The sequence below is a fragment of the bacterium genome (assembly GCA_013360195.1).
In the GTDB taxonomy this organism is placed as follows: domain Bacteria; phylum Electryoneota; class RPQS01; order RPQS01; family RPQS01; genus JABWCQ01.
Window position 1 is genome coordinate 1 of the sequence record JABWCQ010000005.1, and the last position, 115,343, is coordinate 115,343.

At 54.5% G+C, this 115,343-nt stretch carries 90 protein-coding genes (1 of these 90 running past the window's edge); 57 read left to right on the forward strand and 33 right to left on the reverse strand.

The annotated features are described in order from the left end of the window. The 3 genes from HUU59_05165 to HUU59_05175 all read right to left on the reverse strand — a co-directional run. Positions 1 to 929: trypsin-like peptidase domain-containing protein (locus tag HUU59_05165; protein NUO18818.1), on the reverse strand; the 929-nt coding region annotated here is incomplete at its 3' end. Positions 930 to 1,361: 432 nt separating this feature from the next. After that, entirely contained in the window at positions 1,362 to 2,780 is a 1,419-nt protein-coding gene (locus HUU59_05170; protein ID NUO18819.1) for an MATE family efflux transporter, read from the reverse strand. A 134-nt stretch (positions 2,781 to 2,914) separates the two neighbouring features. Beyond that, the gene (locus HUU59_05175) at positions 2,915 to 4,342 is read right to left on the reverse strand and encodes an MATE family efflux transporter (protein NUO18820.1); all 1,428 of its coding nucleotides are present in this window, start codon (positions 4,340 to 4,342) and stop codon (positions 2,915 to 2,917) included. Positions 4,343 to 4,905: 563 nt separating this feature from the next. On the opposite strand from HUU59_05175, the gene sprA reads away from it, so the two are divergent. From sprA to nadE, 12 genes are all read left to right on the forward strand, one after another. After that, the gene (gene sprA / locus HUU59_05180; GenBank protein NUO18821.1) at positions 4,906 to 11,202 is read left to right on the forward strand and encodes a cell surface protein SprA; all 6,297 of its coding nucleotides are present in this window, start codon (positions 4,906 to 4,908) and stop codon (positions 11,200 to 11,202) included. Further along, positions 11,202 to 12,083, forward strand: coding sequence for a M28 family peptidase (locus HUU59_05185; protein ID NUO18822.1), 882 nt, complete (start codon positions 11,202 to 11,204; stop codon positions 12,081 to 12,083). Before sprA ends, HUU59_05185 begins: the two co-directional genes overlap by 1 nt. Further along, a complete protein-coding gene (locus tag HUU59_05190) occupies positions 12,080 to 13,012 on the forward strand; it encodes a hypothetical protein (protein NUO18823.1) in 933 nt (310 codons plus the stop codon). Before HUU59_05185 ends, HUU59_05190 begins: the two co-directional genes overlap by 4 nt. Before the next feature lie 2 nt (positions 13,013 to 13,014). Beyond that, a complete protein-coding gene (locus HUU59_05195) occupies positions 13,015 to 14,223 on the forward strand; it encodes a hypothetical protein (protein ID NUO18824.1) in 1,209 nt (402 codons plus the stop codon). Between the two features lie 29 nt (positions 14,224 to 14,252). Next, positions 14,253 to 15,455 (forward strand): hypothetical protein, encoded by a 1,203-nt coding sequence (locus tag HUU59_05200; protein NUO18825.1) that lies wholly within the window; start codon positions 14,253 to 14,255, stop codon positions 15,453 to 15,455. Between the two features lie 18 nt (positions 15,456 to 15,473). Then, positions 15,474 to 17,024, forward strand: coding sequence for a hypothetical protein (locus HUU59_05205; protein NUO18826.1), 1,551 nt, complete (start codon positions 15,474 to 15,476; stop codon positions 17,022 to 17,024). 18 nt (positions 17,025 to 17,042) lie between these two features. Beyond that, positions 17,043 to 17,999 carry a hypothetical protein gene (locus HUU59_05210; GenBank protein NUO18827.1) on the forward strand — a complete coding sequence of 319 codons (957 nt, stop codon included), beginning with the start codon at positions 17,043 to 17,045 and terminating at the stop codon, positions 17,997 to 17,999. Then, positions 17,999 to 18,877, forward strand: a complete 879-nt coding sequence (locus tag HUU59_05215) for a PorV/PorQ family protein (protein ID NUO18828.1) — start codon at positions 17,999 to 18,001, stop codon at positions 18,875 to 18,877. Before HUU59_05210 ends, HUU59_05215 begins: the two co-directional genes overlap by 1 nt. 196 nt (positions 18,878 to 19,073) lie before the next feature. Next, positions 19,074 to 19,292 (forward strand): hypothetical protein, encoded by a 219-nt coding sequence (locus HUU59_05220; protein ID NUO18829.1) that lies wholly within the window; start codon positions 19,074 to 19,076, stop codon positions 19,290 to 19,292. A 241-nt stretch (positions 19,293 to 19,533) separates the two neighbouring features. Then, positions 19,534 to 20,469 carry a methyltransferase domain-containing protein gene (locus tag HUU59_05225; GenBank protein ID NUO18830.1) on the forward strand — a complete coding sequence of 312 codons (936 nt, stop codon included), beginning with the start codon at positions 19,534 to 19,536 and terminating at the stop codon, positions 20,467 to 20,469. Then, entirely contained in the window at positions 20,466 to 20,930 is a 465-nt protein-coding gene (locus HUU59_05230) for a hypothetical protein (protein ID NUO18831.1), read from the forward strand. The genes HUU59_05225 and HUU59_05230 overlap by 4 nt, the downstream gene beginning before the upstream one ends. A 15-nt stretch (positions 20,931 to 20,945) precedes the next feature. Next, positions 20,946 to 22,688, forward strand: a complete 1,743-nt coding sequence (gene nadE, locus HUU59_05235) for an NAD(+) synthase (protein ID NUO18832.1) — start codon at positions 20,946 to 20,948, stop codon at positions 22,686 to 22,688. Positions 22,689 to 22,693: 5 nt separating this feature from the next. On the opposite strand, the gene HUU59_05240 is transcribed toward nadE, so the two are convergent. Then, positions 22,694 to 25,081, reverse strand: coding sequence for a patatin-like phospholipase family protein (locus tag HUU59_05240; GenBank protein ID NUO18833.1), 2,388 nt, complete (start codon positions 25,079 to 25,081; stop codon positions 22,694 to 22,696). Here HUU59_05240 and HUU59_05245 point away from each other — a divergent pair. Continuing rightward, the gene (locus HUU59_05245) at positions 25,080 to 26,537 is read left to right on the forward strand and encodes a glycosyltransferase (GenBank protein ID NUO18834.1); all 1,458 of its coding nucleotides are present in this window, start codon (positions 25,080 to 25,082) and stop codon (positions 26,535 to 26,537) included. The genes HUU59_05240 and HUU59_05245 overlap by 2 nt on opposite strands. Before the next feature lies 1 nt (position 26,538). Next, positions 26,539 to 26,880, forward strand: a complete 342-nt coding sequence (locus HUU59_05250) for a DMT family protein (protein NUO18835.1) — start codon at positions 26,539 to 26,541, stop codon at positions 26,878 to 26,880. 54 nt (positions 26,881 to 26,934) lie between these two features. Here the strand turns inward: HUU59_05250 and HUU59_05255 are convergent, their stop codons facing one another. Together HUU59_05255 and HUU59_05260 are read right to left on the reverse strand one after the other, a co-directional pair. After that, positions 26,935 to 27,423, reverse strand: coding sequence for a VOC family protein (locus HUU59_05255; GenBank protein NUO18836.1), 489 nt, complete (start codon positions 27,421 to 27,423; stop codon positions 26,935 to 26,937). After that, complete coding sequence (locus HUU59_05260) at positions 27,420 to 29,681, reverse strand: aconitate hydratase (GenBank protein NUO18837.1); 2,262 nt, start codon at positions 29,679 to 29,681, stop codon at positions 27,420 to 27,422. The genes HUU59_05255 and HUU59_05260 overlap by 4 nt, the downstream gene beginning before the upstream one ends. A 501-nt stretch (positions 29,682 to 30,182) precedes the next feature. Between HUU59_05260 and HUU59_05265 the strand changes: the two genes are divergently transcribed. After that, on the forward strand, positions 30,183 to 30,629 hold the full coding sequence (locus HUU59_05265; GenBank protein NUO18838.1) for a hypothetical protein: 447 nt from the start codon (positions 30,183 to 30,185) through the stop codon (positions 30,627 to 30,629). A gap of 42 nt (positions 30,630 to 30,671) precedes the next feature. Here HUU59_05265 and HUU59_05270 read toward each other — a convergent pair whose 3' ends face one another. Beyond that, a complete protein-coding gene (locus HUU59_05270; GenBank protein ID NUO18839.1) occupies positions 30,672 to 30,815 on the reverse strand; it encodes a hypothetical protein in 144 nt (47 codons plus the stop codon). Here HUU59_05270 and HUU59_05275 point away from each other — a divergent pair. Then, positions 30,814 to 32,394: a tetratricopeptide repeat protein gene (locus tag HUU59_05275; protein ID NUO18840.1), complete on the forward strand. Its 1,581-nt coding sequence runs from the start codon at positions 30,814 to 30,816 to the stop codon at positions 32,392 to 32,394. The two genes, HUU59_05270 and HUU59_05275, sit on opposite strands and share 2 nt — an antisense overlap. Positions 32,395 to 32,467: 73 nt before the next feature. Here HUU59_05275 and HUU59_05280 read toward each other — a convergent pair whose 3' ends face one another. From HUU59_05280 to HUU59_05300, 5 genes are all read right to left on the reverse strand, one after another. Then, the gene (locus HUU59_05280; protein NUO18841.1) at positions 32,468 to 32,782 is read right to left on the reverse strand and encodes a cupin domain-containing protein; all 315 of its coding nucleotides are present in this window, start codon (positions 32,780 to 32,782) and stop codon (positions 32,468 to 32,470) included. 39 nt (positions 32,783 to 32,821) lie between these two features. Next, a complete protein-coding gene (locus HUU59_05285) occupies positions 32,822 to 33,721 on the reverse strand; it encodes a hypothetical protein (protein ID NUO18842.1) in 900 nt (299 codons plus the stop codon). 104 nt (positions 33,722 to 33,825) lie between these two features. Continuing rightward, the gene (locus HUU59_05290) at positions 33,826 to 35,157 is read right to left on the reverse strand and encodes a GTPase (GenBank protein NUO18843.1); all 1,332 of its coding nucleotides are present in this window, start codon (positions 35,155 to 35,157) and stop codon (positions 33,826 to 33,828) included. Positions 35,158 to 35,194: 37 nt separating this feature from the next. Further along, the gene (locus tag HUU59_05295) at positions 35,195 to 36,436 is read right to left on the reverse strand and encodes an arginine deiminase (protein ID NUO18844.1); all 1,242 of its coding nucleotides are present in this window, start codon (positions 36,434 to 36,436) and stop codon (positions 35,195 to 35,197) included. Positions 36,437 to 36,518: 82 nt separating this feature from the next. Beyond that, positions 36,519 to 37,565, reverse strand: a complete 1,047-nt coding sequence (locus tag HUU59_05300; GenBank protein ID NUO18845.1) for a hypothetical protein — start codon at positions 37,563 to 37,565, stop codon at positions 36,519 to 36,521. A gap of 202 nt (positions 37,566 to 37,767) precedes the next feature. Here HUU59_05300 and HUU59_05305 point away from each other — a divergent pair, with 202 nt between their 5' ends. Beyond that, positions 37,768 to 40,305 (forward strand): S8 family serine peptidase, encoded by a 2,538-nt coding sequence (locus HUU59_05305; GenBank protein NUO18846.1) that lies wholly within the window; start codon positions 37,768 to 37,770, stop codon positions 40,303 to 40,305. Positions 40,306 to 40,390: 85 nt separating this feature from the next. Here the strand turns inward: HUU59_05305 and moeB are convergent, their stop codons facing one another. Genes moeB through HUU59_05325 form a run of 4 tightly spaced genes read right to left on the reverse strand, consistent with a single transcriptional unit; the run spans position 40,391 to position 43,944 of the window. After that, a complete protein-coding gene (gene moeB / locus HUU59_05310) occupies positions 40,391 to 41,815 on the reverse strand; it encodes a molybdopterin-synthase adenylyltransferase MoeB (protein ID NUO18847.1) in 1,425 nt (474 codons plus the stop codon). Next, on the reverse strand, positions 41,815 to 42,261 hold the full coding sequence (locus HUU59_05315; GenBank protein ID NUO18848.1) for a M67 family metallopeptidase: 447 nt from the start codon (positions 42,259 to 42,261) through the stop codon (positions 41,815 to 41,817). Before HUU59_05315 ends, moeB begins: the two co-directional genes overlap by 1 nt. Then, entirely contained in the window at positions 42,261 to 43,223 is a 963-nt protein-coding gene (locus HUU59_05320; GenBank protein ID NUO18849.1) for a cysteine synthase family protein, read from the reverse strand. Before HUU59_05320 ends, HUU59_05315 begins: the two co-directional genes overlap by 1 nt. Positions 43,224 to 43,260: 37 nt before the next feature. Continuing rightward, complete coding sequence (locus HUU59_05325) at positions 43,261 to 43,944, reverse strand: peroxiredoxin (GenBank protein ID NUO18850.1); 684 nt, start codon at positions 43,942 to 43,944, stop codon at positions 43,261 to 43,263. Between the two features lie 490 nt (positions 43,945 to 44,434). Between HUU59_05325 and HUU59_05330 the strand changes: the two genes are divergently transcribed. The 6 genes from HUU59_05330 (at position 44,435) to phoU (ending at position 49,673) form a co-directional block, all read left to right on the forward strand. Further along, complete coding sequence (locus HUU59_05330; protein ID NUO18851.1) at positions 44,435 to 45,454, forward strand: putative porin; 1,020 nt, start codon at positions 44,435 to 44,437, stop codon at positions 45,452 to 45,454. 64 nt (positions 45,455 to 45,518) lie between these two features. Then, the gene (locus HUU59_05335; protein ID NUO18852.1) at positions 45,519 to 46,385 is read left to right on the forward strand and encodes a PstS family phosphate ABC transporter substrate-binding protein; all 867 of its coding nucleotides are present in this window, start codon (positions 45,519 to 45,521) and stop codon (positions 46,383 to 46,385) included. 57 nt (positions 46,386 to 46,442) lie between these two features. Beyond that, positions 46,443 to 47,324 (forward strand): phosphate ABC transporter permease subunit PstC, encoded by an 882-nt coding sequence (gene pstC, locus HUU59_05340; protein NUO18853.1) that lies wholly within the window; start codon positions 46,443 to 46,445, stop codon positions 47,322 to 47,324. 10 nt (positions 47,325 to 47,334) lie between these two features. After that, positions 47,335 to 48,189, forward strand: coding sequence for a phosphate ABC transporter permease PstA (gene pstA, locus HUU59_05345; GenBank protein NUO18854.1), 855 nt, complete (start codon positions 47,335 to 47,337; stop codon positions 48,187 to 48,189). A 3-nt stretch (positions 48,190 to 48,192) separates the two neighbouring features. Next, positions 48,193 to 48,957, forward strand: a complete 765-nt coding sequence (locus HUU59_05350) for a phosphate ABC transporter ATP-binding protein (protein ID NUO18855.1) — start codon at positions 48,193 to 48,195, stop codon at positions 48,955 to 48,957. A 53-nt stretch (positions 48,958 to 49,010) separates the two neighbouring features. Further along, positions 49,011 to 49,673, forward strand: a complete 663-nt coding sequence (gene phoU / locus HUU59_05355) for a phosphate signaling complex protein PhoU (protein ID NUO18856.1) — start codon at positions 49,011 to 49,013, stop codon at positions 49,671 to 49,673. A gap of 74 nt (positions 49,674 to 49,747) precedes the next feature. Here phoU and HUU59_05360 read toward each other — a convergent pair whose 3' ends face one another. The 9 genes from HUU59_05360 to HUU59_05400 all read right to left on the reverse strand — a co-directional run bounded on the left by HUU59_05360 (position 49,748) and on the right by HUU59_05400 (position 63,123). Next, on the reverse strand, positions 49,748 to 54,067 hold the full coding sequence (locus HUU59_05360) for a hypothetical protein (protein NUO18857.1): 4,320 nt from the start codon (positions 54,065 to 54,067) through the stop codon (positions 49,748 to 49,750). A gap of 268 nt (positions 54,068 to 54,335) precedes the next feature. Then, entirely contained in the window at positions 54,336 to 58,238 is a 3,903-nt protein-coding gene (locus tag HUU59_05365; protein ID NUO18858.1) for a hypothetical protein, read from the reverse strand. Positions 58,239 to 58,670: 432 nt separating this feature from the next. Continuing rightward, complete coding sequence (locus HUU59_05370) at positions 58,671 to 59,072, reverse strand: response regulator (GenBank protein ID NUO18859.1); 402 nt, start codon at positions 59,070 to 59,072, stop codon at positions 58,671 to 58,673. Positions 59,073 to 59,110: 38 nt separating this feature from the next. Further along, positions 59,111 to 60,055, reverse strand: coding sequence for an HDOD domain-containing protein (locus HUU59_05375; protein NUO18860.1), 945 nt, complete (start codon positions 60,053 to 60,055; stop codon positions 59,111 to 59,113). 15 nt (positions 60,056 to 60,070) lie between these two features. Further along, entirely contained in the window at positions 60,071 to 60,526 is a 456-nt protein-coding gene (locus HUU59_05380) for a chemotaxis protein CheW (GenBank protein NUO18861.1), read from the reverse strand. A 2-nt stretch (positions 60,527 to 60,528) separates the two neighbouring features. Beyond that, complete coding sequence (locus HUU59_05385) at positions 60,529 to 60,708, reverse strand: helix-turn-helix domain-containing protein (protein ID NUO18862.1); 180 nt, start codon at positions 60,706 to 60,708, stop codon at positions 60,529 to 60,531. A 305-nt stretch (positions 60,709 to 61,013) separates the two neighbouring features. Beyond that, entirely contained in the window at positions 61,014 to 61,643 is a 630-nt protein-coding gene (locus HUU59_05390) for a hypothetical protein (GenBank protein ID NUO18863.1), read from the reverse strand. Next, positions 61,640 to 62,371 carry a twin-arginine translocase subunit TatC gene (gene tatC, locus HUU59_05395; GenBank protein NUO18864.1) on the reverse strand — a complete coding sequence of 244 codons (732 nt, stop codon included), beginning with the start codon at positions 62,369 to 62,371 and terminating at the stop codon, positions 61,640 to 61,642. Before tatC ends, HUU59_05390 begins: the two co-directional genes overlap by 4 nt. 29 nt (positions 62,372 to 62,400) lie before the next feature. Next, entirely contained in the window at positions 62,401 to 63,123 is a 723-nt protein-coding gene (locus tag HUU59_05400) for a queuosine precursor transporter (protein NUO18865.1), read from the reverse strand. Positions 63,124 to 63,198: 75 nt separating this feature from the next. Between HUU59_05400 and queG the strand changes: the two genes are divergently transcribed. The 4 genes from queG to HUU59_05420 all read left to right on the forward strand — a co-directional run bounded on the left by queG (position 63,199) and on the right by HUU59_05420 (position 68,885). Next, the gene (gene queG, locus HUU59_05405; protein NUO18866.1) at positions 63,199 to 64,251 is read left to right on the forward strand and encodes a tRNA epoxyqueuosine(34) reductase QueG; all 1,053 of its coding nucleotides are present in this window, start codon (positions 63,199 to 63,201) and stop codon (positions 64,249 to 64,251) included. A gap of 726 nt (positions 64,252 to 64,977) precedes the next feature. Then, positions 64,978 to 66,621: a T9SS type A sorting domain-containing protein gene (locus HUU59_05410; GenBank protein NUO18867.1), complete on the forward strand. Its 1,644-nt coding sequence runs from the start codon at positions 64,978 to 64,980 to the stop codon at positions 66,619 to 66,621. A gap of 129 nt (positions 66,622 to 66,750) precedes the next feature. Next, the gene (locus tag HUU59_05415) at positions 66,751 to 67,239 is read left to right on the forward strand and encodes a hypothetical protein (protein NUO18868.1); all 489 of its coding nucleotides are present in this window, start codon (positions 66,751 to 66,753) and stop codon (positions 67,237 to 67,239) included. Continuing rightward, positions 67,236 to 68,885 carry a T9SS type A sorting domain-containing protein gene (locus tag HUU59_05420; protein NUO18869.1) on the forward strand — a complete coding sequence of 550 codons (1,650 nt, stop codon included), beginning with the start codon at positions 67,236 to 67,238 and terminating at the stop codon, positions 68,883 to 68,885. The genes HUU59_05415 and HUU59_05420 overlap by 4 nt, the downstream gene beginning before the upstream one ends. An 82-nt stretch (positions 68,886 to 68,967) precedes the next feature. Here the strand turns inward: HUU59_05420 and HUU59_05425 are convergent, their stop codons facing one another. Further along, positions 68,968 to 70,521, reverse strand: a complete 1,554-nt coding sequence (locus tag HUU59_05425) for a sigma-54-dependent Fis family transcriptional regulator (GenBank protein ID NUO18870.1) — start codon at positions 70,519 to 70,521, stop codon at positions 68,968 to 68,970. 285 nt (positions 70,522 to 70,806) lie between these two features. Between HUU59_05425 and HUU59_05430 the strand changes: the two genes are divergently transcribed. The 21 genes from HUU59_05430 to HUU59_05530 all read left to right on the forward strand — a co-directional run bounded on the left by HUU59_05430 (position 70,807) and on the right by HUU59_05530 (position 93,971). Then, positions 70,807 to 71,694 (forward strand): 4-hydroxy-tetrahydrodipicolinate synthase, encoded by an 888-nt coding sequence (locus tag HUU59_05430; protein NUO18871.1) that lies wholly within the window; start codon positions 70,807 to 70,809, stop codon positions 71,692 to 71,694. Beyond that, positions 71,684 to 72,400 (forward strand): 4-hydroxy-tetrahydrodipicolinate reductase, encoded by a 717-nt coding sequence (locus HUU59_05435; GenBank protein NUO18872.1) that lies wholly within the window; start codon positions 71,684 to 71,686, stop codon positions 72,398 to 72,400. Before HUU59_05430 ends, HUU59_05435 begins: the two co-directional genes overlap by 11 nt. Before the next feature lie 48 nt (positions 72,401 to 72,448). Further along, positions 72,449 to 72,811, forward strand: coding sequence for an endonuclease domain-containing protein (locus HUU59_05440; protein ID NUO18873.1), 363 nt, complete (start codon positions 72,449 to 72,451; stop codon positions 72,809 to 72,811). Between the two features lie 67 nt (positions 72,812 to 72,878). Then, positions 72,879 to 74,609, forward strand: a complete 1,731-nt coding sequence (locus HUU59_05445; protein NUO18874.1) for a choice-of-anchor D domain-containing protein — start codon at positions 72,879 to 72,881, stop codon at positions 74,607 to 74,609. Continuing rightward, positions 74,606 to 75,157 carry a hypothetical protein gene (locus HUU59_05450; protein ID NUO18875.1) on the forward strand — a complete coding sequence of 184 codons (552 nt, stop codon included), beginning with the start codon at positions 74,606 to 74,608 and terminating at the stop codon, positions 75,155 to 75,157. Before HUU59_05445 ends, HUU59_05450 begins: the two co-directional genes overlap by 4 nt. Positions 75,158 to 75,182: 25 nt before the next feature. Then, on the forward strand, positions 75,183 to 76,349 hold the full coding sequence (locus HUU59_05455) for a hypothetical protein (protein NUO18876.1): 1,167 nt from the start codon (positions 75,183 to 75,185) through the stop codon (positions 76,347 to 76,349). A 78-nt stretch (positions 76,350 to 76,427) separates the two neighbouring features. Beyond that, a complete protein-coding gene (locus tag HUU59_05460) occupies positions 76,428 to 78,005 on the forward strand; it encodes a SpoIID/LytB domain-containing protein (protein ID NUO18877.1) in 1,578 nt (525 codons plus the stop codon). 28 nt (positions 78,006 to 78,033) lie between these two features. Continuing rightward, a complete protein-coding gene (locus tag HUU59_05465; protein NUO18878.1) occupies positions 78,034 to 78,927 on the forward strand; it encodes an EamA family transporter in 894 nt (297 codons plus the stop codon). A gap of 6 nt (positions 78,928 to 78,933) precedes the next feature. Next, positions 78,934 to 80,086 (forward strand): peptide chain release factor 2 gene (locus HUU59_05470; protein NUO18879.1). Its coding sequence is split into 2 segments (ribosomal slippage): positions 78,934 to 79,002 and positions 79,004 to 80,086, totalling 1,152 coding nucleotides; the frame shifts between segments, so codons are not numbered across the junction. A 22-nt stretch (positions 80,087 to 80,108) separates the two neighbouring features. After that, positions 80,109 to 82,169 carry a S8 family serine peptidase gene (locus HUU59_05475; GenBank protein ID NUO18880.1) on the forward strand — a complete coding sequence of 687 codons (2,061 nt, stop codon included), beginning with the start codon at positions 80,109 to 80,111 and terminating at the stop codon, positions 82,167 to 82,169. A 7-nt stretch (positions 82,170 to 82,176) separates the two neighbouring features. Continuing rightward, entirely contained in the window at positions 82,177 to 83,337 is a 1,161-nt protein-coding gene (gene alr, locus HUU59_05480; protein ID NUO18881.1) for an alanine racemase, read from the forward strand. Continuing rightward, positions 83,334 to 83,888, forward strand: a complete 555-nt coding sequence (locus tag HUU59_05485; GenBank protein ID NUO18882.1) for an N-acetyltransferase family protein — start codon at positions 83,334 to 83,336, stop codon at positions 83,886 to 83,888. Before alr ends, HUU59_05485 begins: the two co-directional genes overlap by 4 nt. Further along, complete coding sequence (locus HUU59_05490; protein ID NUO18883.1) at positions 83,881 to 84,657, forward strand: SDR family oxidoreductase; 777 nt, start codon at positions 83,881 to 83,883, stop codon at positions 84,655 to 84,657. Before HUU59_05485 ends, HUU59_05490 begins: the two co-directional genes overlap by 8 nt. Positions 84,658 to 84,766: 109 nt before the next feature. After that, entirely contained in the window at positions 84,767 to 86,962 is a 2,196-nt protein-coding gene (locus HUU59_05495) for a carbohydrate binding family 9 domain-containing protein (GenBank protein ID NUO18884.1), read from the forward strand. A gap of 28 nt (positions 86,963 to 86,990) precedes the next feature. Beyond that, on the forward strand, positions 86,991 to 88,505 hold the full coding sequence (gene lysS / locus HUU59_05500) for a lysine--tRNA ligase (GenBank protein NUO18885.1): 1,515 nt from the start codon (positions 86,991 to 86,993) through the stop codon (positions 88,503 to 88,505). 6 nt (positions 88,506 to 88,511) lie between these two features. Next, positions 88,512 to 89,729 (forward strand): lipoprotein-releasing ABC transporter permease subunit, encoded by a 1,218-nt coding sequence (locus HUU59_05505; protein NUO18886.1) that lies wholly within the window; start codon positions 88,512 to 88,514, stop codon positions 89,727 to 89,729. Next, positions 89,719 to 91,191 (forward strand): glycosyltransferase family 39 protein, encoded by a 1,473-nt coding sequence (locus HUU59_05510; GenBank protein ID NUO18887.1) that lies wholly within the window; start codon positions 89,719 to 89,721, stop codon positions 91,189 to 91,191. Before HUU59_05505 ends, HUU59_05510 begins: the two co-directional genes overlap by 11 nt. 1 nt (position 91,192) lies before the next feature. Further along, positions 91,193 to 91,663, forward strand: a complete 471-nt coding sequence (locus HUU59_05515; protein ID NUO18888.1) for an Rrf2 family transcriptional regulator — start codon at positions 91,193 to 91,195, stop codon at positions 91,661 to 91,663. Between the two features lie 164 nt (positions 91,664 to 91,827). Next, complete coding sequence (locus HUU59_05520; protein ID NUO18889.1) at positions 91,828 to 92,265, forward strand: Rrf2 family transcriptional regulator; 438 nt, start codon at positions 91,828 to 91,830, stop codon at positions 92,263 to 92,265. Between the two features lie 68 nt (positions 92,266 to 92,333). Next, complete coding sequence (locus HUU59_05525; GenBank protein ID NUO18890.1) at positions 92,334 to 93,416, forward strand: multicopper oxidase domain-containing protein; 1,083 nt, start codon at positions 92,334 to 92,336, stop codon at positions 93,414 to 93,416. Positions 93,417 to 93,431: 15 nt separating this feature from the next. Continuing rightward, positions 93,432 to 93,971: a redoxin domain-containing protein gene (locus HUU59_05530; protein NUO18891.1), complete on the forward strand. Its 540-nt coding sequence runs from the start codon at positions 93,432 to 93,434 to the stop codon at positions 93,969 to 93,971. Positions 93,972 to 94,043: 72 nt separating this feature from the next. Here the strand turns inward: HUU59_05530 and HUU59_05535 are convergent, their stop codons facing one another. Genes HUU59_05535 through HUU59_05550 form a run of 4 tightly spaced genes read right to left on the reverse strand, consistent with a single transcriptional unit; the run spans position 94,044 to position 101,893 of the window. Next, positions 94,044 to 94,562, reverse strand: a complete 519-nt coding sequence (locus HUU59_05535) for a hypothetical protein (GenBank protein ID NUO18892.1) — start codon at positions 94,560 to 94,562, stop codon at positions 94,044 to 94,046. Positions 94,563 to 94,579: 17 nt separating this feature from the next. Beyond that, the gene (locus tag HUU59_05540; protein ID NUO18893.1) at positions 94,580 to 95,407 is read right to left on the reverse strand and encodes a hypothetical protein; all 828 of its coding nucleotides are present in this window, start codon (positions 95,405 to 95,407) and stop codon (positions 94,580 to 94,582) included. A 7-nt stretch (positions 95,408 to 95,414) separates the two neighbouring features. Continuing rightward, positions 95,415 to 96,473: a hypothetical protein gene (locus HUU59_05545; protein ID NUO18894.1), complete on the reverse strand. Its 1,059-nt coding sequence runs from the start codon at positions 96,471 to 96,473 to the stop codon at positions 95,415 to 95,417. Continuing rightward, positions 96,470 to 101,893: a T9SS type A sorting domain-containing protein gene (locus HUU59_05550; GenBank protein NUO18895.1), complete on the reverse strand. Its 5,424-nt coding sequence runs from the start codon at positions 101,891 to 101,893 to the stop codon at positions 96,470 to 96,472. Before HUU59_05550 ends, HUU59_05545 begins: the two co-directional genes overlap by 4 nt. A 422-nt stretch (positions 101,894 to 102,315) precedes the next feature. On the opposite strand from HUU59_05550, the gene HUU59_05555 reads away from it, so the two are divergent. The 9 genes from HUU59_05555 to HUU59_05595 are packed head-to-tail and all read left to right on the forward strand — an operon-like array spanning position 102,316 to position 112,371. After that, on the forward strand, positions 102,316 to 103,680 hold the full coding sequence (locus tag HUU59_05555; protein NUO18896.1) for a glucose-6-phosphate isomerase: 1,365 nt from the start codon (positions 102,316 to 102,318) through the stop codon (positions 103,678 to 103,680). Position 103,681: 1 nt separating this feature from the next. Next, positions 103,682 to 104,884: an AAA family ATPase gene (locus tag HUU59_05560; protein NUO18897.1), complete on the forward strand. Its 1,203-nt coding sequence runs from the start codon at positions 103,682 to 103,684 to the stop codon at positions 104,882 to 104,884. 8 nt (positions 104,885 to 104,892) lie between these two features. Further along, positions 104,893 to 105,351, forward strand: coding sequence for a hypothetical protein (locus HUU59_05565; protein NUO18898.1), 459 nt, complete (start codon positions 104,893 to 104,895; stop codon positions 105,349 to 105,351). Beyond that, positions 105,333 to 105,920: a hypothetical protein gene (locus HUU59_05570; GenBank protein NUO18899.1), complete on the forward strand. Its 588-nt coding sequence runs from the start codon at positions 105,333 to 105,335 to the stop codon at positions 105,918 to 105,920. The genes HUU59_05565 and HUU59_05570 overlap by 19 nt, the downstream gene beginning before the upstream one ends. A gap of 26 nt (positions 105,921 to 105,946) precedes the next feature. Continuing rightward, positions 105,947 to 106,444, forward strand: a complete 498-nt coding sequence (locus tag HUU59_05575; protein NUO18900.1) for a glutathione peroxidase — start codon at positions 105,947 to 105,949, stop codon at positions 106,442 to 106,444. Next, positions 106,441 to 107,916 carry a hypothetical protein gene (locus HUU59_05580; protein ID NUO18901.1) on the forward strand — a complete coding sequence of 492 codons (1,476 nt, stop codon included), beginning with the start codon at positions 106,441 to 106,443 and terminating at the stop codon, positions 107,914 to 107,916. Before HUU59_05575 ends, HUU59_05580 begins: the two co-directional genes overlap by 4 nt. A 28-nt stretch (positions 107,917 to 107,944) precedes the next feature. Continuing rightward, positions 107,945 to 109,201, forward strand: coding sequence for a hypothetical protein (locus HUU59_05585; protein ID NUO18902.1), 1,257 nt, complete (start codon positions 107,945 to 107,947; stop codon positions 109,199 to 109,201). A gap of 5 nt (positions 109,202 to 109,206) precedes the next feature. After that, entirely contained in the window at positions 109,207 to 110,826 is a 1,620-nt protein-coding gene (locus tag HUU59_05590; GenBank protein ID NUO18903.1) for a bifunctional metallophosphatase/5'-nucleotidase, read from the forward strand. Positions 110,827 to 110,868: 42 nt separating this feature from the next. Then, complete coding sequence (locus tag HUU59_05595) at positions 110,869 to 112,371, forward strand: lamin tail domain-containing protein (GenBank protein NUO18904.1); 1,503 nt, start codon at positions 110,869 to 110,871, stop codon at positions 112,369 to 112,371. Between the two features lie 52 nt (positions 112,372 to 112,423). Here the strand turns inward: HUU59_05595 and HUU59_05600 are convergent, their stop codons facing one another. From HUU59_05600 to HUU59_05610, 3 genes are all read right to left on the reverse strand, one after another. After that, positions 112,424 to 113,251 carry an SRPBCC domain-containing protein gene (locus HUU59_05600; protein ID NUO18905.1) on the reverse strand — a complete coding sequence of 276 codons (828 nt, stop codon included), beginning with the start codon at positions 113,249 to 113,251 and terminating at the stop codon, positions 112,424 to 112,426. Between the two features lie 13 nt (positions 113,252 to 113,264). After that, positions 113,265 to 113,846 carry a helix-turn-helix transcriptional regulator gene (locus HUU59_05605; GenBank protein ID NUO18906.1) on the reverse strand — a complete coding sequence of 194 codons (582 nt, stop codon included), beginning with the start codon at positions 113,844 to 113,846 and terminating at the stop codon, positions 113,265 to 113,267. Between the two features lie 229 nt (positions 113,847 to 114,075). Continuing rightward, positions 114,076 to 115,343, reverse strand: partial view of an endonuclease MutS2 gene (locus tag HUU59_05610; protein NUO18907.1) — the 3' portion only. Its footprint extends 1,123 nt past the window's final position; only the last 1,268 of its 2,391 coding nucleotides appear in the window; the start codon falls outside the window, past its right edge; the stop codon is at positions 114,076 to 114,078.

Here is a 115,343-nt window from a genome sequence, read left to right on the forward strand (position 1 = left end):
CCGTACCCGCCCCACCCGTGCGATGCAACAGCATACACTGTTCGCCAATTGTTCTCGATATCGCGATAGTACACCCCACCTCCGCTCATGCCGCCGTAGGACGTCGTGTCATATTCATATAGAATGTTTGTATTGCACGAGTCAAATGGTCCGTAACGATAGTTCAAGCGAATTCCATCGAACGGCGGCCCGCCCGGATAACCGAGACTGTGAAAGGTGTTGGTGAAAAACCAATTGTCGGTATTGTTGTAATTGTAAGGAAACCAGCCCGTGATTGCGCCAACAGGACGATCGAGTTCGATGACAGCGAGGTCCCAATTCCAGTCGTGATTGACCGCCCAGCCCGTCCAGGTAAACAAACCTGCCGAAAAAGCTGTTCCGTACGGCCTGTCCCACTCGTCAAAGGCCGGAATCACTTCAATCATATCCACCCATTCGTCAGTGTCAATGTTGTAAACACAGTGTCCGGCGGTCAGGACATGGTTCGCATCTATCAGGATACCGGAACCCTGTCCCGTGCCGCCATTTGCAGAAATGTATAGTTTGCAGTTTACCCGCCACGGAAAGGTGGACGGGTTCTCAATAATTTGTCCGACGGTAAACTCGTCGAGCGCTTCTCGTTCGTCGCCTCTTCCTCCGCCAAACGGCACGAACTCTCCGCGTTCGTTGAAGGCTTGCGGAAAGAGCTCTCTCAATGTCCCTTGTCGAGTTTCGCCAGTCAGCGCGTCACGCATAATCACATCACTCTCGCCCAGAGTCTCAATTCGCGGCGGTGTCCATTGCGGCGATTCATCGGCTGGAAGCACGATATCGGAATTGACCGATGAGAGCTTGCTTGTTGAGTTCACATCTGAGAGAAGTGCGGTGTTGCCTGCCAAGAGGGCAATAATCACACAGAAAAACCAAGCAGTCATACGTATTGCTTTCATGGTCGTTCCTTGGAGTATCAAAAATAGTGCTGCAGAATAAAAGCAAACGCCACCGCGCAATGCGGTGGCGTAGATAAGGTGGTCGTCAGGATGACGTTATGGTCGTGCGAACCGGCGAATCAGAGATGCTTGAACGAGGTTGGCAAGCCGGCGGCGCGCTCGGGACACAATTGGAAGAGAAAGTATCCATGGCCGGGAATTTCTGGTGAGTGAATCAGCTTTTCCCCGGCGTTACTCCCCCGGCTCAGGGCCGGACTTCACTCATCTGTAACAATTTGCACAATCCAGCCCAAAGTCTCAAGTTGAAATCGTCGGCGCAGTGTGTCTATGTCACGCAGCGTTCAATATGTCCTGTATCTATTCTGCATGATTGCACATGACCGAAATCACCCGCGCACTATTATGCAGGAGGCACAGCGTATGTGACCCGAATTACACGGTCACACGCAACCACGACCCTTTGTAAAACAGCCACACGGCGATGATTCCGCCCAGTGAGTGAGCAATCGTGGCTCCCCAAATCATGCCGACCGGACCCCAAGTCAGGGTAATACCGAAGACATACATGAAAGGAACCATCAGCAGCCACGCGTGGGCGATACTTAGCAGCATCATCGGACGGTTGTGACCGGCCCCTTCAAACACGGTTTCCGCACCGATGTGAATTCCCGCAAACGGAATGGACACAGCCATGATGCGCAGCAGAGCGACGCCAAGGTCGGTCGCCGATTGGATATCGAAAAATGCGGTGATAATCCACTCGGCGAAGATGAACACGAACAGCGCATACGCCAGCATAACGTAACCCGCCATGCGAATCGAATGCACTCCGGCTATCCATGACTTCACAAGCTCTTTCGCGCCGAGATATTGGGCAAGCAGCGCCGACGTCCCGAGTGTAAATCCGACCATGGACATTACACCGAAGTGCAGCACGCGGTGCGCGGCTCCGAAAATTGCCACGACGTCCGTGCCAAAGTGTGCCACAAGTCTGACACCGATGGTCATCGCCAGAGAAAAGCTCAGGATGTTTATACCCACGGGCCAGCCGATGTTCCAAATCATCGAGAAGTCTTTCCAGCCCGGCCACGGCGAGTGAAACCAGCGCACACGAATGGGTGAGTGCTTGCTCGCCAACACCAGCAGACCGATAACGACGACCAGTGAATAGGAAAACACGGTCGCAATCGCAGCCCCTCTGAGCCCCATTGCAGGAAAAGGTCCCCATCCGAGAATCAGAAATGGGTCGAGCACAATATTCGTTCCTGCACCAAGCAATTGCATCCACCACGCCATGCGCGGCATGCCGATACAGCGAAACGCCGAATAGACAGAGTATGAGCAGCCGACTACTCCTGCGGCAACGAGCAGCCACACGCCGTATTCATAGCACATGGCTTCCACCGCCGGTTCCAGTCCCATCCATGGCATGAACACAGGCATCAGAAACCACGTCAACAGTCCGAGCAGCGTGCCGACGACCATCTTCATCGTGAACGCCGAGCGAATCGCATTTTCGGAATCTTCAGTCGCGCCTTCTCCGAACCGGCGGGCGATGATGGCGTTTGAGCCCACACCGGTAATGATATTAAAGGTCATCATCATCCAATAGATAGTGTAGAACACCGTGACCGCGGCCACAGGCTGTGTGCCGATTTTTGCCAGCCAGAAGAGGTCCACCATTTCATTGAACGACGCAACCATGAAGCCGCCCATGGAGGGAATGCCGTAGGCAACCACCTCCTTCATAATGGCGCGGCTCTGTTCCCGCGGTACGGTTGCGACTTCGGCCACCTCAGGCGGCAAAGACGCAATCGGAGCGAGACGTTGCGAGGGAATTATGGGTAACATATGTTGAGAGTCAAGAGTTGAAGAGTAATTGCGCAACTTCCGTGAAGGAAGCGTGCGCGACAAAACAGAGTCCGGCGGGCAAGACAGCCCGCATTCGGTGAAATGATGTCAGGAGTTCTTTTGCCGTCGCATTGCTAAAGGTCCTCCTCCACCAGCCAGTGTCCCCGTCGAAAGAAGAGGAAGAAGATTGCGCTGCCCAGCAAATTGCCGAACGCATACCCCGCAAGCATGCCGTACGGTCCCCAGCCGAGCCATTTTCCCAACACGAGCATAGACAGCACAATCAAACCCCAATCCAAGAAAATACCGAAAATCATCGGCGGCAGATTTCGTCCGGCACCGTTGTACGCATTGGTCATCATTTCCAAAGCCGCGCGGAACGGCAGCGAGAGCACAAGGATTCTCAGAAACCACTTGCCTTGCTCGAGCGACTCCGGTTCGCTGAAGAACATCTTGACCAGCGGCTCGCTGAACAACCAGATGAGCAGCACAAATGAGAACATGCAAATCATCACCAGCCGGATGGAAATCCGTGCCGTGTGCCACGCATTCTCCTTTTCCCGCGCACCCAGATACTGGCCGACGAGTGCTCCGGTTCCCAAGCCGAAACCCACATTTATCATATGTCCGAAGCGCAAAATCCTCTGCGCCATTCCGAACAGCGCAACAACGAGTGTTCCAAAATGCGCGAACAACCCGACGACGGTTGAGTTCATCAGAGCAAAACTAAGCGCGCTGAAACCGCTCGGAAAACCGATTCTCCAAATCTGTTTCATTTCCGATTTTGGCAAATTGCGGAAGCTCCATTTCACGGGCACCGGAGAGTCATGCCTCCCCAGCATCCACACTCCAAGAACGACCACCGTGATGAACCCGACCGAATTGGCAATAGAAGCACCGACAATTTCCAGCCGCGGGAATGGCCCGATGCCGAAAATCAGCAGCGGATCGAGAATCATATTGAGCGCGACCCCGGCCACCGAAATCCACATGCCTGCCTGCGGTCTGCCAATGCCTCTGAATGCCGTATAGACTGAGAAGCTCGTCATGGCAAATCCGAAAGTGAGCGAGTTCAAGATACCGTAGTGGAAAGCCAGCTTCGCCACATCAGGTTCGGTTCCGTAAAGAGTCAAAGCGAAGGGCAAAATAGCCACTCCGATAATACCTAAAAAACTGCCAGTAAAGAACTTAAGCAGAAATGTCGCCCGAATGGCCTCGGCGGTAGGAGTGCCTCCTCCCTGCCCGTATCTGCGGCTGATGACTGCGACACTCCCGGACCCGATAATATGATTCGGGAAGGTCATTACCCATGAAAATGCGGCAAACACAGTCACTGCCGCTACGGGTGACGCTCCGATTTTCGCCAGCCAGAAAATGTTCACGGCCTCATACAAATTGAGCAGGAGAAAGCTCGCCATGGATGGAAGCCCCATATCCACAACGCGACGGTACAACTCCTTTTCCAGACCCGGAGGAGGTGTGTGGTACTCTTTGGCTGGTCCGTGGTCGGAAGTCAGCCTCTTAAGCGGTCTTTTGAGTGTAGCTTCAATAACGGAAAACATGGTCGTTCTAAACTGAAAAGCCCATCGGTTTTTAGGCGATGGGCTTGATTATGCTTAACTTAAACAAGGTTTAAGGGCGACACAATCTCCCATCGGAGGAGGATACCGGCAGATCCGTGACGTTCTTTCCGAACGCGCGGGAGCGGTCCACAGTTTGATAATTGATGAGAGTTGGGAACATTGCTTCTTGTTTACAGGGTTTCAAATTTGTGCTTGCTTAATGATACTAAACGCTGTTAAGTTTGTCAAGAGCATCATGGTAATTTAGTGCAGGGTCAATAAAGCCGATAATACTAGAGATGGGGTCTGGGTTTGGGGCAAAAAAAGCTGATTCGAATGGATTTGTCCCCCCATTCCTCTTGCAACTCTGTCCGCTTTTTGATAAGTTGAGTAATCTTTGGGTCTTCAATCAGTTATGGAGGTGTCCGAGCGACACTTGTTTAGTAAGATTTGGTCGCCGCAAGGCACAAATACCCGGGGCCGGAATCACATTTCGGCAGGAATAAACTGATCCTTCACGAAAAGACCCGGTACTCCATAAAGATTCATTCATTGGACGGAGCTTGAAGACCCCGAAGGGAGTCCTATTTCTATTCGTAGCCTGCTTCTTCGCGTGCAGCCTGACTGCACGTGCCGAGGTGGGCTTTTCGTTTTTGCTGAAGACGCAGACCTCCGCCTACTCGCTCTTTGATGAGCCGAAGCGGGGTATCAGCGTGTTCGGTTCACAGGCATTGATTTCGACGACAACCAGTGCGCGCACGGAAAGAGTCGAGTTCGACTCACTCTTCACGTCGGCACGGCTGTCGCTGACAGTCGGTCAAACCGATATTGTCACACCGCTGCTGCTCAATTACGATGCTTACAAGAACTATCGTCTAAGCTTTGAAACCCGCAAAGCCTTCAAGGACGCGACCGTCGCGGGATTCAAATCGGCGGCACAAGAGCGGTCGGGCGAGGGCATCGCCATTGACGTGCCCTTCAAAATCAAGTCGAAGACATTCCGCAGAATCTTCGGCGGTGACAATATCGGCTTGCGGGTGCAGGGAACCATCACGATTGACGGCAAATTCCGGCAGCAGAAGTTCGACGAAATTCAGGCCGCCAATCAGCGCGACAAGAACAACGACTTCAATATTGACATGACGCAGCGCTTCACCATCGCCGGTAAAATCGGTGAAAAGGTGCAGGTGGATGTCAATCAGGACTCGGAGCGGCTCTTCGACTTTGAGAATTCGCTGAAGCTCACCTATACGGGCGACAAGGACGAGATTATTCAGAAGGTCGAGGCCGGAAACGTGAGTCTAAGTTTGGGAACGAACTTGGCCACCTTCTCGGGACAGAACAAGGGTCTGTTCGGACTGAAAACGGAAGCGAAGGTCGGCGCGCTGAAGCTCACGGGTATTGCCTCGCTCGAGCGCGGTCAGAAAAATAAGCAGCGCCCCAACGAAAGCGCGCGCCGTGCCACATGGACGGAAAACGACTTTCTGCAGAACACCTATTTCTGGGTGACCAACACGACGATGGACACCGTGATTAACGGTGACACATTGCGCTGCAGTAACTATCGCGACAATTACCGCTACTATCTGAATCGTCAGCACGTCAACGCGCAGATTTCGCTTCGTGAAATCGAAGTCTGGATTCAGGATGACGGCGGCGTGCAAGGAACCCAAACCACTCGCGGTTTCGCGGTTGCACTTCAGAATATCTCACGCCTCTATTTGCCCGAAGACTCGATTGACTCCGGACTGAACGAGCAGGTCGGCAGTTGGCGGCGGCTCGTGCCCGGCAATGATTATTACTTCGAACCGAGTCTCGGCTATATTCGATTGCGCACTCCGGTTCAGCCGACGAAGGCGCTCGCCTGTGCCTTTGTGACCGCACAGGGACACGAATTCGGACAGATGACTCCTGGTCCGGAAGGCGTGCGGTTGATACTTCTGAAACCCGGTGACTTCGTCGACCCATCAAGCTTGACATGGGACCTGATGTTCCGTCACGTCTATTCGGTGCAAACCACGGAGCTTGACCGCGAGAACTTCAAGCTGAAAATAATTCGCGATGCCGCAGGCACCGGTCAGCAGGAAGAAGGTCCTCCGGGGGGAACGGAATCCTACTTGACGTTTTTCGATTTTGATGACACCGGTCCCAACGGCGCAGGAGCTCCCGACGGATTGGTGGACGACATCCCCGCCATTCTCAATTCGCAGTACGGTGAGCTGCACTTTCTCGACTTGACACCGTTCGACCCGTCCGGTTATTTCGACGTCGCCTCAGGCAGCATGATTGTGAACGGTCTTCCCGAGTTGCAGGCAAACAATCCCGGCTCGCCGTTTGTGGATACGACACTGTATTCGCGCATCTATTCGCAGGTTCAAAGCGGCGACCGGATTTGGAAGTTTGAAACTGAATTCAAGGGTTCAACGGCCAATTACGACCTCGGCCCGCTGGTGCTCGAAGGTTCTGAAGAAGTCACCTTGAACGGCAACCGCCTTGTGCGCGGCAGCGATTACACGATTGACTATCTCTCAGGACAGCTCAAAATTCTGAACGAAGCCGCCAAGGCTCCCGGCGCGGATTTGGAAATCACGTTTGAATCCGGACAGGTCTTTCAGCTTGATAAGAAGACGCTGCTGGGTGCGCGAGCGGAATACGAGTTGTGGCAGGACTCCTATGTCGGCGGTATGGTCTTGCATTTGAACGAGAAGTCTCTCGACAAGCGTGTCCGTATCGGCAACGAACCGATCCGCAACACGCTCTATGACATGGACACGCAGTTGAAGTTCCGTCCGAACTTCCTGACCGCGATAGCCGACCGTCTGCCGCTTGTGCGCACGAATGCCGGCTCCGAGTTCATCATTGACGGCGAAGTCGCGAAGGTCTATCCGAATCCGAACTCACTGACGAACGCGGCGACAGGCGACAACAACGGCGTTGCGTTCATTGACGATTTTGAAGCGTCGCGTCGCAGCGTACCGCTTGGCATGCTGCGCAAGAATTGGACGATTTCATCCATTCCGGTGGACCCCGACATAGATTCGCTGCGCGGCCGCTTCCGCTGGTGGAATCCGCGTCCCGAAGAGCAGGTGCGCGTACAGGACGTTTTCCCCGAGCGTGAAATCAACTCACAGGTGGCCGACCGCTTGCAGTCGCTTGTGCTGGAGTATGTGCCTGTCGGTGAAACGGATCAGGAGAAATTGACGAGCTGGGGCGGGGCCATGCGCTATCTCGGCGCGGGCTATGAAGACCAGTCACGCGCGCAGTTTCTCGAATTCTGGATTCAGCTTCCGCCTGAGGCCCGGGCGCAGGGACGATTGGTCGTTGATTTAGGCTCGATATCCGAAGACGCGCTGCCCAACGACTCGATGAACACCGAAGACAAACCCGAACCCGGACAGATTGTCACTTCACCGCGCAGTGAGTACGGCAACGGTGTGCTCAGTCAGGATGAAGACACCGGAATTGACGGTATTCGCGCTTCCGACCCGGCGGACTCCGCTTATTGGAACGGTCCGACGCGGCCGCCGGTGCCGTCGTGGGACGACTGGAATTACGCTATCGGCTCGAACGACTACAATTTCATCAATGGTGATGAGAACAGCTTGCGCGGCGACGAGTCATCCAATATTCCCAATAGCGAGGACCTGAACAACAACCAGTCGCTCGACCAGGCCAATGAATATTTCAGCTTCAATATCGAACTGAACTACAATAATCCCTACATCGTCGGCGGTCAGACCAACACCAATCGCTGGCGGTTGTTCCGGATTCCCATTGACTCGGACGACCCGCATGTCCGGCGCACCGTCGGCAATCCCACGCTGACAAACGTGCGCTTCGCGCGCATGTATCTGACCGGCATGGAGGATTCGACGCGCATTCAGATAGTCCAGAACGACATCGTGACGAACGAGTGGCTGCCCGAATATGTGAACGCCGATTCCATCGAATATATCTCCGTCGCGGTCATCAACAATCACGAAACCCCCGGCTATAACAGCCCTCCCGGTGTGCAGGGCGAGATTGACCCGATTACGAATCTGCGTCAGCGCGAGCAGAGCCTTGTGCTTAAGATTGAAGAGCTGCTCGGTCCGATAGACACGCTGAACAATCCCGACCCCGCGGTGCCGTCCGAGTTTTTCGTGGCAAAAAACCTCTATCAGTATATCAACATGATAGAGTACAAGCGAATCAAGATGTTCATTCATGGCGGAGGTGTGGACGAAGCTCTGTTTGAAGACGGACGCTATCAGCTTGTGCTGCGGCTCGGCGCATCGTATGCGAACACGGACGCAAATTACTACGACATCATCAAGACGGTTTACAAGGGCTGGGATTCGCGCAACCACATCGACGTCGCGCTGAATGACCTTTCAATTTTACGAGCATGGCGCGAAGACCCCGAGCGTCCCGGCTACGATTCGCTGCTCGCGGCGCGCAGCGGCCGCTTTGCCGTTCCGCTCGATACAATTCGTTTTCCGCAGGACAGTTTGGTCATCAACGGCCTGCCGTCCTTGCAGAATGTCGGCTTTATCGCACTGGGTGTGCGCGCGCTGAAGCCCTATGCGAATGCGACCAACGACGAGATATGGGTGGACGAACTGCGAGTCTCGGACATCTACAAGGACCCGGGCTCGGCGGGCGAACTCTCCTCGACATTACGTATTGCCGACCTGATTACCGCCACGGGGTCATTCACTTATCGCGACGCGGACTTTCACAACATCAACACGCGTACGGGTGACCAGAACACGACCGAAACGGTGCGCGGCTCGCTGTCGTTCAATCTTCAGAAGTTCGGTTTGGAAGGCAGCGGCTTCAATTTGCCTGTTTCCATCAATCACTCAAGCAGCGAAGCGATCCCCAAGTATGTACCGCGCACGGACGCTCGTGTGAATCAGGACAATCCCGACCCCGACGTCATCGCCAATCAGAAATCCACGACCATCACGGCAAGTTACTCGAAGTCGGGCAATTCGCGCAATCCTCTTGTGCGCTGGACGGCGGAACGGCTGACGGCCTCGTGGGACTATTCGGATACGCGCAACAGCGACTATCAGACGAAGTCGCAGACGTCCAAGACGACCAACGCTCGAGCGGGTTACGCATTTCCAACGGCTCGCGGACGCGGAATCGCGCCGCTCTGGTTCTTGGCCGGAGTGCCACTGCTGTCCGAGCTTGGCAACCCGCACATTTTTTACAAGCCGAAGCAACTGACGGGCGCGTTCGGTGCCGGCCGCACACAGGCGAGCCGCGAGACTCGAGCGGGACAGAAGACCACATCGCCGGATTTTCGCGCCACCGCGTCCGGCAATCTTGGCTGGGATATCACGGAGACGATGCAGACATCGCTGACACAGAATTTCGGCTGGACTCAGATTGAGAATGTCTACTTCAACACCGACGCGGATACGGCGTACGATTCGTCAGCGGCGCGGGCCCGTCCGTGGAAGGACATATTGAATCTCCACCGCAAGGACTTGAATTCGGAATCCTGGAACTGGTCAAACAGCTACTCGCCGCAATTGTCGAACTGGCTCTCACCGACGGTGACCTACGGCTCCACCTATAGCTGGCAGCGCAACAATCGCGGCGGTTCGCAGCAATTCAATCCCAATTTGATTGACCAGCAACAGCTCAGCAACAGCAACAACATCGGCACGGATTTAACGCTGGACTTGCGGAGTATCATCGGAGGTGGCGGGGGCGGACGCGACGGCCGTCAACGAGGGACGGGCAACATACGCACACCGGCGACACGTCCGCGCAATCCGGTAACTCCCGATTCCACGCAGGCGGATACACTTGCTCAGGAGATTGAGCGCGGCCCCGGATTTTCGCCTCTGAAGCTGCTTGCAAAATCGCTGTATCCCGTCAAGAAGGCGCTGCTTGTGCTCGACCCGGTGCAGCTCTCCTATGACCAGGGACGTTCATCGTCGCATCCGGTCGTTTACGGTCAAGGCGACCTGAGTTACCGGCTAGGTTTCACGACAGAGCCGGGACGACGTGCGTTGCAGTCGCCGGCGGATTCGAGCGGATTCACACTCACGGGTCAAACGACGAAGACAGAAACGAATGATTACTCAGCGCGCTCGGGAATCCGTTTCTCGCGGGACATTCGTTCGACTTTTGTCTGGAGCTATCGCGAGACGGCAACCGAAGGTGCGACGAGCCGCGGTGACTACGACCAGACATTTTTCTGGATGGCGGATGACAACGGCCTGACGACGGATTTGCCGTTTGCGGATGTGACGGTAGACTGGAGCGGATTGGAGCGCTTCCCGTTCATTTCGCGCGCGGCGCGCACGATGTCGGTAACGAGCGGCATGTCGAGCCGATTCAAGGAGACGTGGAACAACAATCGCAGCAACATCGCCCAGCGGGATTATACGCGCCAGTTCAGTCCGCTGATCGGAGTGAATATCTCCTGGCTGAACGCGATAGATTCGCAGATTCGCATCAATTCGGGCAGCACGTATTCCGAAGCCGTGGCGACAAACAACAAGTCCCGCACGTCCACGCGCGACGCCAACGCGACGCTCAGCTACACGATGCGCACGGGCTTCCGGCTGCCGATACTGTGGTTCGGTGCGATGCGGCTGGAAAACTCGACGACGTTCGGTGTGACTGTGGCCTATTCGACGTCGAAACGCGAAGAGACTCAGACGGGGTTGAACAGCTGGTCGCAGCGAGCCGACGAAATCTCATGGTCGGTCGAACCGAACATGAATTATAATTTCTCGAGCACGGTGAACGGCGGCGCGCGCATCAAGTATTCACAGGCCAAGAACAAGATGACCGACAAAGGTTCCAGACTGTTCGAATTCGGAATTAACGTTCAGATAGCAATTCGCGGATAATGCACAAGTTTATACTGATTTTCATGTTGACAGCATCGGCGGCATTCGCATTTGATCAAGACCGGGCGTTCATGCTGCTGAAAGCTCAAGTGGCGTTTGGTCCGCGTGTTCCGAATTCGCCGGAAGCCGATTCATGCCGCGAATTTCTACGCCGCGAGCTGAGTTTCTGGTGTGACACGGCATGGGTGCAACCGTTCACGTATAACAGCGCCGACCGGGCGACCAAGCTGAATCTGTATAACATCGTCGGACAAATCAATCGCGAGGCGAAGGATCGAGTGATGCTGTGCGGACACTGGGATTCGCGCCCGATGGCCGACCGCGATCCGGATCCGAAGAATCATAACAAGGGAATTCCGGCGGCGAATGACGGCGCGGGTCAGATTGCCATTCTACTCGAAATCGCGCGTCAATTGTCCTTGAAACCCGTGCCCTTCGGCGTTGACTTTGTCTTCTTCGACGGTGAGGATTACGGCCGCGAAGGAGTGAACGAAGACTACATCATCGGCTCACGCCACTTCGCGCGCACGCAGCCGATTCCCGTGCCCCGTTACGGCATTTTGCTCGATTTGTGTTCCGAGAAGGACTTGCGCCTGCCCTACGAATTGAATTCCTATATGCACGCACGTCCCATCATTGAAAAAGTATACGCAGCGGCAGAGCGCGTGAAGGCCATGTCGTTCGTGCGCGAACCCGGTCAGTCGGTGATGGACGATCATTTTCCGTTTCTCGAAAAAGGCATTCCAGTGGTTGATATCATAGATTTTGACTACAAGTATTGGCACACGATGGAAGACACTCCGGATAAATGCTCGCCCTTCAGCATGGGCGAAGTGGGACGCACGGTGCTTGAGGTATTGCGGACGGAGAAATTCGAATGATACGCGCCGCGGCCATAGACATCGGCACCAACACGACGCTTGCGCTGCTTGCCGAAGGCGACGGCGAAACTCTGCGCACCATCAAGGACTCGCTGACTCCGAATCATCTTGGCGAAGCGCTGCGGGAGGACGGCACGTTGCCCGCCGACGCGATTGCTCTGAATGTGGATTTGCTGAACGAGCTGGTGCGCGAATTCCGGAGCAAAGGTGCCGCCGACATCGTGGCCTGCTCGACGGCGGTGATGCGCACGGCCCGCAACCGCGATGAATTTCAGCGCGCAGTGAAGGACATCGTCGGCATTGACTTGAAAATTCTCTCAGGCTCTCAGGAGGCGACGTTAACCTACACGGGTGCGGTGTCCGCGCTCGAGCTGCTTCCGCACGAGCGGGTAAATGTGATTGACTTGGGCGGCGGCTCGACTGAAGTTATCAGCGGTCAAGGCAACGTGCCCGGTCAGAGTGTCAGTCTGGAGGTCGGCGCGGTGAATATGACGAAGCGCTTTTTCACCATTGGCGAGACCGCGCAGCCGGACGAGATAGCGCGCTTGCGGCATGAAGTGCGCATGATTCAGGGCAACCTGTTCTCACCGGAGTATCACAGCAATGTGCCGTGGATTCTGGTCGGCGGCACTCCCGTTACTCTGGCGATGTTGAAACTCGGTTTGACGCGCTATCAGCCCGAAAAAATCAGCGGCGTCGAATTGACACTTGAAGATATTGATTCCATGATAGGCCGCTTTGCGGGGCGGCATCCCGATGAATTGCAGGCCTTGCCTGCGATGCCGCCCGGTCGCGGAAAATTTATTTTGGCAGGGACGCTGCTCCTGCGCGAACTTTTCGATGTGCTGCAAATTTCCGCAGGCAAAGTTTCCGAACGTGGTCTGCGGCACGGACTGTGGTTGGCTCATTTCGGCAGACAGGAGGTTTAACAATGTGGAGAGTCGTTTTACTTGCGCTGCTTGCGTCGTTGATTTTCATCAGTTGTGATGAGGACGACCCCAAGCCGCCTGCCCTTGCCGGATCCATCACTCCTGCTTCAACGCCGACGTTTCTGTTGTGCAATTCTGACTCGCTGTACGTTTTCAGCGTGCGCGTCGAGAATTTCGACGGCTTGGATTCAGTGTATTGTGTTGTGCAGCGTCCCGACGGCTCGGAAAACGCGCCGTTCCGGATGTATGATGACGGCGGCAGTTTGAACCTGACCTGGCCAGACTATGCGGGAACTACGTCAGGCGACATCGTCCCCAACAACGGCACGTACACGCGCGCAATCTGGAGTAATCTTTTGTGCGCGGGTGAAGAGGGAACCTACCGCTTCACGTTCCGCGCCGCGCGGGCGGACGTAACGATGCAAACCACCACCATGGAGTTGGACGTGCGCTCGCCCATCGCTTGTCTGTTTAACTCTGTCGAGCACCCCACAGAGTTTGCGCAGTGTTTTGAGCCTGCCGTGATTTCTGTTGATATGAGTGAAGACCCTGAAGTGCCGCTCGACACGGTGCGCATTCAATGGCTTTCGGGCGATACGTTGTGGTGGGAAGCGGACTTGGCGCGCGGTAATGAAAATGTTTGGTCAATGGAGATTTCACCCTCAGATTTCCAATGCACACCAACGGGAACGAGTTATCGTTTGCGCTTTGAAGCTTACAACCGGTTTGGTCTGAGTTGTTCGCGTGAATCAAGCGGGCTCTCGTTCACGAACGGTTTGCCTGTGCTTTCCAATCCGCAATTGGCCGACACGCTCTATCGTCCTGTCACTCCAGGTGATTCAGACACGCTGCAATTTTTCATTCGCAACAACGATTGCGAGATGGCAGGCACGGCTTGGACGCAGTCAGTTTTTTTTGAAGTAAGCCGAGACGACACGCTGAATTGGGGAACCGATCCGAGCTTCTTTCTCCGGGATGACGGTGTACCGCCGGATGTGACTCGCGGTGACGGACTGGCCTCGTCATATTTGGTTGTCAGCCACAGCACAACTAATTTGAATAACATATACTTTTTCAAATATTACTCCATCGAGTGCTCGTCCGGTGACACGTCGGTCGCGTTGATTGACAGCACGCGCATCATTCAGTCCGGCACGCTGAGCAGCGGTAACGGAAATACTCTCGAATTAGGTATCGCAAGTTTCAAATAACTCAATCGGCCTGCCGAGGAGGTTTGGCCATGAGATGGACTTTGGGAATACTTCTATCCGCCATAGTTTTCTATGGCTGCAAAGAAGACAAGAATGAAGAACCGGTTCAGATTGTATTGCTGGAAGCTCCAACGAGACTGTCATTTATTGAGAGTATGTACGATCCGCAGCCGTATGAAACGACAGGCGTGGATTTCTCCGTAAAGCTAGTTCCGGCCGTTTCTTCGATTGACACAATCGTGTGCGTGGTGCGCGACGACTTGGGAAGCAAAATTGACAGCTTCCTGCTTCTGGACGATGGGAGCTTGCTCGAGCACTGGGACCATTCGCCATGCGAACTGCCCGTCACCGGTGATTCTGTCGCAGACGACGGAATATATTCGCGTTCCATACGGGCTTCGGAATTCACACCGAACTACAGCGGTGCGGAGATTTCATTCGGGTTTTATGCAAATTCGGGTGAAGTCGAAATCAACGAGCTGTTTCACACGGCAATAACATGGCAGCCGTGGTTTGAACTTGAAAGCATTCACTTTTCACAGGAATTGCTTCCACCGTGTGAAAATCTTACTGTCATTCAAGTTGAATTGGCGCGCGACTCTTTCGATTTTATCCGATCCGTATATTTAGGATACTGGGGTCCTGTAGGAAATGTGTACGGTTCGATGGGTCACTTTCAGCCCATAAGCGGAGATACCATTTGGCACATCGTCGTTTCTCCCGACACTTTGCCGTGGGAAAATCTGGCTGAGTCTTCCCTTGCCATCGGCGTGACAGGAGAGATAGGCCGTAATTTTCGTTTTAATCTGCACTCGTTCTATGACTTTCCGCTTGTTGATATGAATGCGGATTCAATAGTCGATACGCTGCAGATTCGGCAATTCAGCGTGCCGGAGACACTTTGGGTTCATGCGCATGCCGAGCTGTGTTGGCACCGAGTACCGGATAGAGTTTCCATGTCTTACTACGGGATAGCGATTGGTGATCACTGGCATGTGGAAAACGGCAATTCGCCGCCGATGAATGACTGCGGAATCGGTGCGGATGCGGTTGCAAATGACCATGTGTTTACGACGTTCACGTTGATTTCGGCGGATAGTCTGGCACAGGAACATAACATCATAGTACAGATGTACGGTGGGGTCTGCGCTCACCCGGAACCGTGTGTAGACAGTGACATGGCCACCGCGCGCCAACTGCACAAGATTGTCAGATTGCTTCCTCCGCAGTAATTCCTTAATGGAGGCCACATGCCTTTACTAATCATATTGCTTCTCGCCATCAACGCGTTCGCGCAATACTCACCGTTCTCGATTTCGATTGAGTCGGACCGTGCGCGTTCGCTTGATGCAGACCCAGAGCCGCGGTTGGGCTCGAATGTGATTATTGATATCCTGCCGACCAGCAATCCAAACCGGATGTGGTTTGGAACGGGCAGCGGCGTGACGCGGCTTACGCTCGATCTGAGCTCAACTATTGAGACGCAGCGCTACGTATTTCTGAATTACAGCGACGAGCAAGGGCTGGGTAAAGGCGGAGTCAGCGGATTGCTGGTGACGGACTCTATTGTTTGGGCGAGCTTCGCGTTCGACACCAGTGTCGGAATCAGCGGCGCGGGCGGAGGATTGGCTTACACGCGCAATGACGGTGCGAACTGGACATGGCTGCCGCAGCCGCGTGACCCGATTCTCGGATTGAATCGTCAAACCGGACAGGACACAATCCTCGGCTACTGGCCGACCGCGACCAATGTGGACAATATTACGTACGCCTTTGCGATGACGCCAAGCTACGTGTGGATTGTCTCCAAGGGCGGCGGCTTGCGCCGGCACGCCTACGACAGCGACTATACGGATTATCAGGACACTCTCGGTTGGAAGGTCATTTCACCTGACGGCACGCCGTTCAACACAGGTGCGGAACTTGCAGACCGTTCCTTCAGCATCACCTACGACGGTACGAATTTGTGGGTGGGGACTGCCGCGGGAATTTTCCGCACGGATGATGAGGGACAGACGTGGCAGCGTTTTCACGCGGGCAACAGCGGCATCAGCGGCAATTTTGTGACGGCGATGGACTTTCAGACTGCCACAAACACCGTGTGGGCGGCGACGTGGCGCGCGGAAGGCAACGATGAGTTTTACGCCGTCTCCAAGACATCAAACGGCGGCGGGATGTGGGAAGCGACGCTGACCGAAGATCAAATTGAGCGGGCGATTGGCCGCCGCGAAACGCCGCGCATTCACGGCTTCGCCTTCGACGGCGGCGGTGTCTATGCGTGTGATGACATCGGCTTGTGGAAGTCGACGGACGGCGGAGTGACCTGGGATTTGTTTCCGCAGATTGTGGACTCCGCACGCACGGGACATCGCCTTGAAGAAGATGCGGTCTATTCCGCTTTGAAAACTCAGACTCCGAATTTGCTTTGGCTTGGAGGCTTGGATGGACTGGCGGTAAGCTCTTCCAACGGAGCGAATTGGCACGTGCTGCAGACCGCGGAGCCGTTAACCGGCGGCGCGCGTGATGCCGATACGTACGCCTACCCGAATCCGTTTTCACCGAGCCGTTACAATGCAGTGCGCATTCGCGTCAATTCATCGGGCGGACCGGCAAAATTGACGGTGTATGATTTCGCGATGAGCGAAGTCGTCTCGCTGCCGCCGCAGACGGTGAATCCAGGTGAGGATTATCTGACGTGGAACGGCAAGAAGGACGGTTTGGACGTGGCGAACGGCACCTACTTTTACAAAGTTGAAAAACCCGGCGGCGACGTTTGGGGCAAGCTTATCATTTTAGACTGAGCGAAGGGAAAACCTAAAATGAAATATCTATTGCTGAGCTTGCTCCTCCTCTCCTCCGCTCTGATTGCCGGAACGAACGGCGGATTCGGCGGAGCATTCACGCGTGTCGGTTCGGGCGTGCGCGCGCAGGCGATGGGCAATGCGTTCACTGGAGTCGCGCAGGGACCGTCCGCGCTCTATTTCAATCCGGGCGCGCTCTCGTTTCAAGAGAATTCCGAGTTCAACGCATCCAGCCGGAGCATGGCCCTCGACCGCAGAGTGGACTATTTAGCCTTCTCGACTCCTCTGCATCCGACGACAGAGGGAAAGGTCGTGAACGCGGGAGTGGCGGTCGGCTGGCTGCACGCGGCGGTGAATGACATCGATTCGCGCGATTTTGACGGACGGCCTTTGGAAATGATTGACATGTCCTCGAACGTGTTCCAGTTTGGCTTCGGTGTTCAGTTTTCGCCGAAAATCGGAGCGGGCATCGCGGCCAAAGTAGTGTATGAGACATTCGGCAAGATTGCGGATGACGACACTCCGGTGAACGGCGACGGTTTCGGTCTCGACGCGGGTGTGTATGCCAAGCCGATTGAGCATTTGTCAGTCGGAGCGCAATTGAAGGACCTGAACACGAAGACGACGTGGAATACGTCGAATTACTGGAGTCAGGGGACGAGCAAGGCGGACGAATGGCCGCTGCAGTATCGAGTCGGCGCAGCCTATGACTATAAATGGCTGTTGGGCGCGCTTGATATTGAAGGCAGCGAAGAGGGTGAAACGAAATTGCACGTCGGAGCGGAAGCAAAGACTCCGATTACAGACAAACAATGGGTGGCAGGCCGAATAGGGCTTGACCACGACAATTTGAATTTTGGCGTCGGGCTTGGGTTTGAGTTTTGGAAAGTGCTTTCGAAGGTGGACTTCACGTACACACTCGAGAGCGTGGCACCGGATGATGCCGTGGCAGTAAGCTGGGGAGTCGAGTTCTGATGAAAATAATCATTGCAGTCATGCTGTTGAGTTCGCTGACGTTTGCTCAGACGGGTTTCACATTTTTGGAGATTCCCGTTGGCGCACGCGAGAGCGCGCTGGGCGGAGCAGGTGTTGCGCTTGTTACAGGTCCGACATCGGCGGCGCACAATCCAGCGGCATTGTCAAGGCTTCAGCATGCAAGTTTTTCGGCCTTGACGACGCGGCATTTCGGAGACACGCGGGCTTCGTATTTTGGTTTGAATATCAAGTCAGGCAAAGTGGCCTTCACTCCGCATTTTTGGGGCACGGCGATACCGGATATTGAGTACCGCACAGCACCGACCCGGGAACCTATCAGCACGTTTGAGGCGACATTTTCCGCAGTGGGAATCTCATCAGGTTTCAAGCTGACGAATGACCTGTGCGCGGGCGTCACCGCGCGCTATCTGCATTCAAAGATCCATTTTGAGAGTGCGGAAGGCTGGTCTGCAGACGGCGGACTATTGTGGAGCACACCTGTCGAGCAGCTCACACTTGGTGCGGCGGTCAATCATCTTGGGAATGTCAATCAGTACATGACGGAAGACGTGACGTTGCCGACGACGATGCGGCTGGGCGGAGCATGGGAACAGGAACTCGGCAATGCCGGCGGAGTGCTGTTGACCGCGGAAGGCGCTGCAGTAAATGAACAGACTCCGCGCTATGCCGCCGGAATCGAGTATCAGGCCCCGGAGTATCTTGCCGTTCGACTGGGCTATGTAGAAGGCTTGGAGACTCAGGGCCTCTCATTCGGTGCGGGAGTGAATTACAACCGGTTCAGAGTCGATTATGCCTTTCTTCCATATAGGGAGGAGTTGGGCGAAGGCCATCGCGTTGGGCTGACTATCGAGTTTTAGCCGATCGGACAACTGTCAATATCCGGAAGCGCTCTTGACTGAAGTTGAGGGCGCTTTTCTGTTGCCTGGTTTGCCGCGAGACGGCCTTCGTGAATTATATGTGCATAATATAAGCCATATGGAATATTTTGTCAACTCTTTGTTACTAAAAAGTTACTTTTTTGTAAACATTTGTTCATAAGCAAATTGAACGCAATTGGCATTGAACTTACGATTCGGAGCTGAAATCTGGAGAGGCATGGAGTCGGCGAAAGGCAAGAAAGTTAGAAGGATGAAGCAGGCTATGGCAGGCATGCCAGGCACAGAGATTTGCTGCGGGTTAAAGAGTTTGCTGAGATGCGGCGTCGGGCGTATGCGGTTGTCGTTCCGAATTCCACAGCGGGAAATCATCACGCTGCTGGCAGAAAAGTTGTAGCGGAGCTCTAACATTGCCCGGTTTTTTTGAGATTGTGATGAAGAAGCCTTGCATTTCGGGGGGTTCAATATTATCTTAGGGCCAGCCGTTCGACGTCGGGGCGGCTCGTCGGTTTCATTAACCGGGAGGAGGTGGTCCAGTGTTATCTAATAGGCCTATGAGGTGTGCTTCGTAGCACACCGCGGTCCGCGCAAGGCTCGTCTGTTGACGAGCCTTGCCGTTTTTTGTACATTATGAGACCGTGAAGCGATACGTCCAAAACTGGAAGGTGAAGGCACTGACGCAGAAAGCTCTCTGGGCTTTGCCGGGGGGAATCTATCTGAATGCGGCGGTGTCCAAACTGCGCGCAGGCCATTCAGCCGAGGCGGAGCTGTTGCGCAAGCACGCGCCGAACTATCTTCGCCATATGGCAGCATTGCGGCGGCACGGTTTTGAGATTTCGGGAGAGAAGACATTTCTTGAGATTGGCACAGGCTGGGATGTGAACGTGGCCTTTCTGGCACGGTTGACAGGTTTTGGCCGCGTGGTGACGGTGGATGCTTTCAGACATTTGCAGACGAAACAGATCGAAGCATGTGTGAAGCTGTTTCCGCAGCTTGCCGGGGAACTTTGCACCTCGTTTTCGCTGGATGAAGAGAGCTTAAGACGCAAGATAGATGAAGGCTCAAGGATATCCGGGGAGGAGTTCTGCGGATGGGCGGGAATTGAATATATCGCTCCGATTTCACGAGAGTACGGCGAGATAGAAACGGGTACGTGCGATGTCGTGTACTCGACGGCGGTGTTTGAACACATTTATGTCGCGGACGTGATTGAAACACTGAAGCAGATTCACAGAGTGCTGAAGCCGGGCGGTGTGACGACGCACGTGATAGATTTGAAGGACCACTTCGCCTACTATCAGCCGGGACTTCCCTACAATCATTTCCTGCGTTTCAGCGAATCGGAGTGGATGAAGTGGGCGGGAAATCCGATGTCCTTCACGAACCGACTGCTGGCATCGGACTGGGAGCGGCTGTTCAGAGATTCAGGGCTGGACGTGGTGCAGTTTGAAGAGGTGATTGAAACAAGTCTGCCGGAAATGGACAAGGGATTGCTTCACGAAGATTTCAGACATAGAAGCGAACGGGATTTGCGAGTGGGCGAGCTGCATGTCATCGCGAGAAAGCCACAATGAGCCGTGAAGAGTATTTGACGGCGGCGGGAGTTTTCTTTGAGCGGACGCTGCTTCCTGTGAAGGACATGCCTGCGGACAGGCTGACATGGCCGCTTGCGGAAGGAAGCGAGAGCGCTCTTGAGTTGTACGGCGAATTGGCACGGCGCGCGGAGCGGATGGTGCGCGCGCTTGAGCTACTGTATCATGGCGCGGACGCGGATGAGCTGCTTGCCACTCCCTATCAAGTGAGTTCAGACACAAAGCGGTCGCAGGCGCACTACCGGATCGCACACAGTACGGTAATTGCGGCATTGGAGCGTGTTCCGGAGGCGCGATTACATGAGCATAATGAGTTGCCGGAGTGGATGCTGACAGAATATCTTCAGCCGCTTGAACAGGCGGCAATACGCATCGAGCGGTGGTCGGCGGAGTTGCGCGGACGCGGTCAGGCGGGACCGACGGGCTTGCCCGTCATACAATAGAAAGCGAGCAAACGAGTGCTGTTGGGATTGGCGAATCTGAATCCAACGGTTGGAGCGATTGAGTCGAACACGACTAAGGTCATCGCGGCGGCGCGTGAATTTGCGCTGCAAGGCTGTGACATTGCCGTGTTCAGCGAGATGTGCATAGCGGGATATCCGACAGAGGATTTGGTGCTATGGCCATCGTTTGTGGAGCAGCAATGGACTGCACTGGAGCGTATCGCGGCAGAGTTCAAGGACACTTTGATGTATATCGCGGTGGGTCTTGCCGTAGGACATGATGAGAGAGTTTATAACTGCGCGGCCCTGCTCAGACAGGGAAAGATACTGGGGATTGTGCCGAAGCAGGAGTTACCCACGTATGTGATATTCTATGAAGCCCGGACGTTTACGGCCGGCGAGCGGGGTCAAGAGTCGGAGTATCGCGGTGTTCCATTCGGCGATATTTTGTTTGACACACCGCACGGCAGGCTGGCGCTGGAGATTTGCGAGGATTTGTGGGTCGAGAGCGGGCCGTTGATGTCACGCATTGAGCGGGGAGCGCAGCTTTCGATAAATCTTTCTGCTTCACCGTGGAGACTGGGAATTGTTGAAGCGCGGCGGGAGCTACTGTGCGCGCGTTCGAAGGCTGCGGGAATCCCGCTTGTCTATGTAAATCAGTTCGGCGGGAATGACAGTCTGGTGTTTGACGGTTCGAGTCTGGTCGCGGTGGACGGCGCGCTGGTGTTGGAGAGTGAGCGGTGGATTGAGAATAGAGTCGTGTTTGATTTGTCACCGCAGGCCGAATGCAAGGGTCAGAAATCCGCGGAATTCTTCAGTGAGCTGGTGCATGCTCTGACAACGGGAATCGCGGACTATTTTGCCAAGACAGGAGCATTCGAGAAGCTTGGAATCGCGCTCTCCGGAGGGAAGGACTCGGCCTTGGTGCTGCTGCTTGCATGTGACGCAGCGAAAAAACTGGGGAAGCGACCGGACGAGTTCGTGTGTGCGTTTTCGCTGCCGACCCGTTACAACAGCATGGAAACGAAGAACGCGGCAAGAGAGCTTGCGCGTGACTTGGGTGTGCGGTTTGTTGAGGATTCAATTGAAGATGCGGTGGAGACAGAGCGCGCGGCGGCCAGGCGAATGTCGGGCGTGAGCACACTTTCACCACTTACGGAGCAGAATATTCAGGCAAGAATACGCGCTCAACGAATGTGGAATTGGTCGAATCAGTCACGGGGGTTGTGGCTGCAAGCGGGCAATATGTCAGAGAAGTCGGTGGGTTACACGACGATCGGCGGGGATTTGTCGGGCGGCTATGCACCGATAGCGAATGTGCCGAAGACGGTGGTGACGGCGCTGATCTCCCATTACCAGTCGGCATTGAAGCTTCAGAGCCTTGAGAACTTGCTCAAATTACGGCCATCGGCGGAGCTTGCGGAGAATCAGGAGGACGAGCGGGATTTGATGCCGTATCCTGTGCTGGACGCATGTTTTGAGCTTTTCGCAGGTCAGAAGCTCACGCTTCCGGAAACTTACGCGGAGCTGTCGCGGCGATTTTCCGATGAGGAGCTTAGAAAGCTTGACCCGGCTTATCAACCGGGTCAACTCAAGGAATGGGTCAAGAAATTCGCGCGAATGTTCGTCGCGTCCATCTACAAGTGGGTGCAGTCACCGCAGGGTGTTCATGTGAGTGACCTGGATTTGGACCGGGAGCGCGCGCTGCAATTACCTGTGGTACAAAGTATGGAGTGGTTGAAACTCGGGGAGTTGTGACAGACTCAGAACTCGTGTCCGAGATTCAGATAGAGCAGGAAGTTGCCGGTTTCCATGTCGCTCTTAATCATTTCGGCAGCGGTGAGGGACATTGGACCGAGGAAGGTAGAGAGAGAGAAACGCGCGCCGATACTGTGTCTGAAGTCATCGGCGGCAGGAATGGGGTCGGAGAGCTGCGAAATTCCGCCGACGGTGTAGAGGGTGGAAATGTACGCATCAGCGAGCAGTCTTGACAGCAAGTCAAAGCGAGCTTCAAGCTGAGTCGTAAATTTGGAGTTACCGAATCGTTCACCGGCATGTAAACCGGGCATTTCATGTTCTCCGCCGAAGTGGTATTGTCCCCAGAGCGGAAGTTGAAAGTCGTTCCACGCGTAAATTGAGCGCACACCGATTGTCCAGCGCGGTTGAATCGGGAAGTACCCAGCGGCAGTGGCAGTCAGGCGATTGTACTGTTCGCCGTTCGATGCGCTGATATTGTGCAGATAACGTGTGCGGAGCATGACGCCGCGCGTCGGGAACGGGTATTTATCTTGAGTATCCACGTGCGACCTGAGACCAATCCAAAGGTGGTGCGCCTTAGTTTCGACCGATACTCCGCCGGTACGAAAATCGCGATAGCCGGCCCCTCCACTGAGTTCCCCCCAGCGTCTGAGACCTTTTCCAACCCAGGCTTCGGTGCCAGCTTTCTCGAAGAAGAAGAATGAGACGGGCTTATGGCGCGTGTCGAAGCCGCGGTACTCTTCCCGTACCCAGTTGGCCGTCCACTCGGCGGTGAAGCTCGAGCGAAGCACACGGTCGAAGCGGCGGGTAACGCGCACTTCTTCATCCTGTTCACCGTATTTGCCGAACAGCATGAGTCGTCCGCCGTATGGACCGAGATGGTCATGCACGAATTCGATGAATCCTCTTCCCTTTCGTTCACTTGAATAGCCGGCACCGAGACGGATTTGCGGAGTTGGCCGTTCGACAGCGCGAATTGTCAGAGATGTTCCAGTGTCGGTAGCGGCGGGCGAGAGCGTCACCAGTTCGAAGTGTTCGCTTCCCTGGATTTGATTGAGACCCCGCCGCGCACGGCGAGACTCAAAGAGCTCCCCGGTTTTTATCGGAAAGTCGCGAAGGACAGCGTAGGTTTTGCTGAAGGAGACTCCGTCCACATTGATATTTCGAACGACCCCTTCATCCCACTTGCAATAGAGCCCGCCGTCGATGCTTTGCTCGAGGCGAATGGGGCGGGCGAGAGTATGGCCGCGGTCTCTGTACATTCGCGCGACGTCAGAGGGAGGAACGTCCCGCACGACTGAATCGGGAAAGACTGTGATACCGTCGTGGATGATTCGAGTTGCGGCTTGGCCGTTATTGGGGAAGTTGGTGTCAAACTCGTCGCGGGTTCGTTTGGAGATTGAGAGGCCGTGGCGATTTGCAGCAAAACGCGGGCGCGGCGTGATGCCGTGCTCATTCATGAGGTAACGGAGCTGGTCGGCGATTTCCTTGGTCGCGATGTAGCCGGCTTGAATGAGGCTGTCAACACCGGTGAAGTCCGTCGAGGAGTGCAGACCGACTTCAGGGACGATAACGGCATCGGCATTGGCGAGGGAGCGTGCATTCTGGTCGAGTTGGAGAACGGAAGTCACTCTGTCCACGAGTTCCCACGGTTGGTCCATGCGCTCGCGGGGATTGATATCACCGGTCAGGTCAACGGCAACGACGAATTTGCTGCCTTCCTTGCGGGCAAGTTCGACGGGAATGTTTTCCGTGACTCCGCCGTCAACAAGACGTTTGTCACCGAGGGGATAGGGGACGTAAACGAGTGGGAAGGATGATGAAGCGCGCATGGCTTCGGCAAGACTTCCGCTGCGAAAGATGACTGGTTTGCCGTAGGTGAGGTCGGAGGCGACGGTACGGAAGCAAATGGGCAGGTCGTCGAAGCTATTCCAGACATGATAGGGAGCGCGCTGTTCGAGGTCGAAGAGCAGGTCATAGAGTTTTTGACCGGAGGTGACTGCCATCGGGACTTCGGGAGACCATCCGCGGAAGCGGAGAGTGACAATGGCCTTACCGGAGTTTTCTTTTTGCGCGAGGACGAGATTTCGTCTTTGCGGGCTGTCGAGAAAGAGTTGTCCCCAGTCAATTTCGGCGGCGATAACGCGCAATTCATCAGGGGTGTATCCGGCGCAATAGAGACCGCCGATGATAGCGCCGATGGACGAGCCGAAGATCATGTCAGGGACAATGCCCTCTTCTTCGAGAGCTTTCAGAACACCGATATGAGCGAAACCTCGCGCCCCGCCGCCGGACAGCGCGAGCGCAAACTGATTGGGCTCAGCAGCAAGAGCCACCGAGCAGAATAGTAAACCGAAACAAATACTCGCGCACAGCGAGCGACAAAAACGCATGAAACTTTCCGGCTGGACACAGGTCGGGGAGTCCGGATTCACTCCGGATTTCCCCATGAATGAACTGAACGACGTTACATTATTTGCCGCCGGGCCGGCCAACGAGTCGAACAACGTCGTGCGATTGACGTCGGACGCGGCGAATTTCGCGGCCTGCATGAACGAAGCGGCGCGGCGCGCACAAAGCGGTCTGCTGATGTTTCTTCCGGCAGACTTGTGCGCATTGGCACAGGGCTGGAAAGAAACCTTGATTACAGCCGCAGCCGCGCACCCTGGCGGACGATTTTTTTACGGTGACTACTTGTGGCGCGACGAAAAAGGCGATTCGCCGCAACCAGTGCGTCAGGACTTAGGCGATATCACCGAACGCGAAGACTGGGGTCCGGCGTGGGCAGTCAACGTAGATTGGCTGCTTGCGAGCGGCGGTCTTGACGAACAGCACTACAAAGCGGCGTTCTACGATTTGCTGCTAAAGAGCTGGGGCAAGAACACCCGGATTCACATCGGCGGCGCGCTTGCGGTCGTTCCAACTCCGCAGACAGATGCCACGGAACAGGCAAAGAAATCGAAGTTATTCTATCCGGGACGCGGCGCGCTGGGCGGGTTTTCGTATTTGTTCATGGACAAGGAAACGGAACACCACACAGAGCAAGTATTCTACAATTTTCTGAAGCGCGAGCACGCGTGGCTTGAGGGCGAGAGAACAAACACGCCTCCGGCAGGTCCGACAACGGACGGAGTGCGGGTTTCGGTGGTGACGCCCGTGTATAACCGCGCCAAGTTTATTGGGAGGGCGATAGAGTCGGTACAGGCGGCGGACATTTCCGACTGGGAATACATCATCGTAGACAACGGCTCGACCGACAACACGCGTCAGGTTGTCCGTGAATACATGGCCCACGACCCGCGCATCCGGTTAATAGAGAACGACCGCAATATCATTTCGGTTTCATTAAATCTTGGCGTGCGCGCCGCGCGAGGCAAGTACATCGCCCAGCTTGACAGCGACGACGAGCATCTGCCGCACACGCTGCGGACCATGGCCGAACATTTGGACAGCAACCCGACATGGGGGCTTGCCATCAGTTACTATGAGTTAATGGACGTTGACGGCAACACACTGCCGGACCTTGGCGTCATCAAGCACGAGCAATACAACCGGAACAACATTTTGCGGCGTGACGGCGCGGGCGCTCTGCGCTGCTGGCATCGCAGCGTGATACTCGAATTCGGCGGATTTGACGAGGGCGAACTCGGCCATTACGGCGAGGATTACGACCTTGTGCTGAAATGCGGAGAGAAGTACGAAGTCGGCCGTGTTCATAAGGTTTGCTATCGCTATCGCCGGCATGACGACAACACGGACGTGCTGCGCTCAGGCGAAATGAAAATCAGGAACAAGACACTGGCGCGGCTGCGGGCGCTGGAGCGCAGAAGAAAACTAAACGGTCACTGAGATGCTGCAAACGACTCTCCTAACTGTTGGGCTGCTGCTGGCCTCAAATATCTTCATGACGTTTGCATGGTACGGTCATCTGAAGTTTCGTGAGTATCCACTTTGGCTTGTGGTGCTGGCCAGTTGGGGAATCGCATTTTTCGAATACTGTTTGCAGGTTCCCGCGAATCGCTGGGGCTATCATCACTTCTCCGGAGCGCAACTCAAGACGATGCAGGAAGTCATCACGCTGACGGTGTTTTGCTTCTTCTCCGTTTGGTATCTCAAAGAGCCTGTAACGCTCAAGATGCTTTCAGGTTTCGGGCTGATCTTAGCGGGCGCAGCATTGATATTCCACAAGTAGGGGACAACTACTTTTGAGCGTCGCGCCCTGTCCAAAAAGACAGGGCGCTTCATTCTATTCAAGTTCGCTTAACAAATCTTCCAGGTCGAGCGGTTCGGTGACCATCCTGAGTTTGCGGTCGGGGTCCCGCGGCCACTCGACTTCTGGTCTGTCCCAATAGAGTTCGATGCCGTTGTGGTCGGGGTCATGCAAATAGAGGGCTTCGCTGACACCGTGGTCAGCCGCGCCGTCGAGCGGTATTTTCGCATCCAACAGACGCTTGAGCGCATCGGCAAGAGCATAACGAGACGGATAGACAATCGCGACATGATAGAGGCCGGTATGATGCAGCGGAGGCGGAGGTGCGTCTTTGCTGTGCCACGTATTTAGCCCGATGTGGTGATGATACCCGCCGGCGGAAATGAAGGCGGCTTGGGTTCCCATTTTCTGCACGAGTTCGAAACCGAGCACACCGCAGTAGAATTCCAGCGCACGGTCGAGGTCAGACACCTTTAGATGTACGTGTCCGATTTTGACTCCTGCATCAATCGGACGGGAGTTCATTTCGCCTTGTCTCGCAGAAGATTTAACGCACTTCCTGCACGGAACCAGGCAATCTGTTCGCTGTTCAGCGTGTGGTCGAGCATCATCTCATCGCTTGTGCCGTTGCCGTGCTTGACCACGAGTTTGACTGGCTTACCGGGAGCGAGGTTGGCCAAGTCGAGCAAAGAGAGCTTGTCGCCTTCCTGAATTTTGTCGTAGTCGGCGGGATTTTGGAAGGTGAGCGGCAGGATGCCCTGTTTCTTCAGATTCGACTGATGGATACGGGCGAAGCTTCTGGTAATGACTGCGGCGCAACCGAGCAGGCGCGGCGACATAGCGGCATGCTCGCGTGAAGAGCCTTCACCGTAGTTTTCGTCTCCGACGACAATCCATTTTGAGCCGGCGGCTTTGATATCTCGCGCGGCTTTCGAGACTTCAACTTTTTTTGCACCAGTGAGCGGGTGTGTAATCACTCCGCGTTCGCCGTCAAATGCATTGATGGCGCCGCTGAACATGTTGTTGGAAATATTATCGAGGTGGCCGCGAAACTTGAGCCACTTTCCGGCCGGGGAAATGTGGTCGGTAGTGCATTTCCCTTTGGCTTTCAACAGCAACGGGAGGTCGAGGTAATCTTTGCCGTTCCACGGTTCGAAGGGAGTGAGCACTTGCAACCGTTCGGATTTCGGGTCAACGATGACTTCGACATTGCCGGTGGCCGGAGCGAGATAGCCTTCGGTATCCTTGATGTATCCGGACGGCGGGAGTTCAGGAGCAGGAGACGGCGGTGCGAGTTTCACTCCCAAACCGGGCACGACGTCGCTCATAGGATCAAAGTCAAGCGTACCGGCCAGAGCATAGGCAACCGTAATTTCGGGGCTTGTGAGAAACGAGAGCGTATTTGGAGATCCGTCGTTACGTCCCGGGAAGTTGCGGTTGTAGGATGAAATGATGGAATTGACTTCATCCCCGCTAATGTCATCACGCTTCCATTGTCCGATGCACGGCCCGCACGCGTTTGCGAGTACGGTAGCGCCGATTTTTTCGAGGCGCTGCATTTGGCCGTCACGCTTGATAGTTTGGAAAACTTGCTCGCTGCCGGGAGTCACATAGAGATTGATGGCGGCCTTCTTTCCGAGAGCGATGGCCTGATCAGCTACTTCTGCGGCACGGCAGATGTCTTCATAGGAGGAATTCGTGCAGGATCCGATTAAGGCATTGGTCAATTTTTCCGGCCAGCCATTGTCTTTCGCGGCGGATTTCAATTGCGAAATCGGACGGGCGGCATCAGGAGAATGCGGGCCGACTACATAAGGCTCAAGCTTGTTCAAATCTATTTCGATGACACGGTCGAAGTATTTTTCGGGCGACTTAACGACTTCCGCATCGAGAGTGATAAGATTCTTGTTTCTGTTGGCCAAGTCGGCCAATGCTCCGCGCTCCGTCGCACGCAGGTATCGTTCCATAGCGGCGTCATAGGGGAATACGGACGTGGTCGCGCCGAGTTCCGCGCCCATGTTACAGATGGTACCCTTGCCGGTTGCGGAGATTGATTCGGCCCCTTCGCCGAAATACTCGATGACCGCGTTTGTGCCGCCTTTGACCGTGAGTATGCCGAGAACAACCAGAATGATATCCTTGGCCGAAGCCCAACCGTTCATTTTTCCGGTCAGGTGCACACCGATGCGCTGCGGGAAGAGCACTTCCCACGGCAGTCCGGCCATGACGTCTACAGCGTCCGCTCCTCCGACACCAGACGCGAACATGGCCAGTCCGCCGGCATTGGGGGTATGTGAGTCGGTGCCAATCATCATTCCGCCGGGGAAAGCATACTGTTCGAGCACAACCTGATGAATGATTCCGGCACCGGGCTTCCAGAAACCGATGTTGTATTTTTGTGAAACGGTGCGCAGGAAGTCGTAGACTTCCTTGTTGGTTACGACCGCGTTTTTCAGGTCTTCGGATGCGCCGACTCGAGCTTGAATCAAATGGTCGCAGTGGACTGTGGTAGGAACGGCTACGCTCTTGAGTCCTGCGGACATGAATTGGAGAAGGGCCATTTGCGCGGTGGCGTCTTGCATGGCCACACGGTCGGGACGTAGTTGCAAATAAGACCTGCCGGGCTGCAGGTCTTCAGTATGCGGGTCATCGAGATGTCCGAAGATGTGTTTTTCAGCCAAAGTCAGCGGGCGTCCGAGTTTTTTGCGAATGACGGCGATCCGCTCATCCATTTTGCGGTATGCTTCGGCGACAAACTCGGGCGTTGATTCAACGCGAATCATAACCTTATGTTCCTTATTCGTTTAGAAAATAAATTCTGATAATCAGGAATATACAGATTTCCCCAGCCTCTCGCAAGTGTTACAAATTATCGGACACGTACGTGCGGTGCATGATCCGGAATAAACATCGAAGGGACATTGCCTCTCAGCATTGAGTGGTCATCGACTTGAATCGAGGAGTTTAATAAAGTTGCTGTTGACCCAGCACGAAGAATAGTGCAGTTCGTGACTTTCCATTGTAATCAGTAGTGGCAATAGTCGGAGAAAACCCCAATATTCTTGCCAGAAGCCTAATATTCACTTTGTGGCAGCTGCGGGCTGGCTCGATGGTAATCGAGATCTGCCTGCCGAGTATTGCCTGACCATGAGTTGGAATAACGCAACTTGCCACCAGTTCACTACAATGGACTGGTGGTTTTCTTTTGGCGGAGGGTGGAGAGAACCTCGCCAAAAACAGGAGGGCAGCGAGTGCTGCCAGAAGGAGGACGTATGAGGAAGAGAATGTACCTACTGTTAATTGTGCTCACCGGTCTTGGAATAATCTCTTTGGCACAAGCCGACTGGGTTACCAAAGACGGATTTATTGACTATGCTCAGCACGCGGCGGGCGTACCACCGCAGGAACAGAGAACGGACGGTATGCCGGATTTTGATCAGAGACAGGACGGTTGGTTTAACGGCCAGAATCAATGGAACTGGTGCGGCCCAGTTGCAGCAGGAAACTGCTTATGGTGGTTCGATTCGAAGTTTGAGATGATCAAGTGTATCTCGCTTCCTCCCGGAAGCCAGGTTCGGCCACCTGCCGTTAGTGACCACTACAGTCTTAAACAGACTAACCGCGCCAGGCTACAGCGAGACCCGGAAGATGGTTCTTATCAAGTAAAGCACACGACAATGATCCGGACAGTGGGCGAGTTGGGGGGCAAGGCCACCTCGGCCCCCCTTTGATGAATAATTCTGCCGGCGCAATATACAAGTTGTGTGAATTTCTCACATAACTTGCTGTGCGAAACTCTGATACGGACAGTTCTTCATAATTGTATCCAATCGCTTCACACGCAACTGAATCGCAAGGAAACTTCCTCTGAATTGCTTTAGTCCAATAAAGAGAGGTATCCAATGGAGGTTGGACATGAAAACTCTCCCTATCATAATATACGTCGGGACGGCTCTCTTTTTGCTGGCATGCTCACGAGTTGAATCTGAAAGGATCCCGATTTCGACCAAGTCAGCTGAGTCCCGCGCACTCTTTTGGGAAGGCATGTCGTTATGCGAGCGCTTTCATCTCGATGCGGCACGAGAGAAGATGTTAGCGGCGATAGAATTGGATTCAGAGTTCGCACTCGGATATCTTGGATTGGCGATGTGCGAGTTGAATCACGGTGCTCAAGCGGCGACGCTGCAGCAAGCGGATGAACTCTCAAGACCGGTGGCCAGCAAGGTGGCTCCAAGCATCATCCTCGGCATAAACGTGCTTGAGGACCGCAATGAGGAGCTTATCGGTCATGCAGGCAAGTTGATGAATAAGGTCTCTCCCGGCGAAAGATTGTGGATAAGCGGGACCCGCTGCCTGCTCGAAAGCAATCTGGACGGCGCAGCGGCTAACTTTGAGAAGCTTGCAAGCATGTACCCGAATGACCCGCTTGCGCATAAGCTTCTTGGAGACTGCTATCTTCGCTTTGAAGACGCTTCGAAGGCGGTGCCTGCATATCAAAGGGCGCTGACGCTTGATTCGACCCGCGTGTGCATCTATAATACGCTTGGGTATGAGTATCAACTTTTGGGTGAAACAGCCAAGGCGGAAGAGATGTTCCGGTTGTATGCGCACTATCTTCCGAACGAGCCAAATCCGCTGGACTCCTACGGCGAGTTCTTGCTCAGAAACGGACGATATGAGGAGTCGCTTGAGCAATACCGACGAGCGCTAGAAATCGACAGTCACTTTATGAACGCACGTGTTGGAGTCGCCACGAATCTCATCATGCTCAGACGACACGAAGACGCCCGACGCGAGATTCGGCAGCAGATGCTCGTTTCACAATCCACAGCCGAGTTGGACGCGCTGCTCTTGATGAGCGCGCTGTCTTTTCTTTACCAGGGGCAACCGGCGCAATGCCTTGAGGAATTGAACGTGCGCGCACAATATCTGAATGCGGCGACGGATCCGGTAACAGTTGCGCAGAACTTGAACATACGGGGCGAGGTCTTAAGTTTGATGGGGCGCTATGACGAGGCTGAGCGAGAATTCCTGCAGTCAACCGAGCTCTTGCGAAGATCCAAACTGCCAAACACGCTGAAGGAGAACAACAATCTTCATCATGAGATCAGGCTGGCACTGTATGTGGATGTACCCCAAGGGAATTTTGCCGCGGCCGAGCGGAAACTGAATAATGTGGATGTTATCTGCAGCGTACTGCCGGTCAGCTTGAACCGCTCCAAGTTAGAGACAATGCTGCACGCGCTGCGCGGCGCGATCGCTTTGGGAAAGAAGGACTACCAGTTTGCACTGCAGGAGTTCAGCCTCGGCAATCGAAATTCGGCGGCAACAGCCTATTTCGAAGGGATTGCGTACGAGGGGATGGAGGAGAACGAGAAGGCAAGTGAATGTTTCAAGTCCGCTTTGCAGATACGACGGCTGTTTGACCTGCCGCATGCGCTCGTGTATAACAATGCCAAAGCGGCGCTGGAGCGACTCTCAAGGCCTGTAGCATAACTAACATCCTGTCGGCAAACGTAAACGGCGACTCGCATGAGTCGCCGTTCATTTTTCCGGTTCGTGGCTGCTTTTACGCCGCGCCGCGAATCATCGTCAGAAGCATTTTGAATCTGGATTTCGCTTTGACCGCATGGGGGATATTGGCAGGCATAACAACGAATTCGTTGGCGTGTGCGATGACGGACTCGCCGCCGATTAAGAGCTCGACTTCGCCGTCAAGGACCTGCACCATCGCATCGAACGGAGCGGAATGCTCCGAGAGCTCCTGTCCTTGATCAAAGGCGAACAGTGTGATTGTGCCGGTCGGTTTCTTGACGAGCGTCTTGCTGACGACGGCATCGGGATTATACTGGATGGAATCCAGCAAATGAGTAACTTCTTGCATAATTTGTCCGGGTTGTTTTTGTACAGTTCCGCAGCGAACTTACACGTCGACCCATGGCAGGTTCTTGACTTTCGGGAATCGCTCTGCCATTCCCCATTGTGCCTTGGGGTGACTAAAGCAGTCGCTGACTTTTGCTCCGGGCAGCACGTCCCGGGCAAGTTCTTCTTTGACGAAAAATGCGTTATAGTTGAAGCGGTTGCAGCCGACCAATCTGTATCCCCGGCCGGCAAGCAGCTTAGTGAAGGCCAAAAGCGAGGCACCGGCATAGTCCATCATGCCGTTGGTTGTGTATTTTGCGAAACCCCAGAAGTCATCGCTGTAAGGGACGGTGATAGCGCGTTCGGGTCCGATGATTTCGAGATACTCAAGGACAATCACTCGCGGCTGAATGACGTTCAGCTCACTGAGAATCCAATAGTCCATACCGTCCATGTCAAGGGACAGCAGGTCAATCTCACCTGAGAATCCGTGGTTCGAAATCAGCTCGTTAATGTTTCTCCTTGTAATCCAGGCATGCACAAAGGGCGGCGGGAACACGGCGGTGTTCGGATGCCGCATAAAGAACTTTCTGCCCCTGTTCACTAATTCTGAGTCACCGTCTATCAGTAAACCGTTGAATCCGTGATGGAGAATGAGGTTGGTCGTGTTGCACTGAATACCGTCACCCGCGCAGACTTCCACGCATCGTTTGTTCGTCCATCCGATTAACGAAAAAATGTAGAGCAGAATACCGTCCTCGTCGCACTCGGAATAGACACGAAAACCGGTGTCACGGAGAGGAGGCAGCGGCTTGTTCTCACGGACCAAATTCTGATAGGTCAGCATCAGTTGGAGCTGAGCGGCGGCATCCGGCGGCTGATATATCGCGTGTCTCCGCAGCACCGGATGAATGATGTAATCGAGCGAACGGTGGACGAATTTCTTTAACTTCTGCAGCATGAGAGAATTATTGTGTTGCCGGTTTCTCAAAATCGGTTCCGGCCTCAAACAGGGCGCGCCTGACTGCCGAGCCAGGCGCACAACGTGGATTCGAAGTGAATTGGTTACTTCTTGCGCTTTGCCGTCAACAGCGGGGCAAGTGCGTCTTCAAGGGTCGGCGTGCCGATTTCCTGCAGATCATACATGACTCGTACGGCGGGTTTGGTAATTTTGATCACGCGAGCGAGATCAATCGGCGTGGCAACGATGACGGAGTCAACTTTAGCCTTGGTGATTGTGGCTTCGAGGTCCTTCATTTGCTTGTCACCATATCCCATTGCCGGCAAAAGCGAACCGATTTCCGGATAGATTTTGAAAGTTTCCGCGATTGAACCGACTGCGTAGGGCCGGGGATCCACCATTTCGGCGGCACCGTATTTCTTCGCGGCAACGACACCCGCACCGTACTTCATTTCTCCGTGGGTGCAGGTCGGTCCGTCTTCGATGACAAGAACGCGCTTGCCTCGAATCAGCTCGGGCTTTTCCACCTTGATGGGCGATGCCGCATCAATCACCATTGCTTTGGGATTGTGCTTTTCGATGGAAAGACGCAACTGCTGCATCTGCTCAAGCGAAGCGCTGTCGACCTTGTTGATGACAATGATGTCCGCCATGCGGAAATTGGTTTCGCCGGGATAGTAGGACATTTCATTTCCTGCACGCAGCGGATCGGCGACAGTTATATAGATATCCGGCTTGAAGAATGGCAGATCGTTGTTTCCTCCGTCCCACAAGACGACATCGGCCTCTTTTTCCGCTTCGCGCAGAATCTTTTCGTAGTCCACGCCCGCGTAAATCACTTGTCCGCGCGCAATATGCGGTTCGTATTCCTCCATTTCCTCAATCGTGCACTTGTGCTTCTTGAGGTCGGAAATGGCTCCGAAGCGCTGTACGATTTGCATTGACAAATCTCCGTAGGGCATGGGGTGACGCACAGCAACGACCTTTTTCCCCGCCGCCTTGAGAATCTCCGCAACTTTGCGCGTGGTTTGCGATTTGCCCGCACCGGTTCGCACGGCACAGACGGCAACGACGGGTTTCGTAGACTTAATCATGGTCTCACGGCCGCCGACCAATTTGAAATTGGCTCCGCACGCGAGTATGCGCGACGCCCAATGCATGACATATTCGTGCTTGACATCACTGTATGAATAGACGACCTCGTCAATCTGATGCTTCTCGATTAACTTTTCGAGGTCCTTTTCGGCGTGAATGGGAATCCCCTTGGGATAGAGTTTTCCGGCAAGTACTGCCGGATAGGTTCGGTCGTCAATACCGGGAATTTGAGCGGCCGTGAAGGCCACAACGTCATAAGTTTCGTTATCACGATAAATTGTGTTGAAGTTGTGGAAGTCACGGCCGGCAGCGCCTTGGATGATGGTTTTGATTCGTTTCATAGCAGAAGATTAAGTAGTAGAGAAGATGGGATCGTTGTTAGTTTGCCGAGCGAAACAGCGGCATGGACATGCAGCGTGGTCCGCCGAGACCGCGAACAAGTTCGCTGCCGGGGATCTCGAGTACTTCCACACCGTTGTCTCGTAGGGCACGGTTGGTATGTATGTTTCGTTCGTAGGAAATGACGCGGTTGGGAGCGAGTGCCAGCATGTTTGAACCGGCGCTGCGCTGTTCACGTGCGGCATAGCGCGGGTCACCGTTGGCTGTACGAATGACGGTCAGCGGTTCGCCCAATTCATCTCTAAGGATGTCAATCAACGTGCGCCGCTCGCGTTTCACCAAGGGCTTGCCGTCGTCCGCCGCTTCGTAACACCTCACCGAGGGACTGTGCTCAATGACCGGCGGGTAACACACAACGGTGTGCGGTCCGACGATGGTGAACACCGTGTCCAAATGCATGTACACACGCTCCTGCGGAATCGCAACTTCATACACGCGTTTGGCCTTGCCCGCATGAAAGAGATTTGCGGCCAGCAACGCGATGGTTTCGCTGCGCGTGCGTTCACTCTGTCCGACAGCGATTGCATCCTCGTTGATGACGATGATATCGCCGCCTTCAATGGTGTATGGCCGCGCTTCCATATCCGAGACACCGAAGATAAACCTTGTACCGCTGAACGCGGGATGCAATTCGAGGACGGTATGTGTCACCCACGTTTCCCGGATACGGGCAGGATAGTGCGCATTGCATGAAATTACGTCGCCACGAAATACCATGGCCGGGTCGCGCGTGAAGTATGAATTGGGGCTCGGGTCAATGAGGAATCTGTCGTGATGAATATTGAGCTCCTCAGTGGATTCGCGGGTGATCTTCGCGAATTCCTGCTCCGTCAGACCTTCGAAGACGAGTCTACAAGTAGCCTCGGGCGAAAAGTGCTCAAGAATCGGTTCAATCAGTGCTTGGTTATGATTGAGTTCACACGCTTCCCGCACCAGCCGCTCGCGTCCGGTTTCGCTTGCAGTCACATCACAAACGAGGTCGCTGAGCGTCATGACCTCAACTCCGTGTTCGCGCATGGTATTCGAGAAGGCATCGTGCTCCTTCTGCATATTCCGCAAGAACGGAATATCTTCCATCAGGAAGCCCTGCACATTGCCTGGAGTGAGGCGGTCAAGTTCATTTCCGGGACGGTGGACGATGACGACCTTTAGTGGGTCGTATTCATTGCGGATATCGAGCGGGATGCGGCGCAGGGATTCCTCGGAGCCAAAAACGGCTATTTTTGCTTAATTATGCTCAATTTAGGGAGAATTCGCGGGAGATTCAAGCGATCGGGAAAACCAATGCCTGGGGCGGGGTCTGTCAGGTACCCAGCAGTTTGGCAAGTTCGGCAATCGCCCGGCCTTCCCAAAGTGCGGCCTGATCTACCATTTTGGCGGCCTCCTGTCTGCGGCGGGCATCGCGCCAGTGATGGACATTGGTATCCGGTCCGCGCAGAGACTTACCCTGTTCACGGCGTTCATAGACCCGGCCTAAGTGCCGGCCAAACTCTTGCCACGAAGCAGCAGCCTGCCCGAAATTAGTGCTCGCCTTCGCCAGTACTTGTCTGGGCTTGCCTCCATAGCGGGGTGCCAGCCGGTCGAGAAACTGATAGACATGCGTTCGGGAATGGATTTGGCGGTACAATAAGGGACCCATCCAGCTCGGCGGATCATCCCGGACAAAGTCCACGTCGGGATTGCGCAAATCTTCGGCAAAATTCCTGTAAGCAGTCAAACCAAAATTCACACCGTCGATGGATTCGTGCCGCCAATTCGCAATCGTCCGGCGGACAACCACGGGCAACAGTGCCATCCAATCGGGGTCGGGGGTCTCGATGTAATCCACTCGCAGCAGGCTGTTGCCGTCATCGAGCTGCAGCTTCCAGTCGTGCGCGTCGCATTCGAGTCCGCTCATGGTTTGATTAGGCAGCTTGTGGCCAAGGCGCAGGACTTTCAGCCGTGTTTCAAAAGAGTCCCGATCGTAACCATAAATGAGCATCGGCTGTCGAAGTTTCGCCAGGAACAGCACCCCCTGATCAATCCACTCTCGGCCGATATCAAAAGCCCGCAAGGATGACGACGGTGTGATTTCCGTCCATGTCACACCGAACGACCTTGACAGAGCATCCAACGGAGGCACCGTGCTAACCTCCACGGTCTTTCGCGGATCACGAGAGTAAGCAATCTGCAGCGCTTGCCCGCTGACGACTTCTGTGTCACCCCAGTTCAACTTCAGGCCATTTCGAGACAAAAGCACCCACAACCCGAACACCAAGTCAGGTTCAGATTCTCCAGCAACTTGCCGAAGCAATCTCAACTGACCCGGGAAGTCTTTGATGTAAATTTCAGTTTTTGCGCGGGTTGCCATTTGTATAGGATACGAAAGCTGAGCTTGAGACTCAAGGGGGGTAACTCTTTTCAGGTCCAAGCCCTTTCTTCCAATGCTTCGTCAAGGGTCGTACAGGTTCATTTATCTGACCCGCCACAGTGGCTTGCCCTGCGGACATTTCCTGCTTACATTATAGGTTCGATACATGCTTGGTTTTCGACACTTGAATTGGAGTATTTGAATGTCCCGCAGATTGATTTTATTGTGTTTAGTTATTTTTGCAGTAACAGTAACTGTAAATGCAGCACCGGAGGCCGTTCCCGGGCAGGCTCTTGTTCGATTCGCCAACCCAATCACGATTGAACAGGCTCAGGCTGAATTCAATCCCGGCGAGTTCCGGGTTGAAAAGGTTCTCGTCAGGCAACTCAACATATTCTTGGTAAAATTTGACCCCAAGCTTGACGTCTTGCAGGCGGTTGACATGCTCAAAGGACATCCAAAGCTACTATGGGCACAGGCTGATCACATTCTCTCGCAGCGAGTCACACCGAACGATCCGCTCTATTCGTCGCAATGGGCGTGGTTTCAAGCGACAGACAGAGACATCGATGCACCTGAAGCGTGGGACATCGCGACAGGCGGAACGAATATCGGCGGCGACGATATCGTCGTTGCGGTTGTCGACGGCGGATGCCTGCTGACACATCCTGACCTTGCCGCGAACATCTGGCAGAACTCCGCCGAAGTGAATGGAGTCAACGGAGTGGATGACGACAACAACGGTTACGTGGATGACAGAAACGGTTGGGACGGGTATGCCAACGACGGCACAATTCCCACGGACAACCACGGCACGCATGTTAGCGGAACCATCGGTGCGGTAACCAACAACGGCAGCATGGTGGCCGGAGTCAATTGGAACGTCAAGATCATGGAAGTGGCCGCTTCGAGCAGCCAAACGTCTGTCATTTCCGTCGGGTATTGCTACGTGCTCGATCAGAAAACTCTGTGGTGGACAAGCGGCGGCACGCAAGGTGCCAATGTAGTCTCAACAAATTCAAGCTTCGGAGTGGACCTCGCCTTCTGCACTTCGGGCAGTTATCCCGTATGGAATGACTTATACAATGCAATGGGCGAAGTGGGCATTCTTTCGGCCTGTGCAACTGCGAATGCGAATTACAATGTGGACACTCAAGGCGATGTTCCGACAAGCTGCTCGAGTCCGTACATCATCGCAGTAACCAACACAACCAGCTCGGACACCAAAAATTCCGGCGCGGCTTACGGGGCAACGACCATTGACCTCGGCGCTCCCGGGACTTCCATTACCAGCACAACCTCGAACGGCTCGACCGGTTCCTTGACCGGAACATCCATGGCCACTCCGCATGTTGCCGGGGCGGTGGCGCTGATGCATTCCGCCGCGAGCCTGGGCTTTTACAACTACTATAATCTCTATCCTGACTCCGGCGCGCTGGCACTCAAGCAAATGCTCTTGGACGGCACCGACCCGATTGCGGCCCTGGCGGGAATCACGGTTTCGGGCGGCCGCTTGAATCTGTATAACGCTTGTCTGGCAATTTCCGAATTTGTAGGCCCCAACCCTGAAGAGCCGTATATCACCGTGGCTCAAGCTGTGTCTAACGACACCTTGACAGGCGATGCGGATGGCGCATGGGAACGGACGGAACAAGTGGAAATCGTCGTCACCCTGAACAATCTCGGCGAAGACGCGCTGAATGTTCAGGCTACTCTAACGACGCTTGACCCCTATGTCACTATCGGGGACGGAATCGGCACCTTTGGGGACATTCCGAATCTTGCCGAAGGTGACAACAGTGCGGATGTGTTTACAGCGACCCTTGCACCGGATGCTCCGCTGGACCATTCGATTGATTTCGTCCTCACGGTGACCGCGGACAGCGGCTACTCCCGTGAGTTGACCCTAAGCCTCGATGCTAATCCGAAGGTAACTTATTTCGAAGAGAATTTTGAAAACGGCTCCGGCGACTGGACGCATGAAATCATCAGCGGAGTCGTTGACCAATGGCACCTTTCCACGGAGCAAAACCACACACCGAACAGTGCCTGGAAGTGCGGTGACACCGGAACGGGAAATTATGCGAACGCGCAGGATGCCGGACTGGTTTCACCGTCAGTTGTGATTGCCGATGACAGTGAACTGCGCTTCTGGTATTCTCTGGACAGTGAACTCTCCGTGGCCTACACCGACTCCGCGTACGACGGCGGCAATGTCTGGATTTCCGTCAACGGTGGACCGTATTCTCTGATTTCTCCGGTCAGCGATTATCCGAAGGACTTCCGCTACCTTGCGGGCGGCGGCAATCCAGCCAGTGGTCCGCAGCCGGGCAATCCGTGTTTCGCGGGACCAACGACGTGGCGTGAAACCGTGTTTGACTTGAGCACCTATGCCGATTCAACCGTGCAGTTTCGCTTCAGATTCTCGACCGATGCGGCCGGCGCGCGCGAAGGCTGGTACATCGACGACGTAAGATTGCTCGGCGCCCCGGGTGCGTCTGCGGCACCGCAGCCCGTGGACGGATTGGTCATTCTTTCAGAAGGTTACGACACATTTTTGCACTGGCCGCCCTCGTCAACAAATGGTGCCGTGTATAACATCTACATGAGCACTGAACAGAACATCGAACCGGTCAATGGCACGCTTGTCGCGCAGACCGCTGACACCTTTTACGTGCACTCCGGTATCGTTGACACCAGCGATTACGTCATTTATCAGGTGACAGTCTCGCTGCCGTAATATAGACTGATCTGATCAGAATACCGAAGCCCCAATGTTGACCGGACATTGGGGCTTTTGGCGTTCGCAGGAGAGAAGATGCGAATCAGTATTTCGGCAGAGAAGTGTCGATGTGATCAGCCCAGGCGAGAATCCCGCCTTCGAGATTATAGATTCTGTCAAATCCCGCAGATTTCAAAGTGTGCCATGCGCGGGCGCTGCGAATTCCGCTGCGGCATGAAATAACCAGCTCCCGTTCCTTATAGGGCAGAAGTTCGTCAATTCGAAAATCCAGCTCGGCCAGCGGAATGTGTATGTCTTCGTCCAGCCGGGCAATATGCAGCTCCTCGATGTTTCGCACATCAAGCACAACAGGCCGCGAGCCGTTGCCGGTTTGCCTCCGCGCGTGCAGCTCGTGAACCGTCATTTCCTTGACCTGTGTAAGCGCTTGCTCTTCGTTGCCGAGGCCGCAGAATTGCACATAATCAATAGGCTCAATGATGGTCGGATGTTTGCCGCACAGCGGGCAATCCGGGTCTTTCTTGAGTTCAAACTTATTGAAGGAACTTTCGAGCGCGTCAAATCGCAGCAACGTCCCAATCAACGGTGTTCCGATACCAAGCAGAAGCTTCAGCGCTTCATTCGCCTGAATGGAACCCACGATGCCCGGAAGAACTCCCAGCACTCCTCCCTCCGCGCACGACGGCACAAGCCCGGGCGGCGGCGGCTCAGGATACAGACAGCGGTAGCACGGTCCATTCTCATCGCAGAAGACTGAGACTTGTCCCTCAAAACGGTAAATACTTGCATAGACATTATGCTTCCCGAGAAAATGACTGACATCGTTTACAAGATAGCGTGTCGGGAAATTATCAGTTCCGTCCAGCAATAAGTCATAACTTGCCGCAATCCCAAGCGCATTCTCCGCCGTGAAATACGTCTCATAGGTTTCGACATGCACATGCGGGTTCAGATTGAAGATGAAATCGCTTGCCGATTTCAGTTTGGAGACACCGACGGTCTTGCGTCCGTGAATGATCTGTCGTTGCAGATTCGTTTCATCCACGACATCCGCATCCACGATGCCGATTCTTCCTACACCCGCCGCTGCAAGATAGGCCAGCAGCGGGGAGCCAAGCCCCCCTGCTCCGACCACGAGAACGCTTGACTGCTTGAGTTTCCTTTGCCCTTCCACACCCACTTCGGGCAGCAGCAAGTGCCGGGAATATTGACGATACTCTTGAGTGGTCAAGTTGCCGCCCGCAATAGAGGGAACTATTGTTAACTGCGCACCGTCATCAAGCTTGGTGTCGTGCTTTTCAGGCAGATGACGCACATCCTGCGTGCCGACATACACATTGACAAAACTGCGCAGTCTGCCCTCTCCGTCAAAGAGATGCTTCTGCAGCGCAGGATATGCGACTGTCAGCGAATGCAGTGCCTCCCGCACCGTCGCCGCCTCCAAATGGACGGATGGTTGGTCAGCGGTAAATCGGCGCAGCACTGTGGGGACTGAAATCGAAACACTCATTATATTGCAACTCTCTGGTGAATGATTAACTTCTCTTCGCAGTAGCTTTCACGGTCGTCGGCAAGCTGGTAACTCCGAATCTCCGCAGGCTTCCGGTTGCGAACGGACAAGATGACATAAGAGTAGAACGGCAGCGCGTGTTCGCGGTCAAACTCCGAAGGAATCGCCGGATGATCCGGATGACTGTGGTAGAATCCGATCAGGTTTAAATCAAGATTCTCCGCGCGCCGTTCCGCTTCAAGGAAGTCTTCCGGAGTGATCAGGAACCGTCGCTCCTTGTTGTCCTGACGGCTGTTGTCAATCGGAACGACCTCGTGAATAACCCGCTCGTTGCCGACCTCTGTCCCGAACAGAAATCCGCAGCATTCTTCGGGATAGGTTTTCTGACCGTGCTCATTGATGTCCTCCAATTGACGGAAATGCAGATGAATAATCGGCCTGTTCATCAGTTGCCCTCCCACGCCGGTGTTGACAAGTATTTCTCCGCACCGTCGGGAAAAATCGTAACGACGATTCCATCTTCAAGAGTCTCGGCGAGTTTCATCGCCGCCGCGGCCGATGCTCCGCTGGAAGTGCCCACCAAGAGTCCCTCTTCGCCGGCAAGCCGCCTGCACATCGTGTAGGCCTCTTCGGTACTGACCTCCAGCTCAATGTCGGACAACTTGCCGTCATATATTTCGGGCACATGGACGGACGGTAAATGCTTCAAGCCTTCCAACCCGTGAAAAGGCGAGTCCGGCTGAAAACTTGCGACAGTGACATGCGGATTGCGCGCTTTCAAATACCTGCCGACTCCGGTAAACGTCCCAGTCGTTCCCAGCCCCGAAACAAAATGTGTGACGGCCCCTTCGGTCTGCCGCCATATCTCCGGACCTGTCGTCGTGAGATGAGCGTTGACATTTGCCGGGTTGGCATACTGATTCAAATAGCAATAGTTCTCAGGGTACTTCTGCTTCAAATCCCGTGCGACCGCTTGCGCTCCGTCTGTGGAAAGCAGCGGATCCGTGTAGATCAACTCCGCGCCGTAAGCGTGCAGAATCTGTTTGCGTTCCCGGCTGGCATTATCAGGAACGCAAAGCGTGACACCGATGCCCAGCGCGGCGCCCAGCATCGCCAGCGCGATGCCCGTATTGCCGCTTGTGGCTTCGAGCACGCGAGTACGCTCGTTAATGCGGTGGTTTCGCATCGCATCAGACAGCATCGCCCACGCGGCGCGGTCTTTCACAGAACCGCCGGGATTTTTCCATTCCGCTTTGGCAAACACGCGCACATTTGGGGATAGTCCTCTGGTTACACCGGCCAGCTCAATCAGCGGTGTGTTCCCTATCAAATGCACCAGCGGGGGTACACTTTGTACGTACCGCGCCGCGCGCGGTGTGATGGTCAAACTAGTCGCTGGAATACTCATCGTTGCCTCAAGTCCATTTCCTTTTTCCTGTCTTGCCTTAGTTTGCAGCCGGGATCCTGCGCTTGCTGAAATACCAGTCTGTGTATTCATCCGCCTCGGCTTTGCGGTTTTCAGCGACGGTGACGTATTGCGGCGGCGGAATAATGCACGGCTCGCCCGGATGCCAGTTCTCGGGAGTCGCCAGTCCATGTTTGTCCGTGGTCTGCAGCGCATCCAGAATTCTGATCACCTCGTCAATCGAACGGCCGTTTGAGAGAGGATAGTAAATCATCGCCCGAATTACACCCTTGTCGTCAATGACAAACACAGCTCGCACTGCGGAGGTGTCGCTTGCCTCCGGATGCAGCATGCCGTATGCGCGCGCGACATCGCCTTTCAAGTCGGCAATCAACGGAAATGGAATCGGTTGATTGAATTTCTCTTCGATGTTCCGAAGCCACGCGATATGTGAGTAAATGGAATCTATCGACAAGCCGATGACTTGTGTATTTCTCTTGGCAAATTCCTCATGCTTGCGGGCGAATCCCAGAAACTCGGTTGTGCATACGGGAGTAAAGTCAGCCGGGTGAGAAAAGAGCACCACCCATTTCCCGCGGTAATCGGAAAGTCTGAGGTCTCCCTGCGTGGTCTTGGCCGTGAAGTCAGGCGCGGGAGTATTGATTCTCGGCAGCGTAATCTGTGCCGTTGTTGAAGTTCCGTTTGTTGTTCCGTTCGTGCTCATGTCTCTTCCTTGGACTGCGAATTTTAGCGTTTTCATTTTCTAAGCAACAAAAAACCCCCTCGCGATAGCAAGGGGGTTTTCAACATTCTAATGCGGTTACCGTGTCATTCAGTCACGGACATGCGCACACAACCACCCTCGCCATGGGAGCGGGTCTGACAACAACACAGACAAGTGGTCATTTTTTGGGTACGCATAAATACAAGATACACTCGCCGAGGGGGTGAAGTCAAGAGCTCGGATAAAGAATTCCAAAAATTCTTTTGCAGTTCCTCATATTATTCTAACACAGATTTAACTAATTGTGTGAGCTAATAATTCAGAGGCTTCAAACAAGAGGCCGTAAATACCTCCAAAACAAGCAATTCTCCGTTGAGAAAGTGAGGGAAATGTGATACTTTGTGACATTCAAACTGCCTTGACCCCCTCGACCTTCGCCCGTCCAATCATGCGACGACTGACTCTGTTTCTTCTTGTTTTTACTGTTCCTATGTCTGCCTTTGCTACAGACGACCTGCCGTTATGGCTTGTAAACACGAAACTTAGCGGTGATTTTCGTTACCGGCATGAAGGAATCGACCGTGAAGGTGGGTCAGCAACCTATCGTAACCGGATTCGGTACCGCCTCGGCATCGATACCAAGGTCAATGAGAAGGTCTTGGTCGGGGCGCGGTTTGCCTCCGGCGTGGGCGATCCACGTTCCACGAATCAGGACCTCGAAGATGGCCTCTCTGCAAAATCCATAAATCTCGATCGCGCCTTTTTCGAACTCACACCCTGTGACCACTGGTGGGTTACCGCCGGCAAATTCGGCAATCCCTTTGTGTCCACCGACCTCCATTGGGATGCCGATGTGAATTTTGAGGGCGGCGCGATTCGCTATTCCTCGGGAGAAGAGGTTCGCTTCGCCGTTACAGGTGGAGGCATTTGGCTCGAACCCTACAAGGCAGAGCACGGCAGCGGTATTTGGGCTGGCCAACTATCCGCCAGCGGCAAACATGGTTCGAAGGGAACCTGGCAAGCCTCGGCCGGCCTATACTCCTATGTTAATCGAAACATGCTGGCAGGCACAAGCAGCTACGGGAACAGCATTGGGGACAACGGCATGTTCCGCTCCGACTTCGAAATTCTCGATATCGTGGCGCAAGTGACGATGCCCGTCGGCAAATCCAAGCTGACAGTCACTGCCAATCCCGTTCTGAACACGGCAACCTCAAGTGACAACATCGGCTGGTTGGCAATGCTGAAGTTGGGCGGGAAATGCTGGGATAGAAAGTGTTCATTGTCCTACGACTATCGCGTTCTTGAAGCGGACGCACTGTTTGGAGCATTTACAGACAGCGATGCGGCCGGCGGCAGAACCAATCAGCGCGGACACCGAATCATGGGCGATATTGAGCTGATGGACGGCTTCACCACCGGAGCATCAGCGTACTTCAATACCCTTTCCGCCTCCGGTGAAGGCGACTGGTATCAGCGATGGATGGTGGATGGAGTCGTGAAATTCTAAACTCACGAAATCCTCACAATTTATCGCTACTCTCACATTCTACAAATTGAAAACAGGAGATAACATGCGTTCCATGATTCGTTTTGCGACAGTTGTTGTCGCAATCAGTATGCTGGTAATCGGGATGGGCTGTGGGAAGAAGGCCGACAAAGCCGTTGAAAAGGCCTCCATTGACATTAAAGGTTCCGACACGATGGTCAATCTGATGTCTGCCATGGCGGAAGCTTACATGAAGGCACATCCCGACAAGCAAGTCGCGGTGACAGGTGGCGGCAGCGGTACAGGCATCGCTGCTTTGCTCAACGGCACCACGGATATTTGTGCTTCATCGCGCGCCATGCAGCAGAAGGAAATTGACTTGGCCAAACAGAAGAATATCCAGCCGAGCGAAGTGGTCATCGGCATGGACGGTCTCGCAGTCATGGTCAACAAAAGCAACCCTGCAGACAGCCTGACTCTTGAGCAGATTAAACAGATTTTTCAAGGCACCGTCAAGGACTGGAAGGATGTCGGCGGCACTCCGGGCGAGATTCTCATTCACTCACGCGAAAGCAACTCCGGTACGTACGTTTACTTCAAGGAGCATGTCCTGGACAAGGGTGACTTTGCCACGAACGCGCGCCTGATGACGTCGACCGCTGCGCTGGTGCAGGAAATCTCCACCAACGCGAATGCCATCGGCTACGGCGGCGAAGCCTACGGCAAGCAGGGCAACATCAAAATGATGCACGTGCGCAAAGCAGCCGGCCAGCCAGCCGTCTATCCGACTGAAGAGACCGTTCGCAGCGGAGCCTATCCGATTTCCCGTCCGCTTTTCCTCTATACGAATGGACAGGCAACGGGTCTGGTAAGTGAGTTCATCAACTTCTGCAACTCACCCGAGGGTCAACGAATCGTTCGCGAAGTCGGTTACGTCCCCATGAAGGGCTAAGAAATCACTGAACCCGGGCGGGCGGGAAATACTCCCGCCTGCCCGTTCAAACCTCCCATGCCGTTAAGCAGACAATACTGGAAAGCGCGGGCAATCCGCTACTTCTTCATGACGTGTGCGGCGACCTCGGTTCTTATCGTGGCGCTTGTTTTCTTGTTCTTGGGGAAAGAGAGTATTCCGTTTGTCGCGGAGCATGGTATAGGCGAATTGCTCGGAGATATCTGGCAGCCGGTCTCCTTTGAAGATGAGCAGTTCGGCATTCTGCCGCTGATAACAGGCTCGATACTCGTAACAATTCTGGCCACGATTTTCGCGGTTCCGTTCGGCGTAATCAGCGCAATCTACATCGCTGAAATGGCGTCACCCGTGGAGCGCGAAATCTGGAAACCGGTTATCGAACTTCTCGCGGGTATTCCTTCGGTCGTGCTGGGGTTCTTCGGTCTCGTGGTCGTCGCGCCATTGGTCAAGGAAACCTTTGGACTCTCCTCCGGGTTGAATGCTTTGACCGGCTCCTTCCTGCTCGCGCTTATGGCCATCCCGACCATCATTACAATTTCCGAAGACGCGATTAGGAATGTTCCGCAGTCTTTCAAAGAGGCCTCCTATTCACTTGGTGCCTCAAAGCTGCAGACGATATGGAAAGTCACAGTCCCTGCCGCACTCTCAGGAATTGTCGCCGCGGTCATGCTCGGTTTGGGACGCGTGGTTGGAGAAACCATGGCCGTGATGATGGTCACGGGCAATGCCGCAATCGTCACGTGGTCGCCGACCGATCCCGTGCGCACGATGACAGCCACCGTCGCCGCCGAAATGGGTGAGGTTCCGTTTGGAAGTGAACACTATCATGCGCTGTTTGTCATCGGTGTCGTGCTCTTGTTCATGACCTTCGGTTTGAACATGGTTGCACAGCGCGTTCTTAAGAAATACAGGATAGGCTGACACCATGAGCATGAGGCCGCGCAACATCTCGGAGAAGTTCGTGTACTACACGATGCTGGGAGTCACCTACGCGATTCTGCTCGTTGTTGTGTATATCATCGCGGATGTGGTCGTAGGCGGAATCGGCACCATCAGTTGGGCATTTCTCACGGAAGCCCCCCGCAAGAGTGGCGAAGAAGGCGGCATCTTTCCTGTCATAGTTGGTACATTCTATCTCGTGCTGGGCACCATCACATTCGCACTTCCCTTGGGTATGGCCGGCGCAATCTATTTAAGCGAGTATGCCAAACAAGGCCGCCTGACTCGCATGATCCGCCTGGCCATTGTCACGTTGGCCGGAATACCCTCCGTTGTGCTGGGGCTGTTCGGACTCGGTTTGTTTGTCATATTCATGGGATTCGGCGCATCCATCCTTGCGGGCAGTCTGACTCTCGCCTGCATGATTCTCCCGACCATCATTGTCGCCAGCGAAGAGTCCCTGCGCTCCATTCCTCAGTCCTTCCGCGAAGGCAGCCTTGCGCTTGGCGCAACCAAGTGGGAAACGATTCGCCGCAACGTGCTGCCCTACGCGATTCCGGGTATGATGACCGGCTCCATTCTCGGTGTCGGCCGCGCCGCCGGCGAAACTGCACCAATACTCTTGACGGTCGCGGCCTTCTTCCTTCCCACTCTGCCGCAATCCGTGTTCGACCAATGTATGGCTTTGCCGTACCACTTATACATCTTGGCCACACAGCTGCCTGATGTGGAAAAAGCCCGGCCGATGCAGTACGGTACTGCACTCGTCTTAATCGCCGTCGTGCTTGGTTTTAACATGGCCGCTATCATCATTCGCTCCTATTTCAGACGGAAATACCGTTGGTAACGCATGACAGACGTCGCTCCTCATATTGAAGCCAGGCAACTGAACTTCTACTACGGTCCCGCGCAGGCACTGTTCAATGTGACAATTGCCCTTCGCAAGAGCAAGGTCACGGCCTTCATCGGCCCGTCCGGCTGCGGCAAGTCCACGTTTCTCCGCACGCTGAACCGCATGAATGACATTATTGACGGCACACGACTCGAAGGTCAGGTCCTCGTGGATGGAGTTGATATCTACAAAGGGTCGTGGAACGTCATTGATTTGCGCCGTAAGGTCGGCATGGTATTTCAGAAGTCGAACCCGTTTCCCAAGTCTATTTTCGAGAATGTTGCTTACGGCCCGCGCATTCACGGCGAGAAAAGCAAACGCAAGCTCGACGAAATCGTGGAGCAGAGTCTGCGCCGCTCCGGACTGTGGGAAGAGGTAAAAGACCGGCTGGACAACAATGCGATGGGACTCTCCGGCGGCCAGCAGCAGCGGCTTTGCATCGCTCGTGCCCTTGCCGTAAATCCCGAAGTGCTCCTAATGGACGAACCCGCCTCTGCTCTTGACCCCAAATCCACGGCACGCATCGAAGACCTCATCAGCGAATTGCGCGGGGATTACACGATTGTCATCGTCACACACAACATGCAGCAGGCCGCCCGCGTCTCCGACGACACCGCCTTCTTCTATGAAGGCAAACTCATCGAGTTCGGCCGCACTAAACAGATATTCACGAATCCGGTCGAAAAGCAGACGGAAGATTACATCACCGGCCGCTTCGGCTGAGATCTTTCGGCACTTCATGTGCCGGGTTACATAAAGGGTAAGGAATCCATCAAATGCCTGTTCATCTTAGGCGCGACCTTGACAAGCTGAAGCGTCTGATTCTTGGCTTCGGTGCGGCCGTCGAAGAAAATGCGCAGCTCTCTATCAAGGCGCTGCGCGAATTTGACTGCTCCATCGCCGAACATGTGATTGACCGCGACAATCAAATTAACCGCGACGAAGTTGAAATTGAGGAAGAGTGCCTGAAAATACTCGCCCTCCACCAACCCGTCGCCATTGACCTGCGCTATGTCGTTACAGTTCTGAAGATCAATGCAGATCTTGAACGTATCGGTGACTTCTCCGTGAACGTCTGCAAACGCGTCCGCACGCTGGCAAAGTCTCCCAAAGTATCTATGCCCCGCGAATTGAATCAGATAGCGGAAAAGGCCGTAAGCATGGTAAAAGCCTCGCTGGACTGTCTGGTCGAGCAGGATGTCGTGCGCGCACGGGCAGTCTGTGCTGCCGATGATGAAGTGGACGACCTCCAGCGCAAACTGTACGACATTATTCTCGGCGAAATAAAGTCCAAGCCTGAAGAGGCGCCGCAGTGGCTGCAAATCTTTTCCACGGTGCGCTACTTCGAACGTATGGGCGATTACGCCACCAATATTGCCGAAGATGTCATTTATCTGGTCGAAGGCGAGGTCATCCGCCACAAGGAACAGATAAACTAAACAACGCGATACCCTGAAAAGCAGAGCGGCGACCCATTCGGATCGCCGCTCTTTTCATGGTCAGAATCTAGTGATTACGGAGCTGGCGTGCAGTCTGCAGTAACCACCGCGTTGGCATAATTCAAGGGGAACCCTGCCGGAGCGTCATACACTTGCGGACCGGCAAGCAGGTTCGGCAGCGCCACCAACAGCGTCCAATCCGGGTCGGCGCCGTTGTCCGGGTTACCGTCGTTGTTCGGGTTGGTCGTCGTCCAGATGCTGTAGGATGCGTCTTGTGGTGCCGTGAAGTGGATTTGCAGGTGATCCGCAAAACCGCCGACGGTCACAACATACACCGCCAGATCAACCACCGGCTCGCACGGCACCGTCAGCACTGGGCACTGCACCGTCGGCACACAAGTGACACCGTCATCGGTGATGCTGAAACTAAAGACTCCGGCATCTGTGCTGAATGCGGTTACAAGCAGTTTATATTCAGCACCCAAAACAGAGCAGAACGTCGCTTGAGATGCAAATGCCGGCGTGGCACAGAAATCATCATCGCTGGTGACGCACACAAGCGTGTCGCAGGTGGAACAGAATACACCAATCTCCGTATCAAAGTCGGTATCTGTTTCCGGGAAACAAAGAGAAACAGTCATCGTATTTCCAGTCCCGACAAACTTGTACCATACTGCGTTCGGATCGCTGCCGGAGTACCATGTTGCGCAGGCAGGAAGCGTCGTCTCTCCAGTCGCACCAACGGTCGTTCCGGTATATTGTTGATTCAGGTTAGGCACCAGAACTGCATCGGCACATAGATCCGAGCCCTGCAGAACTGTCGGGCAGGCCGCGCTTTCGCAAGTCTGGCCTGAGGTCCACACACCGCTCAGAGTGTTGCACACTTCGATGATTTCATTGACACACGCCGTGGTGCCGTTATCATCATAGCAGCAACGAGCCACGGGGCACGGAGTCGATTCACAAGTCACTGTGCCGTTCCATGTTCCGCCCAGAGCGTTACACTCAAGCTGGGTGTTCGTCTCGCAGGCGCCGACACCGTTGTCAACGTAGCAGCAGCGTCCCACCGGGCACGGAATCGTCGCACAGCTGGCCGCGTCGTTCCACTGACCGTTCAACGCCGCGCATTCAGCAGAAAGGTTGTCCACACATGCGGGAGCGCCGTTGTCAAGATAGCAGCAGCGGCCTTCCGGTGCGCAATCCACCGGTGTTGTGCACGGTGCACCGAGAGTGATGATGAGTTCAAAGTTTCCGCTGCCCGCTCCCCATCCGTCAACAACGACGTAATAGGTACGTCCCAGTTCGGAGCAGAATCTCGCGGTCGAACGCAGGCCGGAGAAGGTACAGGTCGCATCGTCGTTTCCTGCAACGCAAGTGAAGTTTGCGCAGTCGTCCGAACAGAATACCGCAATCTGTGTATCGTAAGCAGTATAGCCTGAGCAGAGCGAAACGGTGATCGAGTCACCCGTTCCGGTGATGGTGTACCACTCGTCCGGCGCAGTATTGAATCCTTCATAAGGATCAGACGAGCCAAGCGCACACTGAGCGCCAGGATCGTTGTCTCCAGCGCCAACGGTGTTACCACGAACTGTAGCCGGGATAGTCAACGCCACCGCTTCCGCACATGTATTTCCACCGTCGAGGAAGGTCGGACAGGGACTTGCAGCGCAAGTTGTCGTACGATCCCAGTTGCCCGCCAATTGCTGGCATTCAAACGAGCCGTTATCCACGCAATCTGCGCCGCCGTTGTAGCAGCAGCGTCCGATGTCGGTGCACGGCGTCACGTTCAGCGTGTATGCGTCACAGCCTGTCGAGCGGTCCACCATGATATAGTAAGTGCCTGCCGCAAGCGGAACACAGTTCAAGCTCACCGTGTCTTGGAAGATATTTGCGAAGGCCACACAGTTGAAGCTGTCAGGCGGACAGGCCGTGGCAACCAGTAAACCGCGCGTAGCCGCAGCAGTCGCTATCAACTGCAGATTCCACGCGCCGTTCGTCGTTGTGGTCCAGCGATAGATATAGTCTTCACTCCCGTCCGCGGAACCTAAACAGGTGTTCGCGAAATCATTGACGGCTCCACAGGTCGTTCCGGCGTCGCTGAACGCGTCATTCGGCGCTGCTTCGTCATAGCACTCGCGAACAAGTACCGTTACACGCAGCGTGTCATTCGTGCGATTTTCGTCACTTGCTAAATTGCTGTAAATCGTCAGAGGATAGTCGCCAATCGCTACAGGCGCGGTTTCAGTGCCGAGGAAATCCACATCTTCCGTCTGGTTAAACGTGAGAATGCCCGTTGAACCATTGACAACTGCGCCGCCGTTAAACGAATAAGCCACGGGGCTCGATTGTGCAATCTGTCCTTTATTCTGGAACCGGCCGACAACATTGAATACTGATCCGGGAGCAACGCGCAGCGGACTAGGTTGCACCGCAGCAGTGCATGAAAAATCATTATCCGGACACCGGGTCACAGCCAGGTTGTAAGCATCACAACCTGTGGATCGGTCAACCATGATATAATACGTTCCCGCTGCCAGGGATAAGCAGTCGATAAACAGCGTATCCTGCGACTGATTACGTGAGGCAAGACAGTTGAAGCTGTCCGGCGGGCACGATGAAGATACTGCGAGACCACGAGTCGTTGTTGTGCCTGCCGTCAGCAAAAATCTCCATGCACCAGCCGTCGTTGTCGTCCACTGGTAAATGTAGTCTTCACTGCCGTCCGCCGTTCCCAGACAGGTGGCCGACCAATCGTTTAACGCGCCGCAGGTCGTTCCCGCGTCCGTGAATGAGTTTGATTGCGCTTCATCGTAGCAGTCACGAACCAGCACGGTCACGCGAACCGTGTCATTTGTGCGGTCTTCGTCCGTTGCCAGGTCACTCCACAATGTCAGCGTGTAATCGCCAATTGCCATCGGAGCGGTTTCTGTGCCGGCAAAGTCGTGGTCTTCAGACTGACTGGTATTCAAGATAGCTGTCGCTTCAGTCACAATCGCGCCACCGTTGAACTGATAGCTGATCGGGGAGGATTGCGCGTTCAAACCTGCGTTGCGGAAGCGGCCAACCACGTTGAACGCAGCACCTGGAGCCACGCGCAAAGGACTGGGCTGCAGCACCGATGAACAGGCAAAATCATCGTCCAGGAACAACTGATAGAACCAGATTGCCCGGCCCGTGTTGTCAATCACTCGACCGGCCGGTGCTCCGTTATGCAAATAGCTGACACCGTCCGTCAAAGGTCCGTCAATATGTATTGAAGAACTCGTCGAACCCGTTGCTCCATTCACCCAGTTCGTATTGTACTGCAGCTTGATCTTCCCATCCGGGTAAATGATGATCTGGAAGTTGTAGCGGTCGGTTGACTCTGAAAAGTGAGGAGTGTTCGTCCACGAAATGACAACTTTGTCGCCAAAGTCCCGCCAACGAACTTCGTTGTCACCTGCACCACCGCACCCCGAACCCGCCGGTCCGCCGCCGTCCGGATCAAGGTCATCCCAGAAGCCTGAAATCCACGGCGTCGTATTGGTTGCGCTGATGTCAGCGTTAGTCAATGCGGTTGATCCCGTCACAAATCTGAGCTGTCCATTCGAGTTTACAAAACCCGAATTGTAGCTGCCGCCGTAAAACGGGAAGTTCCAGCCCCACGTAATCGTAAACTGACTGTCATCTGTCGTTAGTAATTCGGTCGCCAGTGAATCGCCGCACAGTTCAATCCATGCGAACGTCGCGGTATCGCCAGCTAAATTGTCTACAAATCGGTAGCCCGAACCGTCCGGGCCGCCCGTATCGTCCAAACGTCCGCGTTCATCGCTTCCCAAACGGCTTTCATCCAGCAATCCGCTTGCATACAGCTCTTCCTTTTCGGTTGGGCTTAGTTGTGCGCCTGCGTTCAATCTCTCAAGCAGCATGTCGTAGTAACTCGCAAGTGCCGCGTCCTGATCCTGCACCCCTGCTTGCTGTGCCTCAGCAGGGAGCATTCCCGCAGCGAGCAACTCGTTGGATTCAGCCGCACTCAGCGTCGCGCCTTCATTCCAGCGTGACAGCAACGCATCAAGGTATTCAGCTTTGGCAGCTTCACGCTGCTGTTCAATCGCTTCGGCTTCTTCAAAAAGGCCGATCGAACGGAAATACTCAGGCGTCTTCTCATAAGACTCGGATTGAACCGCCTCGACCGTCTCACCGGCCGACTGCAAGACCTCAACCACTTCCTGACGCTTGGCCAGCAATTCCGGATTTGTTGCGTCCTGTGCGAGCAAGGCATCAATTTCTGCCAGCATCGCCCGCGTCGCGGCCGTGCTGTTCAGCACGTTTCGGCCTGCTTCAGTGGCGACCGCCAAATAGGCCGCGCCAAGCAGGAGGCATGTCATCACAACGAGTGATAGCCACTTCTTCATACTTTACCTCAGGTTTTTGGGGATTATTCCCGGGACTAAAACAAATATCTTGCCAGAACTCCAACAGGGGACGCAACACCAGAGACAAGGGAGTAACTTAAACGGTTAATATAAGGTTGAGAGTCAAGTTTGTAAAGCCGTTAAGCGGGGCGGGAAAATTTTTCCGACCGTTCAAACATCGACAAATGCAAGGCGGCCCACACGTAAAGGTGTGAGCCGCCTTGGTTTAGGTCATGGCAACCTGAGTCAGGCTGCCGTATCGAAGAGGCTATTGCGTAACTGACAACGTAAACGTTCCGACTTGCGAATTGTACCCGGAAACCCGGATATACACCGGTCCCGGAGCCGACGGCGAGAATGTAATCGTCGACTGCAAGCCATTCGAAACACAATTGTCGTCGTTACAGGCGAGTTCGGTGCCACCACAAGCTGACCAGGCAGAAATTCCTGTATCATAGTAGAAAGTGGCTTCGCAGGTAGTTGCTGTAATCGGATTCGTGTTCGGGGCATTGTACACATACCACACGTCATACAAGTCATCAAACGTGCAAGTGGTCACGTCAACACCAATAAAGGCGCCATCCGTACTACCCTGCAACGGTACGCCGTTGAACACTTCAATCGCGTTGCCGCAATCGTCGTTCGCGGGCGGCGGCGGCGGGCACGGATCGTTTGCACAATTGGCAAACTGCGTCCAGAAGCCACCCAAATCGTTGCACTCGGCTTCGGTGATGTCAGCGCACTGGAAGTCACCGTAGCAGCAGCGGCCAACAGGAGCCTGGAAGGGCTCGCAAACCGCCGTCACAACGTAGTTCAGGTAGTTCGAGAATCCAGCCGGGGCAACCCACGTCTGCGGTCCGGCAAGCAAGCCGGGCAGCGTGGCAACCAGCGTCCAGTCAGGATCAGCGCCGTCGTTCGGATCGCCGTCATTATTCGGGTTGCTCGTTGACCAAATCTTATAATCGTCGTCCTGCGGAGCCGTGAAGAACAGCTCGATATGGTCAGCAATGCTGCCAACCGTAGCGGCATAAATCGCCAGGTCAACAATCGGATCACACGGAGCGATTTCGCACGGACCGAAATCAATGACGCTCAACACATAGTCACCGTTCCAACCGGCACCCCACTCACCCGCACGGATGTAGTAGGTTCCGGCAGGCAGCGTATCGGCCACCATCGAACCGAAGTTCGCGGTCGGACGAAGCGCCGGCGGCAGCCATGCGTAGAAGTCGAGATCAGGGTTGCAGCCCCAATCGTCGTTGCACAGAATCGGGGTGCCGCAGCACTGTCCGTCTTCATAGACTTCAATGTGCGGATCGTTCGGATCGGCCATCACAGCAATCAGACGGCATTCGGTCAATGTGAAGTAGAAGAACTGATCCGGGCTGGTAGAAACCCAAGTGCCGCAATCGTCCGTGCACGTTCCCGTGCAGGAGTTCGTTGCACCTTCGTTGGCCACGTTGGCCGTCGCGGTTCCGTTCGGAACAACCACGATTTCCAGAGCCGTACCGCAGTCGTCGTTCGGCGGCTGAATAGCGCACGGATCGGTTTCGCAGGTCAGGAATTCATCCCACACACCGCCCAGCAATTCGCACTCACCAAAGGTGGTGTTGATACAGGAGAGACCGCCGTCATAACAGCAGCGTCCCGTCGGCGGCACGCACGGCGTGCAATCCAACCAGGCACGATACTGGAAGTTGCCGCTGTACGGGAGCGCGCCAGCACCGAACACCGTCGGGCCAACCCACGTCCAGTACGTTCCCGGAGGCAAGCAAAGCACGGTCGTCGTGACAACTTGTCCGCAACCCGCGGCAGGACCGGCCTGACCAAGAATGGTCAAGGCTTCGCACGGGCCGCCGATGATGAAGCCAAGCACGCCGTCGAACTCGGCGATCACCGACCACGTCACGTTTTGCGTATCAGTCAGCGTGAATTCATACCAGTCAGTGTCACGATAGTCGAGACCTACGCAGTTGTCATAGGTAAACGAACGGCCGCAAATGGTATCGCCGCACTGAATATCCTGGAACAGGCGGGGACCGACGTTGTTGCAGCCGCCGTTGGCGTCAATCGTGTCGTTATTGCACGTATCGAATTCGGCGACTTCGAGGATATCGAATGCGCCGCAGTCGAGTTCGCACGGATTCACACACTCTGTGTTCGCGCACAGCGTGCCGTCGCCTTCATACGTACCGCCAAGAATGGCACAGTAGCTTGAAGTAACGTCCGCACAGATACCGGTGCTGTAGCAGCAAGCGCCTGTAACACACGGATCCGTCGCACAGCTCAGGCCTTCCGTCCACTCGCCGCCGAGGGCATTACACTGGGCCAGCGTGTTGTCCACACACTGCGTAGAAATGCCGTCGAAGTAACAGCAACGCGCCGCAGAACAGCCCGCTTGCGTGACTTCCAATGTATAGGCACCGCTGCCTCCGCTCCACGGCTCGACGTTCACAAAGTACGTTCCGGCATCCAATTGGAAGCACGAAATCGTAGATTGAAGCGTAAAGACTCCGTTGCACTCACTGTCATCGTTCTGCGCAAGAACGCCGGAGCAGCAAGCGCTCGTCAGATAAAGGTAAGTATCAAACGTGGATCCGCACAGCGTGAAGGTCCACAATCCGGTCGTGGGGATGACCACTTCGTAGATATGGTCCAAACCGGTTCTAATGTTACAATCATCGCCCGCACCTACCGTCGTACCGTTCCAGACGCCTGGGGCCGTCACCGAGAAGTCGGCGCACTCGCGAACAAGCACTTGGACTCGGATGGTATCATTGGAGCGATTCTCGTCAGTCGCGAGGTCACTGTAAATCAACAGTTCATAGTCGCCGACAACGCCGGGTGCGGTTTCCGTTCCGGCCCAGTCGTGGTTTTCGGTTGCGAACTGTGCCAGTGCCGCCGTATTTTCCGTGTTGATCGGACCGCCGTTGAAGCGGTACTTCACCGGAGCGGATTCCGTCGTCGTTCCGAAGTTCGTGAACTGCGCAACGATATTAAGAACCGCGTTCGGGGAAACCTGCAGCGGAGCGGGCGAAATCAAAGAGGTCGCCGCAAAGTCATGGGTAAGACCTTGACCGAGATAGAACCAAACTGCACGGCCGTCGAGGGCGTTCGTGTAGGCAGAATCCATGACCGTTGAACAGTGGTAATTCAAGAAGTCACCACCGGTCGTACGGTGAATTCCGATAAGTGGGCTGGAACCATTGGTATTAGCATCAGCCACAACGGCCTGAATCTGGCGATACTGGAACTTAATCTTGCCATCATTCCAAAGCTGAACTTGATAGTCAAGCAAATCCGTACCGTTTGTACAACACGTACCCACCGAGTCCCACGTGATGGTCACATGGTCAGCATACTGCTGATACACAACGCGGCCGCCGTCCGAGCTTGCGCCCGTGTTGGTGTTGCCGTCATCATGGTACGGTAGAATCATCGGATTAGCAAACGTCATTGACGGGCACGGATTTGACCACGACGTGTATGTAGTCACAAAGGCAATCACGCCATTTGTGGATGCATTTGCCGAGGTGTATGTCGTGCCATAAAACGGGAAATTGAATCCAAACGGTACCGACGCTGCCGCATCGTCAGAGCTCGAAATCGGCAATTCAATCGGAGCCGTTGGCTCTTCCCAAGCATAGGTAGCCGTGTCGCCGGCAAGGTTATCCACCCAACGGTAGCCGAACGGGCTCGGACCGCCCTGATCGTCAAGGCGATTCTCATACCGGACTTCCGTCACTTGCATTGCCCAATACGCTTCAAGCATTTGCTTGTCGGCAAGGCTCAAATCACGGCCAGCCTCAAGTGCTTCAAGGGCGGCGGCAATGCGGTCCTTGTTGAACGGGCTTTCCTGAACCACAGCTTCCTGAACCACAGGTGCTTCAGTTGCCGGAGCCTCATAGCCCGCCGGAGCCTGCGGGGAAAGCAGGTCCTGCACAGCGCCTCTGTCGAGGCCGAGCTTCACATTAAGTTCTGCCTTCTTGGCGGCGAGTTCTGGCGTCTCTCCATACTTGAGCATCGACTGCTCAACTTGGAGAAGCTCCATTTTCGCACGATCGCGTTCCGTCATTTGCTTGTTTCGGCCAGTCTGCTTTGCCACTGCAAAGCCGATCATGCCACAACACAAGATGCCGGTCACTACATACATGAGCCATTTCTTGGTCATCTTCTCTACCTCACTGCTAAGGGTTTTGGGTCTGGGGTCTGGGACCCGATTTGCACGTACTCACAAATACCTTGCACAACTGGTGGGGTTCACCAGTTTCTAAGTTGGATAAATATAGTTGCGAACAAGCAGGGAGTCAATACAAACTGGTTCAAATAAACACATTGTCAGTCTCGGTTAATCAAATCGCAAATTCTTATTTATTAGCATCTAAAAGTATTTATCGATATGTCGTTAATCTTCAACAAATTTCTTAACAGCATACAGCGAATAAACTTAGTAGCTATTCACCAAACTCCTATACGAAGTGTGAAAAATCTTATCCTCTTCTCTTCTTTACAAAAGTGACCCACTGACCAAAATAAAAAGCCGGCTGAATTGCCGGCTTTTCATCACTATCCTGTTTCAAAAAGGGTCAGAATTATTGAGAAATCACTGAGCTGTCGCAGCTTGCTTCAAAGCACGAAAATACTCTCTTGAAAACAGATTCAAGTCATTCCCTGTTGGTGAAAAATCCTTGGACAGAATCGCATTTGCCCCCAAAGACCGCAGTTCATCCTGTACCGACGGTTGATCCAATATCGGTAGTCCCGTCACCACCACGACTCCCGGCTTGAGATTCCGCTCCAGCATCTTCATCAGCACCGCCCGTCCGCTCATGCGCGGCATCTCAAGGTCCAAGGACACAACGTCCGGTGCGGTCTTCTGAATCGTCTCGATGCACTCGTCCCCGTCCGAAACCGCAGCCGCGACCTCGAAACCCTCTTCTTTTTCGATGAGCTGCTGCAATATCCGGCGCACAACCGGATTGTCATCCGCTATTAAAACTCGCACAGCACGTCCCCCTATCGAGGTATTCATAATCTGAACTTCTAATCCGATGTTGCAAGCCTGATAAATTCTCTGGCCCGGTCAATGTTCTCTTCGATTTCCGTGACAAAGGCCGGGATATCCAAGGACAAAATACCGGGGTTCTCCTTTGCAAGAACCTCCCACGCCGGGTCCTGCGACAGATGGTCGTTGACTCGTTCGCGCACCGATGAATCGAGAATTGCCCGCGCCAGACTTGACGACAAATGCACAATCGCCGTCAGCACACTGTACTCCGGCGCAAGATTCGGCTGATGATGATAGCGAATGCTTTCCACAATCGAATTGGGCAGCGACCACTTTTCGGCAATCCAAGCTCCAATTTCCGCATGGTCGGTTCCCAGTATCCGCTGCTCCGCGACAATCGAAGGAATGTTTTCCGCCGATGCAATCTGAAACGCCTCTTCGAGCTCGTTGTGGTAATACTGGTGCAGTACAATTTTACCGATGTTGTGCAGCAGGCCGGCGGTGAATTCAATGCCGTGCAGCCGCATTTGCAGCTTGGCCGCCAGCACTCGCGCGATTTCACCCGTGCCCGCGCTGTGCTCCCAGAACACTTCCCGGCGGAACGAGCTCGAACTGCCCGAATCCGGAAAAGCCTTCAGTACCGCGATGGACGTCACAAGATTGGACACCTCGCGCATCCCCAGCACGACCAGCGCCATGTTCAACGACTCGACGCGCTTCGGCATGCCGTAGAACGCGCTGTTCGACACGCGCAGAATCTTGCCCGTCATGGACGGGTCGTTGCGGACAATTCGCACAATCTCCGACATCCCCACCATCGGGTCATTGGCCAGTCGAGCCACTTCAAACGCGATGGTCGGCAACGTCGGCAAATCGGTCGCATCACGCAGCCGCGCGATCACGGCCTTGCTGCGCGCGGGATCGCCGACGAGCAAATCTTCATTGGGATCAACAGAAACGTAACTATGGGACGAATGCATTATATCTCCGGATCGCTAACAAATTTCGGTGTTAATAAGCTCAGACACATTCAGCCAGAATACATCACCATATCGGGTAACAGTACGGGCGCGGGCAGGCAGCGGCGAACATTCAAGGTCCGTATTCAGCAGACCCCGGCCGTGGACGGGAATCACCTCGTCGGCCAGATCGAACACAAGACCCAGTGTTTCGCCCTGGTTCTCCACCAGTGCGACCGTTGGAAGTATCGTTGTATCACTCGCGCTGCAGCGGCGCAAGTCAATCACAGGCACGCGGCCTTGCGCAAGCTGCACGAGTCCCGAATAACCCTCTTCGGTGTTGGGAATCAGCGGCACGCTTGAAAACAGACCCTGAATCTCTTCGACGCCAAGCGCATATCGCCAGCTTCCGAGGCGGAAGCAGACCAGCTTGGTGTTGGGAGAAGCAGCGGCAGCGGCACGGCGGCCGGGTCGGGGAGGTGAAGCAACCATGTCTATTGCTGCTTCAGCTTCTTCTCCAGACCAAGCAGAAGTCGTGCGGCAATTCTGTTCGGGCTGGACTTGCCGTTTTCCCAGCGGTTGACCGTGGAAAAGGTCACACCGATCAGGTGGGCAAAGTCTTCTTGTGTAAGCTGCATACGCTGCCTGATTTGGCGAATGCGTTCAGCGTCCATACGCATTTGATCCAAGAGGTTCTCCGGAAGTTAGGTGGCCAATAGAATTGTGAACCTCTTTCCGTTGTGCAATAGCTGGGCCATCGCGTAGGCTATAGCAAGCCTAACCGTTTACTTACTTACAACTATATGACATTTCGAAATTTGCATATTTGACCGACTCCCCGGGCCGGAAAAATCCGGTCAGGCAGTTTGTGGTCCGGATAGGTAAGGATGTCGCAGGAAGGTGCGAAGGGGGAGTGTGAAAAAAATTAGCCACCCGGAAGGTGGCCTGAATTACTGCAATCATGCATTTTGGACCGGAACTATTCAATATACAGTCCGCCGGTGTTTTCCAGCCAATCTGCTATCACGTCCGCCAGCGCGTTCAGGTTGCCTGATGTTATATCAAGCTTAAGCACACGCAGCAAACTTCTGTCGGCTAAGGACTGCAAATACTCTTGTTCTCGGATGAACCTCGACAAATCGTCGTATTGCGAAGGATTGCCGCTGACTTTGAGACGTTCGGCTTTGGCGGCTTCAAACGACGACGGCTGACGAGTGCACAACACGATGCGGTAGCCTAACGGGAGTAAGCGCTCTTCGAGCCAACGGAAATCGTGGTCACGGTTGCAGTAGAGATGCTGGTGCATCATCGTCGAAAGATGGAAGCGGTCAATAATCCACGAGTAGTAGCGCTGAAGTTCAAACAGTCTGGCCCACGTCGCGTAAGTCTCCATCGCCTGCTGTTCTTCTTCCGGCTCAAAATTAATCAGCCCTCTCCCCCACGGGAAATTCGTAAAGCTGCACCACTCCCCGGAGATATACGGCGAATGATAGCGATACATCCTCGGCCCCACAATCCGCGGATGTTCATTCAGCAAGAAGCCGAGATCCGTCTTAAAAGTCAGTCGAGTCCCTTCAAGAATAATTTTGGGACAGAGTTTACCGCTCATTTTGCGAGTTTTCGTCGCCGCTGCTCGATGATGACTCCGACCCAGATGGCGGCTTCATAGAGCACGACCATCGGTGCGACCATCAGCATCATCGTGAGCGCGTCGGTGGTGGGAGTGGCCAGCGCGGACAGGATGAAAATCACTACGATGGCAATGCGGCGGTGCTTGCGGAAGAAAGTGCTTTCCACCAACCCCGTGGCCATCAGCACGCCCATGATGAGCGGGAGTTGAAAGATGATGCCGAACGCGAGCAGCAGAAACAGCACGAGACTCACATAGCTGTTGAGTGACCAGAAGTTCTGCAGCCCGACTTCGGCAAATGAGCCGAGGAACTCGAGCGCGGCAGGGAGGATTCTCCACGCGAAAATGACTCCGCCCCAAAACAGGATGGTGGAGATGATGATGATAGGAAACAGCCAGAGCTTTTCTTTGCGCGCGAGCGCGGGGCTGATGAAACCGTATAACTGCCAAGCGACGAAGGGCGACGCCAGCAGAATGCCGAGCAGCAGCGAAATCTTGATTTCAATGATGAATCCGTCGGACGGCGCCAAGAGCGACAGCGTTCCCGGAACGGATTTGTGAAACGGCTCCATCAGGAAGTCGCGCGACTTGTCCGCCAGCAGAAATCCGGCAATCGCCCCCACCGCGACGAACAGCACGCTCCGCAAAAGCCGCTTGCGCAGTTCGTCTATATGATCCCAAAAGGTGAGGGGTTGGTCGGAAGGCACGCTGGAGTTGTTTTAGTCTTTTGAAGGTGCTACTTTGCGGTTGCGGCCGTTTCGCCGGCGCCCCACAACCGGAACTTCGTGTGGGTGTCATAGATGTCCACCTGCTCTTTGCGCTTGAGAAAACCGACCGCGGCGTAGGTGACGGGTGTCAGAAGAATTTCGACTCCGCACTTGAATACATAGTTAAAGGCCATCATCAGCCACAGTTCGTTCATCGGAATCACGCCGTAGAAGGCAATCATGACGAACAGCACCGTGTCAATGCCTTCTCCCACGAGAGTGGAGCTGATGGTGCGTGCCCACAGCCGTTTACCCTTGGTGGCAACCTTCAGTTTCGCCAGAATGACCGAATTGGCAAATTCACCAAACAGGTAGGCGACCAGCGAGGCCAGCACGATGCGGGGCACGAAGCCGAGGATGCTTGCAAAGGCCTCTTGATTCGGCCAAATCGCGGCGGGCGGCAGGGCGGTCACGACGGCAAAGGTGAGCGCGGCGAGCGCGTTGGCCGCAAAGCCCAGCCAGATGACTCTGCGCGCGCGGGCAAAGCCATAAACTTCGGTGAGGATATCGCCGAAGATATAGCTGAGCGGGAACAGGAAAGTCCCGCCGTCAAAAGGAAAACTGCCGAAGCCGACCAGCTTGGTGGCCGCGATATTGGAGATGAGCAGGATGGCGACGAACATTCCGCCGATCAAATCGTAGTAGCGCAGGCCGCGGGGCAGGTCTTTGGGGAGAACGATCCAGTTGGTCATGTGGAGTTTTGGAAAAGGAAGAGCGCACGCGAAATACGACACAACACCCTGAAATCTATTAACTATTGAGCGAAATTGCAACCAAGCCTTCAACAGAACGTTTCTGACCTGATTTCGGCTAAGGCGCGGGAATTGGGGTTTGATTTGTGCGGAGTTTCGCGGGCGGTCCCGTCACCGCACGGCGAGCAGGTGCGGACATGGCTGGCCAACGGTATGGCCGGGAGAATGACCTATCTGAATCGTTCGGCGGAGCGGCGAATAAATCCGGAACTCGTGCTGCCGGGAGTTGCGAGTGTTATCTCCGTAGGGCAGTCGTACTTCACGGGATTTCTTCCCGATGAGATTCGCAACGACCCGTCACGCGGAATCATTGCGAGTTATGCCTGGGGGCAGGATTATCATGATTTAATGGGGCACGCACTGGAAGAGTTGGCGGAGTTTGTACAGTCACTATCTTTCGATGTGAAGACGAAAGCTTATGTGGATACGGGACCCGTGTTGGAACGGGAAGTTGCAGCGCGCGCGGGGTTGGGGTTCATCGGCAAGAACACGCTGCTGATTCATCCGAAGATGGGATCGAATGTATTTCTCGGTGAGATCCTAACCACACTTGAGCTTGAGCCTTCTCGCCCGCCGAAAAGAGTTTCGTGCGGAAGTTGTTCGAGATGTTTGGATGTTTGTCCGACGCACGCGTTTCCGTCGGCGTATGTGTTGGATTCGCGGTTGTGTATTTCGTATTTGACGATTGAATTACGCGGCTCGATTCCGGTTGACTTGAGAGCGAAAATGGGGAATCACATTTTCGGGTGTGATGATTGTCAGACGTGCTGTCCGTGGGTAAATCGGTTTTCAACTCACACTCGGCAGCAGGCTTATGCGAATACAATCGAGCGCAAGGCTCCCAAACTTGCTGAACTTGCAAAGCTGAGTGGTGCGGAGTTTGTCGAGATGTTCAGGGGCAGCGCGGTGCTGAGACCGAAATACGAAGGGTTTATGCGAAACGTAGCCGTGGCGATTGGGAATTGGAACACTGAAGATGCAATTGTTGCTTTAGAGCCGTTGCTTAAACATGAAAGTGAGTTAGTGCGGGAACATGCGGAGTGGGCAAAGACCAATATCTGCATCTAATATAAAGTATATGAACGTTTGTGTAAAGTTTTTGTTCCAAAAAAAATGATTTTATGTAAACATTTGTTCAAATTATGATTACAGGGTTTTGGCATTGGAGTTACGAGTTTTGGGAGGTAATTGAGGAGGCATGAAATCGGGGTCACGAGGCTTGACAGCGGGGGATTTCGGTATTATATTCCTCATGGTGCACCAAAGGGCGGTGCTCCATGGGCGGAAACATAGCAGAAAACGGAGGCACTCCATGAGTAAAGCACCTTCTACCTTGACCGCAGCAGTAATGCTTGCGGTTTTCTTGTGTCTGGGAGGTGCGAAGATTTTCGCGCAGTGCACGTTGTGTATTGACGGGGGTACTGACCAAACATGCAGTGGGTCATATGATGACTGCGGATCAGACTACGCAAATTGTACAAGCTCGGGGGCATTCACTGTTCCTTGCGACGGCTCATATACACTCAGCGCGGTCATGGATTGCAATGGAGAGGGCTGCCATTGTTCGTCTTGTGTTCATGTTGTGAAAGAAACGACAGGGGTGATTGTGGGCTGGACTGACAGCGACTGCAATCAATCACAATGCCAAGCTTCTGTAACTGTTTCTTTGCTAATCAACACGACATACCGCCTTTATGTTTGCAAACGTCCTTGCGACGGCTTGTCAACGTGTGAAGAGTGTGATACAGATTGCAAGGCAAAAGGCTGGCTACACAGAGAAGTACTCTCCTGTCCATGAGAGTCTTAATCTTCATAGTTATTGCCGCAGGTGGTATAACGAGCGGACTCTGGGGGCGGACACTTGCTGTACCGGAGGAATACAACAGTATCGGAAATGCTGTCAATGCGGCGCTCAGCGGTGACACAATTCTCGTGTCGGCAGGACTGTATGAAGAAGCACTCTCCATTCCAGCAATTACGCTCACAATTCGTGGCACACAGTTGCTGGACTCGGCTACGACGGAGTTTGCAATATTAGATCCGACAGGGCTTCCGGGATCTGATACGATGTCTTGCGCAAAATTGTACGGCAGCAGCGTAACATTTGAAGATTTTGTGTTTCGCAATCGTTGGCAGATGACGGAAGGCCGCGCGGGTTCAAGCACAGGCGGAATCGCTGGCGATACCGCGTCGCGTGAAGTAATATTCCGCAGATGTGTGTTTGATTCGGTACATGTCGGCGTTGCCCGGATTCCGCGGATGACGTTCGACCATTGCCGGTTTGTGGGGTCGAAAGTGATTGCGGCCTACACATTGTTTACCGGGAAAGTCTATGCAGACGGGACATGGTTTGATGGTGCAACAGGCTCATTGGTGTATTCCCGCAGAGGAGGACACATCAAGGACTGTCTGTTCACGCATCGTGGCACGGGTTATTTGTTTCTGGGCCTGGGCGACAGTCTAGTCGTTGACGGCTGTCGTTTTGTCGGGTTGTCTCCACAAACAGGTGAAGCGTTAATAATCCGACCTCGCTGCGGCTCAGAGCTGCGGAACTGCGTTTTTGAGAATCTGCTTGTTGGCCATCCGGTTATTGTTATTCAGGACTCGTGCTTCAACCAGCCAAAAGGCTGGGAATGCGCGATGAAAGTGACCAACAATCGATTTGTGAATTGCGGATGGGGAGGATTCCCGGAAGGCCAAGGGGGAGAAATGATCCTGGTGAAATGCAGCGAAGCATCAACTCAGGGTTACATCGCATATCTGGACAGCAATAGCGTGGATTCCGTTGGTGAAGTGAGGGGATCCGCCTCCGGATTCCTAATTGAGACATCATGCACAATCAAGAATACCCGGTTTGGCAACATACTTCCGGCAAACAAACCACAAATCTTCCTTAACTGCCTTGGCGGCCTGGACACCATTTACGTGCGGGGAACAGATTTTTCGCAGGACTATGACGGGATAACTCGCGGTTCACTTGACGGGTCTGTCGTCGACGCCCGTTGGAACTGGTGGGGACACGAGAGCGGGCCGTATCATCCGGAGAACAATCCGCAAGGACAAGGGGCAAGTGTTGATGACGGAATCCGGTTCAATCCGTGGCTGTTTTCTGACCCGGATACCTCAACTCACGGGGACACAACCGAGTCAGTTGGACCTGAGATTGATCTTGTACCGGAGCAATTTTCGATTCGCGCATTTCCGAATCCGTTCAATGCGCTGACAACACTTGAGATTGAGGTTGCGCGGGCAGGTGAATATGAAGTGGTGTTGTATGATGTGACGGGAAGAATTGCCGCGAACGTTTTCAGAGGGAGAATTGAGCATTCACAACGACTGAGTGTGGATGCGGCGGGGTTAGCGAGCGGAGTTTATTTTGCACAGTTGACCGGACAGGGCGATGCATCCGCCTTGACCAAACTTTTGTATTTGCGATAGTTTAGGAGCATTGATTTTATTCTAGTTCACACGCTTGACAAATCGAAGGCTTTCGAATATCTTGTTACAGGTGCCGACAGAAGCGGCGCACGTTTGGGCGGAAAACTTAGCAGAATTCGGAGGCTTGCCATGGCAAAAGTACCTTTCACCTTGACCGCAGCGGTTATGCTTGCGGTTTTTTTGTGTCTGGGAAATGCGAAAATTCTTGCGCAGTGCACAATCTGTGTTTCGGCAGTGGATCAAACCTGCTCGGGGTCCCATGCGGACTGTGAGACAAGTACGGGTGGGTGCAGTTCATCGTCTGTATTTCAAGTGAGTTGCAACGGCAGTTACGATTTGGGCGCAAAGATTTACAGTTGCACAAATGCCTGCGATTGCAATTCGTGTGTAATGGTATTGAAGGAAGCAAGCGGCTCTGTTCAGGGTTCTATTCGGTCATTTTGCGAGAACCAGCTATGCTCGCAGACTACCACCGTGTACCTTGAGACAGGCATTGACTATCGTCTCTATGTCTGTAAGCGGCCTTGCTCATCCGATCCAGGTATCGACTGTGAAGATTGTGACGAGGACTGCAAAGCTCTTGGCTGGGTGAGCGGCGCAGTGACGAGTTGCCCATGAGAAGCGCAACTTGTTTACTCATCATTGGCCATCTGATTGCACTACCGGCTTTCAGTGAAGTGCTACGCGTACCTTCTGTATATGGAACCATTCAGTTCGCGCTATCAAATGTGAGCGATGGGGATACAATTCTTGTCGCGCCGGGGATATATGTAGAATCGCTGACCACGCCGCCTCGAGTCTTCACATTGAAAAGCGAAGTCCGATTGGATTCAAGCTCGACACAGTTTGCAGTGTTAGACCCGACAGATGTCCCGGGGTCTGACACTTTGGCAAGCCTTACATTAACCGGAGGTCGCGTGTTCATAGAGGACATGGTCATTCGCAACCGTAGTGGAATGACGGACGGTAGGCCAAGCAGCATTTCAGGCGGTGTCGTCGGTGATACGGCAGTGCACGAGATATCGGCGACAAGGTGTCTTTTCGATTCTGTGGCAGGCGGGATTTCGCAATGTGATAGAATTACACTGCGAGGGTGCCGATTTATCGGTTCCAAAGGCAGCGCAGTGTTTACCGGACTATGGCGCGGCAAACTATTCGCCTATGATACCTGGTTTGATGGAGCGAATGGGGGGCTGGTTACAAGCGGACGCGGCTGTGAGATAAAAAATTGTTTGTTTACTCAGCGCGGCGAACTTTCAATGTTTGTCGGTCTTGGTGACAGTCTGTATATCGAGAATTGCAGATTTGTCGGACTTGATACCATGCGTTTCAATGCTGTGCAATTGCGTCCTCGTTGCGGATCCACCATTCGCGATTGCGTGTTCGAAAACATCGTAATCAACGGTGGAAACGCTTTATGGGTAACGGACACATGTTTCAATCAGCCCAAAGACTGGGAGTGTGTGTTTAAGATTATAAATAATCGCTTTGTAAACTGTGGTTCATCAATTGGCGGTGTACAAAACGGCGGAGAGCCGATCTACATTCAATGTTCTGAAGGTTCCAGCCAGGGCTTTATCGCATTGCTTGATAGTAATCGCATTGATTCGACCGGAAGCGTCCGTGGTCATGCATCTGGCATTCTTCTACGAGCATCCGCAGTAATACGAAATACGACTTTCGGGGACGTATTGCCGCATGGCAAACCGCAAGTTGCAATCTACAACCGATCACTAAACGACACGGTGTACCTGCGGTTCAACTCTTTTTCGCAAGACTTCAGCGGAGTAGATTACTTTCTGGCCGGTAATACGCTCGTTGACGCCCGTTGGAACTGGTGGGGACACGAGAGCGGGCCGTATCATCCTCAGAACAACCCGCAAGGACAAGGGGCAAGTGTTGATGACGGAATCCGGTTCAATCCGTGGCTGTTGTCTGACCCGGATACCTCAACTCACGGGGACACAACCGAGTCAGTTGGACCTGAGATTGATTTTGCACCGGAGCAATTTTCGATCCGGGCATTCCCGAATCCGTTCAATGCGGTGACGACACTTGAGATTGAGGTTGCGCGGGCGGGTGAATATGAAGTGGTGTTGTATGATGTGACGGGGAGAGTTGCGGCAAATGTTTTCAGAGGGAGAATTGAGCATTCACAACGACTGAGTGTGGATGCGGCGGGGTTGTCGAGTGGAGTTTATTTTGCCAGATTAAGCGGAAGTGAGGGAGCGCTTGCCGTTGGAAAGGTTTTGTTGTTAAAGTGAGACAATTTCCCTTGCGGGTCTGGAGACCCACAACGGCTTGGGCTTAGAATTAAGAACGGCAGCCTTGCGGCTGCCTTTCATTTTATTCGTCTGCGGGATGCAGGTCTATGCCCAGCTCTTTGGCTTTCTTCCAGAGAGTCGTGCGATCAATCTGCAGCATGCGCGAGGCCTTGATGACATGGCCGTTGGCGGCAATCATGGCATTCTCGATGAACTGTTTTTCAAAGTTGCGCACGGCCTGTTTCAACGGTCCCAGACTCATCAGATTCTCCGGAGCGGCAGGTGCCGCCGTCACGACGCTGTTGCCGTTTGGAGTATTGACGGGGTAGTTAACAGAAACCGGAGTGAAGCTGTTGTTCTCGGTGGTCGTGAAGGGTTGCTTCAGGAATTGCAGCGTCGTGGCGGTGATGGTGGTGCTGTTCGACGCGAGAATGGCCCGCTCGATAACATTTTCGAGTTCGCGGACATTCCCGGGCCACGGATGCGAAAGCATCAGCGCCATAGCATCATCCGTCATGGTGAAGTTGCCCTTTTGCAGCCGTCCGCCGATTTTGTCAAGGAAGTGTGCACAAAGCATGGGGATATCTTCCTTGCGTTCGCGCAGCGGCGGAATCGTGATGGGCACGACGTTCAGCCGGTAGTAAAGATCCATGCGGAAACGGCCTTCCTGAATCATTCGTTCGAGGTCGCGGTTGGTAGCCGTCACGACGCGAATGTTAACGGGAATTTTGCGATTCCCGCCGAGTCGTTCGATTTCTCGGTCCTGCAGGACATTGAGCAATTTGACCTGCGTCGAGAGCGAGAGTTCGCCGATTTCGTCCAGGAAGATGGTGCCGCCGTTGGCCGCTTCAAACTTTCCGATGCGGGTCTGCTTGGCATCGGTGAAAGCACCCTTTTCATGTCCGAAGAGTTCAGATTCGAGCAGGGTTTCGGGCAATGCCGCGCAATTGACCTTGATAAAGGGCTTGTCGGCGCGCGGACCTTCGAAGTGCAGTGCACGAGCGACGAGTTCCTTACCGGCACCGGTTTCAGCCCGGATAAGGACCGTGGTGTCCACCGCAGCCACATCGCGGATCGCATCAAAGACTTTGTGCATGGCGGCTGAGCGTCCCACCAAGCCGCCGAGCTTGTGATCCCCGCCGAGCCGACGCTTGAGTTTTTCGACTTCGCCGGCGAGGCGAAGGTTCGAGAGCGCGGCATCGACTGTTCGGGCGAGAAGCCGGGGCTCCATGGGCTGCGAGACGTAGTTGGTCGCGCCGTTCTCCATAGCCTCGACAATTCGCTCGGAGTCATCGGAATCGGAATAGATGACTACGGGCAATCTCAAGTGTCGGGAGCGGATGTCTCCGATAAGCGAGATTCCGGATGCCCCCTTGAGGTCGACATCGCAGAGCACGACGTCAACATTTTCGGTTTCGAGCCTGTTCAGTACATTCCCGGGGTTAGTTTCGTGGAGCACACGATATCCCCCTTCTCCGCGCAGGGAACGCGTAAAGCGCTCGATGGCGGAGGTTTCCTCGTCGACAATCAAAAGCGTTGGTTCCGGCATATTCCGGGTCTCCCGTTTCCATAATCCATTCGTTAGCACCCACAGTACATCCATGCCCTCGGCAAAGACTGGGCCGAGCTGATTCATCGCAACCTCCTTGTTCATCCATTACAACATCGGGAAAAGCCCGAAACTCTAAGATTCTATCCTCCGGAAAATACATGGTTAGGGACAGGTTATTCACATAACAGTTTGCACAGCAAAGACCAAAGAGTCAAGGGTTCTGACCCAAATTGGTGTAAAAGCGGCGACATGCTGAGAATGACTGCAAATTTGACAATCCGATGGCTCTAAGGTATATTCTAATTCGGGAATTTTGGGCATGTTGCGAAGTCGCGACGTGCGGATTGAGAACACAAACTCCATAACAACATGAACTTCTATACAGGATTATGGATAGCCTTGGTGACACCGTTCAAAAACGGTCAAATTGACGAGGCTGCCCTGCAAAATTTGGTCAATGGTCTTGCAAGTCGCGGTGTGGACGGATTCGTGCCTCTGGGGACGACAGGGGAGGCCTCATGCCTCTCCCGGGAAGAACGGCGGCGGGTCATCCAGCTGGTGTTAGAAGCATCTCAGGGGATTTCCGTGGCACCGGGATGCGGGACAAATTCAACCGAGCAGACAATTGAGCAGGTGAACGAAGCCAAGGAGCTGGGGGCACAAGGGGCGATGGTGATTACACCGTATTACAATAAGCCGACGCAGGAGGGACTGTATCAGCATTTTGCGGCGGTGCATGAGGCCACGGAGCTTCCGCTGCTGCTTTATAATGTGCCGGGCCGGACCAGCGTGAACATGCTGCCGGAGACGGTCGAGCGGCTGGCCGACTTCAAGCGAGTGTGCGCCATCAAGGAAGCAAGCGGCAATTTGGAGCAGATAAGTGAGACGACGGCGCGGGTCGAGGGCCGGATGACAGTGCTGTCGGGTGACGACGGTCTGACGTTGCCTGTGATGGCGGTCGGCGGGGTGGGTGTCGTGTCGGTGGTGGGGAATGTGGCTCCAGACCTGATGAAGGGGTTAATCAAAGCGTACGACCGCCGGGACACGGATTCGGCACTCCTGCTGCATCACACTCTGGCACCGATTGCCAAGGCGATGTTCCTTGAAACGAATCCCGGTCCCGTAAAATACGCTCTGCATGCGATGGGCAAGATTGCCAACGAGTTCAGACTGCCGATGGTGCCCGTGAAGAAGGAGACGGAAGGCAAGATTCGCGCGGCGATTGCGGCGTATCTGGAGAATCCGAATGTCGCGTGAGCCGATTCACATCGCGTTGTTCGGCGCAGCAGGCCGAATGGGGAAGGTACTTCTGCATGAGGCGCGGTTATTCCCGGGTCTCAAGATCACGCATGCATTTGACCCGGCGGGAGCAGGGCAGTATTTCGATGATTTGTTGATTGAACCGAAGTGCTACGGCGTGCATAATCATGTGAAGGTGGCTGTCGATTTTTCGACGGCGGCCTCGGTGATTGAAAATGTGCAGTGCTGTCAGAAAGCGAAAGTGAATTACGTCTGCGGCGTGACGGGCGTGCCGGAAAATGTTAAGAAGGAATTACGCGAAGCTGCAAAGAGTATTGCGGTCTTGCATGCGCCGAATATGTCACCCGGGATGAACGTGCTGTTTGCGCTGGTGGCGGAAGCGGCGGCGGCGCTGCCCGGGTATGAAGTGTATTTGTCGGAAGCGCATCACACGAAAAAGGTGGATGCTCCATCGGGAACGGCAATTCGGATAGCTGAGATCATCGAAGATACGGTTGGCAAGAAGCCTGAGGTGTTTTCACTTAGAGTTGGAGACGTTGTGGGTGAGCATACGCTCGTGCTCGGTGGACATGGCGAGCGATTGGAGATAACTCATCGTGCCGACTCGCGCGCGGTATTTGCGCATGGAGCGTTGCGCGCGGCGGAATGGCTGGCGGACCAGCCTGCGGGGTTTTACGGGATGGGGGATGTGTTGGGTCTATGATCTTCTATTTCCCCCCAGTCCTCTGGGGGGACAAAAGGGGGGTAAACAGTGAGAGACTTCGACAAAGTTAAGTGGAAAACCTGGCAGCGTGCGCGCGAGTTCCGACGAGATCGAACTGAAGCGGAAAGACTGCTTTGGTACAAGCTGCGAACTGAGCAGCTCGGTGTGAAGTTTCGACGACAGCATGCCATCGGTGAGTACATTGTTGATTTCATCTGTATAGAGCGGAAGTTGATTGTGGAAGTAGATGGCCCAACGCATGCTGAGATAGAGCGACAGTTGCACGATGCGCGACGAACGGATTTTCTGGAGTCATTAGGTTATCGAGTTATTCGAGTTACTAATTTACAAGTTAAGGAGAGCATGCCCTATGTTCTCGAAACTATTCTTGATGCGCTCAAACGTAAATAAACCGCTTGGAATTTTACCCCCCCTTACCCCCCCAGAGGACTGGGGGGGAATCAGAGTACTACTTTTTTTGATTCTTGCATCGTCTGCGTTTGCTCAGCCGTTTCCGCCGGACTCGGTGTGGACGTTTTCATTTGATGATGGCGGGGATGAATATTTTTATGACGCGATTGAAGTTGAAGACGGTTTCTTGTTGTGCGGGGAAGCGCGGGAGTGGAATGCTCTGGCGGGGGACGGCATCATCGTAAAACTTAATCGTGATGGCGAATTGGTCTGGGAACGGCGCTACGGTCAGTCGCAGAGGGAACGATTTCCTGCGATTGTTAAGCGCGGCCCGAATGATTACCTATTAGGCTGCGAGAGATTAAGTGCAAACGGCGAATCATCACGGCTGCTAGTATATGAAATTGACGACTTTGGAAACGTGAATGTCACGTTCTGGCATGAGCTGGGGCAAGTTGAGGCTTATCCGGTGCGAATGGGCGGAATGAGCGTACCGGGCTCGCACAATTTTGCAACCTCATATTCGCTGGAGCTCTTTCAAGGCGAGCGGATGTTCGCACTTGAGATTTCCGACAGAGTCGGCAACTCGCAAATCCGCTATTACAGTACAGGCGCATTGAACGAGAACTCAGGTCATACGTTAATCGACTCCACAACTTTTGAATCGGTTTTGTTTGGCAAGACTCGGGCCGGAACCGCTGACGACTCTGACGGACTTCTTGAATATGACGATGGAATTTCCGCCGCCCATGGCGGCGCAGGAGATGACGGATTCCTAGGTGCGAGACTGGATGCGATGCAATCACGTGTCGTGGCGACCGGATTTACGACATTGGACGGTTCTGGCAGTGACTTGTGGGTTACCGCGACCGGCTTGCACCGCCCTGATTCCGTCATTTGGTCCCGCCACTATGGCGGCCTGTCCTATGAGGACGGCGTAGAGATTATTAACGCATCCGACTCCGGTTTCATCATTGCCGGGAATTTCTCATCTGAAAATATCAATTTTGAGCAGTCGGATTATTGGCTACTTAAAGTTGATGAAGATGGGGACAGTGTTTGGTCGGTGGTAAAGGGCGGGGATGAAGCGGATCGTTGTGAAGGGATGATTGAAACGGAAAACGGATTTTTGTTGTTTGGTTCGTCGCAATCGTTCGCCGTGCCGGGGTGGGACGGGTGTGCGATGCTGCTCGCTTATGTGCCGGACATTGCGGCGACACCGGGGAGTTTGAATTTCGGGCCGGTGGCGGTGGGCTTAACCGCGACGCGAACTTTGGGACTCATCAACACAGGGTCGAATGTGCTGACGGTGACGGAGATTCAAGGCAGCGGAGATTACTCAACAGCGTTTACAGGTCCTGCGACGGTGGAAATCGGAGACACATTGCGAGTTGACATTCTATTCACTCCGCAATCAGTCGGAAACCATGTGGACACGCTCCGCATTTTCAGCAACGCTATCTCAGGTGTCAAGACGGTTCGCTGTTTAGGTGCGGGAACGGCGGCGAACGCGGACGAGGAGAGTCTGCTTCCGACGGAGTTCAAACTGCATCCTCCCTACCCCAATCCGTTTAATCCGACGACGACGATTGCGTTTGACATGCCGACGACGCAAAGTGTCGCTCTGAATTTGTATGATGTCTCGGGCCGTCTCGTCAGAGAGCTTGTTCAACAGGAGTTTGCGGCAGGACGGCAGTGCGTGTCCATTGACGGCAAAGAGATGGCTTCGGGGATTTACTTCGTTTCAATGGTGTCCGGAGAATTTCAGGCTGCGCAGAAATTGGTGCTTATGAAATGAGGCAATGGATTTCCATAATCGCTGCCGCGTTATTGCTTTCCGCCTGTGAAGAGGGCAATAAGCCGGAGTCACGCGGGGGCTACGAGATTCTCGTGGGCGATACGTTGATTACCATATCTGCGGAGGCGATTGAGTTTGCCGGACTGCTGACGGACGGCAATCACTTCAATTTTCACGCCTACATGCTGCGCGAGTATCAGGTGGCGACGATTCCGCGGGACGATGGTACGCCCTATTCGGGGTCCCTGATTCAATGGAAGAACACAGGCTGGAACACGCGGCGGACGTTTCTGTTTCCGCCGTTTGTACACGACGTAACGACGGAGTCGCCGGAACTTTTCTATTACATGATTGGCACATACCCGGAGCAGTTCGGATACGGCTGGGTGGACACCTATGATCCTGAGGCGGATTTGTCGAACGCGGCGCTTCGCCCGTGGCTGCATCCGGCGGATTCGACCTTGACGCCGGACAATCCGGGCACACTCGAGTTTGACGGCGGATTGGGAGATATGCTGGAGTATCGGGCGATGTGGGTGGTGGAATGAAGCGCACTGAATTTTGAGATAGTTGATGCCCTTAATCATCCAAAAATACGGTGGGAAGACGCTTGCGACGCCTGCGGATATTTTGCAGGTGGCGGGGCTGGTCCATGCGCGGGTGAAGGCCGGGACGCAGGTGGTGGTGGTGGTGTCGGCATTGGCGGATACGACTGACCAATATGTGGCGATGGCGCGGGCTGTGAACCCCGAGCCGCGCGGGCGGGAATTGGACGTGCTGCTGTCAACGGGCGAGCGGGTGGCGATTGCGATGCTGGCGCTGGCGCTGAACTCGATTGAGCCCGACATCGCCGTTTCGCTGACGGGCGCTCAGGCCGGAATCATCACGGACACGCTGCACACGGCGGCGCGGATTGTAGAAGTCCGGCCTCTGCGGGTGCGGGAAGTCCTCGAGCAGGGGAAGATTCCCGTGATTGCGGGTTATCAGGGGATTACGACCGAGAAGAACATCTCGACTTTGGGCCGCGGCGGGACGGACGCGACAGCTGTGGCATTGGCGGTGGCGCTAGGGGCGGAACAGGTCGAGTTCATGAAGGACGTAGACGGGGTGGCGAGTGCCGACCCGAAACTGGTTTCAGGTGCGAAAATTCTTTCACACCTGAATTATGACGAAGCGCTGTCCATGATGGGGTTAGGCGCGAAGATTTTGCAGGTTCCGGCCGTGGAATTGGCGGCAGAATTCAGGATGAAACTGGCCATCGGGAACTCGAAGACAGGGGTTGCGGGGACAATAATCACGGACAAGCCTCTTGCGAGGCGTACGTTAGGTGCTGTTATTCATACACCTGCAACAATTTTGCCGCTTGCAACTCTGCTTCAGTTTTTGTTTGTTGAACGAACTTTGCGCGAGACAGGGGTTTTGCCGCTGTATTTGCGTGGTGGAGACTCCCCCCTAGCAGTGTTCAAGCAGAGTGACGAGCCGCACTTGCTGCTCAAAGACTACGCGGACGCGATGGACTCCAGCTATGATCTGGTTGCTCTGGTCGGTCCGGGAGCTGGCGGGGTGGGTGTGCTGGCAGACCAAATCGCGAGCGCGCTGGAACCGCATCGCGAGGTGATACGAGAGGAGCTGCACATTGAGAATCGTCTGCTTTTGTTAGTGAAGCGAGAGCAGTCGGCGGAGCTGGTGCGGGAACTGCATGTGTTGTGCGAAGGCGCGGCGGCACCGGCCACTGCATAGATTGAGACAAAACAGAACAGAGTCGGTCCCGGGGGCGGGGTTCGATAGTTGACCGAGACAAAACACTACCTACAACCTTTGAACACGCAACTTCAACCCACTCAACCTCCAGTTAGTGTCCGCGTCGGACTTTTGGAGGGCTACGAACGGGTCACCTTCAGGTATTCCGGCCGCTACCGGATAGAGACGCGCGCGGGGGAACTGTTGCGCGAAGCGGACACATCCACTTTGAAGTGGCGGGTACTGCGCGAGAAGAGTACACCGACGAAATTTCTGTACAGCGTGCTGGTGGCTTCATTCACGACACGTGAGGAAGCCATGTCGCTTGCCGAGCAGTTTGAAGAGCGGGGCTTGCAGGCGGTGATGCGGCAGATTGGCGGCCCGATTGAAATTGACGGTCAGATTATCGGGGACAATACGCTCTATCGTGTGCAGGTTGGCAATTTTCAAGTTGAAGAGGATGCACGGCATCTGCTGGCAAAGTTGGAGCTGGATTACGCGCCGCGGCTGGTACGCGAAGTTCTGACGCAATCACACGGCAAGCTTGAGCTGTTTGACCAGAGTTTGGAACAGCACTTCGAGAGCACGGACGGTTTTAGGATTGTGCCGGAGGACGCGGAGTCGCGGCTGACGATTCTTGGTGTGCGGATGAATTCCGGGTTTGCCTATGAGCCGACGGAGGACCGGACGTATGAGGGCGAGATCGAGTTTTATGTTGACCACGAAGGGGAAATCGCGGCGCTGACGGAAATACCGATTGACGTTTATCTGCGCGGTGTAGTGGCGACGGAGATGCCGGTGGATTATCCTGAAGAAGCGCTGCGGGCTCAGGCAATCGCATCGCGCAGTCTGGTCATCGCGACGAAATCCATCAAACATTTGAACGATCCGTTCGAACTGTGCGCACATGTTCATTGTCAAGTTTACAGCGGCGTGACGTATGAGAATCCGACGGTGACGAAGGCCGTGACGGATACACGGGGGCAGATTCTTTTTCACAACGGAGCGGTTGTTGACGCACACTATTCGAAGGTCTGCGGAGGCCATACGGAGGACGTGCAGGCAACATGGATGACACCGCCGATTTATGCGGGCAAGGGTGTTCCCTGTGATTGCACGGCCGAGATGGAAGTACCGGACTTGACCACGGAGAACGGCGCACGAAGATGGATTCAGTCGCGGCCGAGCGCATGCTGCAATCTGGACGGAGTGGATTTGCCGGTTTCACGGGCCTACGGCCGCAGGCATTTCCGCTGGGAGACGACGCTGCTGCGCTCCGAGCTTGAGGAGATTATTTTGACCAAGACCGGAGTGGACATCGGGATGCTCTATGACATCCTGCCGATACGGCGCGGACGCAGCGGACGGTTGATGGAAGTGGAAGTTTTGGGTTCACTGGCCAATTTGCGAATTAAGCGAGAATTGCGGATACGGAGGCAGCTTTCCCACACGGCTCTCGAGAGTTCGGCGTTCCTGGTGGAAGTGCTGACCGACTCGTCAGGAAATCCGATGGAGTTGATTTTCACGGGAGCGGGATGGGGACATGGTGTGGGCATGTGTCAAGCCGGTGCGGCACGGATGGCCGGCAATGGCAGGAGTGCGGAGGAGATTCTTCAGCACTACTATCAAGCGTGCGTCATCCAGAAGAAGTATTGAGCCGCGGGGCAGAGCGAAGCGGTCATAGATGATTGTCGTCGCCTATCTGGCACTCTGCATCATTTGGGGGACGACATATCTTGTCATCAAGGTCGCACTCGGAGGATTTCCGCCGTTTGTGCTGGGAGCAATCCGGTTTGCCATTGCGGGCGCGGTGTTTCTGCCGATTCTGCTGATGCACCGCGACAGACTGCCCAAGACGAAAGAGCAATGGGGATGGCTAGCGCTGACCGGAACGCTCATGCTTGCCGGCGGAAACGGGCTGGTGAATTTCGGAGAGCAGTATATTGATTCCGGCTTGACGGCATTGACGGTATCGACAACTCCCGCGTGGTCGGCATTGTTCGGAAGAATGATAATCGGCGACTCGGAGAAATTGGATAAGGTATCGCTGCTCGGCATTGTGCTGGCGATGGGCGGAATCGCGGTGCTGCATCACAATCGCATGAGCTTTGAGTTGAACGAGTGGCCGGGGCTGGTGGCGCTGCTGTTGTGTCCACCGGTGTGGACCATCGCGGCAATATGGACGCGCAAACATCTGCGTGGGCTTGACACTATCACCGTTTCCGCGACGCAGATGCTGGCAGGCGCGGTGTCGTTTGCGCTGATTTCAGCCCTGTTCGGCGAATCATGGGACATCAATCCAAGCACGGACGCCGTGTTGGCAATGCTGTATCTTGCGGTGATGGGCTCGGTGGTCGCATTTACGGCCTATGCCTATTTGTTGGCGCGAGTTCCCGCGGCGCGGGTGAACACATACAGTCTGGTCAATCCGGTCATTGCGCTGTTTGCCGGAGCGATTATCTTAAAGGAACCGATTACACCGGAAGTGATTCCCGCGACGATATTAATCCTGGCGGGATTGGTGATACTTTATATAATGCGAAATCGCGGAGCAGTATCCGCGGCAAAGAATCGTTAGAGGGACATGAAACCTGAAGAACTGACACAGCAGATAGCAGACTACAAGCCGAAGCTGGACGTGTTGCGGAGGTCGCTTTGACTACGCCAAGCGGCTGTCTGAAATTGAGAAGTTAGAGACGCTTTCGGGCGGCGCCGGCTTTTGGGATGACCAAGAGCAGGCACAGAAAGTGCTGCGGCAGATTTCCGAGCACAAGTCGTGGGTGGAGGCTTTTCGCAAAGTGGAGACTGCTCTGGGGGACCTGGATGCATTGCGCGATCTTGCCAGTGAGTCACCGGGGGACTTCGCGCCGGAAGATTTGGACAGTGAGGCGAAAAAATTTGCCGCGCTGTTTGACGATTTGGAGACGCGCGCGATGCTGAAAGACCCGAACGACAGCAAGAGCGCGATTATACATATTCATCCGGGGGCAGGGGGCACTGAATCGTCTGATTGGGCTTCGATGCTGTATCGGATGTATTTGCGCTGGACGGAACAGCGGGGCTGGAAGGTGGATGTGCTTGATTTTGAGCCGGCTGAAGAGGCAGGCATCAAGTCGGCAGTGCTGGAAGTTACGGGTGAGTTTGCGTACGGTTATTGCAAGGCCGAAACGGGAGTTCACCGTCTGGTCAGGATTTCGCCGTTTGATTCCAATGCGCGGCGGCACACGTCGTTCGCAAGCGTGTTTGTGTATCCGGAAGTGGAGGAAGTGCCGGAAATCGAAGTTCGACCTGAGGACTTGCGCATAGACACGTTTCGCGCCTCGGGCGCGGGCGGCCAGCATGTCAACCGGACTGAGTCGGCAATCCGCATTACGCACATTCCGACAAATATCGTGGTGACGTGTCAAACCGACCGTTCGCAGCACCGGAACCGTGAGTCTGCAATGAAGGTTTTGTACGCGCGGCTTTATCAGAAGTATCTGGACGACGAGCGAGCGAAGAACGCGTCCATCGAAAACGCGAAGACGGATATCGCGTGGGGTCACCAGATTCGCTCCTATGTCTTCCAGCCGTATCAAATGGTGAAAGACCACCGGACGGGAGTGGAGACCTCGAGTATTCAGAAGGTGATGGACGGGGATTTGGACGAGTTCGTGCGCGCGTTTCTGCTGTTGGGAGCGCAAGGGAAGTTTGCGCGTTCGCGGCAGCAGCCGGCGGGAGATGAGGACGATTTGTAATCACAATACAGGGAGACCGGGAATGAAGCGTTTAATAGTACTGTTGGTGCTGCTTACGGCAGTGTGCGTATGGGCTAAACCAACACAGCCGCAGGATGCCGCGGGCGAACCTTATTACGAGTTCGTTCAGAACCACGTTTTGGTGGCGTTTTCGAAGGCACTGCCGCAATCGAAAATAGACGAGATTATCGCTCGCAGCGGCGGCAAGGTGGGCAGGTATTCCGAGTTGCTGGACTTTTATCGAGTGGAGCTGCCGACAACCGCACAGGAGGGCGTACGCTACTTCCGGGCTCAGGAGGGTGTGTTGTGGGCGAATTACAATTACATCGCGCGGGCACACTATGTCCCGAACGATCAGTTTTATCAGTATCAATGGCATTATCCGCGCATCAATATGGAACAGGCGTGGGATATCACGCGCGGTGATCCGAGTATCGTCGTTGCGGTACTGGATCAAGGCTATCAATTTGATCATGAAGATTTCGCTGGCGTTGCAAGAACGGCTCCTCGCGATTGCATCGACAACGACAACAATCCGGAAGAGCCTAATCTTGAAGATTCGCACGGCATGCATACCGCGGGAACGATTGTCGCCGCAACGAATAACACGACGGGTGTTGCGGGTGTCGCTCCGCTGTGCACGTTGATGCCGGTGCGGGTGCTTGACAACGAAGGCTCCGGGTCTTCTGAAGCAATCGCGAACGGCTTCGCGTGGGCGGCGCAGAACGGCGCCGACGTCGTCAATGCAAGTTTAGGTTTCGGCAATCCGAACAATCTGCCGCCGGTTGACCCGGGCCAACCACTGTCCGGCGCGGTTCAACAGTGTGCTGCGGCCAATGTCGTCATGGCGGTATCCTCGGGTAATGATAATGCGGACTATGTGTCCTATCCTGCCGCCTATCCGGCCTGCATTGCAGTCGGCGCAACGGCGGTGAACGACGCGCGTGCTCCATATTCGAATAAGGGCAGCGAACTCGACATCACCGCACCCGGTGGAAATACTGACGAGGATTTGAATCAGGACGGCTACATTGACGGCGTGCTGTCCACGGTTCGCGCGGCGTCGCAGGGCGGCGATTACTACGCGTTTTGGCAGGGCACGTCCATGGCCGCACCGCATGTCGCGGGAGTGGCCGCATTGATATTGGCGCACGGCTGCCCGCCTTCGCAGGTTCGTACGGCATTGCAGTCGACAGCCGTTGACTTGGGACAAGCGGGCTGGGATCCGCAATTTGGTCACGGCCGCGTCAATGCGCTGGCCGCACTCCAGTACAATTGTCAAGGCGGCGGCGGTGAGACGGTGTTGTTTAATGGGCCGATGGAAGGCAACAACGAAGGTTGGACGGTGAGCGAAGAGGGACAGAACGGTGTTGGCTGGAGATTCCTGGACTTTGGCGCTCCCGACTGCGGCGCACAGCCGCACGGAGGCCAAAACGGCTTGTGGCATGACGACGAACAGGGTGTCGGCCTTCTGGACGACTGGCTCTATACACCGCAAATCAGCATACCCGCAAGCGCGTCGTCTGTCGCGCTGTCGTTCTGGCAGCGCAACTGTTACGTGAATGATACGTATTATGATTTGCATGCACTGTACTATTCCACGGACGGTAACAACTATACTCAGGTGGCCGAGTTCGACGACGCCGCGCAGTCGTGGGAACAGATCACGGTGGACGCGAGCGCACTGGCGGGCAGCAACGTTTTCTTCGCGTGGCGCTATCGCGGCGACTATGCGACGGAGTGGTTTCTTGACGACGTGCTCGTGACGGCGATGATTGGCAGCGACGCTGCTCCGCATGCAGATGTTGTCATTCCCAAGGAACTTGAGCTCGGCTCGCCGTTCCCGAATCCGTTCAACAGCACGGTGCAAATTCCGTTTGAGGTTGCGGTACCGAAGGAATTGTCTCTCACGATTTACAACGTGACGGGACAGAAGGTCGCAACGCTGCTGAACAATGAACGATATGAAGCCGGCTCACACCGCGTCATGTGGCAGGCGGAACACGCGGCCAGCGGAGTATATCTCGTTCGGCTGACGAACGGCTCGCTCACGATGACTCAAAAGATGCTGCTGGTGAAATAACCATCCGTTGCCTCCCCATACTTTAACTTTGCCGAAGGTGATGTCGGCCGATGAGGTGAAACCTCATCGGCCGACTTTCGCGCGCATTTTCCGCACTGCCATCGCGGAGAATTTCTCGAGATTCCGCAACTTGTCGCCGCAGTCCAAGCTGATGGCGGTGGTGAAGGCGGACGCGTACGGTCACGGATTGCTGCACTGCGCGAATCTGTTCAGTGAACTGGGAGCGGATTCCTTAGGGGTCGGCTTTGTGGAGGAGGGAATTGTCCTTCGGCGCGCGGGTATCCGGCAGCCGATTCTTGTGCTGGGCGGAATCGTCGGGTCTCAGATTGACCTGTTCCTTGAGTATGATTTAGACTTGACGGCCAGTTCGCTATATAAGCTTGAAGCCATTGAACGTGAAGCACGAGCCGCAGGCAAAACGGCACGAGTGCAACTGAAGATTGACACGGGAATGAACCGTATCGGCCAGAATTTCCGCACGGCGGAGAGTCTGCTGCAGGCAGCCCGGAATTCGAAGCACGTGCATGTAACCGGAATTTATTCGCACCTTGCGACCGCCGAAGAAAGTGACCGCAGTTTTGCCGAAACGCAGATAGCCCGGTTTATGGACGTACGCGAGTTATCACGCAGTATCGGTTTCCGCGACGTGGAGTTTCATCTGGCCAATTCCGCGGGAGCCATTCGTTTTCCCGAAGCACGGCTCGACATGATTCGCCCCGGGCTTGGACTGTACGGTCAACATGCGGCAAACGGCTTGCAGCGCGAGTTTCCGCTGTTGCCCGCTCATCAACTGGTCAGTGAAATCGTATACATCAAGGGCGTCCGCAAAGGCGAAGGGGTGAGTTACAACCTGCGCTGGACAGCTCCGGAGAATGTATGGGTGGCGACGGTGCCTGTCGGCTACGGCGACGGTTATCCACGGCTCTTGTCCAACAAGGCAAGCGTGCTCATCGGCGGCAAGCGCTATCCGATTGTCGGAACGGTATGCATGGATCAGTTCATGGTGAATTTAGGCCATGACAGGCACGCGGTCGGTGAAGAGGTTGTATTGTGGGGAAAACAGGGGGATGAGGAAATTACGTTGTGGGAACTGTGCGATGCGGCAGGGTTCATTCCGTATGAATTGCCCATCTATCTGACGGGACGAGTGCCGAGGTTGTTTGTGTGATCCGCCTCGCCAATCCATCCGATGCCGCGGCGTGCTTGCGGATTTATGCTCCGATCATTGAGCACACTGCGATTAGTTTTGAGACGGCTGTGCCGGATGTTTCGGAGTTCGCAGTTCGAATGGAGAAAATCATGGCGCACTACCCGTTTCTGGTGTGGGATGAGAACGGGAGTACTCTGGGGTATGTTTACGCCACTCGCTATCGGGAACGCGCCGCCTATGACTGGATTTGCGAATCCGCCATCTATCTCGATAAAAAGGCACGCGGCAAGGGAATTGGCCGCAAGCTCTATTTGAAGCTGTTTGAGTGCCTGCGAATGATGAATATGGTCTCAGTAATCGGCGGAATTCGTTCGGGCTCGCCCAGCGCGGAGTTTCACCGGCACATGGGCTTCACGTCCGTGGGTACGATTCCTTACGCGGGATTCAAGTTCGGAGAGTGGCACGATGTGGAGTTCTGGCAATACCTGTTGTTCGACCCGCCTCCCTTCTCCCCTGCTCCGGTGAAGGCCTTTCCCAAGGTGGCGCACCTCATTTCCTTCGATGAGTAAGACCGCCTTGATAACCGGCGCGTCGAGCGGCATTGGCTTGGAGCTCGCGCAACTCATGGCACGCGATGGAGTGTCGCTTGTGCTGGTGGCACGCAGTGAAGACAAGCTGAACGAAATCGCGCAGGGATTTCGCTCCTTGTACAAGGTTGACGTGGCTGTGATTGTCAGCGACCTGTCACAGGCGAATGCGCCGTTTGAATTGCATGCGGAGGTGAAACGGCGCGGTCTTGTTGTGGATTATCTGGTGAACAACGCGGGCTTCGGAATTTACGACAGGTTTTTGGCCACGGACTTGAGCCGCGAGCTGGAGATGATTCAATTGCATGTTGCGGCCACGACGGCGTTAACCAAGCTGTTTGCCGACGACATGGCCAAACGCGGCGGCGGACGGATTATGAATGTCGCCTCGACGGCTGCGTTTCAACCGGGACCGTGGATGGCAGTTTATTATGCCACCAAGGCCTATATGCTCAGCTATTCTGAGGCCGCAAATCAAGCCTTGAAGGGAACAGGAGTCACGGTAACCTGCCTTTGCCCCGGCCCGACTCCGACGAACTTTCAAGTGCGCGCAAAGAACCGCAAACGCGGCGTGCTGCGGCACGTCAAGACCACAGCCTCGTTTGTCGCCCGGGAGGGGTATCTCGGTATGCTGTCACGCAAGCCGCTGGTCATACCCGGTGTCCTCAACAAGTTAGGAACAGTAGCGGTTCGTTTCCTTCCCCGGAGGCTGGTGACCTATCTCTCCGGCAAAGCCGCGGAAAAATCTTAAAACTTCGATTTTCTCTGCCACAATTTTCGATAAATTGCTCTCCTATTCTCTGGATCGGTGTGGTGTCACCGTCCGTAAGCCGAATCTTACTACACGTTCTGGAGGACCCATGCCATTTGCTTTCGCCGTTTTCGTCTTGATACTGTTTCGGACTGCCGGGGCGGATATGCCGGGCTATGAGATAGTTGCTCAAAGGCTTGCCACCCCCATCCACTTGGACGGTAAACTGGAAAGCGCCTGGCTTTCGGGCGGGAAGGCCGACAACTTTATTCAGCGCGAACCGGGCTATCCTGCTCCTGCGACCCAGAAGTCAGAAGTGTATGTCCTCTATGACGAGGATGCGCTTTACTTCGGATACATGCTCTATGACACAGCTCCGGACAGCGTCAAGGGTCAGATTCAGAGACGGGACAACGACGCCAACTCGGATTTCATCGACCTGTATCTCGACACGTTTCACGACCAGCGCAGCGGCTATTGGTTCACGGTAACCGCAGCCGGTGTGCAGGCGGAAGGGACGTTCTTCAGCGAATCGAACTTGAGCGCGTCGTGGGACGCGGTATGGGAATCGGCCGTGGCCATTACGGACAGCGGCTGGAGCTGTGAGCTGCGGATTCCGTTTCAAATCATGCGTCACGGCGGTCCGCGCGAAGACGGCTGGGGAGTCGCCTTTGCGCGCAAGCTCTATCGCATTAACGAGGCGGGATTCTGGCCGCCTGTGGACCCCGAAATCGGCTGGAAGGCTTCGAACATCGGGGTGCTGAAGGGTCTTCAAAACATCGCTCCCTCCGCGCACATAGAGATTCTCCCACATGCCGTCGGCAGATGGGACGCTCCCGCCGGCGAGGATTTCCGTTCTGAAAATGAATGGGAGAATCTGGGTCTCACTGTCAAATATGTTCCGTCTGCTGCACTGAGTATTGACGCGGCATATCAGCCGGATTTTGCGCAAGTGGACGTGGACGACGAGGTGATTAATCTTTCCGATTATCCGGTATTTCTGGAAGAGAAGCGACCGTTCTTCTTGGAATCGAAAGAGTATTTCGAAGAGACTCCCTACCGCCTGATTTATACGCGCCGTGTGGCCGATCCGGATTATGGCGGACGAGTGAATGTGCAGGAGGGCAGGTTCAAACTCAGTGCTCTGGCCGGGAAGAACCGTCTTGCCTACCGCGACGAGAATTTTGACAGCCGCGAGATTCTGCAGGACGCGACGGCGGGACGGACAACGCTGAACATCGGACAGCGCAACCGCGTCGGGTTAACCTGGACTTATCTGAATCAATCGGGCTATCAAGCGGGGGCCGCCGGCTTGGATGCGCGCTTCCGCTGGCGCGAACGGGACAGGCTGCACGTTTGGTTCGGTGCGGTGGACAGAAGCGGCAAGCCCGTGCAGCATTGGTACCGCGTCGCTGAAGTTCGCGATGAGCAGCCGGTCGAGGCGCGCGCGGCCTATTTGCGGGATTACGGCCCCGTGCAGATGGATTTGGCCATCGCCTATCGCGGCAAGGATTACGATGTCAACGACCTCGGATGGGGCGACTTCTCCAATGCGTTTCGCCAGTCGTTCTGGATTGGTGACAACTATTTCTTGAACGGTACATTTCTGCGCAACATAGGTTTCGACATCAATGGACTGCGCTCCGCTCTGCAGGATAACACGAAAGCCGAGGGAACGGTCAGCGCAGGTTTCTTTGCCACAACGAGAAGCAACTGGGATTTCGGTGCGGGAACAGAGCACGGCGACGACTTTCGCAGGCGCTATGTCGGCCCGTCCGGCGGCGAGTACCGCGATAATTTCGGCAGCTTCAATTTCGAATACTACAAATACTTCTGGCACTGGCTTTGGTTCTACAGCGATAACACCAAGCCCTACCGCTATTCGCTGGAAGCGCGCTACCGCTATTTCCGCGACGGCAAGGCTGTCGGTCTTGACCCGCAATTCACGCTGCGTCCGCGCTCGAATGTCGAGACCAACCTGCGGATGAACTGGACACAGGTTCAGGATGCGCGCGACTTCAACGATGAGCGCACGGACTTTCGCATTTGGATATGGAAAACAACGTGGTCACCGACGCTCAAGCTCTCGTTCCGCGGCACGTTTCAATGGGTCGAGAAGGATTTCTACGAGTCTGAACAGGGCAGGTTGTACACGAATCTGCTCATGTCCTATAATTGGAATCCGGGCAGCTGGGTGTATCTTGTGTACGACGAAACATACCGCGATGTTGAACCGATTGATGTGAGCATGCCGGGCGACCGGACATTGCGCGCGAAACTAACCTACTTCTTTACGGTGCCGTAATTGCGGCACCATCACCTGTCCCGCCGATATGACTGAACATACGCACGACCAACACGAAGAACTCTCCGAACTTTTAAGACTGCGCCGCGAAAAACTTGACACGCTGCGCAGTCACGGTGTCAATCCCTACCCCTATTCGTTTGAAAAGACGATTCACATTCCCGAGCTGCTCGAAAGGTTTGAGAGTGTGCAGGAGTCAGAAGACCACGTCGGTCCCGAGTTCGCGATTGCCGGCCGCATTGTCTCCGTGAGAATCATGGGCAAGGCGGCCTTTTGTCATGTGCGAGATGAATTCGGCCAGATGCAGGTCTATGTGCAGCGCGACCGCGTCGGTGACGAGGCATTCACTCTCTTCAAGCTTTTTGACATTTCCGACTGGATTGGAGTGCGCGGCACGGCGTTCCTGACCAAGACCGGCGAGAAGTCGCTTCGCGCAAGTGAAGTGGTGATACTCTCCAAGAGCGTCAAGCCTCTTCCCGTTGTCAAGCAGCAGGGCGATGAAGTCTTTGATGCGTTCTCTGACAAGGAGTCACGCTATCGTCAGCGTTATATTGACCTTGCCGTCAATCCGGAGAATCGCGGGATTTTCCGCACGCGGGCGAAAATTATCTCGGCGATTCGCGAGTTTCTTGATGCGCGCGGCTATCTCGAAGTGGAGACTCCCGCATTGCAGCCGCTTTACGGAGGAGCGCTTGCCCGTCCCTTCATGACTCACTACAACGCGCTTGACCGCACGTTCTATTTGCGCATCGCCGATGAACTCTACTTGAAGCGGCTCTTGGTGGGCGGCTTCGAGAAAGTGTATGAAATCTGCAAGGACTTTCGCAACGAGGGTATGGACAGATTCCATAATCCTGAATTCACCATGCTGGAGTTCTATCAGGCCTTCGCGGATTTTGAAATGATTATGAACCTCTCAGAAGAGATGTTCCGGCACGTCGCGATGCGCGCACTTGGCACAACTGTGGTCACCTATCAAGGCAAGACCGTGGATTTCGGAAAGCCGTTCAGACGCGCGCGTTTCTTTGATTTGCTGAAGGAAGCCACGGGCAGGGACTTGCTCGGGATTTCGCTTGCGGAATTGGGCGAAGCGGCCAAGTCACACGATGTCGAAATTACGCGCGAGATGGGTGAAGGCAAGATTCTCGATGAAATGATGAAGACGCTTGTGCGGCCGAAGCTCGTCGAGCCGACCTTCATCTACGATTATCCGCTGTCCCTGTCGCCGCTTGCCAAGAAACATCGTGGAGACCCGCGTTTGGTGGAGCGCTTTCAGCCTTTCGCATTGGGATTCGAATTAGGCAATGCCTTCTCAGAGCTCAACGATCCGCTCGACCAGCGCGAACGCTTTGAAGCTCAGCGCAAACTAAAAGAGGCCGGCGACGAAGAGACGCAGCCGATTGACGAAGATTTCCTGAACGCACTCGAATACGGCATGCCTCCGACAGGCGGCATGGGCATCGGCATTGACAGATTGACGATGCTCCTGACGGATCAGGATTCTATCCGCGAAGTAATTTTGTTCCCGCATTTGAGAAGTTAAGACTTCTTGTCCACCCCCCTTTTCATAGCCTCGCGATACCTGCGTGCGCGGACGCACGGCGGGTTTATCTCGCTGATAACCTATCTATCGGTAGGCGGTGTCACGATTGGCACCGCCGCGCTGATTATTGTGCTGTCGGTCATGAACGGCTTTGAGACGGAAGTGCGCGCGCGGATTTTGGGAGCGGACGCGCATCTGCGTTTGGAGACATTTGACCAAGACGGACTCGCTGCTTGGCAGGACGCGCAGAAGATCGTGCGCGAAGTCCCCGACGTGACGGGAGTGTCGCCGTTCATTTTCGAAAAGGGAATGGTGCGCGCGAAGAAGAAAGCGGAGGCGGCAGCATTTCGCGGAGTGGATGAGGCCACGCTTGCCGAAGTGTCCGACTTGCCATTGCATATGAAGACCGGCACACTGAAACTGAAGCGCGACGGACTGCCGGGAATTGTGCTGGGCAGATTTCTGGCCGAACGGCTCGATGTCGCCGCCGGGGACACGGTCGTGGTTTTCTCACCCGCAGGCGTGACCGGCCCACTTTCAACTCCGCAAGTCAAACAGTTCGTGCTTGCCGGAACGTTTCAGACGGGTTTATTCGAGTTCGACGACGTACTCGCTTATATGGATATCGAGACGGCGCAAAGAGTGTTCCTGCGCAAGGACAAGGTGGACGGTCTCGAAATAAAAATCGCCGACCTCTTTGCCGCTGACCAGGTGCGCGAGAAAATCGAATCGAAGTTCAGCGCCGATTTCTTCGTGCGCACGTGGTATGAGCTGCGCTCGACGCTGTTTTCGTGGATGAAGATCGAGAAATGGATGTGGACGATTATTCTCTCCATCATCATCATCGTGGCGGCGTTTAATATTCTCTCCACCTTGATCATGGTGTCCATGGAGAAACGGCGCGATATCGGGATATTGAAAGCCATGGGTGCTCGTGACAAGGATATCGCAGCCGTGTTTTCGCTGCAGGGACTGATTGTCGGTATCAGCGGCGCCGTGCTGGGGACATTGCTCGGATTCGTCGTATGCTACGGCCAACTCAAGTATGAGTGGATTGCTCTGCCCTCGGATATCTACTTTCTCGACGCGCTGCCCGTCAAAATGATGCCGCTCGATTTCGTGCTCGTGATTGTCATCGCGATTCTGCTGGCTTATCTGGGGTCGCTCTATCCTGCGCGCAAAGCATCGAGGCTGTCTCCCGTGGAGGCGATTCGTGAAGGATAGTTCTCCGGCGCGAGATATTCCGGCATATGTCCTCTTCGTAATTACGGCGGCGGCGTTTTGCGTGCGCGTGCCGTATCTTGATTACAGTTTTTATGGCGATGAAGGATTCTCCGTCATCCGCGACAGTTCCAAGCTGATTACGGACACCGAAGACCGCTTTCGTCCACTCTTCTTCACTCTCCTCTATATATGGCGGCAGCTCGGCTTTGAAGGCGAACTCGGCCTGCGAATGCTGCCGTTACTCTTCGGTGTGGTGCAGATTCCGCTCGCGTATCTATTCGGCCGCAAACTTCGCGACGAGAAACTCGGCCTTTTGCTGGCCGTGCTGGTGGCCGCGTCACCCATGCTGATTGAATTCTCGCAGGAACTGCGCATGTACTCGATGGTGGCGGCGATTGCGCTGGCGCAAGCCTATTTGCTCCTGCTCATCCTCGAACGTTTTACGTGGTGGCGGTGGCTTGGATTCGTGCTGGTTGCCGTTGCCGGAGTGTACACGCATCTGCTATACTGGCTCTTCTTGATGGGCATGGCTTTGACATTTCTGCGCGAGCGCAAACGACTTTCGCTCATCAGGGGTTGGAGTTCGCTCGCGGCCACGGTTCTGCTCTATCTGCCGAATCTGCCGAACCTGATGCGCTTTCAGGAAACTCGCGGCGGCGAGTATCACATGCATTTTCTGAGCGCAATCCCGAAACTGCTGGCGGCCTTCACCGTGGGATTCAATTACTTCGCCTTGGGAGAACAGGGCGCGGGGCGCGCAGTGGGAGCGGGTGATTTGCTGGCCAATCTGCCGCTGGCCCTGCTTGTTCTGATTGCCGGAGCCGTTATCCTGTGGAAAGTGGCGTGGCTGCACTCGCGGGACACCGGACGGGCTTCGCTGTGGCTGGGACACGAACTGTTTACCGTGCCGGTCCTGCTGGCAGCGCTGGCCAGCGCCGCGACGGGAAAGTATTTTCTGCAGCCGAAATACTTGATTTTCTCCCTCCCGTTTGCGTTGTTATTCCTCGCCCTTGCCTTTGACGATATTCGCAACCTCAACGGTCGGAAAACAATGGCGGCCATAGGTGCAATCATCGCAGCTGTTGCCCTGTCGCATTATTGGAGTCCGGAACACTATGGCCGCAAGGAGAACTGGCGTACGGCGGCCGAGGTGCTCTCCACCTCTGTGAGTGAGTCCTCCTCCCTGGTCCTGCTTCCCGGTCACTATCGTCTCTTGAGTTACTACGCTCCCGGAATTGAAAAGAACTGGGAGCAGATCGATCTGCAGGCGGACAGCTTGGCTGCGGTTACAAAACTCACCGAACTGTCGCGACTGAAAGACGAGATATACTACCTTCGCCACGATGTCGTCCAGAATCTCCGCGATCCGGATGACAATCTTATTACAATACTGAACCGGTCAGGAAAGACACTCTCGATTACGCAACTCAATCCACGTTTCAAAATCTACCGTTGGGGTTAAGATGCTTCTCTCGCGACCGACTACTTATGCAGTGCGCGCTCTCCTTTATCTGGCAAAGCAGGATTCTGCGGTGCCGATACTCGCACCGACGATTGCTAAAGAGGAGCATTTGCCGGCCCCGTTTCTGGCTAAGCTCTTGCGAACCCTTGCGGAGGCGAAGATTCTGACATCCAATCGTGGCCCGGGGGGAGGTTACAAGCTGGCGAAATCACCGGAACAGATATCCTTGCAGGATGTGTCCGTGCTGTTCGACGGTCTGACCCTCGCCAATGAGTGCCTGCTTGGTTATGGCCGCTGTTCGGACACGACACCCTGCCCGGTACATAAGCTTTGGGGTCCCCGCAAGACGTACATGCAGGAATTTCTGCGGGAGACCACCATCGCCAGCCTATTGTCCCTTGAATCAAGCCGCGTGGGACCCGTCATCGATGACACAAAACGGGGACGACGAAAGACAACAAAGTATAAATGACACGTATGGAGAGGCCTGATGGCCTCTCTTTTTTGACCACCACGTGGGGGCATTTCCGTAAGAGTTTGTTAAATAATTGCATGCAATTGTCATTTATTGAAACCAAATACTTGACAAAGCGGTCTAAAATTATAGATTATGATTAAAAGATACGTTAATCAATTATGATATTCTCCCGTCCAACCAGCTACGCCGTCCGGGCACTTGTCTATCTGGCACATCACTATGGCAGAGGCCCTGTTCTGGGTTCCGATATTGCCAAGGGAGAAAACCTGCCCGCTCCGTTTCTGGCAAAGTTGATGCGTGAACTTACATCCTCCGGAATCGTCAAAGCCTCTCGCGGCCCCGGCGGCGGTTTTGTTCTGGGACGCGATCCCAGGCAGATTTCCCTCTGGGATGTCTTTACTCAATATGACGGGCTCGCGCTCTCAGGTGAATGCTTGCTGGGCTGTGGCACGTGTTCTGAAGACAACTCGTGTTATGTTCATGCCGAATGGGCAGAGCCAAAGGCTGTTCTAAAATCTTTCTTGAAAAGGACTTCGATTGCCGACTTGGCAGCTCGAAAGACCGCTGTCCAAGGCTTGGTCGAGGCCGGCAATTAATCAGGCCTTTTCTTTTTCTCAAATTGTTGATAAAAAGGTCAACTAATCAGTTAAAATAGGAGCTCATCATGGCTCACCTGTCCCTCAAGTCCATCGTGCTGTCGCTCTCAATTCTGGCACTCGCCGCCCTCTCCCTGTGGTTTGTAACCGGCTGTAATGGCGAAGCACGGGCTAACAAAACAACCTATGAGAACATCGTCCTCGGTTCGGAAAAATCCAAACTGAGCATGACTCCGCCCACAACGAAACAACTCGCGGAAGGCCCTTCGCTGAGTCAGGCTCCCAATGTGAAGCCTTTGGTCAAAGCCAAGGAGCACAATGTCCGCATTGACTGCACGCACAGCATGATTGAAGTCGAAGACGGCGTCACCTATGCGGCATGGACATTCGGCGGCACACTGCCAGGTCCGGTGCTGCGTGTGAAGCAGGGCGACCTTGTTCACTTCACGATGACCAACCGCTCGGACAAGACCATGAACATCTCCCCCCCGTCTCCGCACTCGATTGATTTTCACGCGGCGATGGTGAATCCGCATGACAAGTATCAGGAAGTTGTTCCCGGTGCTACGATTCAGTTTGACTGGACTGCGAATTATCCGGGAGTATTCATGTATCATTGCGGCTCCCCGGCAATTTTGCAGCACATGATTTACGGCATGGTGGGAATGACGATTGTCGAGCCGAAAGACGGCTACCCGACCGAAGTTGACAAGGAATTCGCGCTGGTGCAGAGCGAATACTATCTGACCAAGCTTGACGACGGAACATGGGTGACGGACATGACGGCGGCGCTGGACAAGAACGCGACCTATGTGACGTTTAACGGCAAGCCGGCACAGTATGTCAACAATCCGCTCAAGGTGAAAGCCGGAGAACGAGTTCGCCTCTTCCTCTGCAATGTCGGGCCGTGCGGAACGTCGAGCTTCCACGTCGTCGGAACCATCTTCGACCGTGTGTGGTTTGACGGCAATCCGGACAATGAAATGCGCGGCATGCAGACGGTTCTGCTCGGCGCTTCCAGCGGTGCAATTGTGGAATTCGTTCTGCCTGAAGAAGGCACTTATCCGTTCGTTGACCACGAATTCGCGGATGTCGAAAAGGGCGCCGTTGGTTTATTTGTCGCCGAAGGCACACTGCTCGCGTCCAAGTGAGCAATGGAGTTTCACATGATTCGACGCTCACTCATCCTCGCGCTTGTGCTGCCGGCACTGCTCTTCGGAGCCACGATTCCCGACCGCAAAATGACGAGCTACGTTCCCGGCAAGCGGGGAACCGTGCTGATATTCGTTTCAAGCATGTGCCCCTGCACGGACCAGCATCGCATTGAAGTGAAGCAACTTTTGACCACGACGCGGTCGCGGGGAATCTCCTACTATTGCGTGTTCTCGAATATCACGGAAAACGACAGCCGCATCGGTCAATTCTATCGCAACATCGGCTGGGACATGCCCTACATTCATGACAAGGATGGAAGTCTGGCGAAGAAATTCGGAGCTTCACATACGCCGCAAGTGGTCATGCTGGACGCGAATCTGCAGATGATTTATCGCGGTCCGATTGACGACTCGAACAGAAATCTCGGCAAGATTGAACATGCCTACTTGCGTGACAATGTCAATTCACTGTTGAAAGAGGAATCGCTTCCGTTCACGGAAGTGGCTCCCATTGGCTGCTGGCTCGTGACCTCTCTGAGCATGCAGCAATGACGGCCCGGGGGGGGCTGATATGAAAAGGGCTGTGCACTTCGCACAGCCCTTTGTGTTTTCTCTGGTAATGCGCTATTCCGCTATGAAGAAGAAATAATAAACGTTGGCGACGATGGCGAGTTGACCGACCACCTGCGCGACGTCGGCCACAAGCTGCCATGCCGAGCCGTGCACGACGATTGTGTCTTCCGGTTTCAAATCGGGAATCAACCGTTTGTCACCCGTCTTGATGTATTTGCGCACGTTGACCGTCATGACATCCTGCTCACCGGTGTCCTCTTCGCGCACAACTTTGACGTCTGAGAGCCGCGAACGCGCACTCGGACCTCCCGCCAGCGACATCAGCGCCACCAAGTCCGTTTCCGCCGGCACGTAATACTGTCCGGGACGCTGCACCCTGCCCCAGATGTTAACACGTATCAGCAGTTCGTTCGCTTCGTTGAGATAGTACTTGCTGCCTTCGCCGATGCGCTTCACTTGCGGAATCTTGTAGGGCACTTGCCCGACCTGCATATCGGTCTGTGCAAACGCGGACATCACGGTGAAGGACAGCAGAACTATGATGAATGGGAAGTTTCGTACGAGCCTCATGCGGCCTCCGTTTCGACTCACTCTTTATATGTAAATGTTGTGTACATCGCGGACCCTGCCAGCGCGACGTCATTGGTATCCGACGCGACATAGCTGACCGCATTCAACTGCCAGACATAAGTACAGTCCCGCGTCATGGGTCTGAAGGCTCCGCCGGAGCCGACCAGAACGGAATTGTTCTCCGCATAAAGCTGCAGGTCATGATCCCAAATCAGCGAATCCATGCCGTACCATTGCGAATAGACGCGAATCTTGTAAAACGAAAGATAGGTTCCCGTTCCGCCGATAGGGTAATTCCAGGTCAATCTCGTATTGTCACCCGTGCCTGCGATATTCAGATTGTAGGGGTTATAAATCATCCGAAAATACACGGAATCGCTCCACTCCGAGCGGTTTCCAGCCGTGTCGTAGGCCTGCACCTGCCACCAATAGCCGCGCGTGAGTCCCTGATCATTCGGAGCGAGCAGATTCGCCGGATCGCCGAATTGATCTTCGCCGCGGTCAATCCAGAACAGGACGAATTGATCAATCAGATCAACTCCAATCGCCAAGTCCGCGACAATCGGAGCCTCGTCGGCTGTCGTATGCTCGTACCACCTGCGGACGCGGTATCCTGACAAATCGTCTTCCGGATTTCGGTACCATTCAACACGAGTCCAGTAGTTCCGATCAGTCCGAGTCGGCTCAGGTCTGATTCCCGCCTGCGGATAAATTGCATCGTTGCTGCGAGGAACCATCAGCGGCCGTTGCGGCGGCACGTCGTCACGGCTTGCCGTATCTTCTCCGCAGCTTACAATCAGGAATGCGGCCAGCGCAGCGAACATCACATGTCTTACCATGGTCATACGTGCCTCATTTCAGCTTGATGGAAACGCTGACACGGTGTGTCGTGCCCAGGTCGCGCGCGTAGTATGCATAATCCGCCGTCATCCTCCAGAGCTGAATACCGGCTCCGGCAGACCACTCGTCATGCCACATGCCGCCGCGAATTGACAGCACGTTTTCAAAGTTATACTCAATCCCGGCGTGCCGCCTGCGCTCGTAACGCTTTTCCGTTTCATAGGCCAGCGTGAGTCTGCTGTTTTGGCCGGGCATTTTCTGTTCCAGCGAAATCGAGCTGTAGAAGTTCGTCGGGACAGCGTCCTTCACTCCTTCGCCCCAGTCCACCTCCGTGCGTGTCAAATCCTTGACCACTGCGCCATAACTCAGCTTTGCCCGCCAGTTGTCAAGCACGATTTCATCCATCGGAAACCGGAACTGAATACCCGCGTCCGCACCGATACCCGTGCCCGATGAGCTGCCCAGCTTGTTGTTGAGCAGTTTCAAATTCAACCCGACGGGCATTTCCAGCGGAATCGTGAAATACGACCAGCCCAAATCCAGTGTGAACTGATTATACTTCGCAAAAGTGAAAAACAGGGCTGACTCGGTATCTGAGAACACTCCCGACGGCGATGCGCCGGTGGCCAGCAGATACTCCTGCACCGAATTGATGTAAATCGTATCTCCGTCCACAATGACAAACCGGAACGCGGGCGCGCGCGCAAGAATCGCGGCCACTTCCGCGTCATAATCCGGGTGCTGCTGAATATCCGGCACGCCCAGTCGTACGTAGTTGATTGCGAAGACCGAGCCGGTGACCGGCAACGTGACACCTGTTGAGGAGAAATTCGCCAGTCCGTCCCACAAATCCGCATACATTCCCGTCGCCTGAATACCTGTGACATATCCCATGCCGGCGGGATTCCAGTAGAAGCTCGACCCGTCGTATGTGTGCGCCGCCATCGCGCCGCCCATGGCGATTCCCCGCGCGCCCACACCAAGCTCAAGAAACTCACCGGCGTATTTCGCCGCGTGTACCGAAGTCGAGGCGGTCAGCAGAAGAATCAGGATGCGAATGAACTGTATCATTTGCGCACCTTCGCAAGTTTGACAACTTCTTCTATCTCCTGCTCTCCTTGCCTGGCGATTATCTTGGCGAAATACACGCCGTTGGCGACCTCGTCACCGTAGTCGTCGCGGCCGTCCCACTTCTGCGTGCGATAGTTCGCTGTAGCGCGTTCATTATCACGAAGTGTGCGAATCAAACGTCCGGACACCGTGTAAATCTTGATTTCGGTGAAGTCGTCGGTAACACCTGTCAGCGTGTAGGCAATCGTCGTGTTGCTGGCAAACGGATTGGGATAGTTGATTGCCCACTCAAAGCCGAAGCTGCCCCGCACTTCAAACTGTGTCTCATAGACCGTGCTGTTGCGCTGATTGTCGCTGGCCAAAATTTCCATCGTGTGGATGCCCGTATCGAGATCAGGTTCAAACATCGCGGTCATCGTCGACGCAGTCAGCACCGTGTCGTTCCACGTAATCATGTCGTCGGGAACGGTGTCTCCGTCCAGAATCATGTAGAACAAACCCTCGTCGCGCCGCACGCCTCCCGGGTCGGAAAACGTCGCGAAGATTTGTGGATTGCGCGGCACCAGCGCGCCCTGTGTATAGCGGACACCGCCGACGGCAAGCTCGATGGTTGGTCCTTGGCTGTCCGCTCGCCGGAAGATGGCTAGTTCACCCACATAAGGCACAGTCCCCGTTGCGCGCAGCCTCCACACAATAATGGTATCGAGCGACGGATTCGCGGGAACGGGAAGAACACGAATGACATCCACAGTATCCCGCGTCAGCGTGACATCTTCGGCCATCTGCCAATACTCCAACTGCGGATCCTTGACAAACAGCGAATACGGTGCGAGCGGCACAAGACTGCGCAAAGTGTCGCGTCCCTCGATGGAGAGCGTGACCCGCGCTGAGAAACTGTCGGAAAGCGATGACACCGTGTCATCGAACATCGCCTTGAACACACCGTGCGTGCTCTGCGTGAACGGCTGTCTTAAGCCCTGGGATTGCAGCTGCGCGGTCTCGGCCGCCGTCAGCATTCGCGGCTGCGAGTAACCGATAGCGGCGCTGTCGCGGTCAAGAATGCTCGGCGGCACCTGCACAAACAGCGAGTCATTGTTGGACAGCGACCAGTACTTGTGCGCACCGATTTGGAACGGCCGCTCCTGGAAAGTACCGCGCATTCTCGTGCACGGATAGTACGACGGCAATTCAATCACGAATTCACGGAGATTGTTATCCTCACGGAATTCGAGATACTCATCCTCCGGGTCGACCTCAACGGTCACGCTGTATCTGCCCGGCTGGAAACTCGTGGGGATGTAAGCTCCCTGTTCCGGCTCGCCGAAACCAAGAGTTGTCATGACGTGGTCCACGGTAAACGAATCGAGCACCACCGTCACCGTGTCACCGGACTCGACATAGCTGGAGTCCCGCACGGCGGTCAGACGAATGGTGACATCTTCAATTTCGCGCGTGACACTGCTGCGCGATACTCGCACCGGCTGATAATAATACGGACGCCTTCCGCCCTTCTCACCGGGCGAGGAGGAGAGAACAAAAGTCAGGTTCAGGTCCGGACGCTGCGCGATTCGTAAGTCATAGTAGTCCGATTCAAATTCGCTTTCACCGACCGGCGTCACGAAGAACTTCATGCGGTAGGTCGCGCCTTCGAAATCGTAAGGACCGAGCTGACTGGTGGTTTGAAATACTCCCGGATTGAACTGCACCATGCTCATCGTGTCGAGCCGAACCGGTCCTTGCGGCGGAGTGAAAATTCCCCTGAATCGCACCGACTGAATATCGCTTTCATGCAGAATCGTAGCTCCGACGCGGAATGGTTCGCCGCTGTGTGCCACCGGGCCGGGAAGCGGACCGACATCGAATATCTGCACATGTTCGAGGCTGTCGGCCAGGAACATCGGGAAACAGCCAATCGCGTTGCGCTTTAGAACCGGGTCTGTCAAATAGACGACGACCGTGCCGCGCGGTGCAATGAAGTTCGGAATCGGAATTACCGGCGACAGCCACTCGCGTGTCAAAACGTCATATTGTTCGATATCGTCGGGATCAAACGCGGGCGAGTGAATCGTGGCCAGCGACGCCACCACTCGCGGCGGAATGCCGATGGTGCGGTATTCGTAAATTTCGTCGTTGTAAGGCAGCACATACGCGAAAGTCGCATTTTGTTCGGTCACTTCCCACGGCACCGTCACCTGCACGCGCAAATTCTGAGTGCCGGTTGTGTCATCGGGATTGACGACGTTGGACTCACCGGCGATTTCAGGATCAATTCTGTCCTTGGGTACGGCCAACTGCAGCCCCGGGTCCCCGAGCAGATTCATCATCATCATCATCGCCATCGGCGACGTAAATCCGATAGGTGTATTTAGCGAACTCCAATACCGTGCCTTATTGAATTGCGTTGCCTCGCCCATGGTCAGCGCGTCACCGGATAACGCGAACTCAAACAGCCTCCGCTGCATAATCTGACCCGCAATAGCCCATCCGACTCCCGACGAGCTGTAAAATCCGATGGCGCCGATAATATCGTTGTTGTTATTGCGTGTGAACAGGAATGCTTCACCGAGTACCGCAGACTGACTACGGTCATCGAACGCGCCCACATAGCAGGTGAAGTTGGTGATGAAGGGGAAAGTCTCGCGGTTGTTAAGCAGGCGCACTCCGGTCACGTCAATCAAGCGGCTGCCTGACCAAACTCCACCGCCCCCGTGTCCGTTGTAGTTAACGACGACACAGCCTTCGCGCAGAGCGTCACGTAAGCGAATGGGACCTTGTCCCGCCGGAATACTGTCCAAATACATGCGCGTCACGTTCATGCACGAACTGTTGACCAGTTCCCGAATCGCCGGCTCTGAATAGCCTGATACGAAGTCATTTCGACCGTCAAACGTATCCGCAATCATCAGCACATTGCTCTGGAACATGCCCTCATAGTCAGGGTCGGTTTCGTATTTGATTGCCTTGCGGACATAGGTCTGCAGTTCCAGCGGCGTGCGGCACGAAATTCTACCGACGGCAATATCGGGAATAATATCATACTCCGACCCCGACACACAGCCCATGAGGTAATCCGCGGATGCAGAGCCAAAATCAAGCGTCGGCGGTGAGAAGGACGGCAGCTGATTTCCCGGAATACTGCCTTCACGCTGTTCGAGCACGGCGTCTCCCACCAAACACAGGTGCGTTGGCCGCACGGTCCAATGGTCGTACGCATACTTCATGAAGTCGCGAATCGCATACGGCGTAAACAATCCGCCGGAAAACTGCTCAAACACTTCACTCAACGGAATTGTCAGCACCGAGTTGTTGAAATTAATCCGCCGCAGGCTGTCCAGCGCGCGCAGCGACGTGTCGGCCAGATACGGATCATAAGCGATGAGCACATATTCGGCTCCCGGGTGGTTCCGCAAATCAACCGCAATCGTATCCGGCACCATGGAGAACGGCGGCAGCACATAATTATCCCCCCACACCAGCACGTCATGCGGTCCATTCGAAACCAGCGGAAAACGCACCGCCCAGCTCGCGCTTTCATCTGCCGGAGTCACTCGCCGCACGTCCAGCGATGTCAGACGGCTGTGACCAAGTTTCCAGACTTGAACATTGGATGTACCGAAACCGCGAATGTCATAGGCCACCGTATCTCGGAGCGGCGCGTTGAAATCAAACCTGAATTCTCCGTTGCGCGCGCGCATGTCTCTTTCGTACTCGACTTCAAACCAGTTGACCAATACCTTGTCCAGCGTGCCTGAAATGGCATTTCCCGGCACGGTGACCGTGAACGTGTTGATGCCGTTAATAAGATCTTCTGTTTGGATATTGCTCGAACCGGAGGAATTCAATTTCGTCTGGAAGATGACTGCCGACTGCCCGCCCCACACCGCCGCCGTATCGCTGCTGTTCTGTCGTCCAATGGTCAATCCATTGTCCGTCAGTCCGTTCAACGACACAACCGCATAGTGATTGTATCCCGGGTTGGCACTGAATCCTGTCAGACAGGCGCGCACAATCACCGGCTCAAAACTATAGGGTGGATTCGGATTCGGGAACGGAATGAACTCGTCAAAATTTCGCGATGTCAGCGCGTCAATGCGTTCGCCCCAGAACCAGTTGTCCTGCAAAAGTGCAAGCGGGCCTTCGCGCAACAGCTTTGATCCAAGGAACGTGTAGGAATCCGAGAGTCGGTCAAAGTAGCGGTCGCGTTCGAAATGCATTTTTGCCTTCACACTGCGCACGAGTTCCGCGTTCCACGTCGGCTGCCATGACCCATCCTCTTCACCCAGTCGCAATCCCGGACGTCCGTCACCCCAATAGAGTTGATAGCAATTTTCGATGGAAAACGGATCCTGATAGAGCGCGGGCACCAGATGAGTGTAGGTCTTTTCGTTGCGCTCGCCGAAGAAATCAATATGATCGAACATATCAAAGCGGCCGTCCTCCTGCCCCTCAACGACAATCGGAATCTCACGTCCCTTGTTATAGACGTGCAGGTCCCACGGAGTAATCTGGTCAATCGGCACACCCATCATATGCATGTATTCGCCGGTCAAGCGCACGATGCTTGTTTCGCGCACGTATACCCGCCAGCTATTCACATTGTAGATTGGCCCGTCGTGGTCGTCCAGTCCCCGATTGTCCCGGCCTTCCCGGACATCCCGCGCCCGCGAGGGTAGCGCCGTTTCGGCCATTTTTCCCAGCATTTTGCGCAGGGCCAATGTCTCGTTGGGACGGTCAGGAAGTCTTATTTCGCTATTTGACGAATTAGGCCTTATCACCTGAATCCGGGCTCGCTTCAACACCCGGCCTTGCCCCGTTAAAGTGTTGATTTGTATCGGCCTGATGTTTAAGGAAAGAAGCCGGTGACCTCGAAATACTCCGGTCTCCGACAGCTCAACCAAGCGAACCGGCCACAGCTCACCCTTTTTTTCCGTCCGAAGTTTACGCTCGTAGAACGATAAATCCTTGAATTCGTCCTCGACCGCCCACACTGCATCAGCTGAGGATGAGCTCGGCCGCTCATCCATGATGAAGTCCTCGGGCATCGGCAGGCACGCCCCAAAGTTCACTTCTTCGAATTGGGATTCAATCAGAGTAACGGACGCAGGTCCGGGCAGGGCGTCTATCAGCTCTGAAATTCCCGGCAGCAGAACCACGCCCGGCTCGTGCACCGGAACGCATCCGGCCATGTGTATTTCAGTAAGATGCCCCGTAGCAGGATCATGAACGGTTTCGTAATCAGGACACACCCATTCCAGCAGAATCCGGTCAGGCTGAATTTCGCGGACGTGCAAGCCCGGCTCGCTGGCCTTTGCGACTTGGAGCGTCTGCTTCCCGGACTGCTTTTGCCCGGCCGAAAAGCCCTGCCAGAATAACCCTGCCAGAGCGAGTAAAGTTAGAAGTATTAGTCCTTTAGATTTCATTCCCGCTATAGAGTTGGCCATAAATAAAAAATTCGCTGACCTCTCTTCCGTTCCATGCAACAACCCAAAAGGAGGCCATCCCATAACGGAACAGCTTCCGGAGATCTACGAGGTTACATCGAACGGAAGAAAAGTTAGCGAATTTTCGCTTGTGGTCTCTCGTTTCCGAATTGCCTCGGAGTATAGGTATCTTTTTCCAGCTTGTCAAGGGATTCTTGCCTCGTAACTGCAATAATTCCGTGCTTATGGTGAGCAGTGGGTGATTCCGGAGTCATAGTGCAAATGACAGACCTCGCTTGACCCACGGATCGTCGGAAAGAGGGGCAAAAAGGGCTGATTTGCCTTGAAGTCCTGCATAAATTTCGCTATAATGTTGAGTTCCGGAAACTGATTTTTCTCGACTTGGCCTGGGAGGGCCGCACATGTCACTGACCGTAAATTTCGGCTACGCATATTCGAAGAAGCTGGCCGGCCACGGGATTGCCAATGAAATGCTGAAGCCGGCACTGGAACGTACGGCCAAGGCAATCGATCATATTCGCACTGACCGAGCGGCGGATAAACTGCCCTATCTGAACTTGCCCGAAGACGGCAAGACCAAACAAGCCTGCAAGGAGCTTGCGGCGAAGTTTGACGGATACGAGAATTTCCTGCTGTCGGGCATCGGCGGAAGTTCGCTGGGACCTCTGGCGATATTCAACGCGCTGGCTCACCCGCTGCACAATTTGCTTTCCGGAGCCAAGCGCAAGAATCATCCGCGTTTCTTTGTTCTGGACAATGTTGATCCCGTGCAGGCGGACGCGCTGTTCAATTTCTGCAAGCCGGAAAAAACGGTTTATAATATCATTTCCAAAAGCGGTGCCACGGCGGAAACGGCCGCGGCCTCACTGATAATTTTCGATCTGCTCAAGAAGCGGATGGGTGACGAGTGGAAAAAGAATCTCGTCTGCACGACGGATCCATCAAGCGGCGACTTGCGCAAACTCTGCAATGACGAAAAATTGCAGACGCTGCCTTTGCACCCGGGAGTCGGCGGCAGATTCTCCGTCTTGACTCCCGTGGGTTTGTTTCCGTCCTATTGTCTTGGCTTTGACGTGGACGCGATGCTTGCCGGAGCGGCGGAAATGCGCGAACGCTGCCTCGATAGCGACGTGCAGAAGAATCCCGCCGCGCAACTGGCCGCGCTGCTCTATCTTTTTGACAGCACACAGCACAAGAAAATGCACGTGATGATGGCCTATGCGAACGGGCTCTACGGCATGGCCGATTGGTTCAGACAATTGTGGGCCGAATCGCTGGGCAAGGAAGCGGACAATGAAGGCCGCATCGTCAACGTCGGCCCGACTCCGCTGAAAGCTCTCGGCGCGACCGACCAGCATTCGCAGGTGCAGCTCTACATCGAAGGCCCATATGACAAGGTGTTCCTGTTCCTCGAGTGCAAGAAATTCGGCAAACGGCTAAAACTGCCCGAGTATTACGATAACATTTCATCCTTGAACTACCTCGGCGGACAAACGATGAACAAACTCATCGCCGCCGAATTTGCCGCCACCCGCGAAGCGCTCGCTCAGCGCGGTCGTCCATCCATCACCATCACATTTCCAGAGATTGACGCTCACGGAATCGGTGAATTTTTCATGTTGTGGGAAATCACCACCTCCATCGCCGGCGCGCTCTACCGCATCAATCCTTACGACCAACCCGGCGTCGAATTAGGCAAGCAGTTGACCTACGGCTTGATGGGCCGCGCGGGTTTTGAAGACAAGGCCAAAGGGATAAAGGTGTAAGATGAACCTATCCGTACAAAACTTTCGCTCAATTAAGGACGAGACATTTGACTTGGCTCCGATAACTGTTTTCTACGGACCGAACGGATCGGGCAAGTCCACTGTCTTGTATTCCTTACTCACTTTCAAAAACATAGTTCTCAATCCGAATCAACAAGTTTCCGGTTTTTTTAATTACGGATTTATGAATCTAGGAGGTTTTGAGAGTGTTGTTTTCGATCATCGAAAATCTAAAGAAATACTGTTTAAGTTTGAATTAGGCGGTTTTGAGAACTCTGTTTCTCATGAAGTTAAGTTTGGTCAAAGCGCGGGTACATTTAGCTTAAAAGTATTTCCAGATTCTCTTAAAACTCCCTTACAAATTCATGCAGAAGTGACATTCCCATATCCTTTGAATCAGGCTTCGATTGGCGAAGCTGATTTCAAGAAAGGAGGCTCCACAAAAGTTACGTGGAATGGAATCGACACTAAACAAGTTTCTGGCACCACCGGTTATGAAACATTCTTCCCAGGAATTCAAGAACTTGCAAACAAAGTATCATCTTGCCTGCGCAATGTCGTAATGGTCCCATTGAAAAGAGGCTTTTCGAAACCATCTTACTCTTCAATCCCCGTGACCCCGCTTCTTGCGACAGAAGATGAAATTGCAACGATGTTGTCTACTGACAAGTATTTGGTTGCAAAAATAAGCAGCTATCTTGAGAGTATAACTGGAAGGGACTTTCGACTTAACGTTCAGCCCGGCACTGCAGTGTTTTCACTCGATGCTTTGGACAAAAGAACTGGCATTGCTTCTGAGTTAGTTAATGAAGGGTTTGGTATTAATCAGCTAGTTCACATGCTTGCGCGCTGTCTAGTGCCAGATGCATCAATTGTTTGCGTTGAGGAACCTGAGATTCATCTACATCCTAGCGCAGTTCGTGCCCTTGCTCAATCGTACGTTAAGATGACAAAAGAAGAGGATAGAAGTTTTGTCGTCGCGACTCACAGTGAAGTATTTATTTCTACTATGCTTGCTGAAATAGCGAGAGGTGCGATGAAGCCCAATGATTTAAGTTGTTATCTGGTAACAAAAGACGGCAAAGCGTCCAAATTCGAGAAACAGGAAGTGAATGAGAAAGGGCAGATCTCAGGGGGGTTGCAAGCCTTCGCGCAAGCGGAGCTTGAGAACACAAAAATCTTGCTTGGAATATCTGACGAGTAAGCTGGGGCATGCGGATCGTAATCAATGACTGGCTCATCGAGGATGCGCTGGGGAACAACGGAGAGCATCGACAAGGACGTTCACTATTGGTCTTTGAAAAGCTTACGCTTCGCGAGGACGTCCTTGTTGTCCTCGAGAACAGCAGTTGGACGAGGAAAGCCTATCTGATGTGGACGAAGAAGGACCTCGGTGCAAGGCGAGTATCAAAGATGTTCATGGGATCTGTTTGGGAGGACTCGTCGAATTGCCAAAGGATTCCAAAATTAGAGAGTTTTGAGTTGCCTGAGTCTTTACTTCATGTAGATGAAGATGATCACTATTTGATAGAGGCCTACCTAAACGGAAACGCAGATTTGCTTGTTACAACAGACGACCAGCTTATTGAATTCTGCAAACAATCTAAAGATCCGATTGTTGTCGCTATTCACCGCGACGACTTCCTCCGCTCATGGAACATCGCGCCCTAATCATACTTCTTGTCGCGGTCTTCTTCTCCGGTTGCGCGCACACATTCATAATCGAAAAAGACGCGCCGCCGCAAAGATATGCGGAAGCGGACAAGTTTCTGCACGACAAACCGGCCACAGTAAAGATGCATGCCGGAAGCACACTGCACGCGACCGACGTGTTTATCGGGCCGGACTCGACGGTGTTTCGGATTGACGGTGCGACAGACCGGATTGTCGTGATGAATGACCGCATTCGCTCGATTGCCACGCAGGACGTCCGCAAAGGCATCAAAGACGGTGCGCTGATTGGCGGCATTACTGGCAGTGTGCTCGGGCTGATTATTGGCGGCATGATTGCGGCGATTGATCCGGATTATGTGGAAGAGACAGGGCCTGAGTCTCAACCGTATGGACACTTTCAAGACAAGGAGAACGACGCTGTTGTGATTATTCAAAGCGTCGCGGCAGGCGCGATAATCGGCGGCACTTTCGGCGGATTAATCGGCAGTCAATCCGGCACAATGCACAGCGTAGAGTTTTACAAAGACCCGAAAGATCCGCGAAGATGGGAATATTTGCCACGATAACTAATTTGATGATACCGCTTGCAATTATGGCTTCCGAATTGACCACCATCCCCTTTCAAACCAATTCCGGTGACACAACGACGCTTGAGGCTTTCAAGGGTCAAGTGGTGCTCATCGTGAATACCGCCAGCGAATGCGGGCACACTCCGCAATACGCGGGGTTGGAAGCCATTTACGAGAAATACATGCATCGAGGTTTCACAGTCATCGCTTTTCCCTCCAATGATTTCGGCCAGCAGGAACCGGGGACGGACGCGCAAATCAAAGAGTTTTGCACTACCACCTACGGTGTGAAATTCCCGTTGATGAAAAAGATTCCGGTGCTGGGCGAGAACAAGCATCCGCTCTACAGATATCTGGTCGAGCACAGCGAGCCCGCCGAGGAAGTTCCGTGGAACTTTACGAAGTTTCTGCTGGACAGAGACGGCAACATCGCCGCGCGCTTTCACTACAAAGTGCAGCCGGATGCACCTGAAGTAATCGCGAAAATTGAAGCATTGCTGGGAGAGAAACCATCGGAATGACACGCAGTCCGGTTTTTCGGCCAGCTTCGGATAAGTATCTTCCCCTGTTATTCGCCGTCTTGCCGATGGCAGTAGTCATCTGGGCAACGCAGCTGTGGGGCATTGCGGTAACGCACGAGCAATTCTCGTGGCTGAAGACTGCGCGCGACCTTTCCGCCGGCGCAAAGTTCCAATTCGCGGCTGCGGAATTTCCGGCCGGACCGCTGTGGCCACTATTGCTATCGTTGTTCGCGAAAACCGGACTTGAAATCGAGTTTGCCGCGCGCTTCTGGCAGTCGCTGATGCTCGGCTTGCTGCTCTATACCATCACGAGATTCTATTTGCGGCATTTGCTCTCGCGCGTCGTCGTGGCCGGAGCTTCGCTCGCGGCCTGCATGGGGGTGTTGCTCTTTTCGGAAGCGTTTTCGCTCTCTCCTCTGCCGACTGCTCTCTTGCTGTGCACTTTGGGACTGCTGGCGCTGGCGAGATTTCTGCTTGAAGAGGAGAATCTTGCTTTTGCCGCCGCAGCACTATGTTTCGGAGTGGCGGGCTTGATTTGGCTTCCGGCGATCGTGATTTCCTCTGGCTGCGCACTGGCGATTCTTCTGGGCGGACGCGGCAATCTCGCGCGGCGTGGTTCAGCCGTGATATTTTTCAGTGCCGCCGCACTCGCGCCGTCACTCTACGTATTCTCTCAGATCAGCGCACCGCATATCGAGCTGTTCGGCGGAATACTTCCCGCAATAGATTCGATATCCGCATGGACAATGCGGGCAAGCTGGCCGCTGTGGGTGCGCGTGATTGCAACACTCGCGATTCTAGCCGGATTACTGTATGTCTATCTTACGACGCGCGGCCCGGCGGGAATCGGTCCCGCGTTAAAGCGGCGTGAGCTGCAAGTTTGGATTTTGCTCTGTTTCGTCTGGCTTGCGCATCTTCTGCTTTTTCCGCTTGCCACGACAATGGTCGTGCTGATTCCGGCGTTCGTGCTTTGGCCGGCGTTGGGAATTGACAGCTTCCGTGATTTTCAGCCGGTATCCAGTGCGTGGTCTGGCAAGGGCACGGCCGTCGCGGTTTGGTCGTGTGTCGTGCTGCTCCTTTTTCCCGTCTGGCAGACGGGAGAGTTCGCATGGCAATCATTTCAAGCGGGCGGCGGAGTGCGCGGTTTTGACTACCAGAGTTCGTCCCTGCTGATGGAGCTTCGAGATGAATACAATACGCCGATTTACAGTGACCGTTCCGATTTACTTGCCTATGCTCTGCGCCGCGACGTGCGCGCGCTGCCCCAAGACTTGACAAAACTTGAATTGGTCGAGAGCAGAATCGTGATTCTGGGTGACTCCTGTCCGCCCGGCATCTGCAAAGATGATTCGGCTCATCCGACGCTGCAATTTACTTCGAAACTTGCCGCACGCGAAGGTTTGCTCTACGACGTCACCTTCCGCGCACCGGAACCCGCCTTGACCGCTTCGGATTCTCTCATCGTTCCGTAATCTTATTCACTTATCATACTGTTCACCTATGAAGTCGCTCAGCACTTTTGTCACCGTTTTATTGTTGGCCGCTTGCTCATTTGCACAAGCTCCGATGCCGGATGACGGCGCGGGAACCAGACCCGGTTCGTTTTCGGCGCGATCGCTTGGGCTTGGTCACACCTTCCTGACGAATCAATTAGGCAATGCGGCGCTGATGGGCAATCCCGCTACGATGGCTTTTCAAACTGACAAGTGGCTCGTGGGCTTCAATGCGGATGTATCGCGCATCAAGGAAACCCGCTCCTATCCGTTTTATGACGCGTTCGACGGAGTGCTGGGATACAACAACTATGCGCTGAATGACCACGTTTACTCCAAGCTGGACGGCGGCGCCTCTTACCGTGTGAAACAGAATGAGCTTGAATCCTTCGTCATTTCTCTCGGCAGCTATTCGGCCTATCAATTTGATTACACCTATCACGAAGAGGTGCGCAATCGTTTCACCTCGGGCGGTGTGCAGGATTTGGTGCTGGGCAAGAACGTGCTCGAAGTGACCGGTGATTTGCGCGCGTTCACATTGGGAGCGGCCGCCAAGCAGGGCAAGATGGCAATGGGATTCAGCTTGTCCCTGCTCACGGGTGATTGGGGTTACGACAACGGCGTGTTTTACGCGAATCCCGATTCGCTCGACCAATCGCAGCACGTGGATTACTCGCTCGATGGCATGCCGGTTGATGTGAATTTTGGCGGAACCTATGACATTAACGAGCGCGTGCGGGTTGGTGCGCGTGCGCTGTTTCCGACCGGCAAATTGAAATATGAAGTCAGAAACAACATCACGATAGGCGACAGCACGACGAGTACGACCGCAGATGGCCGCGTTACCTATCCCGCGCATATTGCAGCGGGAGTGCAGTACCGTCCGCAGAACGAATACCGTCCGCAAGTCTATTTCGAATCCGAGCTGCACACGTTCAGTCAGGTGGACGATGGTTTGAACGACGTGCTGGAGTTTCGCGCAGGCGCGGAGCAACAGATTGTGCCGGGCACACCGGCGCGGTTTGGAATCGTCTATGCCACATCGCCGTCGGACAAGGATCGCGCGACGACGCTGTTCACGGCGGGCATCGGCTTCACGCTGCGCAGGATGCACGCGGATTTCGGATTGGAATTCGGCGAGATGAACTACGCGGCGGATGATTTATTTCCGCAATCGCTTTACGGCGAGACCGACCGTGAAGACCGTGACCGGGTGGAAACGGCGGTGTTTCGCGGCATGATGTCGCTCACGTGGGAGCTCTAGAGTTTATGAAGAGAAGTTTGATTTGCATAGCGCTGTTGGTGGTCGCGGCGCAGTTTGCGCAGGCGGAAACCTACAAACTGGTCATCTGTAACACAAATGACGTACACGGCGGCGTCGATTCGTCGAAGGCGACGTTTATGAATCCGGAGTTTCCGCCGGAGCTCGGCGGCGGCGCTTCGCTGGCAACGCTTGCAAAGCGATTGCGGCAGCACGCACAGGAGAACGGCAAGGGCTTTCTGCTGCTCGACACGGGTGATATTTTTCAGGGTACCCTCGTGGGCACGAAGAGCGAAGGTGAAGCGGTGATGCGCTTCATGAACGAAGTGAAGTATGACGCTTGGGTGCTCGGCAATCATGAGTTTGACCTCGGCCGTCATGTGCCTGAGAAGTTAATCAGGATGGCGGAGTTTCCCACGCTGTCCGCGAATACCTATGATATCACGAACGGGGACACGACGAATTTTTGCGGCACGTATATCATCAAGGAATACGGTCCGCTGAAAGTCGGAATCATCGGGATTACGACTTCGGGAACGGAGCGCGCGAGTTTTGAAGAGAATGTGCGGAATCTTTATTTCGCACCGGAAACAACAACTCTCGAAAAGTATCGCGACAGTTTACGCGCGCTGGGCTGCAATGTCATTATCGCGGCCTGCCATTTGGGACTGCCGTTTGACCGTTGGGATGCGTGGGACGACCTCGAACGCCGTGAGAAGGAGGGGTGGAAATCACCTTATGTTCGCAACTCCTTTGAATTGGCGCGCCGGGTGCCGGGAATAGACATATTGTTCGCCGGCGATATTCACGTCGGGTATGTCGAGCCCTGGGTTGACCCGGTGACGCATACGCCGTGTTTTCAGGGGTACGGCCGGGGGACGAATCTGATGGCCGTGGAATTTGAGTTTGACGTGGCGACGGGACAGCTCTTGGGGTGGAAGAATTTTTCCGACGAGAGTACACTGATAACGCTGTTCTCCGATCAATTTCCGCGCGACCGGGAGATTGCGGAGTGTATTGACACGGTTGTGGCTCGCGTGGAGGTCGGATTCAACGATGTAATTGGCAAGGCTGAACAGCCGATAACACGCATCGGCGAAGCGGAATCCGCCTTGGGTAATCTGGTGTGTGATGCCATGCTGTGGCGGCTAAAAGGAGATATTTCCATCACGAACAAAGGCGGCGTACGTACGGACTTGCCGGGCGGGAATTTGACTCCGCAGGATGTTTTTAATGTGCTTCCGTTTGACAACACACTCGGCGCGGTGGAAGTGACGGGCGCGTTTATCAAGGAGATGATCGAAGACAAGGTCGCCTACGGTGGCAGCGGCTTGTATGTGGGCGGTATGCGCGTGAAGGTTGACCGCACGCGCGAGCGCGGCGACAGAGTGATTTTGCTGGAAATCGGTGGAAAGCCTGTCGAACCGGACAAAACCTACAGACTCGTGACGACGGATTATCTGCTGGAAGGCAATTCCGGCATGGAGAAACTCTCGGCATTGCGCAGTCAAGCGGCGGTGGAATCCGGAGTCTATATGCGTGAGGCGGTCATTGAGTATATCAAATCGCACATTGAGCCGCTCCGTCCGAAACTGGACGGCAGATGGCAGTTCGTGGACAGAAGCTAAACAGAAATTTCTATTTTCATAAGATAAATCAGGAGACGAAAGATGCGTTTGAAAGCGGTTTTAATGTTGTGTCTGCTTGCGCCGATGGCATTCGGACAGGTGATGATCAACGAGGTTCTCTATGACAATCAGGGGACCGACGACACGAACATTCTCTATACCGAAATTTACGGTCCGGCAGGGACGGATCTTGACGGCTGGTCGTTGGTTGGAATCAACGGCAACGGTGGCGCGGTATATTTTACGGTGAACTTGACCGGCACGATTCCGAATGACGGATATTACGTCGTCGGCGGATCGGCGGTGCAAAACGTTGATCAGGTTTCACCGCACGATTGGCAGAACGCTGGCAGCGCGGACGCGGTGTCCTGCGACGGCATAGATTTGCGCAACGCGCAGGGGCAAACGGTTGACCATCTTTGCTACGGACAGTGCGATGCGGACGACAATTGCACGGGCGAAGGCGGCACGAACGCTCCGGATCCGTTTCCGTCACAGGGTGTGAACTATCCTCTGGCGCGTATTCCTGATCATTCGGATACGGACAATAACGCGACGGACTGGGCGAGCGCGGACACTCAAACTCCGGGCGCGCCGAACAGCGGCGAACCGTGCGATCCGATTGTCGCGATCCTTGAAGATTTGCGCGAGAACGACGACAACGGTGTGCCGACTTTGCTCGGTGAATTTGTTGTTGTGCGCGGCATCGTGAATGTCAACAATTACACGCTGGACAGCCTGACGGAATCGAACTTCTTTATTCAGGATGACAACGCGGGAGTTAACGTGTTCCGCGGCACAGTTCCGGCAGGGATTACGGAAGGCGACTGCGTGGAGGTATCGGGCTGGGTCGGTCAGTTCAACGGGTTGACAGAGATTCTCGCTTCAGGCGCGGGTAATTGCACATTCCAAGTCGAGGTACTCGAAGGAACGGGCGAGATAACTCCTCTGGTGTTGACGGGCGCATCCTTCCTCGAAGCATTTGAAGGCATGCTGGTCGAAGTTCGCAATGTGACGATTGTCGGCGGCGATCCGTGGCCGTCGGGTTCGGGTCAGAATGCGAATATCACAGTGACGGACGGAGCGGGAACGCTGACGATTCGCTTTGACGGAGATTCGCAGGCAGGCACGGCTCCGCAGCCGTCGGGTCCGTTCACGGTGCGCGGCATCGTGACGCAGTTTGACAACAGCTCTCCTTATACGGACGGCTATCAAATCACATTGCGCTATCCAACTGACGTGATTGCCGGATCGGCGGTCGGCGATGAACCGCTTGCGATGGCGGAGAGTTTTGCATTGGTGAACAGCTATCCGAATCCGTTTAACGGAATCGCGACGCTCGAGTTTGCGGTCGGCAGCGCGCGCGACATCAACATTACGATTACGGACGTGCTGGGACGCGAAGTGTATGCGAACCGGATGAGCAACCTGACACCGGGCACACATCGTATGCAGTGGTCACCGGAAGGAGCGGCCGGATTGTATTTCGTTCGCGCGACATCGGCCACGACAGTGCAGACGAGCAAACTGCTTTATCTGAAGTAGCATTCGACGCGCTGGTTTCATAAGCGGGCGGCCATGCGGCTGCCCGTTTTTTTTATGCCGGTTGGGCAAGCGCGGCGGCGAATCTTTCGTGAAAGAGTTTTTCGATTCTCACGGCACGCTGCTCGTCCATGTCGTAAAGGGCAAGCCAGGCAAAAAAGAAACGCTGACCGGCACCGATGCGAAAGAGACCTTGATTCAAACTCTCGATGACGCCCGCGAATTGGTCGTGGCCGTCCGGTTCGAGTTGCACGACTTTCCCTTGAATGATTTCGGACTCATTCAGTGGGAAACGAAAGGTATCGCCGACTTTGAAGCTGCGAAGGCTCTTTTCCGCAAACAGACCGGTGGAGTCCGCGAGATGTTTGTAGGGATTCGTAATACCGTGTTCGGCGTAATTGAGTGCCGTCCAGATGAGGCGGCGCTGTTTTCCGAAGTGATGTGTCAGATAATGTGAAAGCGAGAACAGTTCATAGTTCCAGCCGCCGAAGTAGGAATCGAACTCATCATCCCATTTGGCGTCAGTTGAGAAGCCGGAATGAACCATCGTCAGTTTGGTTTTGCCTTTGCCGGTGGTGATGACAAACTCGCAGAGGTAGTCGAGTCCCTCTTTGGCGACGGTTTCAGGCCGGGGAGCGAAGGCCAATCTTTTGTCAGGTTCCCAGATGGTGATACGGTCAATCCACTCGAAATCAAAGAGCGGCTTCCAATCGAATTGAATTTCGCCGTTCACTTTTCCTTCGACACGCGCGCGCAGACTGAACCAGTTGGCGATTTCTTCGGGGTCGGTGAGAGCTCTCCAGACATCCTGCGGTGCGAGATCAAATTCAAATTCGCCGATTATGGCGCGGTGATTCCCTTCGATTTGCTTATAGACCGGCATGGTTGTTCCCCTTTTAATCATCTTTGACGATTGGATACGCTCCGAACATCCACGCGAATTTCCGCGAGTCGGGAGCATCATTATTGTATTTTGCGGTGATGCGAGTCAGTGCATCGGTGACTTCAGCAGCGAATTTCGCGCGTTCGTCGGCGCTCGCAAAGGAAACTTCGGCAGAGAAAGTCAGTGTCGCGACTTTCTTTTTTTGCTCCGTGGCTTTTTGCATCACACGGCCGAGGTCACGAATCAGACGCGCAGCGGTAGCGAGCAGAAAGTTAGCCGAGAGTTTGTCAGGTTCACGTTCCGGGGCAGGCGCCATTTTGCCGAGAACATCAGGGCTGAAGTAGAGCACATCGTTGGTGCGCACGAGCACCCGTTCGATGCAGTTTCCCCGCCTGCGGTCTTCGACGTGCTTGATGAATCCGCGTTTTTCAAGTTCACGCAGGTGATAGTTGATTTGCTGGCGCGGACGATTGGTAATGCGGGCAAGCGAACTGGCGGAATGGGACTCTTTCAGGAGGTCAAGCAGCTCTTGTCGCTCCTGATTGAGGATTTGAGCGGCGACTTCGAGGTCGGAGATAATTCTCGCGGCGTTCATGGGTGTAATTTACAACCGAAAAATTAATTTGTCAAGAAGAATTTTTATGTCAATACAATTACAAATTCTTAAAAAACAATAGATGCTTGAAATTTGGAGAGGCTTCCGGGAGGCAAGAGGTGGGTCAGAGAGGTTTTGGAAACCGTGCACGAGGCGAGTGGGACGCGGAATCAAAGAAGTGGATGCGCAGACGGCCGGAGGCCGCCGGTAGCATAAAGGGATGCTCTCCTTAATATAGCTCGACGACGGTGGAGCCGAAGTCATCCTGATTGGCGCCTCCGTCATGCATATTTTTGACCAGAGGGTGCCGCTGAAGAAACTCACGAACGCGGACGCGCAGCGCGCCGGTGCCTTTGCCGTGAATGATTTTGACACTGGGATATCGCTGTTCTGAAGCGACAGCAAGATAGCGGTCAATCATGGGAACGGCCTCATCACCAAGCTTGCCGCGCAGATCGAGTTCGCCGGTGATGCGCTCATCACTCATTTGCACGTTGACTTTGATTTGTGCCGACTTTTTCTTTTTCGAGAGGTCGGGCATGTAGAGCCGCGACGCATCGAACCACAAGCGCATGCCGTTCATTTCGACTTCGACCTGTTTGCCGCCGCGCTTCAGATTTGTGACCACACCTTCACCTTCGACGCCGTCCACCCCGACATGCAAGCCGACTTCAATGGCTTGCGGACGGCGAATTTCAGGAACCGGTTCCTTCAGCTCCTTGACATTTTTTGTCTTTTCGACTTCGACTTTTTCGCGAAGCGCACGCAATTTTTCACGCGCGGACGTGACGGCGGCTTTTTCAGCCTGCTGTTCTTTAATCTGCTGAACGAGCTTTTCGATTTCCTTACGCGACTCTTCGACAAGCTTTTCCGCTTCCGCGAGAGCCTGTTTCTTGGCTTGCGCCTTGATTTTCTTCAGTTCGTCAGACCGCTCCTGATAGAGTTTGGAGAGCGCTTCGTACTGAGTGAGCTTCAGGTCGGACTCTTTGCGCAGTTTTTCGTATTCCTCGATCTTGCGTGAGAGTTCGCTGACGAGTTCTTCGAGACCGAGCGCGCCCTTATCGAGGAAGGAGCGTGCACGAGTCAGGACACGGTTAGGAAATCCGACTCGCTGGGCAATTTCGAGGGCGTAGCTTGAGCCGGGCAATCCTTCACGGAAGTGATATGTTGGAGTCAGGCTTTGTTCGTCGAAAGCCATTGAGCCGTTCACCAAACCTTCGGTTTCGTGCGCGAAGGCTTTCAGCGAGCCATGGTGTGTGGTGACGACACTGACGGCATTCTGCATCGTCCATTCGAGCAACGTGGCTTGCGCGAGTGCGGCACCAATTGCGGGGTCGGTGGAGGAACCGATTTCATCCACAAGCAGGAGCTTGCTGCGCGCGGATTCCTCTGTCATTTTTCGCAATCGCGCGACGTGACCGGTGAAAGTTGACAAATCCCCTTCGAGGGATTGCGCGTCGCCGATGTCAGCCCAGATGCTTTCGAAGTACGGGAGCT

Bases quoted from the DNA above. Each gene is read 5' to 3' on its own strand.
- HUU59_05170 (NUO18819.1), bottom strand. From the start codon at position 2,780: ATGTTACCCATAATTCCCTCGCAACGTCTCGCTCCGATTGCGTCTTTG.
- HUU59_05175 (NUO18820.1), bottom strand. From the start codon at position 4,342: ATGTTTTCCGTTATTGAAGCTACACTCAAAAGACCGCTTAAGAGGCTG.
- HUU59_05185 (NUO18822.1), top strand. From the start codon at position 11,202: ATGCACAAGTTTATACTGATTTTCATGTTGACAGCATCGGCGGCATTC.
- HUU59_05190 (NUO18823.1), top strand. From the start codon at position 12,080: ATGATACGCGCCGCGGCCATAGACATCGGCACCAACACGACGCTTGCG.
- HUU59_05195 (NUO18824.1), top strand. From the start codon at position 13,015: ATGTGGAGAGTCGTTTTACTTGCGCTGCTTGCGTCGTTGATTTTCATC.
- HUU59_05200 (NUO18825.1), top strand. From the start codon at position 14,253: ATGAGATGGACTTTGGGAATACTTCTATCCGCCATAGTTTTCTATGGC.
- HUU59_05205 (NUO18826.1), top strand. From the start codon at position 15,474: ATGCCTTTACTAATCATATTGCTTCTCGCCATCAACGCGTTCGCGCAA.
- HUU59_05210 (NUO18827.1), top strand. From the start codon at position 17,043: ATGAAATATCTATTGCTGAGCTTGCTCCTCCTCTCCTCCGCTCTGATT.
- HUU59_05215 (NUO18828.1), top strand. From the start codon at position 17,999: ATGAAAATAATCATTGCAGTCATGCTGTTGAGTTCGCTGACGTTTGCT.
- HUU59_05230 (NUO18831.1), top strand. From the start codon at position 20,466: ATGAGCCGTGAAGAGTATTTGACGGCGGCGGGAGTTTTCTTTGAGCGG.
- HUU59_05245 (NUO18834.1), top strand. From the start codon at position 25,080: ATGAAACTTTCCGGCTGGACACAGGTCGGGGAGTCCGGATTCACTCCG.
- HUU59_05240 (NUO18833.1), bottom strand. From the start codon at position 25,081: ATGCGTTTTTGTCGCTCGCTGTGCGCGAGTATTTGTTTCGGTTTACTA.
- HUU59_05250 (NUO18835.1), top strand. From the start codon at position 26,539: ATGCTGCAAACGACTCTCCTAACTGTTGGGCTGCTGCTGGCCTCAAAT.
- HUU59_05255 (NUO18836.1), bottom strand. From the start codon at position 27,423: ATGAACTCCCGTCCGATTGATGCAGGAGTCAAAATCGGACACGTACAT.
- HUU59_05260 (NUO18837.1), bottom strand. From the start codon at position 29,681: ATGATTCGCGTTGAATCAACGCCCGAGTTTGTCGCCGAAGCATACCGC.
- HUU59_05265 (NUO18838.1), top strand. From the start codon at position 30,183: ATGTACCTACTGTTAATTGTGCTCACCGGTCTTGGAATAATCTCTTTG.
- HUU59_05275 (NUO18840.1), top strand. From the start codon at position 30,814: ATGAAAACTCTCCCTATCATAATATACGTCGGGACGGCTCTCTTTTTG.
- HUU59_05270 (NUO18839.1), bottom strand. From the start codon at position 30,815: ATGTCCAACCTCCATTGGATACCTCTCTTTATTGGACTAAAGCAATTC.
- HUU59_05280 (NUO18841.1), bottom strand. From the start codon at position 32,782: ATGCAAGAAGTTACTCATTTGCTGGATTCCATCCAGTATAATCCCGAT.
- HUU59_05285 (NUO18842.1), bottom strand. From the start codon at position 33,721: ATGCTGCAGAAGTTAAAGAAATTCGTCCACCGTTCGCTCGATTACATC.
- HUU59_05290 (NUO18843.1), bottom strand. From the start codon at position 35,157: ATGAAACGAATCAAAACCATCATCCAAGGCGCTGCCGGCCGTGACTTC.
- HUU59_05300 (NUO18845.1), bottom strand. From the start codon at position 37,565: ATGGCAACCCGCGCAAAAACTGAAATTTACATCAAAGACTTCCCGGGT.
- HUU59_05305 (NUO18846.1), top strand. From the start codon at position 37,768: ATGTCCCGCAGATTGATTTTATTGTGTTTAGTTATTTTTGCAGTAACA.
- moeB (NUO18847.1), bottom strand. From the start codon at position 41,815: ATGAGTGTTTCGATTTCAGTCCCCACAGTGCTGCGCCGATTTACCGCT.
- HUU59_05315 (NUO18848.1), bottom strand. From the start codon at position 42,261: ATGAACAGGCCGATTATTCATCTGCATTTCCGTCAATTGGAGGACATC.
- HUU59_05320 (NUO18849.1), bottom strand. From the start codon at position 43,223: ATGAGTATTCCAGCGACTAGTTTGACCATCACACCGCGCGCGGCGCGG.
- HUU59_05325 (NUO18850.1), bottom strand. From the start codon at position 43,944: ATGAGCACGAACGGAACAACAAACGGAACTTCAACAACGGCACAGATT.
- HUU59_05330 (NUO18851.1), top strand. From the start codon at position 44,435: ATGTCTGCCTTTGCTACAGACGACCTGCCGTTATGGCTTGTAAACACG.
- HUU59_05335 (NUO18852.1), top strand. From the start codon at position 45,519: ATGCGTTCCATGATTCGTTTTGCGACAGTTGTTGTCGCAATCAGTATG.
- pstC (NUO18853.1), top strand. From the start codon at position 46,443: ATGCCGTTAAGCAGACAATACTGGAAAGCGCGGGCAATCCGCTACTTC.
- pstA (NUO18854.1), top strand. From the start codon at position 47,335: ATGAGGCCGCGCAACATCTCGGAGAAGTTCGTGTACTACACGATGCTG.
- HUU59_05350 (NUO18855.1), top strand. From the start codon at position 48,193: ATGACAGACGTCGCTCCTCATATTGAAGCCAGGCAACTGAACTTCTAC.
- phoU (NUO18856.1), top strand. From the start codon at position 49,011: ATGCCTGTTCATCTTAGGCGCGACCTTGACAAGCTGAAGCGTCTGATT.
- HUU59_05360 (NUO18857.1), bottom strand. From the start codon at position 54,067: ATGAAGAAGTGGCTATCACTCGTTGTGATGACATGCCTCCTGCTTGGC.
- HUU59_05365 (NUO18858.1), bottom strand. From the start codon at position 58,238: ATGACCAAGAAATGGCTCATGTATGTAGTGACCGGCATCTTGTGTTGT.
- HUU59_05375 (NUO18860.1), bottom strand. From the start codon at position 60,055: ATGCATTCGTCCCATAGTTACGTTTCTGTTGATCCCAATGAAGATTTG.
- HUU59_05380 (NUO18861.1), bottom strand. From the start codon at position 60,526: ATGGTTGCTTCACCTCCCCGACCCGGCCGCCGTGCCGCTGCCGCTGCT.
- HUU59_05385 (NUO18862.1), bottom strand. From the start codon at position 60,708: ATGGACGCTGAACGCATTCGCCAAATCAGGCAGCGTATGCAGCTTACA.
- HUU59_05390 (NUO18863.1), bottom strand. From the start codon at position 61,643: ATGAGCGGTAAACTCTGTCCCAAAATTATTCTTGAAGGGACTCGACTG.
- HUU59_05400 (NUO18865.1), bottom strand. From the start codon at position 63,123: ATGACCAACTGGATCGTTCTCCCCAAAGACCTGCCCCGCGGCCTGCGC.
- HUU59_05410 (NUO18867.1), top strand. From the start codon at position 64,978: ATGAGAGTCTTAATCTTCATAGTTATTGCCGCAGGTGGTATAACGAGC.
- HUU59_05415 (NUO18868.1), top strand. From the start codon at position 66,751: ATGGCAAAAGTACCTTTCACCTTGACCGCAGCGGTTATGCTTGCGGTT.
- HUU59_05420 (NUO18869.1), top strand. From the start codon at position 67,236: ATGAGAAGCGCAACTTGTTTACTCATCATTGGCCATCTGATTGCACTA.
- HUU59_05425 (NUO18870.1), bottom strand. From the start codon at position 70,521: ATGAATCAGCTCGGCCCAGTCTTTGCCGAGGGCATGGATGTACTGTGG.
- HUU59_05430 (NUO18871.1), top strand. From the start codon at position 70,807: ATGAACTTCTATACAGGATTATGGATAGCCTTGGTGACACCGTTCAAA.
- HUU59_05435 (NUO18872.1), top strand. From the start codon at position 71,684: ATGTCGCGTGAGCCGATTCACATCGCGTTGTTCGGCGCAGCAGGCCGA.
- HUU59_05450 (NUO18875.1), top strand. From the start codon at position 74,606: ATGAGGCAATGGATTTCCATAATCGCTGCCGCGTTATTGCTTTCCGCC.
- HUU59_05455 (NUO18876.1), top strand. From the start codon at position 75,183: ATGCCCTTAATCATCCAAAAATACGGTGGGAAGACGCTTGCGACGCCT.
- HUU59_05465 (NUO18878.1), top strand. From the start codon at position 78,034: ATGATTGTCGTCGCCTATCTGGCACTCTGCATCATTTGGGGGACGACA.
- HUU59_05475 (NUO18880.1), top strand. From the start codon at position 80,109: ATGAAGCGTTTAATAGTACTGTTGGTGCTGCTTACGGCAGTGTGCGTA.
- HUU59_05490 (NUO18883.1), top strand. From the start codon at position 83,881: ATGAGTAAGACCGCCTTGATAACCGGCGCGTCGAGCGGCATTGGCTTG.
- HUU59_05495 (NUO18884.1), top strand. From the start codon at position 84,767: ATGCCATTTGCTTTCGCCGTTTTCGTCTTGATACTGTTTCGGACTGCC.
- lysS (NUO18885.1), top strand. From the start codon at position 86,991: ATGACTGAACATACGCACGACCAACACGAAGAACTCTCCGAACTTTTA.
- HUU59_05515 (NUO18888.1), top strand. From the start codon at position 91,193: ATGCTTCTCTCGCGACCGACTACTTATGCAGTGCGCGCTCTCCTTTAT.
- HUU59_05520 (NUO18889.1), top strand. From the start codon at position 91,828: ATGATATTCTCCCGTCCAACCAGCTACGCCGTCCGGGCACTTGTCTAT.
- HUU59_05525 (NUO18890.1), top strand. From the start codon at position 92,334: ATGGCTCACCTGTCCCTCAAGTCCATCGTGCTGTCGCTCTCAATTCTG.
- HUU59_05530 (NUO18891.1), top strand. From the start codon at position 93,432: ATGATTCGACGCTCACTCATCCTCGCGCTTGTGCTGCCGGCACTGCTC.
- HUU59_05535 (NUO18892.1), bottom strand. From the start codon at position 94,562: ATGAGGCTCGTACGAAACTTCCCATTCATCATAGTTCTGCTGTCCTTC.
- HUU59_05540 (NUO18893.1), bottom strand. From the start codon at position 95,407: ATGACCATGGTAAGACATGTGATGTTCGCTGCGCTGGCCGCATTCCTG.
- HUU59_05545 (NUO18894.1), bottom strand. From the start codon at position 96,473: ATGATACAGTTCATTCGCATCCTGATTCTTCTGCTGACCGCCTCGACT.
- HUU59_05550 (NUO18895.1), bottom strand. From the start codon at position 101,893: ATGAAATCTAAAGGACTAATACTTCTAACTTTACTCGCTCTGGCAGGG.
- HUU59_05555 (NUO18896.1), top strand. From the start codon at position 102,316: ATGTCACTGACCGTAAATTTCGGCTACGCATATTCGAAGAAGCTGGCC.
- HUU59_05560 (NUO18897.1), top strand. From the start codon at position 103,682: ATGAACCTATCCGTACAAAACTTTCGCTCAATTAAGGACGAGACATTT.
- HUU59_05565 (NUO18898.1), top strand. From the start codon at position 104,893: ATGCGGATCGTAATCAATGACTGGCTCATCGAGGATGCGCTGGGGAAC.
- HUU59_05570 (NUO18899.1), top strand. From the start codon at position 105,333: ATGGAACATCGCGCCCTAATCATACTTCTTGTCGCGGTCTTCTTCTCC.
- HUU59_05575 (NUO18900.1), top strand. From the start codon at position 105,947: ATGGCTTCCGAATTGACCACCATCCCCTTTCAAACCAATTCCGGTGAC.
- HUU59_05580 (NUO18901.1), top strand. From the start codon at position 106,441: ATGACACGCAGTCCGGTTTTTCGGCCAGCTTCGGATAAGTATCTTCCC.
- HUU59_05585 (NUO18902.1), top strand. From the start codon at position 107,945: ATGAAGTCGCTCAGCACTTTTGTCACCGTTTTATTGTTGGCCGCTTGC.
- HUU59_05590 (NUO18903.1), top strand. From the start codon at position 109,207: ATGAAGAGAAGTTTGATTTGCATAGCGCTGTTGGTGGTCGCGGCGCAG.
- HUU59_05595 (NUO18904.1), top strand. From the start codon at position 110,869: ATGCGTTTGAAAGCGGTTTTAATGTTGTGTCTGCTTGCGCCGATGGCA.
- HUU59_05600 (NUO18905.1), bottom strand. From the start codon at position 113,251: ATGCCGGTCTATAAGCAAATCGAAGGGAATCACCGCGCCATAATCGGC.
- HUU59_05605 (NUO18906.1), bottom strand. From the start codon at position 113,846: ATGAACGCCGCGAGAATTATCTCCGACCTCGAAGTCGCCGCTCAAATC.